Annotated in this window: 102 protein-coding genes, 1 tRNA gene and 2 pseudogenes (1 of these 105 running past the window's edge); 68 read left to right on the top strand and 37 right to left on the bottom strand. The window is 61.1% G+C overall.

Annotation, left to right across the window (positions count from 1 at the left end; translation table 11 throughout):
* Together FJ978_RS07690 and FJ978_RS07680 are read left to right on the top strand one after the other, a co-directional pair.
* Positions 1-1,111, top strand: partial view of a Ppx/GppA phosphatase family protein gene (locus tag FJ978_RS07690; protein ID WP_140571448.1) — the 3' portion only. Its footprint begins 254 nt before the window's first position; 1,111 of the gene's 1,365 nt are visible here — the last part of the coding sequence; its start codon lies beyond the left edge, outside the window; it ends in the stop codon at positions 1,109-1,111.
* A gap of 223 nt (positions 1,112-1,334) precedes the next feature.
* Entirely contained in the window at positions 1,335-2,129 is a 795-nt protein-coding gene (locus FJ978_RS07680) for an RlmE family RNA methyltransferase (RefSeq protein WP_140571445.1), read from the top strand.
* Positions 2,130-2,328: 199 nt separating this feature from the next.
* On the opposite strand, the gene FJ978_RS07675 is transcribed toward FJ978_RS07680, so the two are convergent.
* Positions 2,329-3,750, bottom strand: a complete 1,422-nt coding sequence (locus FJ978_RS07675; protein ID WP_140571443.1) for an MFS transporter — start codon at positions 3,748-3,750, stop codon at positions 2,329-2,331.
* Between the two features lie 268 nt (positions 3,751-4,018).
* On the opposite strand from FJ978_RS07675, the gene FJ978_RS07670 reads away from it, so the two are divergent.
* The 5 genes from FJ978_RS07670 (at position 4,019) to FJ978_RS07650 (ending at position 7,390) form a co-directional block, all read left to right on the top strand.
* Positions 4,019-4,264 (top strand): type II toxin-antitoxin system prevent-host-death family antitoxin, encoded by a 246-nt coding sequence (locus FJ978_RS07670; RefSeq protein WP_013896039.1) that lies wholly within the window; start codon positions 4,019-4,021, stop codon positions 4,262-4,264.
* The gene (locus FJ978_RS07665) at positions 4,261-4,716 is read left to right on the top strand and encodes a PIN domain-containing protein (RefSeq protein ID WP_013896038.1); all 456 of its coding nucleotides are present in this window, start codon (positions 4,261-4,263) and stop codon (positions 4,714-4,716) included. Before FJ978_RS07670 ends, FJ978_RS07665 begins: the two co-directional genes overlap by 4 nt.
* 134 nt (positions 4,717-4,850) lie before the next feature.
* Positions 4,851-6,353, top strand: a complete 1,503-nt coding sequence (gene guaB, locus FJ978_RS07660; protein ID WP_013896037.1) for an IMP dehydrogenase — start codon at positions 4,851-4,853, stop codon at positions 6,351-6,353.
* Between the two features lie 22 nt (positions 6,354-6,375).
* Positions 6,376-6,927, top strand: a complete 552-nt coding sequence (locus FJ978_RS07655) for a hypothetical protein (protein WP_181176790.1) — start codon at positions 6,376-6,378, stop codon at positions 6,925-6,927.
* Positions 6,928-6,970: 43 nt separating this feature from the next.
* Complete coding sequence (locus FJ978_RS07650) at positions 6,971-7,390, top strand: MAPEG family protein (protein ID WP_140571439.1); 420 nt, start codon at positions 6,971-6,973, stop codon at positions 7,388-7,390.
* A 67-nt stretch (positions 7,391-7,457) separates the two neighbouring features.
* On the opposite strand, the gene rnd is transcribed toward FJ978_RS07650, so the two are convergent.
* From rnd to FJ978_RS07635, 3 genes are all read right to left on the bottom strand, one after another.
* Positions 7,458-8,609, bottom strand: a complete 1,152-nt coding sequence (gene rnd / locus FJ978_RS07645; RefSeq protein WP_013896034.1) for a ribonuclease D — start codon at positions 8,607-8,609, stop codon at positions 7,458-7,460.
* Between the two features lie 75 nt (positions 8,610-8,684).
* A complete protein-coding gene (locus FJ978_RS07640) occupies positions 8,685-9,929 on the bottom strand; it encodes an MFS transporter (RefSeq protein WP_140571437.1) in 1,245 nt (414 codons plus the stop codon).
* A 129-nt stretch (positions 9,930-10,058) separates the two neighbouring features.
* Positions 10,059-11,291 carry an MFS transporter gene (locus FJ978_RS07635; RefSeq protein WP_140571435.1) on the bottom strand — a complete coding sequence of 411 codons (1,233 nt, stop codon included), beginning with the start codon at positions 11,289-11,291 and terminating at the stop codon, positions 10,059-10,061.
* Between the two features lie 118 nt (positions 11,292-11,409).
* On the opposite strand from FJ978_RS07635, the gene FJ978_RS07630 reads away from it, so the two are divergent.
* Together FJ978_RS07630 and aspS are read left to right on the top strand one after the other, a co-directional pair.
* A complete protein-coding gene (locus FJ978_RS07630; RefSeq protein ID WP_140571433.1) occupies positions 11,410-12,168 on the top strand; it encodes a DeoR/GlpR family DNA-binding transcription regulator in 759 nt (252 codons plus the stop codon).
* A 209-nt stretch (positions 12,169-12,377) separates the two neighbouring features.
* Positions 12,378-14,168 carry an aspartate--tRNA ligase gene (gene aspS / locus FJ978_RS07625; protein ID WP_181180391.1) on the top strand — a complete coding sequence of 597 codons (1,791 nt, stop codon included), beginning with the start codon at positions 12,378-12,380 and terminating at the stop codon, positions 14,166-14,168.
* A gap of 117 nt (positions 14,169-14,285) precedes the next feature.
* On the opposite strand, the gene FJ978_RS07620 is transcribed toward aspS, so the two are convergent.
* Positions 14,286-15,476 (bottom strand): hypothetical protein, encoded by a 1,191-nt coding sequence (locus tag FJ978_RS07620; protein WP_140571429.1) that lies wholly within the window; start codon positions 15,474-15,476, stop codon positions 14,286-14,288.
* A gap of 338 nt (positions 15,477-15,814) precedes the next feature.
* Here FJ978_RS07620 and parC point away from each other — a divergent pair, with 338 nt between their 5' ends.
* Both parC and FJ978_RS07610 read left to right on the top strand, forming a co-directional pair.
* Positions 15,815-18,067 carry a DNA topoisomerase IV subunit A gene (parC, locus tag FJ978_RS07615; protein WP_140571427.1) on the top strand — a complete coding sequence of 751 codons (2,253 nt, stop codon included), beginning with the start codon at positions 15,815-15,817 and terminating at the stop codon, positions 18,065-18,067.
* A gap of 250 nt (positions 18,068-18,317) precedes the next feature.
* Complete coding sequence (locus FJ978_RS07610; RefSeq protein ID WP_140571425.1) at positions 18,318-19,532, top strand: AI-2E family transporter; 1,215 nt, start codon at positions 18,318-18,320, stop codon at positions 19,530-19,532.
* Between the two features lie 35 nt (positions 19,533-19,567).
* Here the strand turns inward: FJ978_RS07610 and FJ978_RS07605 are convergent, their stop codons facing one another.
* The 3 genes from FJ978_RS07605 to FJ978_RS07595 form a co-directional block, all read right to left on the bottom strand.
* Positions 19,568-20,464 (bottom strand): DMT family transporter, encoded by an 897-nt coding sequence (locus tag FJ978_RS07605; RefSeq protein ID WP_140571423.1) that lies wholly within the window; start codon positions 20,462-20,464, stop codon positions 19,568-19,570.
* A gap of 128 nt (positions 20,465-20,592) precedes the next feature.
* Positions 20,593-21,357 carry an arginyltransferase gene (locus FJ978_RS07600; RefSeq protein WP_140571421.1) on the bottom strand — a complete coding sequence of 255 codons (765 nt, stop codon included), beginning with the start codon at positions 21,355-21,357 and terminating at the stop codon, positions 20,593-20,595.
* 138 nt (positions 21,358-21,495) lie between these two features.
* On the bottom strand, positions 21,496-21,966 hold the full coding sequence (locus tag FJ978_RS07595; RefSeq protein WP_140571419.1) for an RDD family protein: 471 nt from the start codon (positions 21,964-21,966) through the stop codon (positions 21,496-21,498).
* Positions 21,967-22,176: 210 nt separating this feature from the next.
* Between FJ978_RS07595 and sthA the strand changes: the two genes are divergently transcribed.
* Positions 22,177-23,565: a Si-specific NAD(P)(+) transhydrogenase gene (gene sthA, locus FJ978_RS07590; RefSeq protein ID WP_140571417.1), complete on the top strand. Its 1,389-nt coding sequence runs from the start codon at positions 22,177-22,179 to the stop codon at positions 23,563-23,565.
* 79 nt (positions 23,566-23,644) lie between these two features.
* Here the strand turns inward: sthA and FJ978_RS07585 are convergent, their stop codons facing one another.
* Positions 23,645-24,340, bottom strand: a complete 696-nt coding sequence (locus FJ978_RS07585) for an alpha/beta hydrolase (RefSeq protein WP_140571415.1) — start codon at positions 24,338-24,340, stop codon at positions 23,645-23,647.
* 202 nt (positions 24,341-24,542) lie between these two features.
* On the opposite strand from FJ978_RS07585, the gene FJ978_RS07580 reads away from it, so the two are divergent.
* Entirely contained in the window at positions 24,543-25,721 is a 1,179-nt protein-coding gene (locus FJ978_RS07580; RefSeq protein ID WP_140571413.1) for an OpgC family protein, read from the top strand.
* Between the two features lie 15 nt (positions 25,722-25,736).
* On the opposite strand, the gene FJ978_RS07575 is transcribed toward FJ978_RS07580, so the two are convergent.
* Entirely contained in the window at positions 25,737-26,813 is a 1,077-nt protein-coding gene (locus tag FJ978_RS07575; protein WP_023769381.1) for a substrate-binding domain-containing protein, read from the bottom strand.
* Between the two features lie 371 nt (positions 26,814-27,184).
* Between FJ978_RS07575 and FJ978_RS32725 the strand changes: the two genes are divergently transcribed.
* Positions 27,185-27,334, top strand: a complete 150-nt coding sequence (locus tag FJ978_RS32725; protein WP_181176789.1) for a hypothetical protein — start codon at positions 27,185-27,187, stop codon at positions 27,332-27,334.
* 12 nt (positions 27,335-27,346) lie between these two features.
* Here the strand turns inward: FJ978_RS32725 and FJ978_RS07570 are convergent, their stop codons facing one another.
* Both FJ978_RS07570 and FJ978_RS07565 read right to left on the bottom strand, forming a co-directional pair.
* On the bottom strand, positions 27,347-27,712 hold the full coding sequence (locus FJ978_RS07570; protein WP_140571411.1) for a DUF423 domain-containing protein: 366 nt from the start codon (positions 27,710-27,712) through the stop codon (positions 27,347-27,349).
* 39 nt (positions 27,713-27,751) lie between these two features.
* Positions 27,752-29,005 carry a multidrug efflux MFS transporter gene (locus FJ978_RS07565; protein ID WP_140571867.1) on the bottom strand — a complete coding sequence of 418 codons (1,254 nt, stop codon included), beginning with the start codon at positions 29,003-29,005 and terminating at the stop codon, positions 27,752-27,754.
* A gap of 117 nt (positions 29,006-29,122) precedes the next feature.
* On the opposite strand from FJ978_RS07565, the gene FJ978_RS07560 reads away from it, so the two are divergent.
* Positions 29,123-29,788, top strand: coding sequence for a GntR family transcriptional regulator (locus FJ978_RS07560; protein WP_140571409.1), 666 nt, complete (start codon positions 29,123-29,125; stop codon positions 29,786-29,788).
* Positions 29,789-29,891: 103 nt separating this feature from the next.
* Positions 29,892-30,152 (top strand): DUF982 domain-containing protein, encoded by a 261-nt coding sequence (locus FJ978_RS07555; protein WP_013896014.1) that lies wholly within the window; start codon positions 29,892-29,894, stop codon positions 30,150-30,152.
* Positions 30,153-30,220: 68 nt separating this feature from the next.
* Here FJ978_RS07555 and FJ978_RS07550 read toward each other — a convergent pair whose 3' ends face one another.
* On the bottom strand, positions 30,221-30,367 hold the full coding sequence (locus FJ978_RS07550; RefSeq protein WP_013896013.1) for a hypothetical protein: 147 nt from the start codon (positions 30,365-30,367) through the stop codon (positions 30,221-30,223).
* Between the two features lie 200 nt (positions 30,368-30,567).
* Between FJ978_RS07550 and FJ978_RS07545 the strand changes: the two genes are divergently transcribed.
* Both FJ978_RS07545 and FJ978_RS07540 read left to right on the top strand, forming a co-directional pair.
* Positions 30,568-31,539: a glycosyl transferase family 90 gene (locus FJ978_RS07545; protein WP_140571408.1), complete on the top strand. Its 972-nt coding sequence runs from the start codon at positions 30,568-30,570 to the stop codon at positions 31,537-31,539.
* A gap of 157 nt (positions 31,540-31,696) precedes the next feature.
* Entirely contained in the window at positions 31,697-32,668 is a 972-nt protein-coding gene (locus FJ978_RS07540; RefSeq protein WP_140571406.1) for a glycosyl transferase family 90, read from the top strand.
* A gap of 13 nt (positions 32,669-32,681) precedes the next feature.
* On the opposite strand, the gene FJ978_RS07535 is transcribed toward FJ978_RS07540, so the two are convergent.
* Positions 32,682-33,725 (bottom strand): aldo/keto reductase, encoded by a 1,044-nt coding sequence (locus FJ978_RS07535; RefSeq protein WP_140571404.1) that lies wholly within the window; start codon positions 33,723-33,725, stop codon positions 32,682-32,684.
* A 281-nt stretch (positions 33,726-34,006) separates the two neighbouring features.
* Here FJ978_RS07535 and ppk2 point away from each other — a divergent pair, with 281 nt between their 5' ends.
* Entirely contained in the window at positions 34,007-34,927 is a 921-nt protein-coding gene (gene ppk2, locus FJ978_RS07530; RefSeq protein WP_013896009.1) for a polyphosphate kinase 2, read from the top strand.
* A gap of 187 nt (positions 34,928-35,114) precedes the next feature.
* On the opposite strand, the gene FJ978_RS07525 is transcribed toward ppk2, so the two are convergent.
* The 3 genes from FJ978_RS07525 to FJ978_RS07515 all read right to left on the bottom strand — a co-directional run bounded on the left by FJ978_RS07525 (position 35,115) and on the right by FJ978_RS07515 (position 37,966).
* Entirely contained in the window at positions 35,115-35,762 is a 648-nt protein-coding gene (locus FJ978_RS07525) for a dihydrofolate reductase family protein (RefSeq protein ID WP_140571402.1), read from the bottom strand.
* A gap of 214 nt (positions 35,763-35,976) precedes the next feature.
* Entirely contained in the window at positions 35,977-37,008 is a 1,032-nt protein-coding gene (gene hemB / locus FJ978_RS07520; protein WP_140571400.1) for a porphobilinogen synthase, read from the bottom strand.
* A 136-nt stretch (positions 37,009-37,144) separates the two neighbouring features.
* Positions 37,145-37,966, bottom strand: a complete 822-nt coding sequence (locus FJ978_RS07515; protein ID WP_140571398.1) for a DUF2066 domain-containing protein — start codon at positions 37,964-37,966, stop codon at positions 37,145-37,147.
* A gap of 118 nt (positions 37,967-38,084) precedes the next feature.
* Between FJ978_RS07515 and FJ978_RS33485 the strand changes: the two are divergent.
* The 16 genes and pseudogenes from FJ978_RS33485 to FJ978_RS07440 all read left to right on the top strand — a co-directional run.
* Positions 38,085-38,546: pseudogene (locus FJ978_RS33485) on the top strand (isoprenylcysteine carboxylmethyltransferase family protein); the annotation flags it as partial.
* 219 nt (positions 38,547-38,765) lie between these two features.
* Positions 38,766-39,809 carry an enoyl-CoA hydratase/isomerase family protein gene (locus FJ978_RS33100; protein ID WP_246678096.1) on the top strand — a complete coding sequence of 348 codons (1,044 nt, stop codon included), beginning with the start codon at positions 38,766-38,768 and terminating at the stop codon, positions 39,807-39,809.
* Positions 39,806-40,228, top strand: a complete 423-nt coding sequence (locus FJ978_RS07505) for a DUF6163 family protein (protein ID WP_140571394.1) — start codon at positions 39,806-39,808, stop codon at positions 40,226-40,228. Before FJ978_RS33100 ends, FJ978_RS07505 begins: the two co-directional genes overlap by 4 nt.
* A gap of 238 nt (positions 40,229-40,466) precedes the next feature.
* Complete coding sequence (locus FJ978_RS07500; protein ID WP_013896002.1) at positions 40,467-40,982, top strand: winged helix DNA-binding protein; 516 nt, start codon at positions 40,467-40,469, stop codon at positions 40,980-40,982.
* Positions 40,983-41,461: 479 nt separating this feature from the next.
* A complete protein-coding gene (locus tag FJ978_RS07495) occupies positions 41,462-42,715 on the top strand; it encodes a murein L,D-transpeptidase (protein ID WP_013895999.1) in 1,254 nt (417 codons plus the stop codon).
* 207 nt (positions 42,716-42,922) lie between these two features.
* Entirely contained in the window at positions 42,923-44,566 is a 1,644-nt protein-coding gene (locus FJ978_RS07490; protein ID WP_140571392.1) for a Na+/H+ antiporter, read from the top strand.
* Between the two features lie 175 nt (positions 44,567-44,741).
* Complete coding sequence (glyA, locus tag FJ978_RS07485) at positions 44,742-46,055, top strand: serine hydroxymethyltransferase (protein WP_140571390.1); 1,314 nt, start codon at positions 44,742-44,744, stop codon at positions 46,053-46,055.
* A 139-nt stretch (positions 46,056-46,194) separates the two neighbouring features.
* The gene (locus FJ978_RS07480) at positions 46,195-46,773 is read left to right on the top strand and encodes a hypothetical protein (RefSeq protein ID WP_181176791.1); all 579 of its coding nucleotides are present in this window, start codon (positions 46,195-46,197) and stop codon (positions 46,771-46,773) included.
* Positions 46,774-46,930: 157 nt separating this feature from the next.
* On the top strand, positions 46,931-47,410 hold the full coding sequence (nrdR, locus tag FJ978_RS07475; RefSeq protein ID WP_013895995.1) for a transcriptional regulator NrdR: 480 nt from the start codon (positions 46,931-46,933) through the stop codon (positions 47,408-47,410).
* 2 nt (positions 47,411-47,412) lie between these two features.
* A complete protein-coding gene (ribD, locus tag FJ978_RS07470) occupies positions 47,413-48,543 on the top strand; it encodes a bifunctional diaminohydroxyphosphoribosylaminopyrimidine deaminase/5-amino-6-(5-phosphoribosylamino)uracil reductase RibD (protein WP_140571388.1) in 1,131 nt (376 codons plus the stop codon).
* Positions 48,544-48,669: 126 nt separating this feature from the next.
* A complete protein-coding gene (locus FJ978_RS07465) occupies positions 48,670-49,287 on the top strand; it encodes a riboflavin synthase (protein ID WP_023780331.1) in 618 nt (205 codons plus the stop codon).
* Positions 49,288-49,356: 69 nt separating this feature from the next.
* Positions 49,357-49,617 (top strand): ribbon-helix-helix domain-containing protein, encoded by a 261-nt coding sequence (locus tag FJ978_RS07460; protein WP_013895992.1) that lies wholly within the window; start codon positions 49,357-49,359, stop codon positions 49,615-49,617.
* Complete coding sequence (locus FJ978_RS07455; RefSeq protein ID WP_013895991.1) at positions 49,617-49,892, top strand: type II toxin-antitoxin system RelE/ParE family toxin; 276 nt, start codon at positions 49,617-49,619, stop codon at positions 49,890-49,892. The genes FJ978_RS07460 and FJ978_RS07455 overlap by 1 nt, the downstream gene beginning before the upstream one ends.
* An 81-nt stretch (positions 49,893-49,973) precedes the next feature.
* On the top strand, positions 49,974-50,468 hold the full coding sequence (ribH, locus tag FJ978_RS07450; protein WP_140571386.1) for a 6,7-dimethyl-8-ribityllumazine synthase: 495 nt from the start codon (positions 49,974-49,976) through the stop codon (positions 50,466-50,468).
* The gene (gene nusB, locus FJ978_RS07445; protein WP_013895989.1) at positions 50,465-50,965 is read left to right on the top strand and encodes a transcription antitermination factor NusB; all 501 of its coding nucleotides are present in this window, start codon (positions 50,465-50,467) and stop codon (positions 50,963-50,965) included. The genes ribH and nusB overlap by 4 nt, the downstream gene beginning before the upstream one ends.
* Positions 50,962-52,173 carry an MFS transporter gene (locus FJ978_RS07440; RefSeq protein ID WP_140571383.1) on the top strand — a complete coding sequence of 404 codons (1,212 nt, stop codon included), beginning with the start codon at positions 50,962-50,964 and terminating at the stop codon, positions 52,171-52,173. Before nusB ends, FJ978_RS07440 begins: the two co-directional genes overlap by 4 nt.
* Positions 52,174-52,182: 9 nt before the next feature.
* Here FJ978_RS07440 and FJ978_RS07435 read toward each other — a convergent pair whose 3' ends face one another.
* Positions 52,183-52,755: an NADPH-dependent FMN reductase gene (locus tag FJ978_RS07435; RefSeq protein WP_013895987.1), complete on the bottom strand. Its 573-nt coding sequence runs from the start codon at positions 52,753-52,755 to the stop codon at positions 52,183-52,185.
* Between the two features lie 258 nt (positions 52,756-53,013).
* Between FJ978_RS07435 and FJ978_RS07430 the strand changes: the two genes are divergently transcribed.
* The 5 genes from FJ978_RS07430 (at position 53,014) to FJ978_RS07410 (ending at position 59,437) form a co-directional block, all read left to right on the top strand.
* On the top strand, positions 53,014-53,874 hold the full coding sequence (locus tag FJ978_RS07430) for an ABC transporter substrate-binding protein (RefSeq protein WP_246678095.1): 861 nt from the start codon (positions 53,014-53,016) through the stop codon (positions 53,872-53,874).
* A 314-nt stretch (positions 53,875-54,188) separates the two neighbouring features.
* Complete coding sequence (locus tag FJ978_RS07425) at positions 54,189-55,352, top strand: ABC transporter permease (protein WP_140571379.1); 1,164 nt, start codon at positions 54,189-54,191, stop codon at positions 55,350-55,352.
* Positions 55,349-56,287 carry an ABC transporter ATP-binding protein gene (locus tag FJ978_RS07420; RefSeq protein ID WP_140571377.1) on the top strand — a complete coding sequence of 313 codons (939 nt, stop codon included), beginning with the start codon at positions 55,349-55,351 and terminating at the stop codon, positions 56,285-56,287. Before FJ978_RS07425 ends, FJ978_RS07420 begins: the two co-directional genes overlap by 4 nt.
* Positions 56,284-57,033 carry an ABC transporter permease gene (locus tag FJ978_RS07415; RefSeq protein WP_140571375.1) on the top strand — a complete coding sequence of 250 codons (750 nt, stop codon included), beginning with the start codon at positions 56,284-56,286 and terminating at the stop codon, positions 57,031-57,033. The genes FJ978_RS07420 and FJ978_RS07415 overlap by 4 nt, the downstream gene beginning before the upstream one ends.
* A gap of 262 nt (positions 57,034-57,295) precedes the next feature.
* Complete coding sequence (locus FJ978_RS07410; RefSeq protein WP_140571373.1) at positions 57,296-59,437, top strand: sodium-translocating pyrophosphatase; 2,142 nt, start codon at positions 57,296-57,298, stop codon at positions 59,435-59,437.
* A gap of 91 nt (positions 59,438-59,528) precedes the next feature.
* Here FJ978_RS07410 and FJ978_RS07405 read toward each other — a convergent pair whose 3' ends face one another.
* From FJ978_RS07405 to FJ978_RS07395, 3 genes are all read right to left on the bottom strand, one after another.
* Positions 59,529-60,521 carry a glycosyltransferase family 2 protein gene (locus FJ978_RS07405; protein WP_013895981.1) on the bottom strand — a complete coding sequence of 331 codons (993 nt, stop codon included), beginning with the start codon at positions 60,519-60,521 and terminating at the stop codon, positions 59,529-59,531.
* Position 60,522: 1 nt separating this feature from the next.
* Positions 60,523-61,068 (bottom strand): dTDP-4-dehydrorhamnose 3,5-epimerase family protein, encoded by a 546-nt coding sequence (locus tag FJ978_RS07400; protein WP_140571369.1) that lies wholly within the window; start codon positions 61,066-61,068, stop codon positions 60,523-60,525.
* Positions 61,069-61,225: 157 nt separating this feature from the next.
* Positions 61,226-61,741: an outer membrane protein assembly factor BamE gene (locus FJ978_RS07395; protein WP_140571367.1), complete on the bottom strand. Its 516-nt coding sequence runs from the start codon at positions 61,739-61,741 to the stop codon at positions 61,226-61,228.
* 114 nt (positions 61,742-61,855) lie between these two features.
* On the opposite strand from FJ978_RS07395, the gene FJ978_RS07390 reads away from it, so the two are divergent.
* The 7 genes from FJ978_RS07390 to FJ978_RS07360 all read left to right on the top strand — a co-directional run bounded on the left by FJ978_RS07390 (position 61,856) and on the right by FJ978_RS07360 (position 66,696).
* Entirely contained in the window at positions 61,856-62,404 is a 549-nt protein-coding gene (locus FJ978_RS07390) for a ubiquinol-cytochrome C chaperone family protein (RefSeq protein ID WP_140571365.1), read from the top strand.
* Positions 62,401-62,949, top strand: coding sequence for a DUF177 domain-containing protein (locus FJ978_RS07385; RefSeq protein WP_140571363.1), 549 nt, complete (start codon positions 62,401-62,403; stop codon positions 62,947-62,949). Before FJ978_RS07390 ends, FJ978_RS07385 begins: the two co-directional genes overlap by 4 nt.
* Positions 62,950-63,062: 113 nt before the next feature.
* Positions 63,063-64,133 carry a phosphate acyltransferase PlsX gene (gene plsX, locus FJ978_RS07380; protein ID WP_140571361.1) on the top strand — a complete coding sequence of 357 codons (1,071 nt, stop codon included), beginning with the start codon at positions 63,063-63,065 and terminating at the stop codon, positions 64,131-64,133.
* Positions 64,134-64,142: 9 nt separating this feature from the next.
* Positions 64,143-65,114: a beta-ketoacyl-ACP synthase III gene (locus FJ978_RS07375; protein WP_140571359.1), complete on the top strand. Its 972-nt coding sequence runs from the start codon at positions 64,143-64,145 to the stop codon at positions 65,112-65,114.
* A 102-nt stretch (positions 65,115-65,216) separates the two neighbouring features.
* A complete protein-coding gene (locus FJ978_RS07370) occupies positions 65,217-65,540 on the top strand; it encodes an integration host factor subunit alpha (protein WP_010915609.1) in 324 nt (107 codons plus the stop codon).
* Between the two features lie 226 nt (positions 65,541-65,766).
* Complete coding sequence (locus FJ978_RS07365) at positions 65,767-66,306, top strand: MerR family transcriptional regulator (RefSeq protein ID WP_013895974.1); 540 nt, start codon at positions 65,767-65,769, stop codon at positions 66,304-66,306.
* 87 nt (positions 66,307-66,393) lie between these two features.
* Positions 66,394-66,696, top strand: coding sequence for a hypothetical protein (locus tag FJ978_RS07360; RefSeq protein WP_140571357.1), 303 nt, complete (start codon positions 66,394-66,396; stop codon positions 66,694-66,696).
* 215 nt (positions 66,697-66,911) lie between these two features.
* Here the strand turns inward: FJ978_RS07360 and FJ978_RS07355 are convergent, their stop codons facing one another.
* Together FJ978_RS07355 and FJ978_RS07350 are read right to left on the bottom strand one after the other, a co-directional pair.
* On the bottom strand, positions 66,912-67,112 hold the full coding sequence (locus FJ978_RS07355) for a hypothetical protein (RefSeq protein WP_140571355.1): 201 nt from the start codon (positions 67,110-67,112) through the stop codon (positions 66,912-66,914).
* Positions 67,113-67,309: 197 nt separating this feature from the next.
* Positions 67,310-67,882 carry a hypothetical protein gene (locus FJ978_RS07350; RefSeq protein ID WP_140571353.1) on the bottom strand — a complete coding sequence of 191 codons (573 nt, stop codon included), beginning with the start codon at positions 67,880-67,882 and terminating at the stop codon, positions 67,310-67,312.
* Between the two features lie 313 nt (positions 67,883-68,195).
* Between FJ978_RS07350 and FJ978_RS07345 the strand changes: the two genes are divergently transcribed.
* The gene (locus FJ978_RS07345) at positions 68,196-68,480 is read left to right on the top strand and encodes a helix-turn-helix transcriptional regulator (RefSeq protein ID WP_013895970.1); all 285 of its coding nucleotides are present in this window, start codon (positions 68,196-68,198) and stop codon (positions 68,478-68,480) included.
* Between the two features lie 148 nt (positions 68,481-68,628).
* Entirely contained in the window at positions 68,629-69,090 is a 462-nt protein-coding gene (locus FJ978_RS07340) for a YbaK/EbsC family protein (RefSeq protein WP_140571351.1), read from the top strand.
* Positions 69,091-69,203: 113 nt separating this feature from the next.
* Here FJ978_RS07340 and FJ978_RS07335 read toward each other — a convergent pair whose 3' ends face one another.
* From FJ978_RS07335 to FJ978_RS07325, 3 genes are all read right to left on the bottom strand, one after another.
* Positions 69,204-69,953, bottom strand: a complete 750-nt coding sequence (locus FJ978_RS07335) for an outer membrane beta-barrel protein (protein WP_224730403.1) — start codon at positions 69,951-69,953, stop codon at positions 69,204-69,206.
* 752 nt (positions 69,954-70,705) lie between these two features.
* Positions 70,706-70,782, bottom strand: a tRNA-Pro gene (locus FJ978_RS07330).
* A gap of 324 nt (positions 70,783-71,106) precedes the next feature.
* Positions 71,107-72,237 (bottom strand): hypothetical protein, encoded by a 1,131-nt coding sequence (locus tag FJ978_RS07325; protein ID WP_140571347.1) that lies wholly within the window; start codon positions 72,235-72,237, stop codon positions 71,107-71,109.
* Between the two features lie 383 nt (positions 72,238-72,620).
* Between FJ978_RS07325 and FJ978_RS07320 the strand changes: the two genes are divergently transcribed.
* The 3 genes from FJ978_RS07320 (at position 72,621) to FJ978_RS07305 (ending at position 75,774) form a co-directional block, all read left to right on the top strand.
* A complete protein-coding gene (locus tag FJ978_RS07320) occupies positions 72,621-73,031 on the top strand; it encodes an XRE family transcriptional regulator (RefSeq protein ID WP_140571345.1) in 411 nt (136 codons plus the stop codon).
* 184 nt (positions 73,032-73,215) lie between these two features.
* Positions 73,216-73,566, top strand: coding sequence for a hypothetical protein (locus FJ978_RS07310; protein ID WP_140571341.1), 351 nt, complete (start codon positions 73,216-73,218; stop codon positions 73,564-73,566).
* A 228-nt stretch (positions 73,567-73,794) separates the two neighbouring features.
* On the top strand, positions 73,795-75,774 hold the full coding sequence (locus FJ978_RS07305) for a hypothetical protein (RefSeq protein ID WP_140571339.1): 1,980 nt from the start codon (positions 73,795-73,797) through the stop codon (positions 75,772-75,774).
* A 348-nt stretch (positions 75,775-76,122) separates the two neighbouring features.
* Here the strand turns inward: FJ978_RS07305 and FJ978_RS07300 are convergent, their stop codons facing one another.
* From FJ978_RS07300 to FJ978_RS07290, 3 genes are all read right to left on the bottom strand, one after another.
* Positions 76,123-76,605, bottom strand: coding sequence for an exonuclease domain-containing protein (locus FJ978_RS07300; protein WP_140571337.1), 483 nt, complete (start codon positions 76,603-76,605; stop codon positions 76,123-76,125).
* A gap of 359 nt (positions 76,606-76,964) precedes the next feature.
* Positions 76,965-77,660: a hypothetical protein gene (locus FJ978_RS07295; protein WP_140571335.1), complete on the bottom strand. Its 696-nt coding sequence runs from the start codon at positions 77,658-77,660 to the stop codon at positions 76,965-76,967.
* Between the two features lie 61 nt (positions 77,661-77,721).
* Positions 77,722-79,152, bottom strand: coding sequence for an ADP-ribosylglycohydrolase family protein (locus tag FJ978_RS07290; protein WP_140571333.1), 1,431 nt, complete (start codon positions 79,150-79,152; stop codon positions 77,722-77,724).
* A 98-nt stretch (positions 79,153-79,250) separates the two neighbouring features.
* On the opposite strand from FJ978_RS07290, the gene FJ978_RS07285 reads away from it, so the two are divergent.
* The 12 genes from FJ978_RS07285 to FJ978_RS07225 all read left to right on the top strand — a co-directional run bounded on the left by FJ978_RS07285 (position 79,251) and on the right by FJ978_RS07225 (position 99,576).
* Positions 79,251-79,517 carry a hypothetical protein gene (locus FJ978_RS07285; RefSeq protein ID WP_140571331.1) on the top strand — a complete coding sequence of 89 codons (267 nt, stop codon included), beginning with the start codon at positions 79,251-79,253 and terminating at the stop codon, positions 79,515-79,517.
* Positions 79,518-80,860: 1,343 nt separating this feature from the next.
* The gene (locus FJ978_RS07275) at positions 80,861-81,862 is read left to right on the top strand and encodes a hypothetical protein (RefSeq protein ID WP_140571327.1); all 1,002 of its coding nucleotides are present in this window, start codon (positions 80,861-80,863) and stop codon (positions 81,860-81,862) included.
* A gap of 101 nt (positions 81,863-81,963) precedes the next feature.
* Entirely contained in the window at positions 81,964-82,140 is a 177-nt protein-coding gene (locus FJ978_RS32720) for a hypothetical protein (protein ID WP_181180380.1), read from the top strand.
* Positions 82,141-82,191: 51 nt separating this feature from the next.
* The gene (locus FJ978_RS07270) at positions 82,192-82,704 is read left to right on the top strand and encodes a hypothetical protein (RefSeq protein WP_140571325.1); all 513 of its coding nucleotides are present in this window, start codon (positions 82,192-82,194) and stop codon (positions 82,702-82,704) included.
* A 93-nt stretch (positions 82,705-82,797) separates the two neighbouring features.
* Positions 82,798-83,181 (top strand): hypothetical protein, encoded by a 384-nt coding sequence (locus FJ978_RS07265; protein ID WP_140571323.1) that lies wholly within the window; start codon positions 82,798-82,800, stop codon positions 83,179-83,181.
* Positions 83,178-83,570 (top strand): hypothetical protein, encoded by a 393-nt coding sequence (locus tag FJ978_RS07260; RefSeq protein ID WP_140571321.1) that lies wholly within the window; start codon positions 83,178-83,180, stop codon positions 83,568-83,570. The genes FJ978_RS07265 and FJ978_RS07260 overlap by 4 nt, the downstream gene beginning before the upstream one ends.
* Before the next feature lie 114 nt (positions 83,571-83,684).
* On the top strand, positions 83,685-88,865 hold the full coding sequence (locus tag FJ978_RS07255) for a DEAD/DEAH box helicase (protein ID WP_140571319.1): 5,181 nt from the start codon (positions 83,685-83,687) through the stop codon (positions 88,863-88,865).
* Complete coding sequence (locus FJ978_RS07250; RefSeq protein WP_140571317.1) at positions 88,862-91,624, top strand: DEAD/DEAH box helicase; 2,763 nt, start codon at positions 88,862-88,864, stop codon at positions 91,622-91,624. Before FJ978_RS07255 ends, FJ978_RS07250 begins: the two co-directional genes overlap by 4 nt.
* Positions 91,624-95,562 carry an N-6 DNA methylase gene (locus FJ978_RS07245; RefSeq protein WP_140571315.1) on the top strand — a complete coding sequence of 1,313 codons (3,939 nt, stop codon included), beginning with the start codon at positions 91,624-91,626 and terminating at the stop codon, positions 95,560-95,562. Before FJ978_RS07250 ends, FJ978_RS07245 begins: the two co-directional genes overlap by 1 nt.
* 446 nt (positions 95,563-96,008) lie before the next feature.
* Positions 96,009-97,145: an HNH endonuclease signature motif containing protein gene (locus FJ978_RS07235; RefSeq protein ID WP_246678085.1), complete on the top strand. Its 1,137-nt coding sequence runs from the start codon at positions 96,009-96,011 to the stop codon at positions 97,143-97,145.
* A gap of 30 nt (positions 97,146-97,175) precedes the next feature.
* Entirely contained in the window at positions 97,176-97,682 is a 507-nt protein-coding gene (locus FJ978_RS07230) for a hypothetical protein (protein WP_140571311.1), read from the top strand.
* 37 nt (positions 97,683-97,719) lie between these two features.
* A complete protein-coding gene (locus FJ978_RS07225; RefSeq protein ID WP_181180379.1) occupies positions 97,720-99,576 on the top strand; it encodes a DUF262 domain-containing protein in 1,857 nt (618 codons plus the stop codon).
* A 1-nt stretch (position 99,577) separates the two neighbouring features.
* On the opposite strand, the gene FJ978_RS07220 is transcribed toward FJ978_RS07225, so the two are convergent.
* On the bottom strand, positions 99,578-100,333 hold the full coding sequence (locus FJ978_RS07220; RefSeq protein WP_181180378.1) for a hypothetical protein: 756 nt from the start codon (positions 100,331-100,333) through the stop codon (positions 99,578-99,580).
* A gap of 325 nt (positions 100,334-100,658) precedes the next feature.
* Between FJ978_RS07220 and FJ978_RS07215 the strand changes: the two genes are divergently transcribed.
* From FJ978_RS07215 to FJ978_RS07200, 4 genes are all read left to right on the top strand, one after another.
* Positions 100,659-102,686, top strand: coding sequence for a hypothetical protein (locus FJ978_RS07215; protein ID WP_140571305.1), 2,028 nt, complete (start codon positions 100,659-100,661; stop codon positions 102,684-102,686).
* Positions 102,687-102,748: 62 nt separating this feature from the next.
* Positions 102,749-103,657: an OmpA family protein gene (locus FJ978_RS07210; RefSeq protein WP_181180377.1), complete on the top strand. Its 909-nt coding sequence runs from the start codon at positions 102,749-102,751 to the stop codon at positions 103,655-103,657.
* A complete protein-coding gene (locus FJ978_RS07205; protein WP_140571301.1) occupies positions 103,654-104,982 on the top strand; it encodes an EH signature domain-containing protein in 1,329 nt (442 codons plus the stop codon). Before FJ978_RS07210 ends, FJ978_RS07205 begins: the two co-directional genes overlap by 4 nt.
* On the top strand, positions 104,979-108,068 hold the full coding sequence (locus FJ978_RS07200) for a DEAD/DEAH box helicase (protein ID WP_140571299.1): 3,090 nt from the start codon (positions 104,979-104,981) through the stop codon (positions 108,066-108,068). Before FJ978_RS07205 ends, FJ978_RS07200 begins: the two co-directional genes overlap by 4 nt.
* An 87-nt stretch (positions 108,069-108,155) precedes the next feature.
* On the opposite strand, the gene FJ978_RS07195 is transcribed toward FJ978_RS07200, so the two are convergent.
* The 7 genes and pseudogenes from FJ978_RS07195 to FJ978_RS32715 form a co-directional block, all read right to left on the bottom strand.
* Complete coding sequence (locus tag FJ978_RS07195) at positions 108,156-108,773, bottom strand: hypothetical protein (RefSeq protein WP_246678084.1); 618 nt, start codon at positions 108,771-108,773, stop codon at positions 108,156-108,158.
* A 205-nt stretch (positions 108,774-108,978) separates the two neighbouring features.
* On the bottom strand, positions 108,979-110,457 hold the full coding sequence (locus FJ978_RS07185; RefSeq protein WP_140571861.1) for an IS66 family transposase: 1,479 nt from the start codon (positions 110,455-110,457) through the stop codon (positions 108,979-108,981).
* A gap of 109 nt (positions 110,458-110,566) precedes the next feature.
* Positions 110,567-110,923: an IS66 family insertion sequence element accessory protein TnpB gene (gene tnpB / locus FJ978_RS07180; protein ID WP_140571295.1), complete on the bottom strand. Its 357-nt coding sequence runs from the start codon at positions 110,921-110,923 to the stop codon at positions 110,567-110,569.
* Positions 110,920-111,366, bottom strand: coding sequence for a transposase (locus FJ978_RS33380; protein ID WP_140571292.1), 447 nt, complete (start codon positions 111,364-111,366; stop codon positions 110,920-110,922). The genes tnpB and FJ978_RS33380 overlap by 4 nt, the downstream gene beginning before the upstream one ends.
* 150 nt (positions 111,367-111,516) lie before the next feature.
* Positions 111,517-113,940 carry an AAA family ATPase gene (locus FJ978_RS07170; protein ID WP_140571290.1) on the bottom strand — a complete coding sequence of 808 codons (2,424 nt, stop codon included), beginning with the start codon at positions 113,938-113,940 and terminating at the stop codon, positions 111,517-111,519.
* Positions 113,937-114,506: a hypothetical protein gene (locus FJ978_RS07165; RefSeq protein WP_140571288.1), complete on the bottom strand. Its 570-nt coding sequence runs from the start codon at positions 114,504-114,506 to the stop codon at positions 113,937-113,939. The genes FJ978_RS07170 and FJ978_RS07165 overlap by 4 nt, the downstream gene beginning before the upstream one ends.
* A pseudogene (locus FJ978_RS32715) lies at positions 114,503-115,343 on the bottom strand (hypothetical protein); the annotation flags it as partial. The gene FJ978_RS07165 and the pseudogene FJ978_RS32715, both read right to left, overlap by 4 nt.

The following is a 115,343-nucleotide window of genomic DNA, read 5'->3' as shown; positions in this document are numbered from 1 at the left end:
AACGGCCGCGGTCCTGGCAGTGGCGCCTATTCCGTCGGCGGCTGCGGTGATCGCGTCGGTCGTTCCAACACCACGCCCCGAACAGGGTACCCGTCGGCCTCCGGTGCACGAGCTTCCCGTTTTCGCGGCCCTCGACCTCGGCACCAACAATTGCCGGCTGCTGGTCGCGGTGCCGACGCGTCACGGCCAGTTCCGCGTCATCGATGCCTTCTCGCGCATCGTCAGGCTGGGCGAGGGGCTGACCGCCAATGGCCGGCTCGGCCAGCCGGCGATGGACCGCGCGGTCGAGGCGCTGAAAGTCTGCGGCGACAAATTGCGCGGCCGCAAGATCAGGAAGGCCAGGCTGATCGCCACCGAGGCCTGCCGCTCGGCCGAGAACGGCGTCGAATTCCTCGAACGCGTCGAGCGCGAGGCCGGCCTGAAGCTCGAGATCATCGACCGCCAGACCGAAGCACGGCTGGCGGTTTCCGGCTGCGGCTCGCTGGTCGAACGCGAGACGCAGGGCGTCGTCCTGTTCGATATCGGCGGCGGTTCTTCCGAAATCGCATTGATCGACCTCACCGGCCGCCGTTCGCCGCGGCTCGCCAACCACATCGTGTCCTGGACGTCGCTGCCGGTCGGCGTCGTCTCACTGGCCGAACGTTTCGGCGGCCGCACGGTGACGCGCGAGATTTTCACCGCCATGGTCGATGACGTCGCCGGCCGGCTGGCCGCGTTCGATGGCCGCGACCGGCTGAGCCATCTCAAGGCCAGCCCGAATTTCCATCTGCTCGGCACATCCGGCACGGTGACGACGCTCGCCGGTGTCCACCTCGATCTCGAGCGCTACGACCGCCGCCGTGTCGACGGGCTGTGGATGGACCGCGACAGCGTCGATCGCATGGTCGAGAAGCTGGTTGGCTGGGATTTCCAGCAGCGCTGCGCCAACCCTTGCATCGGCGCGGATCGCGCCGATCTGGTGCTGGCCGGCTGTGCTATATTGGAAGCCATCCGCGCGGTGTGGCCGTCGGAGCGGCTGCGTGTCGCCGACCGCGGCCTGCGCGAGGGCATATTGAGCGAGCTGATGGCCGATGACGGCGTCTGGCGCAACGATGGGCGGGGCAGGGCATGATCCCGAATCTAAGGACCTCGTCAGCAATGAGCAGTCGACCCCCACTCCGTCGAGCTTCGCTCGACACCTCTCCCCCGGTCGACGGGGGAGAGGAAGGGCGCGAGCGTGCGCCGGCTGGCGCCTTTCCTCTCCCTCCGGAGGGGGGAGAGGTGGCGCCGAGAAGCGGCGACGGAGTGGGGGAAGCCCTCCGCGAGACGCACATGCTCAAGCAAGAAATCAACCAATGACCAAGAAACCGGAAAAACCAGGCTCCGCCAGCATTCGCGTGCTGAAGACGCGAATCAAGAAGAAGAGCGGCTTGAAGGAATCGTCGCGCCGCTGGCTGCAGCGCCACATCAACGATCCCTATGTCCAGCGGTCGAAGGCCGACGGCTACCGCTCGCGCGCGGCCTACAAGCTGATCGAGATCGACGACAAGCATCACTTGCTCAAGCCCCGCATGAAGGTGATCGACCTTGGCGCCGCGCCCGGCGGCTGGTGCCAGGTGGCGGCCGCGCGGACGAAATCGACGGCGGAAAACCCGCATGTCATCGGCATCGACTATCTGGAAATGGATGCCGTGCCCGGCGCGCCGGTGCTGCTGATGGATTTTCTCGATCCGGCAGCCCCGCAGAAGCTGGCCGAGGCGCTGGGTGGTGACCCCGATGTCGTGCTGTCCGACATGGCCGCACCCACCACCGGCCACAAGCGGACCGACCATATCCGCACCATGCATCTGTGCGAGGTGGCCGCCGATTTCGCGCTGTCGGTGCTGAAGCCGGGCGGACATTTCCTCGCCAAGACGTTTCAGGGCGGCGCGGAGAACGAACTGCTCTCGATGCTCAAGAAGAATTTCCGGTCGGTGCACCACGTCAAGCCACCCGCCTCGCGCGATGAGTCGGTAGAGCTTTATCTCTTGGCGAAGGATTTCAAGGGGCGAGAGGCCGGTCCGCCATCAGGCGGATCGGAACGTCCAATGGACGTTCCGAAGGACTCAAGCGCCCGGAGCCATAGCGAAGGGCCGGGGGACGCTGAGTAGCGTCTTCCCTTCTGCCCTTGCGGGAGAAGGTGGCCTCGCGAAGCGAGGTCGAATGAGGGGTGGTCCAGCTTGGCGATATGCTTGCAAAGCCACGACTGCGCCTCTCACCAACGCTTCACTCCGCTGGAACACCCCTCATCCGTCTCGGCGCTATCGCGCCGATCCACCTTCTCCCGCAAGGGGAGAAGGGAAGGCCAATTCACTCCCCCGGCGATCTCACCGGTTCCAGCGTCTTGGGCGTGGTCAGCCGGCCATGGCCGGAGACGGCGTTGCCGGCATCGGGCGTCAGGCGCATGAACGACAGCGACGCGGCGGCCGAAATCGCGGCGACGATGAAAAAGGCGAGGTGGAAATCGGCCAGCATCAGCGGTCCGCCATGGATGCTCGTCGACACTTCCAGGATGCCGCCCGCAACCGCCACGCCGAGCGCGATCGACAATTGCTGGAAGACGGCGGCGATCGGCGTCGCCTTGCTGGTATCCTCGGCCGAAACCTCCGCATAGGCGAGGGCGTTGACGCCGGTGAAGAACATCGAGCGGATGAAGCCGCCGACCAACAGCATGGCCAGCATCAGCAGATAGGGTGTGTCGGGGGTGAACAGGCCGTTGATGGCGATCGACGCCGCCGCCACCAGCGAGCCGACAATCAGCACGCGGCGGAAGCCGGCAACGCGAAAGATCAGCGCGGTGACGAACTTCATGCCGATGGCGCCGATCGCCGAGACAAAGGTGATCATGCCGGACTGGAACGGCGTCAGACCGAAGCCGATCTGGAACATCAGCGGCAGCAGGAACGGCACGGCACCGATGCCGATGCGGAACAGACTTCCGCCAAGCACGGACGAACGAAACACCTGATTGCGAAACAGTTCGAGCGCCAGCAAGGGGTTTTTCGCGCGGCGGGCATGCATCAGGTAGAGCGCGCCCGACAACAGGCCGACAGCGACGGTGATGAAACCGGTCGCCGGCGGCAGATAGGGCAGGCTGACCACCGAGAGGCCGAACACGACGCCGGATGCCGCCAGGCCGCTCAGCACGAAACCGATGAAATCGAGTGGCGGCGTTTCCATCGATTCGGTTTCCGGCAGAAAGCGGGTGGCGAGCCAGATGCCGACCAGGCCGATCGGCACGTTGATCAGGAAGATCCAGTGCCAGGTGAAGTAGGTGGTGATGAAGCCGCCGACCGGCGGTCCGACCAGCGGACCGACCAATGCGGGAACGGTCAGCCACGACATGGCGGCGACCAGTTCGCTCTTGGGTGTGGCGCGTACCAGCACGAGGCGCCCGACCGGCGTCATCATGGCGCCGCCAATGCCTTGCAAGAACCGCGAGACCACGAAGGCCGGCAGCGAACCGGAGAGAGCGCAGGCGATCGAGCCGGCGATGAACACCGCGATCGCGGCACGAAAGACGTTCTTGGCGCCGAAGCGGTCGGCCATCCAGCCGCTGATCGGAATGAAGATCGCCAGCGACACCAGATAGGCCGTCAGCGCCAGCTTGAGTGCGATCGGGCTGGTGTGGATGTCGATGGCGATCGCCGGCAGCGATGTCGCGATGACGGTCGAATCCATGTTTTCCATGAAAAGAGCGACCGCCAGTATGAGCGGGATGGTGCGGTTCACGAGCGTGGCCGTTTCAGATTTCTTTCCGGCCCACTTCTTGTCTAGAAAGGGGGCAAGCCGATACAAGGGGGCGGTTATCACGGCCGGACACCGATGTCGTGTTAATTTGCTGTCACTTTTGTGCGACCGGGCCGAGACGGCGACGGCTCTCCTGGCCTGCCCGAGAGACTGGCGGCCGCATTCCAGGGCGGTGGGCGGCGATGAGAAGCTTGCGGAAAACGGTGCGCCTCATTATTGTAGTGATAATAACTACTATATAGGCCGTATCATGGAAGAAGCCGTTTCGGCAGCCGATGCCAACCGCAAGTTCTCGCTCATCCTGCGCGGTGTTCGCGAAGGACAAAGCTACGTCGTGACCAGTCACGGACGCCCCGTGGCGCGGATCGTGCCCGCGGATCAACAAGAGGGGGTGGTTTCCCGCTCGCGCGCAGCGCTGCTGTCGCGCCTCGAACGCCAGCCTGCGACCGATGTTGGGCGCTGGACCCGCGATGAGCTTTACGAGGACGAGCGGTGAAGGTCGCGCTCGACACCAATGTCCTTGCCTATGCGGAAGGGGTCAACGGTGTAGAGAAGCGCGACACCGTTCTCGAGTTGATGCGCAAGGTCCCGCAAGAGGCCGCCATTATTCCCGTTCAGGTCCTTGGTGAATTGTACAATGTTCTCGTCCGCAAGTCCGCAAGACCGCCTGTCGAGGCCCGGGATGCCCTTCTGAGCTGGCGCGATGCGTTTGCGGTTGCCGCGACAACGCAGGACGTGATGATGATGGCGGCTGATCTGGCGACGGACCATCGCTTCAGCATTTGGGATGCGGTCATTCTCTCCGCCGCCTCGCAAGCCGGTTGCCGGCTGCTGCTTTCGGAAGATCTGCAGGACGGCTTCACATGGGGAGGGGTAACTGTCGTCAATCCTTTCGCATCGCCGCGCCATGCCTTGCTGAATGCTCTCGTGGGAGAGTCCGCCGAATAGACGCGCCGGGCGCAACGATCGGCTTTTCATCGGCGCCACGACGTGTTACCAGCCAGCGCCAATCCTGAAAGGGAATAACGAGTCGGCGCTGTCCATTCCGGTCCAGCGCCTTTCATGCATTCTAAGGACTGGCCATGGCAAAAATCATCGAAACGTCCACCGGCGCACTGGCGCTGACCTTTGACGACGTGCTTCTGCAGCCGGGTCATTCCGAGGTCATGCCTGGCGAAACCGATGTCCGCACCCGCATTGCCGGCGACATCGACCTCAACGTGCCGATCCTGTCGGCCGCCATGGACACCGTCACCGAGGCGCGTCTCGCCATCGCCATGGCCCAGGCCGGCGGCATTGGCGTCATCCATCGCAATTTCTCGCCGGCCGAGCAGGCCGAGCAGGTGCGGCAGGTGAAGAAATTCGAATCCGGTATGGTGGTCAACCCGGTCACCATCGGGCCCGATGCTACCCTTGCCGATGCGCTGTCGCTGATGCGCACCTATTCGATCTCGGGCATTCCGGTGGTCGAGAATGGCGGCACCGGCGGTCACAAGACGGGGCGGCTGGTCGGCATACTGACCAACCGCGACGTGCGCTTTGCCTCCGATCCGGCGCAGAAGGTCTACGAGTTGATGACCCGTGAGAACCTGATCACGGTCAAGGAGAATGTCGATCAGGACGAGGCCAAGCGGCTTCTGCACCAGCACCGGATCGAAAAGCTCGTCGTCGTCGACAAGTCGGGCAATTGCGTCGGGTTGATCACCGTCAAGGACATCGAGAAGTCGCAGCTCAACCCGCATGCCACCAAGGATGCGCAGGGGCGCCTGCGCGCCGCCGCCGCCACCAGCGTCGGCGACGATGGCTTCGAGCGCGCCGAACGCCTCATCGAGGCCGGCGTCGACCTCCTGGTGATCGACACCGCGCATGGCCACTCGCAGCGCGTGCTGGACGCCGTCACGCGGGCGAAGAAGCTCTCCAACTCGGTGCGCATCCTGGCCGGCAACGTCGCCACCGCGGAAGGCACGCAGGCGCTGATCGATGCCGGCGCCGACGCCGTCAAGGTCGGCATCGGCCCGGGCTCCATCTGCACCACCCGTATCGTGGCCGGCGTCGGCGTGCCGCAGCTCTCGGCCATCATGTCGGCGGTCGAGACGGCGCATAAATCGGGCGTTTCGGTGATCGCCGATGGCGGCATCAAATATTCGGGCGATCTTGCCAAGGCGCTCGCCGCCGGCGCCAGTGCCGCCATGATCGGTTCGCTGCTGGCCGGGACGGACGAGAGCCCGGGCGAGGTCTATCTGCACCAGGGCCGTTCCTTCAAGGCCTATCGCGGCATGGGTTCGGTCGGCGCCATGGCGCGCGGATCGGCCGATCGCTACTTCCAGGCCGAGGTGCGCGACACGCTGAAACTGGTGCCGGAAGGCATCGAAGGGCAGGTTCCCTATAAAGGACCTGTGTCTGGCGTGCTGCACCAGCTTGCAGGCGGGCTGAAAGCCGCTATGGGTTATGTAGGCGGCCGCGACCTTGCCGATTTCCGCGACCGCGCCACCTTTGTGCGCATATCCAACGCCGGACTTCGTGAAAGCCACGCCCATGACGTCACGATTACCCGCGAAAGCCCGAACTATCCCGGAGGAGTCTGACTCTTCCGGAACCTGGCGCAGCTTGACGGTGGCGGTCCTGCGGCTGTCACGTCATGCCGCGGCACTCTGTTTCCTGTCGGGCGCGGTTTTTATCGCCATGACGGGGTTGGAATTCTTCTATTTTCGTCAGCTGAGCGGCGGTTTGCCTTCGCTCGACATGCGCTTTTTCGGCTTCACGCCCGACGAAGGCATGGCCTGGCTGACGGCACTCGGTCGGCGCGGCGGCGAGATCATTCTCGTCTGGCACTATCTGACGTTCGACCTGCTGTTTCCGGCGCTCTTGTCGCTGACCCTGGTCAGCCTGATCCTGGCCATCGGCCGGCGCCTGAAGAATTTCCGCGTGCTGCCGCCGCAGGTGCAGTCGATCTTCGCGCTGGTCCTGGTGCTGCCCTATATGCTTGCCGACTATGCCCAGAACATCGCCGTAGCGCGTCTCCTGTCCGATTTCCTGTCGGCCAACCCGGATTCGCTGTCTTTCGCCTCGGCTCTGATCGTCACCAAATTCTTTCTTCTCGCCATCCCGGTGATCGTCATTGCCGCTTTCTGGCTGGCGAGCCAGAAACATCAGGCTTGATGCCGGACCGAAGAGCGCGCATTTACCGGGCAGGGGGCATGTCATGAATCAGACGGCGATCTTCTGGCCTGTCCTGGCGCATGTGCTGCTGATCTACATCGTCTACTGTGTCCTCGGCCGCCGCAGATATGGCGCGGTCAAGTCAGGCGAGGCCAAGGTCGGTCAATACAAGATACGCTCGACCGAGCCGGCGTCCAGCGCCACGGTCGCCGCCAATCTCAGCAACCAGTTCGAACTGCCGGTGTTGTTCTACGTGCTGTGCCTGACGCTGCATGCCACCAACGGCGTCAACTATCTGACGCTGGCGCTGATGTGGATCTTCGTCGCCTCGCGCTATGTCCACGCCTGGGTTCACCTGACCAGCAACAACCTGCTGCTGCGCAACCGCTCTTTCGTTATAGGTGCCGTGGTTATCCTGCTGGGCTGGATCTGGTGCGCGCTGCACCTGCTTGGGGTGGTTTGAACAGTCTGACCCTCTCCCTTGTGGGAGGGTCACTCCGCAAAGCGGAGCGGGCGGGGGTACGCTATTCCTACAAATCGAAGACCGCGATCTTGCGCTTGTCGAACTTGATGCCGATCTCGCCGCGAACCAGCTTCAGCGCCGCTTCGCCGAACACGGCGCGCCGCCAACCTTGCAGGGCCGGCACGTCGGCCTCCTCGCCTTCGGCCGCGATACGGTCGATATCGTCGCTGGAGGCCAGCACTTTCGAAGCCACGCCCTGCTTTTCGGCGATGATCCTGAGCAGCACTTTCAACAGTTCCGCGGCAGCGCTCGAGCCCTCGGGCGGCTGGAAACTCTTCGGCAGCTTCGGCATCTGCTCCTTGGGCAAGGCTAGCGCCGTGTTGACGGCGCCGAGCAGCGCCGTCGCCGTCGATGACCGCTCCCAGCCCTTCGGCGTCGTGCGCAGCTTGGCAAGGGCCGCCGCATCGCGCGGCGCCTGCTGCGCCACCTCGTAGATCGCATCGTCCTTGAGCACCCGGCCGCGCGGCACGTCGCGTTCCCTGGCCTCGCGCTCGCGCCATGCCGCCACGGCCTGCACGATCGCCAGTTCCTGCGGCTTGCGCAGCCGCATCTTCAGCCGCTTCCAGGCGTCCTCGGGATGCGGATCGTAGGTCTCGCGCGAGGTCAGGACGTCCATTTCCTCGTTCAGCCAGTGGGCGCGGTTTTCCCGCGCCAGTTCGGCGTTGAGGTGCTGATAGACCTCGATCAGATGGGTGACGTCGGCCAGCGCATAATCGAGCTGCTTGTCGGAAAGCGGCCGGTGGCGCCAGTCGGTGAAGCGCGACGACTTGTCGAGCCGCGCGCCGGTGATGCGCTGCACCAGCTGATCATAGGAAACGCTGTCGCCGAAGCCGCAGACCATCGCCGCGACCTGTGTATCGAAGACGGGATGCGGAACCAGGTCGCCGAGATGGACGATGATTTCGATGTCCTGCCTGGCGGCGTGGAAGACTTTGACCACCGCCTCGTTGGCCATCAGCTTGAAGAACGGCCTCAGGTCGATGTCCGATGACAAGGGATCGATCAGCGCCGTCACGCCCGGCGCGGCCATCTGGATCAGGCACAGGATTGGCCAGAAGGTCGTCTCGCGGATGAATTCGGTGTCGACGGTGACGAAATCCGACTTTTCGAAAGCGGCGAGAGCGGTCTCGAGTTCTTTCTGGGTGGTGATGACGTGCATCAAATCGCTTTTGGCAGGAGTAGGGTCTTCCTAGATTTCAGCCGGGAAGGCTTTCGTCAAGCCGTGGCACCCCCGTCACGGCCTTTCCGGACCGTCCGGATCGCCGTTTCTTCTGGCCAGCCGTGCGAAAACGGTGGAAGTGCGCAACAATGCGGTGAAACGGCTGCGCTTGCCCGCCGGCACGCCGGACCGGGCCTGCATGCGGTAGAGGATGACGGCGATGAAGATCGCGTAGACCATTGCGCTGAACACGAACAGCGCGCTCGGCCCGAAATACTGCATCGCGGTCGAGGCGGCGAAAGGGCCGCCGATGGCGCCGAATGAGTAGAACAGCATCAGCGCCGCGTTGATCAGCACGAACTCGCCAGTGTCGGCGCGGTCGTTGGAATGCGCCGCCGACAGCGAATAGAGCGGCATGGCGAAACAGCCGAAGATGAAGATGATGACGAAGTTGAGCGCGGGGTTGCTGCCGGCGATGAACACCAGCGCCAGGGCCGAGAGCATCGCGCAGCAGGTGGTCATCAACAGCACCCGGCGTCGGTCCCAGCGGTCGGAGAGATAGCCCAGCGGATACTGGATGATGGCGCCGCCGAAGATGCCGACGCTGACGAAGGTGACGACATCGGCGACCGACATGCCGATCTGCTCGGCATAAACAGGTGAGAGCGTGCGAAACGCGCTGTTGGTGACGCCCACGGCGATGCAGCCGAAGCAGCCCAGCGGTGAAATCCGCCAGACGCGCGCTAGGTCGAGCTTGACCCCCTCGGGCGGCGTGGGGTTGGAGCGGTCGCCGAGCGAGACCGGCACCAGCGACAGCGTGATCATGATCGACATGATGGCGAAGATGGTGAAGCCGCCGGCGCCGAAGACCGGGATCAGGAACTGGGCGCCGGTCACCGAACCGGTATCGACCATCCGGTAGATCGCCAGTACGCGGGCACGGTCGTGGTTGCTGACGCCGGAATTGAGCCAGCTTTCCACGATCGTGAACAGCCCGGCGAAGCAGAAGCCGCCGGCAAAGCGCACCGCGCACCACATCACCGGATCGAGGACCAGCACCAGCAGTAAGGTGCCGACCGAGGCGATCGCCGCCAGCGCCGAAAACGCCCTGATATGGCCGACCGCCTTCATGATGCGGGTGATGGCCAGGCAGCCGAGCAGGAAACCGGCGAAATAGAAGGTGCCCATCAGGCCGATGTCGGAGGCGGAAAACCCTTCCTGCGCACCGCGCAGCGCGATCAGCGTGCTCTGCAGCCCATTGCCGCCGAGCAGGATGCCTGCGGCGAGAAGAAGCGGGATCAAGGGGCGGATGGAAGACATGCAAAAGGACGATCACGTATCGGTGATCCTTCTTGAACCATTGCCCCGATCAACGCCAGCGGCAATTCCAGGTCGCCGACAGGGCGCGTGCTCCTTCAGGTCGCGCCGCCGGTCGTGCCGGAGAGCCGTTCATGCCTCGCCCGTCCGCACCGGTATTTTCCGCCGCGCCAGGTCGGGTGCTTCGTTCGATGGCGTAGCGGCCTTCTCCGAAGGCGCCCGTCGGCCAAGCGCGCCGGCGGTCAGCAGGCTGAGCGCAACGAACGGAATGCCGATGCCGAAGGCCGAGCGGATGCCCCAATGGTCCGAGACGAAGCCGAGCAGCGGCGGCCCGAGCAGGAAGGCGACGAAGGAAATCTGCGACAGCGCCGCGACATTGATTGCCGCCGGCCGGTCCGTCCGCTGCGCGGCCGCAGAGATCGCCAGTGGGAAGAGCGCGCTCGTGCCGATGCCTAGAAGAGCAAAACCCAGCATGGACAACAGCGGCGAAGGCGACAGGAAAACGATGAAGACGCCCGCCGCCATGCAGGCCAGCAGCACCCGCGCCACGCCGCTCGGCGAGTGCCGATCGACGAAGCTGTCGGCGAAGAAGCGCGTGGTCGCCTGCGAAAACGCAAACAGCGCCACGGTGAAACCGGCAACGAACGGGCCGGCTTCGAACACGGTGCGCATGTAGATCGCCGACCAGTCGATGCTGGCGCCCTCCATCAGCATCGCAGAAAGCGTCACCGCCACCAGGACAAGGATCGGCAGCGTTGGCCGCGCGAAGGTGGGCGCCTTGTCGCCGGTGCTGGCGAAACGGGCCGGTGCCGGCTGGTAACCGCCGAGAAACAGCGCCATGGATATCGCGACCATGGGCACGACAACAGCCAGGTGCAGTTGTGGCGACATGCCGAGATGCCCAAGTGCTGCACCGAACAGGCCGGCGCCGAAGAAGCCCATGCTCCAGAACGAATGCGCCCTGTTCATGATCCGGCGTTTCAGCAGGAATTCCGTTCTGTCGGCTTCGACATTGAGCATGATCTCGACGCTGCCGATCATCAGGCCGACCGGAAAGAGCATCAGGAACAGCGCCAGCGGACCCGTCGCATGTACGGCGATGGCATAGGCAAGCGCCACCAGCGGGATCAAGGCAAGCAGCGCGCGGCGGAAGCCGACGCGTTCGAGCAGCGGCGTCGCAAGGGTCAGCGCCGTCAAGGTGCCGATCGGCGTTCCGATCAGGCTGAGGCCGAGCGTGCCGTCCTCGATGCCCATGGCGTGCTTGATGTCGGGCAGCCGCGGAAAGATGTTGCCCATGGCAAAAGAATAGATCGCAAACCCGGCATAGACCCGGTGTTGAGGGGAGAGGCTGAGGCCAAGGGTCATCGCTATGCCTTCAAGGAAAGAGGAGCCGCGGCTGGTCTGCTTGACTGCCCGATGCGCCGACTTCTTGCATAATCATGCAGAACATGCAAGAACGTGCATAAAAATATAGGAATGTGCAATGCTGACCGATGAACGGCACCAACTCATTCGCGACCGGCTTGCGTCGGAGGGCCGGGTATTGGCTGGCGAATTGGCGACCCGCTTCGGTGTATCGGAGGATACGGTCCGGCGCGACCTGAGGGAACTGGCAAAGGCGGGACAATGCCGCCGCGTCTATGGCGGCGCGGTCGCGCCCGCACCATTCGCCGCGGCGTCCATCAACCTGCGCGGCAGCCATGCCGTCGAGGAGAAGATGCGGCTGGCGCGGACGGCGGTGGCTCTGCTCTCCAGCGGGCAGAGCCTGTTCATCGATGGCGGAACCACCAATGCCGCGATCGCCAAGGCCATTCCGCGTGACCTCGAACTCACCATAGCAACCAATTCGCTCGGCGTCGCCTCGGCCCTGTCCGATCACGCTCTGGTCGAATTGATCGTGCTGGGCGGAAGGTTCGACCGCGAACTCGGAACCTGCGTCGGAGGCGACACGCTGGCCGCCGTCGCGCAGCTTGGCGCCGATCTGTTTTTCCTCGGCTCCTGCGGTCTCGATGCCACAAGAGGCGTGACCGCTTTCGATTCGGCGGAAGCCGAGGTGAAGCGGGCCATGGCCAGGAACAGCGGCGGCATCGTCATCGCCGTTACCAACGACAAGCTGGCCACTGCATCGCCCTATCGTGTCGCCGGCCCCGAAGCGATCCGCCATCTGGTCGTCGACAAGACCGCGCCGGCCAGTATCCTTGCGGAATTCGAACGTCAGGGCGCTGAAATCCACTTCGCTTGAAGCCGTCGCCCGCGCATCCGCCAACGGGGTGCCCTGATTTCGAGTTTTCGCCCGGGCTTCGACCCGGGCTTCGACAAGGGATGTCGAAACAGGCGGCTGCGCTCGCTTGCCTTGACAAATCCGGCCTCCCATGCGCTTTTCGCGCAAATTTTGAGGCCGGGCTTGATGCTTCGGCCTGCAACCCAGCACCCCGGACTTTACCAATGACCATGCACCGTTACCGCAGCCACACCTGTGCCCAGTTGAGAAAGAGCGACGTCGGCTCGACCGTTCGCTTGTCGGGCTGGGTGCATCGCGTGCGCGACCATGGCGGCCTGCTGTTCATCGACCTGCGCGACCATTATGGCCTGACCCAGATCGTCGCCGACCCCGATTCGCCGGCCTTCAAGGTTGCCGAGACCGTGCGCGGCGAATGGGTGATCCGTGTCGACGGCGAGGTCAAGGCACGCTTGCCCGAGACCACGAACGCCAACCTGCCGACCGGCGAGATCGAGATTTTCGCCCGCGAGATCGAGGTGCTGTCGGCGGCCAAGGAACTGCCGCTGCCGGTGTTCGGCGAGCCGGACTATCCTGAGGACATCAGGCTGAAATATCGCTTCCTCGACCTGCGCCGCGACACGCTGCACAAGAACATCGTGGCGCGGACGAAAATCATCGCCGAGATGCGCAAGCGCATGACCGATGTCGGCTTCACCGAATTCTCGACGCCGATCCTGACCGCGTCCTCGCCGGAAGGCGCGCGCGACTTCCTGGTGCCGTCGCGCATCCATCCCGGCACCTTCTACGCATTGCCGCAGGCACCGCAGCAGTACAAGCAGCTGATCATGGTGTCGGGCTTCGACCGCTATTTCCAGATCGCGCCCTGCTTCCGCGACGAGGATCCGCGCGCCGACCGTCTGCCCGGCGAATTCTACCAGCTCGACCTGGAGATGAGCTTCGTCGAGCAGGACGACGTGCTGTCGACCATGGAGCCGGTGATGCGCGGGGTCTTCGAGACCTTCGCCAACGGCAAGCCGGTGACGCAGACATTCCAGCGCATCCCCTATGATGTCGCCATGCGCAAATACGGCTCCGACAAGCCCGACCTGCGCAACCCGATCCAGATGCAGGCCGTCTCCGACCATTTTCGCGATTCGGGCTTCAAGGTGTTCGCCAACATCCTGGCCAACGACCCGAAGGCCGAGGTCTGGGGCATTCCGGCCAAGACCGGCGGCAGCCGCGCCTTCTGCGACCGCATGAACTCCTGGGCGCAAGGCGAGGGCCAGCCGGGGCTGGGCTACATCTTCTGGCGCAAGGAGGGCGACAAGCTCGAAGGCGCCGGTCCGCTCGCCAAGAACATCGGCGAGGAACGCACCGAGGCGATCCGCCTACAGCTCGGCCTTGCCGATGGCGATGCCGCCTTCTTCGTCGCCGGCGATCCGAAGAAATTCGTCTCCTTCGCCGGTGCCGCGCGTACCCGCGCCGGCGAGGAGCTGAACCTCGTCGATCGCGAGCGCTTCGAACTGTGCTGGATCGTCGACTTCCCGTTCTTCGAATGGAACGAGGAGGAGAAGAAGATCGACTTCGCCCACAATCCGTTCTCGATGCCGCAAGGCGGCATCGATGCATTGAATGGCGAGGATCTGCTCGGGATCAAGGCGTTCCAGTACGATATGGTCTGCAACGGTTTCGAGATCGCCTCAGGCGGCATCCGCAACCATCTGCCCGAAACCATGGTCAAGGCCTTCGAGACGGTCGGGCTCGACCGTGCCACGGTCGAGGAGCGCTTTGGCGGCCTCTACCGCGCCTTCCAGTACGGCGCGCCGCCGCATGGCGGCATGGCTGCCGGCGTCGACCGCGTCGTTATGCTGCTGGTCGGAGCGAAGAACCTGCGCGAGATCACCATGTTCCCGATGAATCAGCAGGCCTACGACCTGCTGATGAACGCGCCTTCGGAAGCGAGCCCGCAGCAGCTTCGCGAACTGGCGCTGCGCGTCGCACCGACCAAGAAGGACGCCTGATCGGAAGCTTCGGGTGGCACTTTAAAGAACCGCCCGAACCGATTCTTTCGAGTCGATAATCCAAAAAATAGCCCGGCATCGCTGCCGGGCTATTTTCGTATCTTGAGCTAACTTCGATCAGTCTTCGTTCGCCTTGACGCTGACGCCCAGCGTCTTCGGCAGGTCAAGCGGGTTGGACATGGCGCCCGCCATGATCAGCGCGAACGGCACCGATGCCGGCGGCTCGGCCGAGATTTCGAGGCTCTTCGGGTCGTCGAGATACTTGCCGACGGCTGCCGTCACCTGCGCCGTCAGTTCCGGATTGTTGAGCTGCGCCATGCCGAACGGCACGATTGCCTTGGCCTGGTTGGCGATGTCCTTGGCCGACATGCCCTGCTGCTTGCCGACATATTCCAGCACCTTGTTGGTCAGCGAATCGTCGTCGAAGCGGATCGAGGCGCTGTTGAACGAAAGCTGCTGCAACAGGCCGAGCATGGCCATGCCCTGCGCGGAATTGTCGGCGCCTTCGGGCTGCGCGGCCATCTTCTTCTGCATCTCCTGCAGCGACTTGACGAAGTCCATCGTGTAGCCACCGAGGTCGAAGGTCATGCCGAGCGTTCCGGCATTCTCGACGGAAATGTCATATTTCGACAGTTCGATCTTGCCATCCGAGGGCTGCCAGGTGCCGGCCATTTCGAGATTGCCCGAGATATTCTGGTAGCCGAGAGCGTTGATGACTTCCTTCGACTTGGGATCGTCGACCAGCGTCAGGTCCGCATTGAACTTTTCCGTGGTGCCGGTGAATTCCATCGCCTTGCCGTCCGCCGGCGGCGTGATCTCGATGGCAAGGCCGGCCATCGAGAAGGCGGTCTTGTCGGCGACCTTGACGGTCATGTTTTCGAGTTCGGCGGATTTGTACATCATCAGCGAGCCCAGCGGGCCGGTGGAGCCATCGGCCGGAACCGTCATGTCATGGATGACGAAGGGGCTGAGATTGAGGGTGACGCCATCCTTGCTGTGTTCGAAGGCCGACGTCGACACGGTGGCGATGTCATAGCCGCCATTGGCTTCGGTGACGCCCTCGAGCTTGACGTCGCCGATCGGCAGGACTTCCTTTTCCGCAGCCGGTTTGATCGCGACGCCCTGCAGCACCATGCTGGTGTTGTCGCCGGTCACGCCGGTCCAGGAGATGTCGACGCCCTGCGCGGAAAGCGCCGCCTTCAGCCGGTCGGCGACCGCGGCGTCCTGTGCCAGGGCCGCATTCAGTGGCAGCGTGAGCAAGAAGGTCGAAAGAGCGAATTTCCGGAGAATTGAGCGGTTGATTGTCATCGCAAGGTCCCTGAGAGTGTTCTGAAATTGTTTTTCAATTCTTTGCGCCATCACCATTCCGTGACGAACTGGACGGGAAAAAGGCGTATCCCCGGCACATTGGTCAAAAATCGCGGCGAAAGGCAAACCCGATCCGAACGTCATTGTCTAAAGCGGTGAATTTGGCATGAAGAGCGGGTCACGCAGCGCCGTCGCGCTTGGCAATAGATGCGGCGTGTAACAGATTGATGTTGGCCGGCAAGCCGGACCTTTCGGCTTCATGTTGCACAAAGGACGCAAGTCGATTGGCCCGGCACGCGCCACTTGCCGCGAATCACCCGCTCGGCTAGTTCCAGCCCATGGGAAAAAGGCTTTTGCCGCCTGACAATGGCGGTGGCGATCATATCGAACCGGTCGACCTGAAGAAGGCGCTGGAAGAGCGCTATCTCGCCTATGCGCTGTCGACCATCATGCATCGGGCGCTGCCCGACGTGCGCGACGGACTGAAACCGGTCCATCGCCGCATCATGCACGCCATGCGCCTGCTGCGGCTCAACCCCGACCAGGGCTTCGCCAAATGCGCCCGCATCGTCGGCGAGGTGATGGGCAAGTTCCACCCGCATGGCGACCAGTCGATCTATGACGCGCTGGTGCGGCTGGCGCAGGATTTTTCGATGCGCTACCCGCTGGTCGACGGACAGGGCAATTTCGGCAACATCGACGGCGATAACGCCGCCGCCATGCGCTACACCGAAGCGCGCATGACCGACGTCGCGACCGAGCTGCTTGCCGGCATCACCGAGGACGCCGTCGACTACCGGCCGACCTACAATGAAGAGGACGAGGAGCCGGTCGTGCTGCCCGGCGCCTTCCCGAACCTCCTGGCCAATGGCTCGTCGGGCATTGCCGTCGGCATGGCGACGTCGATCCCCCCGCACAACGCAGCCGAACTTTGCGACGCCGCACTTCACCTGATCGAGCACCGGGACGCGCCGGTGGCGAAGCTGATGGATTTCGTCCAGGGTCCGGATTTCCCGACCGGCGGCATCATCGTCGACAGCCGCGCCTCCATTCTCGAAGCCTACGAGACCGGCCGCGGCGGCTTTCGTGTCCGCTCCAGGTGGAGCCAGGAAGACCAGGGCAGGGGCACCTGGAGCATCGTCGTCACCGAAATCCCTTATGGCGTGCAGAAGGCGCGGCTGATCGAGAAGATCGCCGAGTTGCTGATGGCCCGCAAACTGCCGCTGCTCGAAGACATCAGGGACGAAAGTGCCGAAGACATCCGCGTCGTGCTGGTGCCCAAGAGCCGTTCGGTCGATCCCGGCATCCTGATGGAATCTCTGTTCAAGCTCACCGAGCTCGAAAGCCGCTTCCCGCTCAACATGAACGTCTTGTCGCGCGGCAAGGTGCCCAACGTGCTGTCGCTCAAGGGCGTGCTGCAGGAATGGCTCGACCATCGCCGCGACGTGCTCGTCCGCCGCTCGAAGCATCGCCTGGGCGAGATCGAAAGACGGCTGGAGATCCTGGCCGGCTATTTGATCGCCTATCTCAACATCGACGAGGTGATCAAGATCATCCGCGAGGAGGATGAGCCCAAGCAGGTGATGATGGCCCGCTGGTCGCTCACCGACACCCAGGCCGAAGCCATCCTCAACATGCGCCTGCGTGCCCTGCGCAAGCTGGAAGAGTTCGAGATCCGCAAGGAATTCGACGGCCTCACCACCGAGAAGAAACAGATCGAGGCACTGCTGGCGTCCGACGCCAAGCAATGGTCGACCATCAAGTGGGAAGTCACCAGCATCCGCGACAAGTTCGGCCCGGAGACCGAACTCGGTAAGCGCCGCACCCAGTTCGCCGATGCGCCCGAGCACGACCTGACCGACATCGCCCATGCCATGATCGAGCGCGAGCCGGTCACCGTGGTGGTTTCGGAAAAGGGCTGGCTGCGGGCAATGAAAGGCCATCTGGCCGATCTCTCGACGCTGACCTTCAAGGAGGGCGACAGCCTCAAGCTCGCCTTCCACGCCCAGACCACCGACAAGGTGCTGGTGTTCACCACCGGCGGCAAGTTCTACACCATCGGCGCCGACCGGTTGCCGGGCGGGCGCGGCCATGGCGAACCGATCCGCATCATCGTCGACATGGACAATGACCAGGACATCGTCACCGCCTTCGTCCACGATCCCAAGCGCAAGCTGTTGCTGGCCTCCTATGACGCCAACGGCTTCATCGTGCCGGAGGAGGAAGTCGTCGCCAACACCCGCAAGGGAAAGCAGGTGATGAACGTCAAGGCGCCGGACGAAGCCAAGCGCTGCGTCCCGCTCACCGGCGATCATCTCGCCATCGTCGGTGAGAACCGCAAGATGCTGGTGTTCGCGCTTTCCGACATCCCGGAAATGGGCCGCGGCAAAGGCGTGCGGCTGCAGAAATACAAGGATGGCGGCCTGCTCGACCTAAAGCCGTTCACGCTGGAGACCGGCCTGTCCTGGCAGGATTCGGCCGACCGCACCTTCATAAGGTCGCGCGAGGAACTGGCCGAATGGATCGGCGCCCGCGCGTCGGCCGGCCGGATGGTGCCGAAGGGATTTCCGAGGACGGGGAAGTTTGGGTAGCGGCTGATCTCCCCCCTCGAGGGGGAGATGTCGCCGAAGGCGACAGAGGGGGTCGGTTCGACCGGACGCAACCTCCTGCTTTTAACAGAAGAGGCTAACGCCTTACGGGCGGCGACCCCCTCTAGCCTGCCGGCCATCTCCCCCTCGAGGGGGGAGATCGCTCACTCCCCCAACTCATTTGGAGTATCGTCACGATTGCTGCACTATATCAGCGCATAAACGGGACGGCGGTTGGGGAGAGACGGGCGTTTTGAAGGAAGCAAAAATCCAGAAACCGGAACGGCAGCAGCGCCTGTTCGGCCTGTCGACGCCACTGCGGTCCGCGGTCATTCCGCCGCTGTCGGCGGCGCGCTGGCTGCTGGTGCTGATCGTCGCCGCCGGCGTCTATTTCTTCCACGGCTTCCTGTTCCCGGTGCTGGCGGCGCTCGTCATCGCCTTCGCAAGCTGGCCGCTCTACCGGCGCCTGCTGGCCAGCGTCGGCGGCAACCGCACCATTGCCGCCACCTTTGCCATCCTGTTTATCCTGGCCTTCCTGGTGATACCGATCGCGCTTGCCGGCACCTACGCCATCAACGAGGTGCGCGAGTGGGTCGGCTGGGCGATCGAGACCAATCGGCACGGTGCCACCACACCGCACTGGATTGCTACGCTGCCTGTCATCGGTGAGTGGCTGAACGAGCAATGGACGGACAATTTTGGCCATCCCGGCGGCATCGGCGAGCTGATCCAGTTGATCAGCGGCGCCAATATCGGAAGCATCTATCGCGGCGTGCTCGCCGCCGGCGGCAGTGCTTTCGGGCTGTTGCTGACGCTGCTGTTCATGATGATCGCGCTGTTCTTCGCCTATCGCGACGGCGAACACTTTGCCGGCCAGGTCGACCGGCTCGGCGAACGCATCCTGCCGACCCGCTGGGAGCGGATCTCGCGCGTCGTGCCGGCGACGATTTCTTCGACCGTGACCGGCATGACCGTTATCGCCATCGGCGAGGGGCTGGTGCTGGGCATTGCCTACTGGCTGGCCGGGGTGCCATCCCCGGTAACGCTCGGCGCCCTGACCGGCGTCATGGCGCTGATACCCGGCGGCGCACCGCTGTCCTTCACGCTGGTCTCGATCTACCTCGCCGCCAGCGGCTCGCCGATGGCCGGCCTGGCGCTGTTCCTGTGGGGAGCGGTCGAGCTGTTCATCGTCGACAAGACATTGCGCCCGAAGCTTGTCGGCGGCCCGATAAAGCTACCCTTCCTGCCGACCTTTTTCGGCCTCATCGGCGGCGTCAAGACCATGGGTTTCCTCGGCCTGTTCATCGGACCGGTGCTGATGGCGCTGCTGGTGGCGATCTGGCGCGAATGGCTGCGCGAGGTGGAGCTGGCCGACGAGACGGCCGCCGACTCGGCGGCCGACATCGAGGCGGGTCCGCAGATCGAAGTCCTGCCGGAATCCAGTGCGGCGAAGAAAGCCAGCGCCTGATAAGGACCGGCTTTGCGCCGTAAGCCGAATTGTCGCTAGACCGGGTGGTGCACCGCGAAATCGACCCGGCGCTTGCGCCCTTCATGCAGCTGCCAGAGCGAGTGCGCGACCAGCGTGACGATCAGGATCGCGCCGCCGATCAGGCTGTTGCGGGTCGGTGCCTCGGCAAAGATCATCCATACCCAGAGCGGCGCCAGCACGGTTTCGAGCAGGTAGAACATCGCCACCTCCGGTCCTGAAATGTATTTCGGCCCGGCGGCGAGGCAGAAGAACGAGATCGGCATGATGATGGCGCCGTTGAAGACGATCCACCATGGCGCGTTCACATGAAAGCCTTCGCCTGACACCATGAAGGCCGCCAGCGCGAGCGGCAGAAGGACGCCGACGAGCGAGGTGAATCCCATGTCCTTGCCGCTGGCGCGCGAGATGGTGATGGCCACCGCGATGAAGAAGGCCGAGCACAGCGCCATGAAATCACCGAACAGCTTGCCGGTGCCGACCGAGCCGCCGACGATGACCAGCACGCCGAGGATCATGATCGCCATCGCCGCGATGGTCACAAGCCGTGGCCTTTCCCTCAGGAATATCCAAGACAGCAAGCCCGCGAACACGGTGTTGAAGGCCAGGATGAACACCAGGTCGGCGGTCGAGGTGTGGTAGACGGCGGTGACGAAGGTGATCCCGGTCAGCCCGTAGCATATCGCCACGATCAGGCCGGACCAGCCGGGGATGAGCGGCGGGGCGCTTCGGCTGAGTGCCCGCCAGACCGACCAGATGACCATGGCCGCCACGAAAGTGGTGCCGGTGCGCAGCAGCATGATCGTCCATGCGCCTCCGTCGGCGAGGCGGATCAACGGTATATCGACAGTCAGCGTGAGCCCGCCGAGGGCGGTTATCAAAAGACCTTTCTGGTGATCGTAATGAGAGGACATGCAGGAACTTTCGCAATGAAATGCAGGCTGGCGGCCGGCTGGTGCAATGGCGCACTCTCTCCAGCCAACCGGCTGAAAGACCAGCATCCCCTGCCTTGAAACAGTTTAAGGGCGGACCGTGGAAAAACTCAGCGTGAAACCGCTTCGTTGATGTAGCGTTCCCAGCCCTTGGGGCCGAGATGCTCCTGCGGCATGAAGCGCATCTTATAATTCATCTTGCGCGAGCCATTGACCCAGTAGCCGAGGTAGACATGGGGCAGGCCCATCGCCCTGGCTCGGGCGATGTGGTCGAGGATCATGAACGTGCCGAGCGAACGGCTTTCGAAATCGGGATTGAAGTAGGAATAGACCATCGACAGGCCGTCGGCCATCTTGTCGGTGAGCGCCACCGCGATCAGTTCGCCCTGGCCCTTGCCTGTGATGAAGGTGTCGGGGCCGCGCCGCCGGTACTCGATCACCTTGGTGTCGACATGGGTATCCTCGACCATCATGGCGTAGTCGAGCACCGTCATGTCGGACATGCCGCCACGGCGGTGGCGTGCATCGAGATAGCTGCGGAACAGCGAATATTGTTCAGTCGAGGGCTCGGCATTGTGCATGGCGCCGACGAGGTCGGAATTATGCTGCAGCACGCGCTTCATGTTGCGGCTGGCAACGAATTCCTGGGCCAGGATGCGCACGGACACACAGGCGCGGCAGGTCTCGCAGGCCGGTCTGTAGGCGATGTTCTGCGAGCGCCGGAAACCGCCTTGCGTGAGGAGATCGTTCATCTCCGACGCCTTGTCGCCGACCAGATGCGTGAACACCTTGCGCTCGAACTGACCGTCGAGGTAGGGGCACGGCGACGGCGCGGTCAGGAAGAACTGCGGCGACTGGGTCGGGTGATGCGTCATCGAGCCTTGGAAACACTCCTTCGAGTCGCTCTACCTTTGGCGCGGAAAGCGAAAAATTCAACAGGATTGTGAAGGTGTGGGCGAACAGACGCCTTCACATTTATGCCGATATGGCGGTAGCGCTTCCAGAAAATGCCGTCAACGGCCGGTGCGGCTGACCACGGTGCCGAGCAGAAGGTCATGCAGCGTGCGCTTGCGGTCGGCAAACAGGGTCACCAGCAGGACGAGCGGCGACAGGATGACGTTGCCGGCCCAGAACAGCACGGAATGGACGACCGCGGTGAGCCCGTCGATCGGCCGGCCGTCGAGCCGGTCGAGGCGGATGCCCATCATCTTCATGCCCGTGGTGGCCTGGTCGGCGCTGCCCAGCGTGTTCCAGATGTAGAGGATGGCAACGGCCGGCACGAGGACGCCAAACAGCACCCAGCCAAGGCCGAGGGTCAACAGCCCGAGGAAGAACACCAGTATGGCGAACGGAATGGTGAGCAGCGCGACGATGATATAGTCGAGCACGAAAGCCAGGATGCGCCTTGTGCGCACGCCTTCATAGGCCCTGACATCGTCGAGCCTGGTGTTGATGATTTCGCCGTCGAGAACGCGCGCGTTCATGTCATTTCCTCGTAACAGGGCCCGACATAGGCTGCGAGCCGCTCGACAATGAAATGGTGAAGGCCCGTGCCGGAATCAAGATCGGGCTTCATTGCGGGCGCAAGGACGGAACGGCGTCTGGCGCAAGCTGAACCGGTTGAATTTGCCGCGCGAATGGCATTAGCTTGCTGCGGCGCACCAAAGCGCCGAGGGGCAGGGGAACGGGGCACTATGGACTACGACATGCTGGTCATCGGCAGCGGCCCTTCAGGCCGCCGCGCCGCGGTGCAGTCCGCCAAGCTCGGCAAATCGGTGCTGGTGGTCGATAGGGGCCGGCGCCTTGGCGGCGTCTCGGTGCACACCGGCACCATCCCTTCCAAGACGCTGCGCGAAACGGTGCTCAACCTCTCGGGCTGGCGCGAACGCGGCTTCTATGGACGCGGCTACCGGGTCAAGCAGGATATTTCGGTCGGCGACCTGGTCGAGCGGCTGCACAAGACGCTCGACCATGAGGTCGAGGTCCTGCAGCACCAGTTCATGCGCAACACGGTCAAGAGCGCACGTGCCGCGGTAAAATTTCTCGGTCCAAACAAGGTCAGCCTGACGACCGACAATGGCGACTACAGCGAAGTCGGTTTCGCCAATGCGCTGATCGCCGTCGGCACCAGGCCGCACCGGCCGCGCGACGTGCCCTTCGACAAGACCCGCGTCTTCGACAGCGACGAGATGCTGGAACTCGACCGCCTGCCGCGCACGCTGACGGTGATCGGCGCCGGCGTCATCGGTGTCGAATACGCCACGATCTTTTCCGCGCTCGACGTGCCGGTGACGCTGGTCGAGCCGCGCAGCTCCATCCTCGATTTCGTCGACCGCGAAATCGTCGACGATTTCATCCACCAGATGCGTGATCGCGGCATGACGATAAGGCTAGGCAGCGCGGTGAAGGAAATCCGCTCCAAGCCCGAAGCCGCCGAGGTGGAACTGGCCGATGGCCGCACCATCCGTTCGGAAGTCGTGCTCTACGCTGCCGGCCGCACCGGCAATGTCGGCAGCCTGGGGCTGGATGTGGTCGGCATCGATGCCGATACCCGAGGCCGCATCAAGGTCGACCCGCAGACCTTCCAGACCAGCGTGCCGAACATCTACGCCGCCGGCGACGTCATCGGCTTTCCGAGCCTCGCCTCCACCTCGATGGAGCAGGGCAGGGTCGCCGCCTGCCATGCCTTCGGCGTGGCATTGCCGCCGCCGCCGGAAACATTCCCTTATGGCATCTATGCGGTGCCGGAAATCTCGACCGTCGGCCAGTCCGAGGAACAGGTGCGCGAGAGTGGCGCCGCCTACGAGGTCGGCGTGGCGCGCTTCCGCGAGACGTCGCGCGGCCACATCATGGGCGTCAACACCGGCTTCCTGAAACTGTTGTTCTCGATCGAAACGCGTCGCCTGCTCGGCGCGCACATCGTCGGCGAGGGCGCTACCGAACTCATCCACATCGGCCAGGCGGTGATAAATCTCGGCGGCACGGTCGACTTCTTCGTCACCAACACCTTCAACTACCCGACGCTTGCCGAGGCCTACAAGATCGCCGGACTTGATGCCTGGAACAGGATGGGGCGGGGATAGGCGCTAGCTCTCCACGCGGATTCCGCAGGCCCGCACGGCCGAGCGCAGATCGACACTCTGACCGTTCGGGACAGAGCCCTCAGCTTCGCTGTATCGCCGCCTGTCCCGCCAGCCATTGCCTGACGATCGCCGCGTCCGGCTCACCGATTTCGTGGCCCGAAGGAATGATCCGGGCGTCGATCTCGCTGCCGTGGCGGCTGAGCAGCGTCACCAGTGCAGGCGCGAAGGGACCGTAGGTCTCGTCGGCTGCTCCGGCGATGATCAGCGTTCGTGTCCCGATGAGGGTCGCCGCCGGCGCCTGGTCGAGTACAGGCATTTCGGGCTCAGGCATTTCGAGCACAGGCATCGGCCTCAGCAGCGCCGCCCCGCGCACGATGCCTGGATGCAGCAGCATCAGGCTTGAAACCAGATTGGCGCCGTTCGAATAGCCGAGGAATGTTGCCCGGGCGAGCTCAAGCCCATGGCGCTTGGCCGCTTCGCCGGCGAATGCCGCGAAAGCGGCGGTTTCGGCAATGATGCTCTGCTGTTCGAATCGCGTCGGGGTGATCCGCTCGAACCAGCGAAAACCGTCCTCCTGGGGGATCCGGCCACGCGCTGCGATCAGCATGGCGTCGGGCGCGATCTGTCTCGCCAGCGCCACCAGGGTCGTCTCGTCGACACCGGAACCATGGAGCAGGAACAGGCATTCACGGCGGCTCCCGCCGGCACCCAGGAGCCGGTAGGGAAAGGCCAGATCCATAAGCAACGAGCCGTTTTCGACGCTGTCGCCCATCATTCCGCATCCTCTTGATTATATGAGGTTTCGCTGAATTTGCCGGCTTCAAAACGCAATATTTTCATGCTCCGCGAAAGTTGATTGAACCGGGCGCATTCCAGCCCGTTTCTGCGCCGATACACTCCCGTGGGAGGAATCGAAGCGGTGCGCCCCGGGGGTCGCATTGCTGGACATGAACAACCAGCTTTGAGGCCTTTTGTCGATGACCACCCCCATTTCGCCGGAACGCGATACGCGTATCGATGTACTGCGCGCGCTCGCCTTGCTCACCATCTTCGTCGACCATGTGCCGGGCACGGCTTTCGAGGTCCTGACCTACAAGAATTTCGGTTTCTCGGACGCCGCCGAGGCGTTCGTGCTGATCTCCGGCATCTCGGTCGCGCTCGCCTACGGCACGAAATTCCGGCCGGGCGGCCGGCTTCTCGCAACCTTGAAGATGTGGCGGCGGGCGGGTGTGCTCTACGTCACCCACATCGTGACGACCATGGCGGTGATGGCCCTGTTCTGCGCCGTGGCGGTGTTTGCCAGGCGGCCGGACCTGCTGAGGCTGATCAACATCGAGCCGCTGATGAAGAACCCGCCGGAAGTGCTGGTCGGCATCGTCACGCTCGGCCATCAGCTCGGCTACAACAACATCCTGCCTGTCTATGCCGTGCTGCTTTTGATGGCGCCGGCCTTCGTCCTGTTCGTCAGCTACAGGCCCGTCGCCGCACTTGTCGTGTCCGGTGGGCTATGGCTCGTCGCCGGCATCTGGCAGATCGCCCCGCCCAACTATCCAGAGCCTGGCTTCTGGTTCCTGAACCCGCTGTCCTGGCAGTTCCTGTTCAACATCGGCCTGGCCACCATGCTGCATGTCAGGCGTGGCGGTGTCATCCCGGTCAATCGCTGGTTGGTCGGCGCCGCCGCGGCCTATGTGCTGACGGCGCTGGTCTGGGTGCACAGTCCGCTGTGGGGGCAGATAACCTGGTTCAAGCTGCCCGTGGTGATCGGCGGCTTCGACAAGACCTTCCTGTCGCTGCCGCGGCTGTTGCACATCCTGGCGGTCAGCTATCTCGTCGTCGCCCTGCCGGCGCTCTCCGGCCTGTTCCGGACCAGCCCCGACCATCCGCTGGCGATACTGGGCAAGCGCTCGCTTCCGGTCTTCATCGCCGGCACGCTGATTGCCATGCTCGCCCAGGTGATGAGGCTGATCAATCCGGGCGGGCTCGTCTATGACAGCCTGCTGCTATCGGCCGGCATCGCCATGCAGTTCGCGCTCGCCTTCTATCTCGAATGGCTGTCGACCATCGCAGGATCGGGCAAAGCCCGCGCGACGCAAAAGGACGTCGCGCCGGTCCGCGCGCCTTTCGGCATCTCCGCCGTGGCGAGAGCCAATCGCTGAGCTTGGCCGCACGGCTCAGCCGCGTGGCGGAGCCGACGAGGCCCGCACGATCAGTTCGACAGGCAAAAGCTGCCGGCTGACCCTGCCGTCGCTCTCCAGGATCGCTTTGACGGCAAGGCGGCCGATCTCGGCGATGGGCTGGGCGATCGTGGTCAAGGGCGGCTTGGACGTCGCCGCTTCCGGGACGCCGTCGAAGCCGATGACGGAAACGTCGCCGGGCACGGCCAGCCCGCGCGCGCTCAGCCATTCGAGCGCCGCCAGGGCTGTCCTGTCGGACATCGCCAGGATGGCCGTTGGCGGCTCGCCGGAAGCGAAGATGGCTTCAAGCCCCGCTTTCGTGGTGGCCGCATCGTTGGCGGTCTCGTAGACGGGCACTTTGGATATGTCGACGCCAACCCGCGAAAGCTCCTGGAGATAACCGGTGAGGCGGTCGCGCGTCCCCGCATAGGTCGCGGCGCGAACCTGCTCGGGCGACACAAGGCCTGTCCTGTCGTCGGCGAAAGGCAGCGCCAGGACGGCAAAGCGGCGATGTCCGAGATCGGTGAGATGGCGCGCCGCCAGGCCGGCGCCGGCGATGTTGTCGACGCCGATCGCCGCGACCGAACCGTCCTGCGAATCCAGATCGAGCGCCACGAACGGCAGTTTGCGCTCGCGTGCCAGTTCCACCAGGCGCGAGCCGCCTTCGATGCAGAAGACGATGAAGCCGTCGACCAGCGCGCTCTGGATGTTCCAGGCTAGCTGTTCGTTGTTGGCGGCCGAGACAAGGGAGATCCCGGCCCCGGTTGCGTCGCAGGCCTGCGAGATGCCCGCCATCATGACGCGCGCGAAGGGATCGTCGAAGAAGTAGGAGAGGGGCTCGGCGGTGGCCACGCCGATGGCGTTGACCTTGCCGGCCCGCAGCAGCCGGCCCTTCGGATCCGGCCCGCCATAGCCCATCGCCTCTGCAGCCGCCTTGACCCGTTCACGGACTTCCTCGCGCACGATCTCGGGGCGGCTGAAGACATTGGACGCGGTGCCATGCGAGACACCTGCGGCCTTGGCGATGTCGGCCAGCCGGACGGGTCGTCGATTGCCTGCGGTGAGTGACGCCATTTTGCGCGTGCCTCCTGACATGCATTTAGCACGTTCCGGGCTTGCATCTAGCACTTTCGTTGGATCGATTCAAATTCTGCTTGACCAGCGACAGCCGAAGGCCTATCTTTGAATCGATCCAAACCGGCAGATTCAGGCTGCCGAAATGACCGAAGGGGAGGTGCGCCATGCATCCCGTCAACTATCTGTTTCAAGACATCTATCGCAACGACTGGAGCATTGTGTCAGCTGCCAACAGATCCAGTCGTCGAAATCATGCCGGCCCATGGATTCGGGACCTTCGCTTTCTGGTGGAACGCAAGCGGAGCTGATCGGCGCAGCCTTTTTGTGCTCACCGATTGGATCGATTCAATTCAAGAGAGAGAAAAACCATGCATCCCCTCAAGCATCTGTTCGAAGACATCTATCGCAACTATTGGGGCATCGCGCCGGCCGCCGAGCGGCCCGAGGCGCCGCGCCGGACAAGGCTAGCCTCGCGCGGTCGCGACCTTTGGGTCCGATCCGAACGTCACCGGGACTGACCGTTCGGCATCTCAGGATATTGGGCGAACCAAGGCGGAGGCGGCAATCGCCAGCCAGCCTGCGATGAGCAGGGTGCCGCCGATCGGCGCCGACATCGGAAACAGTCTCGATCCGAGAAAGTCGCGGGCGAGCAGATCGCCCGCGAAAAGCACGAGCCCGACAAGCAGGGCCAAGCTGGCCGTCCGCAGCAAGCGATTCGCACCGGCAAGGCCGACGGCGAGAAACACCGGTGCGTGCATCAGGAGGAACGATGCGGCCGTGCCGGTGAAGGCGCCGCCACGGTGCGCGGCCGCCGCCGACAGTGCCACACCTGCCGCACCGACGAGACCGCCGGCAAGCACGAGGATGCGGCTGGCGTTGGATTCAGCGAGACTCATGATAGCGCGGCCCTTCGATTGCTGACTTGGGCGAATCCCTCAGGGCTCGCCCGCCTCCAGCAGCATATGACGTGACCGCCGCGACTGGACAATCCAGTTGTAGACGGCGCCGCCAGCCATCAGCACCGATGTGCCGAGAAACACCGCCGGCATACCGAAGTGGCCGCCGACGAAGCCGCCGGTCAAGGGTCCGGCGACCTGCCCGACATATTGCGCCGAAATCGCCAGGCCAAGCACGTTGCCGCCGACACCGTCGGGGACGTTGTGGCGGATGACGCTGGTGATGCAGGGCAGCAGGCCGCCAAGCGCCAGACCCATCAGGAAGCGCAGTCCTATCAACTGCCAGCTGTCGGTGACGAAAGCCTGCGGAATGAGCAGCAGGGCCGAGACAGCGAGCGCGCCCACGACGACGTTCCAGTGACCGACGCGGTCGGCGAGCTTGCCGAGCCATGAGGCCGACAGGATGGTGCCGAGCGCCGCCGCCGACATCACCACGCCGGCGACCAGCGTCACCCGGCTCTGATCCTCGATGAGCTGCTGCACATAGACGGTGATGATCGGCTCGATCGACATGGTGGCGAACGCAAGCAGCATCCCGGTTGTCAGCATCGCCACGACCGGACGTTTGTCCGGGATCTGCGACCAGCCACTCTTCGCCTTTGCCGACGAAACGGCTTTGGCCGGCTTCGGGCGGGGGGTCTCCTTGATCAGGAAGGTCGTGGCCAGGAAGGCAAGGAAGATGACGCCGCCGGACAACAGGAAGGTGGCGCGGATGCCGATGACCGGCGGCAGGGCGCCGCCGAGCAGGGGGCCGACCAGCGAGCCCGCTGTGATCCCCGCCGACAGGACGCCGAGCGCCCAGCCAGAGCGGTCCTTGGGCGTCTGCATGGCCACCAATATCGTCGAGCCCGAGGAATAGCCGCCGGCAAAACCGATCAGCAGGCGCAGCAGCACCAACTGCCAGACCGTTTCGACCATGCCCGTCAGCGACATGCAGATCGCCATGCCGAAGCTGGCGCGCACCAGCATCACCTTGCGGCCGTAGCGGTCGCCCAGGCGTCCCCACAGCGGCGCAACCATGGCAGCGGCAAAGAAGGTGGCGCCATAGGCGATGCCGGACCACTGCACGATGGCCGCATGTCCCTGCGCGCCGAGCTGTTCGACATAGAGCGGCAGGAAAGGCAACAGCAGGGTCATGGCGATGAGCGTGCTGAACGAGCCAGCAAAGCAGACGGCGAGATTGCGCCGCCAGTGGATGTTGTAACCGCTTTGTCGGGTGTCTTCCTGCGTCATGTCCTTGCCTGCTCGATACCAGCGCTTGTTGCGGATACCGTTTTGGGATACCAAGATGGTATCCGTCATGAACTTCAGCCCGGCTGCTGTCAATGCAACTTCGGAAAGGCGAGCGCGATGTCGCAGATGCAGAATGTCGAACGGCAGTTGCGCGAGATGATCCTGGGGCTCGAGATCGGGCCAGGAGAGCGGCTGACCGAGCGTTGGATCGAAGGCCGCTTCGGCGCCTCGCGCACGCCGGTCAGGGCAGCGCTTCTGCGGCTGGAGACCGAGGGGCTGGTCGGCAGGGACGGGCGCGGCTGGACGGTGTCGCCCATCAACCTTGCCGAGCTCGAGCAGATCGCGGTCTATCGCGAAGCGGTCGAGGTCGCGGCTCTGCGGCTGACATGCACGCACGTCGACGGGAATGCCATCGATGTCATCGAGGCGATGCTCGATTCCTGCGACGAAAGCACGCCGCGCGAGGAGTGGCATCGCGTCGGCATGGATTTTCACATCGAGCTGGCGCGCCTGTCGGGCAATGAATTCCTGTTCCGGGCCGTTCGCGATGCCATGACGCGGCTGTCGCGCGCCCGCTGGCTAGAGGTTCGTGACGAAGCCGCCCTTGGCCGCGCCTGGGACGAGCATCGCGCCATCCTGGCGGCAGCACGCCTTGGCGATGCCGATGAAGCGGCCCGCCGGCTTTCAGCCCATATCGTTGGCAGCCGTGACCGGCTGGTGACGTCGCTCGCCAACGATCGACGCGGGCTTCGCGCCAGGGGTTTTGCCGTGGTCGCTGCCTAGCGCGGCTTGCACAAGGGGGGGCAATCGCTGCGAAACGGCGGCGTCCCGACACAAAGCGCACTTTCGGCCTCGCTTCATGGATGCCGATGGCGTAAGAGCGGCGATGGAAAACAACCGATTTGAAACACCCGTGACCGTCAAGTCCGTCACGGCGGGAAGCACTCAGCTCTTGCGTTCGGCCCGCGAGGCTTCCGATTACCTCCTCAACAGCTGGCCCGGCAAGCGCAGCCCCAAGCACCGTGCGGCGCTGCAGGCCTGTCATGACGCGCTGGCCGGCGACAAGCCGGCCATGAATGCCAGGCGTGCCTTCATCGCGGCGGCGCGTGAAGTCGACGTTTTCGTCAGCGACAAGGCGCCCGCTTGACGCAATCCAATCGGATTGAGACGAGCCATTGGACTGAGACGAGGCCCGCATTCGCGGGCCTCTTGCCGTCATTCCTCTGTTTCGGCGTCGGTCTCGGTCTCCGGCTTGGACCGTTCCCGCGCGGCGACCTTGGCGGCCTGCTTTTCGGCCTTCTTGGCTGCCTTTTGCCGGTCGCGTTCCTTGCGTTCCTGATCGTAGTTTGGTGCTCGCGCCATATCGGCTCCTTTTTGACCTGCCTTGCGGCTCAAACCTTGCCTAGGAGCATTAGCCGCCAAACACAACAGCCGAGGCAAAAGTACCGCGGCGTTCGCTTCCGCGGTTGGGGAGGGCTTGCCAGATGCGCGGCACAATGGTGTAGGAAGCGTCGGGGCGCCAACGAATTGAGAGCTGCCTGTTTGTTTTGATCAAGTGAACCATGGCCACAATTGCGCGGACGACGGCGAGAGTGTTCTATTATGCGCGAAACGTCGCGCGCGACGTCATTCCCCAAGCCCTGTTTCGACGCAGGCTGGCCGCTCGTCTCGAAACGGCCAGGCTTTCCGGCGAGCCGGCGCGCCGGCGGCTGAATTACTACAACAAGCTGCAGGATGGTTTCACGCCAAGCGCAAAGGCCGTGCGCATCAGCGAGCTGCCCTTCACTCCGACCATGTATTATTACGACCTGAAGGAGTTTGCCCGCTACTTCGATCCCGGCTTGCTGATCGACGTCCAGTTCGGAGACGTCATGAAGGTGCCGAAGGTGCCTTCGATCGTCAAGGATCGGCCGATCCGTGACGACGACAGCAACGCGGTCATCATGAAGCTCGACAAGTTTCGCCATTTCCAGATGCCGACCGATACGATCCCGTTTGCCGATAAGCTGCCGGCGGTGGTCTGGCGCGGCGATCTCAACAATCCGATCAGGACACGGTTTCTGGAAGCGGCGCGCGACCTGCCGTTCTGCGACGCCGGCTCGCACAAGGCCAACGCGCCGGCGGAGTATGCCAAGCCCTTTCTCACCATCCGCCAGCACCAACGCTATCGCTACATCGTTTCGCTCGAAGGCAACGACGTGGCGACCAACCTCAAATGGATATTGAACTCGAAGTCACTCTGCCTGATGCCGCCTCCGACATACGAGACATGGTTCGCGGAGCGGCAGCTCGAGGCCAATGTTCACTACGTGCCGCTCGCAGCGGACTTCTCCGACCTTGCTGAACATGTGGCTTTTTTCGAGCGGCACCCGGCGAAGGCCGAGCGCATCGTCGCGGCCGCGAACGCCTATTGCCGGACGTTCGACAATGAGCAGACCGAACAGGCGATCTCCCTGCTGGTGCTCTACAAATATTTCGTGCTCAGCGGCCAGATCAAGCCGGATGCCGATGTCTGGCACTACATAACGGGATAGTTGCCGGCGACATAGCCGGTCCCTGTGGCCAAGCGCGCTGTCACCATTTGGATGCGCCGCCCATTTTTGCGAAATCTCTGACACGACCACGCGGGAGCGCGCGAGGAACTATTTCGGCTGTCGTGCGTTTGCTGGCGCTTGTTTTGATCAGAGAACGATGGCCACCATACAGCGAACGACCCAAAAGGTTTTCTACTATGCGCGGAATGTCATACGCGATGTCGCACCACAGGCAATCTTCCGACGACGGCTGGCAGGTCGCCTCGAGCAGGCCAGGCTCTCCGATGAGGCCGTCCGCCAACGATTGAACGACTACAACAAACTGCACGACACGTTCTCGCCCAGCCCCGATGCCGTCCGTATCGACAGCCTGCCGTCGACACGCAGCATGTATTACTACGACCTGAAGGAATTTGCCCGTTACTTCGATGCCGGACTGCGCCTCGACCTGGAGTTTGGCGACGTCATCGAGGTGCCCAAGGTGCCGTCATTCGTCAAGGATCGCCCGATCCAGGCCGACAACGACAATGCGGTGCTCATGAAGTTCAACAAGTTCCGCCACTTCTACATGCCTGTCGACACGGTTGCCTTCGCCGACAAACTGCCGGCCGTGGTCTGGCGTGGCGATCTCAACAATCCGCTCAGGACAAGGTTTCTGGATGCCGTGCGCGACCTGCCGTTCTGCGATGCGGGCTCGCACAAGCCGAACGCGCCGGCAAAGTACAGCAAGCCCTTTCTCAGCATCGGCCAGCACCTGCGCTATCGCTACATCGTCTCGCTGGAGGGCAATGACGTGGCGACCAATCTGAAGTGGATCATGAATTCGAACTCGCTCTGCCTGATGCCGCCGCCGACCTACGAAACGTGGTTTAGGGAGAGCCAGCTCGAGGCCAATGTCCACTATGTGCCGCTCGATCCGGATTTCGCCGATCTGGCCGAAAAAGTAAGCTATTTCGAACGCCACCCGGCTGCGGCGGAGCGCATCGTCCTCGCGGCCAATGCGCATTGCCGCAAGTTCTCCAACCAGCGAGACGAGCAGGCGATCTCCCTGCTCGTGCTCTACAAATATTTCGTGCTCAGCGGCCAGATCGAACCCTATCCCGAACTCTGGCGGTTCATCGGGGGCTAGATCCTGATGTCCGTCAGATGGCGCTGCGATCGAGAACGGTGTCGGCGGGGCCGAAGCGATCCTTTGCCGTCAGTTGCTGGTGCCAGTAGGGATAGAGCAAAGGCGGCCGGCTGACCGCGTCGAGGCGCTGGCGTTCGTCGGCACTGAGTTCCAGGGCGGCGGCTGCGAGATTGTCCTTGAGCTGGGCATCGTTGCGGGCGCCGATCACCAGGGAGGAGACGGCGGGGCGGCCGAGCAGCCAGGCAAGCGCCACCTGCGCCGCGGAAACGCCCCGGGCCTTGCCGATTTCGACCAGCACGTCGACGATCCGCCAAAGCCGGTCCTCGTCCCGGATCGGCGGCTCGGACCAGCCGGCGAGCTGCCGGGCGGTGGGGCTGTCGCGGCGGTATTTGCCGGACAGCAATCCGCCGGCAAGCGGGCTCCACACCAGCACGCCGAGCCCCTGGTCGACAGAGATCGGCAGCAATTCATACTCTGCCTCGCGCGCCTCCAGCGTGTAGTGGATCTGCTGAGTGACAAAGCGCGGCTGGTGATGGCTGTCGCTGACGGCGAGCCCCTTCATCACCTGCCAGCCGGAGTAGTTGGAGCAGCCGACATAGCGGATCTTGCCCTGGCCGACCAAGGTGTCGAGCGCGGCGATGGTTTCCTCAAGTGGGGTCAGGCCGTCCCATTCGTGCAGGAAATAGATGTCGATGACATCGGTCTTGAGCCGCTTCAGGCTCCTCTCGCATTCGCGGATCAGGTGATAGCGCGACAGGCCTTCGTCGTTGGGCCCTTTGCCGATCCGCATCCTCGCCTTGGAGGCGATCAGCACGTCGTTCTTGCGCTTGCCGCCGAGTGCTTCGCCAATGATCTCTTCCGAGATGCCGTTCGAATAGACATTGGCGGTGTCGAGAAGATTGATGCCGGCATCGATGCACATGTCGATCATCCGTTTGGCTTCGGCGAGATCGCTGTTGCCGACAGCGGCGAACGGGCCGGCGCCGCCGAAGGTCATGGTGCCCATGGTCAGTGTCGAAACCTTCAGGCCGGAACGGCCGAGAGTACGGTATTCCATGTCAATCCTCGCGATTGTGTTGAATTGGGGCGGCGCGAAAGGGCAGCCCGGAATGCGATCGGGGATTTGTAGGACAATTCGCCCGGTTTGTCGCCATGCCGGGACGACGATCGATCATATCTCGCGGAATTTGCAGCGCCGGCGATCGTGCTCGGGCTGCAATAAAACCGTCACTGCCGGCCTATATTGAATTCGGCTAAGGTGTTCCGTTCCAGGCCGCGGGCCAGCAGGGTTGGGGCGCCGGGACATAAACCGACAGGCTTGCACGCGGAGCAACTGATATGACCGAGCTAAGACAGAATTCCCCTGCAAAAGACTGGCTCGAAGCCGAGCTCGCCGACACGCTCGACGAAGACTATGAGCTCGAAATGTCGGAACCGGCGCTGTCGATGGAGATCGCCAAGATCTACAAGAACTCGCATCCGCCTTCGATCGACCGCATGCAATATTTCCGCGACCTGATCACCTTGCAGTCGGAGCTGATCAAGCTGCAGTCATGGGTCGCCTATCACAGGAAGAAGCTGGTGGTGATCTTCGAGGGCCGCGACTCCGCCGGCAAGGGCGGCGTCATCAAGCGCATCACCCAGCGGCTCAATCCGCGCATCTGCCGCGTCGTGGCACTGCCGGCGCCGACCGAGCGCGAGAAATCGCAATGGTATTTCCAGCGCTACGTCCCGCATCTGCCAGCCGGTGGCGAGATCGTGCTGTTCGACCGCTCCTGGTACAACCGTTCCGGCGTCGAACGGGTGATGGGTTTTGCCGGACCGGAGCAGGTCGAGGAGTTCTTCCACGACGTGCCGGAGTTCGAGCGCATGCTGGTGCGCTCGGGCATCACCGTGGTCAAATACTGGTTCTCGATCACCGACGAGGAACAGCAGATGCGCTTCCTGATGCGCATCCACGATCCGATGAAGCAGTGGAAGCTGTCACCGATGGACCTGCAGTCGCGCGTGCGCTGGGAACAGTACACCAAGGCCAAGGAAGAAACCTTCGCCCGCACCAACATTCCCGAGGCGCCCTGGTTCATCGTCGAAGGCAACGACAAGAAGCGCGCACGGCTGAACTGCATCGATCATCTGTTGAAACAACTGCCGTATGAAGAGGTGCCGCACGAGGAGATCACGCTGCCCGAGCGCGTCTTCAACCCGGAATACGAACGCCAGGTTCTGCCACGCGAACTGTACGTGCCGGAGAAGTATTGAGGGTTCTTCCTTCTCCCCGTCACCATACGGGGAGAAGGTGCCGGGGGATGAGGGGCGGCGCCAACCTTGATCAATTGGCCGGTAGCGCAATCTTCCATCGCCAGCGCCGCCCCTCATTGCCCTGCCGGGCATTTCTCCCCGTATAGTGACGGGGAGAAAGGGGCCTGCCGCCAAGGGTTTCGCCAAACTACGCTCGATCGATGGTCACATGCGTGGCAAGCGCTGTCGCCACCTGCTCCGTGCACCGATAGCCAAGCTTCACCATATCCAGGCCCGCGAAGAGGTTCTCGCCTGTTCCCAGCAGCATCGGCGAGATCGCCAGGTGCATGGTGTCGATAAGTTTTTCCTGGAGATATTGCCGGATGGTCGAGACACCGCCGCCGACCCGCACATCCTTGCCGCCAGCCGCCGACCTTGCCTGCTCGAGCGCCGAATGGATGCCGTCGGTGACGAAGTGGAAAGTGGTGCCGCCCTCCATCGTGATCGGCGCTCGCTTGAAGTGTGTCAGCACGAAAACCGGCACATGGTAGGGCGGGTTGTCGCCCCACCAGCCCTTCCAGATCTCGTCGGGCCATTCGCCGCGGATCGGTCCGAACATGTTTCGCCCGAGGATCCACGCGCCGACATTCTCGAAGCTGCGCGCCGCGAACGCCTCGTTGATATCGGAGGCGCCGCCATCTTCTCCGAGCACCATCTTGCGGAAGGTGCGGGTGTCGACAAACCACTTGTGCAAGGATTCCCCACCGACGCCGAGCGGATTTTGCAGATCCTGGTCGGGACCGGCGCCATAGCCGTCGAGCGATAGGGTGAAAGCATTGACACGCAGCTTGGACATGAAAACCTCCTCGAGAACCAGTTGTATTTTGCAAGTGGTTTCTTTGTAGCAAACCGATTGCGAATTGCAAGTGGTATTTCTGCGGTGAAAAAACACGTACTCGGACCTCTCCGCCATGTAGCGGGAAGTCCTTGCCTGTAAGTTCCTTATGGAAGTCGCGGATGCCGTTCCAGGGGACGACCAAGTCGCTGACTGGCCGGGGGAGGGCGAGAACCTACCCCTTCAGCATCGTCGCCACCTCTGGCGCGAAGTAGGTCAGGATGCCGTCGCAGCCGGCGCGCTTGAAGGCAAGCAGGCTCTCCAGCATCGCTTTCTCGCCGTCGATCCAGCCATTGGCGCCCGCCGCCTTGATCATCGAATATTCGCCCGACACCTGGTAGGCGAAGGTCGGCATCTGGAATTCGTCCTTCAGCCTGCGGATGATGTCGAGGTAGGGCAAGCCGGGCTTGACCATCAGCATGTCGGCGCCCTCGGCGATGTCCTGTTCGGCCTCGCGCACGGCTTCGTCCGAGTTGGCATGGTCGATATAGTAGGTCTTCTTGTCGCCCTTGAGCAGGCCGGCTGTGCCGACCGCCTCGCGATAGGGGCCATAGAAGGCCGAGGCGAATTTGGTCGCGTAGGACATGATCGCCACGTCTTGAAAACCGTTGGCGTCGAGCGCGTCGCGGATGGCGCCGATACGGCCGTCCATCATGTCGGACGGCGCAATGATGTCGGCGCCGGCCGCTGCCTGGATGACGGCCGCCGCCGCGACCTGTTCGACCGTCTCGTCGTTGACGATGACGCCGTCGCGCAGGATGCCGTCATGGCCGTGGCTGGTGAACGGGTCGAGCGCGGCGTCGGTGATGATGCCGATCTCGGGCACCGCGTCCTTTATGGCACGGGTGGCGCGGTTGATGACATTGTCGGGGTCGAGGATGTGCGAGCCGGTCTGGTCGCGCAAGGCCAGATCGACATTGGGGAAGGTGGCGAGCGCGGGAATGCCGAGCCTGGCCGCGCGTTCAGCCTCCTTGATGGCAAGGTCGATCGACAGGCGGAAGACGCCCGGCATCGCCGCGATCGGCTCGCGCACATTTTTGCCCTCGACGACGAAGATCGGCCAGATCAGGTCGTCGACCGTGAGCCGGTTCTCCTGCACGAGCCGGCGCGACCAGTCGGCCTTGCGCATGCGGCGCAGGCGGCGGCTGCCGGTGACGTCGTCGACGCTGCGAGCGCCGGCTGGCTTTGTCGGGGTGAATCTGTTCATTGCCAAAACTCCGGATCAGCGGCTTTTACCACGAGCCCTCGGCGCTGACCAATGCGACACGTTTGTGCCAGCGGTCAAAGCTGCCAATCTCCCCCTTGTGGGGCAGAGGGGGGCGCTGTCCCTCCTGCCTATCCAGTCAAGGCTGCCCATTACCCGAAAGAATCTGCACCGCCCCTCTGATGGCTACACGAAACGCCTCGTCGAAGCTGACGCCACGCACCTGCCAGCGATAGGTCTTGCCGCGATCGGCCAGCCGCCAATCGGCGATCCAGCCGAGCTCCTTGTCGCTCCATACGATGCTGCCGGCGAGCGCTTGCGCGCCACCTACCTGTTTGGCTTGCCGATCCAGCCTCGCCATGTTGGCGGCGCGCAGCGCTTTTTCGCCCAGGCCGGCAAGCTGCGCAGCCTTCGGAAATGCGACATGCATCAGCATTGGACCGGTAGCATTGACGAAGGATTCGCGCATCGTTTCGCCACGCTGCTCCTCGGCGCTTAGGACGAAATGTCGAGCACCCTGTTCGGTAACGAGAAAGACCGCGAGCGTCGGCCGGTCGCCCAGCCAGGGCCTGCTGCCCAGCGACGCCAGCACCTTGTCGATCACGTCAGGCCTGTAGAGACAGGTCAGATCATGCGGCCGGTCATGCGTGCCTTGCTCGTCATGGATAGGAATGCCCTCCAACCGGTCATGGTAACGGAAAGCGTCGACGAAGCTGCCGGCCTTGTCGCGCAGATCCCCTATCTCTGGTTTGTCGAGCAACCGCTGGTCGCCCGAAACCCTGACCAGAACTCGATCCAGGCAATCCCTGAAGCCTATCTGGCGGTTCTCCTCGCCTTGGCCGGTGACGATGGTCTGCGACTGGTAGAGATCGTCGAGCGTGGTTGCTAGGACAGGATGGGCGGCCAGGCATCGCCCGATCAGCCCGATTGCCACCAGTGCAAGGCGTAAAAATCGAGCCATGAACAACGTCCGCCGTCCAGCATTTGCCGGTCGATTTCTAGCATCGACCACGGACGCGAGCCAAGAGGCTGCACCGGCCGTGTGGCGTTGACGTGTCCTTGCAGCACGCTAGGTCGGCATGGGGCGGCGGAAGGAGCAAGCCATGGTCTTCGTCTGGTCCATCTATGCCGCCTGGCTCGTGCTGATCGTCTACCTGACCGTTTCGGCGTTCGGTGTGAAACGGGATACCGAAGAGCACATGCCGCAGCGACTGGGGCTGATGGCCGCCATGATCGTCGCTTTCCTGCTCCCGCGTGTGCCGATGTTCCGGTTCGTCAACTTCGCACCCGTGAACGCCGTCTTGAGCAGCATCGGTGTCATCGTGGCCGTTGCCGGGATGGCCTTCCTGGTCTGGGCGCGGCAAACCCTTGGCAGCAATTGGAGCCAGATCGTCTCCGCCAAGCAAGGCCATGAACTGGTGACGTCAGGCCCTTACCGCTATGTTCGCCACCCCATGTACACAGGTGGCCTTGTTGCATGCATCGGCTCGGCGATCGTGGTGGGCGGTGGTTTCGTCTTTCTGCTGATCCTGCTGGGCGTGATCTTCCTTGTGGCGTGTCGGCGCGGAAGACAGGCTTCTGGCACGGCAATTTCCCGACGAATTCCCAGACTATGCGCGTCACACGAAGGCGTTGATCCCGTTCGTGTGGTAGCAATTCCAACCGATCATGCTTCCTGTCCCGGCACACGACAATTGACGTTCGCCCGGTCGCCGCTTAGCACTTCAGTCCCGCAGGCGCGGGGGAGGGATTCTCTGGCGATGGATTTTGGTGGAGGCGACGAAATTCGCTTCGAACGGTTGGGCAGGGCTGGTGTCGTCACGTTGACGCGGCCGCAGGCGCTCAATGCCGTCACCCATCGCATGGTCAAGGCGCTGGGCAAAGCCCTGCGTTCCTGGGAGCGCGACGACGGCGTCGACGTCGTGGTCCTCAAGGCCGACGGCAGGGCGTTTTCGGCCGGAGGCGACATCCTGGATATCTACGAAGCCGGCCGGGCCGGAGAGCCGCCGGTCGCGTTCTTCGCCGACGAGTATCGGCTCAACGCCTATATAGCGCGCTTCAAGAAACCTTACGTGGCACTCATCGACGGCATCGTCATGGGCGGTGGCGTCGGCATTTCGTTCCACGGTTCGCATCGGGTGATGACCGAGAATGCACAGTTCGCCATGCCGGAGGTCGGCATCGGCTTTTTCCCGGATGTCGGCGCCAGCCATCTGCTGCCCGATCTTGGCGGCTCGTTCGGCATGTATCTGGCGCTGACCGGCAACCGCATCCGCTATGGTGACGCGCTATGGTCGGGGCTGGCCACCCACACCATCAAGGCCGAGGACCAGGCGAGCTTCCTCGATCGGCTGGTACTGACCGGCGATCCGGAATCGGTGCTGCGCGGTTTCTTCGTCCAGGCCAGGCGAGAGACCGACAGGCCGATCCTGGAAGCGATATCGCGTCATTTCGCCCAACCATCGCTGCAGGATGTCGTCGACAGCCTGGAACGCGCGGCGGGCACCGACGAATTCGCGGCAAAAACGTTGGCGACGATCCGCATGCGCTCCCCGACCAGCCTTCGCGTCGCCTGGCGGCAGATCAACGCCGGGCTGACATTGTCGATGGACGATTGCATGAAGATGGAATTCCGCATCCTCAACCGCATGCTTGCCGGACACGATTTCTATGAAGGCATCCGCGCCGCCATCATCGACAAGGGGTCAAAGCCGCAATGGCGGCCGGCAAGTCTCGACGCGGTCAGCGAGGCCGATGTCGAGGCCTATTTCGCCCCGCTCGGTGAACGGGAACTCCTGGTATGAGTGAGGTGACATCGAGACGCGTGGTGCTTCAGCCCTCGACGGTCGAGGTGATCTTCGCCTGGTTCCAGCGCGTCATCGCCGGCTACTGCCTGCTGTTCGGCGTCCTGTACTGGGTCAAGCTGATCGGCTTCTATCCAGGTTCGCTGTGGCGCTTCGACCTCATGCCGGTGCACTGGCAGGTGGCGGCGGTGATGCTCGCCGTGTTCTTCCCCTTTGCCGCGGCGGGGCTGTGGATGCTGGCCTCCTGGGGGCCGGTGATCTGGTTCATTTGCGCGGTCACAGAGACCGTCATGTATGCCGGCTTTCCCGAGCTTTTCGGCCATCGGCTGCTGATTGTCGTCTCGCATGCGGCGGTGGCGCTGCTCTACATCGTCTTTCGCGTCGTCATCTGGCTGCAGAAACGCCCGGTACGGCACTAAGCCGTTGAGCGCATTGACGACTTCGTGACAGCCCGGAACCGGCCCCGCGACAAGCGCCTAAGCCTTTAGGTTAATTATCCTTACTCGGGTGACCGTTCGTTAAGCCTCTTCCGAAACCTATTACCGGTAAGCTCTTGTTAGCCCTAGCGTTTAAGTCGAATTTTATGAGTATTCGATAGTGTCGCGATCAAGGTGAAAAACAAAAAATCACCAGGGCGACAAACGAGAGGCAAAGACAATGATCAATTCGCGTCCGGCGGCGAAGACCGCCAACGTATCCGACGATCGCCGCGAGGCTATCCGTTCCCTGTACATGGAATCGCTGCAGCTTGTTGAGCGATTGCACCGCCGCCTGCTTGATGTGATCAAGGACGAATTCGACCGCAACGGCCGTTCCGACATCAACGCCATCCAGGCGCTGCTGCTGTTCAACATCGGCAATTCCGAACTGACCGCCGGCGAACTGCGCTCGCGTGGCTACTATCTCGGCTCGAACGTGTCCTACAATCTGAAGAAGCTGGTCGATCTCGGCTTCATCAACCACCAGCGTTCGCGCATCGATCGCCGTTCGGTCCGCGTCTCGCTCACGCCGAAGGGCAACGAAGTGGCCGATGTGGTCGCCGGTCTCTATGAGCGCCATGTCGGCTCGATCGAGCAGGTCGGCGGCATCAACACCGACGAGTTCAAGCAGATGAACCGTGCCCTGCAGCGGCTCGACCGCTTCTGGAACGACACCATCGCCTATCGCATGTAAGGCGTCCGTCGCATGGATTTGGCCCGCGCCAAAGAAGCGCGGCCGCAAGAGCGACCTTCAGTCAGGGCCGGTGCCGAAAGCACCGGTCCATTTTCTTATGATGGATGGCCATCCAGACGGTCAGCGCGCTGCGGTCGAGGACGAGGCTGGCTTCTGACCGGATATCTGGGGATTGGGTATCTGGATTGTCACCGGTGCCGAAAAGCACCGGTTCATTCTTTTCGCGGTGTCGCCCGAAGCAAATTGCGGGCCAAGGCCACGTTGCCGCCATAATCGCGGTGGAAGCGAGGATGCGGGTGATGCTGCCGGCCAGCGCTTGCGCTCACTTGAACCCGCATCGCGACAGCGCATTTGACGCCTATGCGATGCAGGTCATGGTTGGCTAATTCTTAACATTGCCAACCCTAGACTGCGGGCTCAATCGCCCGTTGAGAGCAAACCGAGCGAGATCGAACACAGCAAGAATGTCTGGAACGTCCATGAGAACCAGCCGCCGTTTTTTCCTTTCTGGAGCCTCCGCGCTCGCCGCCGCCATGGTGGCCGGCCGCGCGAGTGCGCAGGATGTGATCGGGGATATCCTGAAATCCTCGGCTCGCGGCAATTGGGATGACCAGTTCGACGCCCGCGCCAGCGAAGGCGGCAAGGTCGCCTCGACATTGCCGATCTTCAGTCCGCAGACCGTTGCATTCACCGAACAGGCGGTGGCGCAATACCAGAACATTGTCGGTCAGGGCGGCTGGGTAGACGTTCCCGCCACCAAGAAGCTGGAACTCGGCGTCGATGACCCGGACGTCGTCCCGCTGCGCAAGCGCCTGATGATTGCGGGCGACCTGTCGCAGAGCGCCGGCATTTCGACGGCCTTCGATTCCTATGTCGACTCCGCGGTCAAGCGCTTCCAGTTGCGCCACGGTCTTCCGGCAGACGGCTCTATGGGCAAATACACCTATGCGGCGATGAATGTTTCGGCGCAAATCCGGCTCGGTCAGTTGCAGACCAATCTGCAGCGGCTGAAGGAGAAGGCCGGCACGCTCGGCAGCCGCTATGTGCTGGTCGACATTCCGGCGGCGCAGATCGAAGCGGTCGAGAACGACCGCGTCGTGCTTCGCCACACGGCCATCGTCGGCAAGATCGATCGCCAGACACCGATCGTCAATTCCAAGATCAACGAGATCATCGTCAATCCGTACTGGAACGCGCCGGTCTCGATCGTGCGCAAGGACATCATTCCGCTGATGCGGAAGGATCCCGACTATCTGAAGAACAGCCATATCCGCCTGTTCGCGCCGGATGGCAGCGAAGTCGATCCGATGAATGTCGACTGGTCGACCGACGATGCCGCCAAGTACCGTTTTCGCCAGGATCCCGGTTCCGAAAACGCCATGGCGTCGGTGAAGATCAATTTCCCGAGCCCGGATGGCGTCTACATGCACGACACGCCGCAGCAGAGCCTGTTCGGCAAGATGATGCGTTTCGATTCCTCGGGCTGCGTGCGCGTCCAGAACGTGCGCGACCTCGTCACCTGGATCCTGCGCGACACGCCCGGCTGGGACCGCCAGCATTTCGAGGCGGCGATCAAGACGGGACAGAACACGCCGATCCAGGTCACCAACCCGGTGCCGGTGCACTTCCTCTATCTGTCGGCCTGGTCGACCGGTCCCGGCGTCGTCCAGTTCCGCGACGACGTCTATGCGCTCGACGGCAACAGCGAGCTGCAGATCACGTCTTCGCTCTAAGCGCCTGATAATTTTGACGAAAAGCCGCCTTCGAGGCGGCTTTTCTGTTTGCGGGCGCAGCCGCTGATTGACCAGCCACGCCACCGCTTGCGCGCGATTGATGACGCCGAGTTCGGGGATGGCCTTTGGTCATCTCGGTGCCGGCGCGGCCTGGCTGGACGCGGCGCCGGCGATTGCGCATGGTCCCCCGACAGCCGGAATCGCGCAATGCAAACCGCCATCTTCATCCTTATCGTGCTCGTCTTCGTCGCCGTTTCCGGCGCACTGGTGCGCCTGGTGCGGGTACCGCTGCCGGTGCTGCAGATCGCCATAGGCGCAGCACTTGCCTGGCCGGTGCGCGGCATCCATGTCGAGATCGATCCGGAACTGTTCCTGCTGGTGTTCATTCCGCCGCTGCTGTTCAGCGACGCCTTTGGCGCGCCCAAGCGCGAACTCATCGCCTTGCGCCGGCCGATACTCGATCTCGCCATCGGCCTCGTCTTCTTCACCATTGTCGGCTTCGGTTATGCCTTGCACTGGCTGGTGCCGAGCATTCCGTTGGTCGTGGCCTTCGCGCTAGCCGCGGTGCTGTCGCCAACCGATGCGGTGGCTGTCTCCTCGATCGTCGACAGGAACGTGGTGCCGGCGCGGCTGATGCACATCCTGGAGGGCGAGTCGCTGCTCAACGACGCGTCGGGCTTGGTGATGTTCCGCTTCGCCGTCGCGGCGGCATTGACCGGCAGTTTCTCCTTCGCCGCCGCCTCGCTAAGTTTCCTCTATGCCGTGGCGGTCGGCATCCTGGCCGGGGTGGCTGCACTGTTCGTCGCCGCCAAGATGCTGCAACTCTTGAACCGCATTGGCGGCGTGCCGGCCGAGGCGCAGGTGCTGATAACCATCCTGCTGCCCTTCGTCGCCTATCTCGCGGCCGAGCATTTTGGGGCTTCGGGTATCCTGGCCGCGGTCACCGCGGGCCTTTTGACCGGGAGCACCGGGATATTCCGCTTCCTTGGCGTCTCGGCGCGCATGCAGACCATCTCGCTGTGGACGACGTTTTCTTTCGTCTTCAACGGCGCGCTGTTCATCGTGCTCGGCCTGCAGCTTCCCGAAATCATCCGCAAGGTGCCGGCGGAACTCACCGGCCACTATCCCGTCGTCCAGCCAGTGCTGACCGTTCTGGCGCTGACGCTGTGTCTGATCGCGCTTCGCTTCGTCTGGATCTGGATCGGCGACATCACGGCGGGGATCGCGGCGCGGCTCGGCAAGCGCGAGGCCGAGCCATTCGGCCTGCGCGTGCGGCTCGCCGGATCGGTGGCGGGCGTGCGCGGGGCGATTACGCTGGCCGGCATCTTGTCGCTGCCGCTGGCCTTGCAGGACGGCTCGCCATTCCCGGCGCGCGACCTTGTCATCTTCCTTGCCGCCGGCGTCATCATCTGTTCGCTGGTGATCGCCAGCCTTGCCTTGCCGGTGATCGCGCGCGGGCTGGTCGAGCCGGGCGAAGATGCCGGCGCGGCGGAGGAGCGCTTGGCGCGTGTCAATGCGGCGAACGCTGCAATTGCCCACATCGAGAGCATGGCGAGCGGCAGTGACGACGACGGCGAGGTGCCCGGCGCCAGACTTGTCGCCGCCGAAAACATCGTCGCCGGCTACCGACGCCGCATCGCTGCTTCCGACGCTGCCGATGAGGCCCGACCCGAGGCGCGCGAGGCCGGGCGGGTGGAGCTCGAAATGCGACTTGCCGGCATCGAGGCCGAGCGCTCGGCCGTACGCAACATGGTCCGCAGTGGCCAGATCAACGACCATACCTCGCGGGCGTCGTTTACCGAGATCACGCTCACCGAAGCCTTGCTCAGGGGGCGGCAGGAGCGGAAATAGCCGGTTCCGGTCCGCCTCTGCCGCAAACCGGCCAGCAAATTTCGCGCTGCAAACGTGGCGGGTCGGAAACAACTGTGTTAATGGCGCGGCAATGCAGGTCGCCCAAAGGCGTGCAACGATTTTGGGCCGACGATGTGCATAAACAAATTGCCCCCGAACCGGAGGATTTCAGGCCATGGCAATAGCAGCGGCAGCGTCGAACAAATTCGAATCTTTCTTCGAGACCACGCTTGCCGATGCCGATCCGGAGATTTTCGGCGCCATCCGCAACGAACTCGGTCGCCAGCGCCACGAGATCGAACTGATTGCCTCGGAGAACATCGTCTCCCGCGCGGTGCTCGAGGCGCAGGGCTCGATCATGACCAACAAATACGCCGAGGGCTATCCGGGCAAGCGCTATTATGGCGGCTGCCAGTTCGTCGACGTGGCCGAGGAACTGGCTATCGAACGGGCGAAAAAGCTGTTCGGTTGCAACTTCGCCAACGTCCAGCCGAATTCCGGCAGCCAGATGAACCAGGCGGTGTTCCTGGCGTTGCTGCAGCCCGGCGACACCTTCATGGGCCTCGACCTCAATTCCGGCGGCCATCTCACGCACGGCTCGCCGGTCAACATGAGCGGCAAGTGGTTCAAGGTCGTGTCCTATGGCGTGCGCAAGGAAGACCATCTGCTCGACATGGACGCGATCGAAAAGACCGCGCACGAGACCAAGCCGAAGCTGATCCTGGCCGGCGGCACCGCCTATTCGCGTATCTGGGACTGGAAGCGGTTCCGCGAGATCGCCGATGCGGTCGGCGCCTATCTAATGGTCGACATGGCGCACATCGCGGGCCTCGTCGCCGGCGGCGTGCATCCCTCGCCTTTGCCGCACGCGCATGTGGTGACGACCACCACGCACAAATCGCTGCGCGGCCCGCGCGGCGGCATGATCCTGTGCAATGACGAGGACATCGCCAAGAAGATGAACTCGGCGGTGTTCCCCGGCCTGCAGGGCGGACCGCTGATGCATGTCATCGCTGCCAAGGCGGTCGCCTTCGGGGAAGCGCTGAAGCCGAGCTTCAAGATCTATGCCGAGAGCGTCGCCGCCAACGCCAAGGCTCTGGCCTCCAGCCTTCAGGAAACGGGCCTCGACATCGTGTCCGGCGGCACCGACAACCATCTGATGCTGGTCGACCTGCGCCCCAAGAACGCCACCGGCAAGCGCGCCGAGGCAGCGCTTGGCCGCGCCAACATCACCTGCAACAAGAACGGCATCCCTTTCGACCCGGAAAAGCCCTTCGTTACCTCGGGCGTGCGGCTCGGCACGCCGGCCGGCACCACGCGTGGCTTCGGCCAGGCCGAATTCCGCGAGATCGGGAAGCTGATCGCCGAGGTGCTGGACGGGCTCAAGGTCGCCAATTCCGACGAGGGCAACGCCGCGGTCGAGGCGGCCGTCAAGGCCAAGGTGGTGTCGCTGACCGATCGTTTTCCGCTCTATCCTTATCTTGGTTGACCATCCTTATCTCGATTGACCATCCTTACCTCGATTGACAAGGCCCTTATCTCGATTGACCAGACGCGAAGCGTCATCTTTTATCCGCCGGCAGCGCGTCACCCCTGATCGGGTGGCGCATGGAACTGGAGAATTGATGATGCGCGATTTTCGTCTTGCCTCACTCGGCGCTCTGGGCTGGCTGGCTGCTGCTGGGCCCGCCTTGGCGCAGACCCAGCCGGCCCCCGACATGCCTGCCACCAGCACGTTCGGTCTATGGACAACCATGGTCGATACGCTCGACACCGGCCAGGATGCGCGCAAGACCTGCGCGGCCTCGACGGCGTTCTACGATGCGGGTGGCAATTCGGGCACGCTGACCTTGTCGATCTCGAACGGCGATGCGCTGCCGCCGGATGCCTATCCGGCCGTCATGATCACCATCGACAACAGGAGCCTGCAGACCGGCAAGAAGATCGCGGCGATTTTCGGTGATCCGGGCGTCAAGGTCTCGACGACCGTCTATTCCAACGACGCGGTCAACGGCCGTCCGACCTGGACGGTCGACAATCAGCCCAAGACCAGTCTCGCGCTGCTGCGTGCCATGCGCCAGGCCACCTCGCTCGACGTGACTTTCGGCAAGCAGGCTATCGCCAGCATCCCGATGGACGGCTTTACCAAGGCCTATCGCAGCCTCGGTGTGTCCTGCGGTTTCCCGACCAAGGACGTCGCGCCGTGACGCGGTCGACCGGATCGGCATAGGCGCCGCTGGCAATCTTCCTCGTGCCTCGCTATCTCTGGTGCGGCGGGCCGTCGAAGACACGGAACCGCTTCAATCCCGGCCGGAAAGGCTCTAAGCCTTTCGCCTCACCAGATTCGCGAACCCAAGGCTCTCCATGCGCTGTCCCTATTGCCAGTCCGAAGATACGCAGGTGAAGGATTCGCGCCCCGCAGAGGACGGCGCGGCGATCCGCAGGCGGCGTGTCTGTCCCGATTGCGGCGGCCGGTTCACCACCTTCGAGCGCGTGCAGCTGCGCGACCTCGTCGTGGTCAAGAAGTCGGGGCGAAAAGTGCCATTCGACCGCGACAAGCTGCTGCGCTCGGTCGAGATCGCGGTGCGCAAGCGCAATGTCGATCCCGAGCGCATCGACCGCGCGGTGACCGGCATCGTGCGCCAGCTCGAAAGCTCCGGCGAGACGGAAGTGGCCTCGGGCGAGGTCGGCCGCCTGGTCATGGAGGCGCTGAAGTCACTCGACGATGTCGCCTATGTGCGGTTCGCCTCGGTCTACCGCAATTTCCGCGAGGCCAAGGATTTCCACGAGTTGTTGGGCGAACTGAAGGGCGACGAAGACAAGAGTGAAGAGGAAGCCGGCTGAGCATGGCAGGATCGCGACAGGGCGAGGCCGCACAAGCGGCCCTTGATCACCGTTTCATGGCCGCTGCGCTACGGCTGTCGCGCAGGAATGCCGGCAGGACCTCGACCAACCCTTCCGTCGGCACGCTGATCGTGGGCGATGACGGTGCTGGGCCGATGATCGTCGGCACAGGCGTCACGGCAGTCGGCGGCCGGCCGCATGCCGAGACCGAGGCGCTGGCCGAAGCGGGCGAACTCGCGCGCGGTGCCACGGCTTACGTCACCCTGGAACCCTGCGCCCATCACGGCCGCACGCCGCCTTGCGCCAGTGCGCTGGTCAATGCCGGCGTCGCGCGCGTCGTCGGTGCCGCCAGCGATCCTGATCCGCGCGTCTCCGGCAAGGGCTATGCTATTCTGCGGGCTGCCGGCATCGAGGTGGTCGAAAAGGTACTGGCGGCGCAAGCCGCCGAGCAGATGGCCGGCTATCTCATTCGATCACTCAAAAAACGTCCGGAAGTGATTCTGAAACTTGCGCTTTCCAGTGACGGCAAGATCGGCAGGGAGGGCGCCGGCCAGGTCGCGATCACCGGCGAGATGGCCCGCCGCGAAGTCTATCTGATGCGGGCCGAGGCTGACGCCATCCTGGTCGGCATCGGCACGGCGCTGGAGGATGACCCAGCGCTGACGGTCCGCTTGCCCGGGCTGGAGAACCGTTCGCCGGCGCGCATCGTGCTCGACCGGCAGATCAGGTTGCCGGAGGCTTCGAAACTGGTTTCGGGCGTGGATCGCGTGCCGCTTTACGTTGCGGCTTGCCTGGAGGCCGATCCGCAGCGCAGAGCGGCCCTCGAGCGCGCCGGCGTGCGCTTCATCGGCACCGAAACCCATGAAGGCGGCGTCGCACTGCCGGAGCTGCTCGAGGATCTGGCGGCGCTCGGCATGGCAAGCGTGCTGGTCGAGGGCGGCGCCAGGGTGGCGAGCGCCTTCCTGGCCGACGGGCTGGTCGACCGCATCGTGCTGTTCCAGGGACCGGAAGCGATAGGTGAGGGCGGCATTGCATCGCCTATCGACGCTGACCATATCCCGGCAGGCTTTCGCAAGCTGCGCGAGATGCGCTTCGGCGAAGACGGTTATGCCGAGTGGATTAGAGATCTCTAGACCATGATCCCGAAAAGTGGGACCCGGTTTTCGGACAAGGTCATGGTTAAACGGGATAGACCATGATCCCGAAAAGTGGGACCCGGTTTTCGGACAAGATCATGGTCAAACAGGAAGACAACATCGATGTTTACCGGAATTGTCACCGATATTGGCACCGTCGCGGCGATCAAGTCGCTGAGCGAAGGCGTCGGCTTGCGCATCGACACCGCCTATGATCCCACGACCATCGCCATCGGCGCGTCGATCTCCTGCGGCGGCGTTTGCCTGACGGTCACAGCTTTGCCCGACAGCGGCTCGAACGCGCGCTGGTTCGAGGTCGAGGCGTGGGAGGAAGCCTTGCGGCTGACCACCGCCTCTGGCTGGAAATCCGGCACCAAGGTCAATCTCGAACGGGCGCTGAAGATCGGCGACGAACTTGGTGGCCACATCGTTTCGGGCCATGTCGACGGCACCGCCGAGATCGTCGAGCGCAAGGATGAGGGCGACGCGGTGCGCTTTACGCTGGAAGCGCCGCGCCATCTGGCGAAATTCATCGCGCCGAAAGGCTCCGTCGCGCTCGATGGCACCTCGCTTACCGTCAACAAGGTCGAGGGGACCCGCTTCGACGTGCTGCTGATCCACCATTCGCTGACCGTGACCACCTGGGGCGAGCGCAAGGCCGGCGACCGCGTCAATCTCGAGATCGACACCATGGCCCGCTATGCCGCGCGGCTGGCGGAAGCGGCGAAAGAGGGACTTTGAGTGCTGCCTGCTTGAACCTCGACTTAGTCAGTATTAATCGCTATGATTAAGTCTGATTGTGAGGCTCAGATGGACACAAAAGTAATCACCGCTCACGTTCCGCTGCCGCTAGCAGAAAAGGTGGATCAGCTAGCTGCTCGCCTCGATCGCCCGCGCGGCTGGATCGTCAAACAAGCTCTTTCCGCGTGGGTGGATTTGGAGGAGGAGCGCCGACGTCTCACGCTTGAAGCACTGGCCGATGTGGATGCAGGACGGGTCATCGATCACCAGGCCGTGCAGGCGTGGGCTGAGAGTCTTGGCACCGACAAGCCACTACCGGTGCCTCGTTGATGGAGCTGAAATGGACCAATAAGGCTTTGTCCGACTTGGTCCGGCTCCACGATTTTCTCGCGCCAGCAAATGGCCCGGCGGCCGCACGCGCCGTGCAGGCGCTTGCTGCCGCGCCGGCACGGTTAGTCGAGTATCCGCGCATCGGTGAGAGACTAGAAGAGTTCGAGCCACGAGAAGTGCGCCGCATTTTGGTAGGCAGCTACGAAATTCGTTACGAAATACAGAACGCGACAATTTCTGTGTTGCGCCTGTGGCATACGCGAGAGGATCGATAGGCCCGGCGGCCCTCCGCCAATCTTCCGCTTGCGATCAACCCGGCTTCGGCCTAAGTCACCGGCAACCCCCCGGAGACTTTTATGGCTGGTACCTCCCAACACGGCAAAGCCTTCATTCGCCCGAAGGCGAAGGCGCACTTGCTTATCATCGAAGCGCGCTTCCACGACGGCCTTGCCGACGCGTTGCTGGATGGCGCGACAAGCGCGCTCGATGAAGCGGGCGCGACCTACGACGTCGTCACCGTTCCAGGTTCGCTGGAGATTCCCGCGGTCATCACCTTCGCGCTGGACGGCGCGGCGGAAGGCGGCACGAATTACGACGGCTTCGTCGCGCTCGGCACCGTCGTTCGCGGTGATACATATCATTTCGACATCGTCGCCAATGAATCCAGCCGCGCGCTCATGGACCTGTCCGTGCAGGACTCGGTCTGCATCGGCAACGGCATCCTGACCACCGAGAACGACGCGCAGGCGTGGACGCGGGCCAAGCGCTCGGAAGGCGACAAGGGCGGCTTTGCCGCGCGTGCGGCGCTGACCATGATCGCGCTCAAGGAAAAATTGGGAGCGCAATCGTGAGCGAGCCCGCTTCGCCCGGCCAGCCGGCGGTGCGCCACGCCAACAAGCGCGGGGCTGCCCGTCTTGCCGCCGTGCAGGCGCTCTATCAGATGGATGTCGCCGGCAGCGGCGTCTTCGAGATCACCGCCGAATATGAGGCGTTTCGCCTTGGCAAGGAAGTGGACGGCGCGCTCTACCGCGAGGCGGATGCCCAATGGTTCCGCGCCATCCTGACGGGCGTCGTAGAGGACCAGAAGACCATCGATCCGATCATCCGCCAGTCGCTGACCGAGGACTGGCCGTTGTCGAGGCTGGATTCGACGCTGCGCGCCATTCTGCGCGCCGGCGTCTATGAACTGATGAAGCGGGAAGACGTGCCGGTGGCGGTGATCGTCTCGGAATATGTCGACATCGCCAAGGCCTTCTACGAGGAAGACGAGCCGAAGCTGGTCAATGCCGTGCTCGACCGCGTGTCACGCCGGGTGCGCGGCGAGGGACGCGGCAAGGACGCATCGTGACAGCCATCGCCGTCAAGGTGGGCAAGGGTGGGCGGCGCACAGCGCTGATCCTCGCCGCCTCGCAGGCGATCATCGGCTCGGCGGCACCCATTGCCATCTCCATGGGCGCGCTGGCCGGGCAATATCTGCTCGGTGCCGACAAATCGCTGGCGACGGCGCCGATCACCGGCTTCAACCTTGGCGTGGCGCTCGGCGCTCTGCCCGCCGCGGCCATCATCCGCAAGATGGGCCAGCGCGGCGGCTTTATGACCGGAACCGTCGTCACCGCGCTTGGCGGCCTGGTTGCCACCTTCGCGCTTTTCCATGGCAGTTTCTGGCTATTCGCGTTCGCGCTGCTGGTGATCGGCATCGGCGGTGCCTTCGTCCAGCAGTTCCGCTTCGCCGCCGCCGACAACGCACCACCGGAGTTCAAGGCGCGCGCCATCTCCTTCGTGCTGGCGGGCGGCATCATCACCGCCATCCTTGGGCCGCAGATCGTCATCTTCACCCGCGAACTGTTCGCGCCGGTGATGTTTGCCGGATCGTTCGCCGCCATCCTGCCGCTTGCCGCGGCCGGCGCCATCATCCTGTCCTTCCTGCAACTGCCGGCGAGGGCGCCCGGCAGGGTGGAAATCGTCGACAGCGACGCAAGACCGTTGGCGGAAATCGTGACCAAGCCGCGTTTCGTCGCGGCGCTGTTCTGTGCGGTCGGCAGCTATGCGCTGATGAGCTTCGTCATGACCGGCGCACCGCTGGCCATGGTCGGCTGCGGCCTGTCGGAGGATGATGCGACGCTGGGCATCTCCTGGCACGTCATGGCGATGTTCGCGCCGAGCTTCTTCACCGGCTCGCTGATCCATCGTTTCGGCGCCGAACGCATTGTCGCCATCGGCCTGCTGCTGCTGATCGGCTGTGGTGCCGTAGCTTTGTCGGGCCTGGCGCTGTGGCAGTTCTGGACGGCTCTCATCCTGCTTGGCCTCGGCTGGAACTTTGCCTTCATCGGTGCCACCGCGATGGTGGCGGCCAGCTACCGGACGTCGGAAAAGGGCAAGGTGCAGGGCTTCCACGACTTTGTCCTGTTCGGCTCCGTCGCCTGCGCTTCGCTGATGTCGGGCATGGTCTACAACGCCTGGGGCTGGACCATGCTGAACTGGATGATCTTCCCGGTTGCCGTGCTCTGTTTCGTGGCGCTGGGCGCGCTGAAGATGACGAGCGCGCGCCCGGTTTGACGCCAAAACCTATGCGTCCGGCGGCAGAACCTGAAGCACCCGCGCTATGAACATGTGGAACTCGGCCATGTAGTTGCGCAGGAAGTCCTCGGTGGATTCGACTGTCACTTCGCCGTCGTCCGTTATCAGTCCCGGGGTGAACTGGATGTAGGCCTCCGGGGCATTCATCTGGGGTGAGTTGCAGAAGCTCAGAACGCTGCGCAGGCTTTGTTGGGCGACAGCGGTTGCGATGGCGCCCGGCGATGTTCCGATGACGGCGGACGGTTTGCGTGCGAATGAATTCTTTCCATAGGGGCGGCTGGCCCAATCGATCGCGTTCTTCAATCCGCCAGGGATCGAGCGATTGTACTCCGGCGTGACGAACAGCACGGCCTGGACGGACGCGATCGCCTTCTTGAAATCCTGGGCGACCTGCGGGAAATCGGCGTCGTAGTCGTAGCTGTAAAGGGGCAGATCCCTGAAGGGGATTTCGGTCATTTCAAGTTCCGGAGGAGCCAGTTGAACGAGCGCCTTCGCGAGCTTGCGGTTGATGGATCCCCGGGCAAGACTGCCGATGAGGTAACCGACTTTGTGTATGGCCATGACACGCTCTCCGTGTTTGCCACCCCGCACCCTCACTGCATTATCCGCCAGATGGCGGCAGATCGCCAGCGTCGCCTCGAAATTGCCCTTCCCAACAAAAATATTGCGTCTGTGCCCATTGTTATGAAACCGTGTGCCCCGACTGGCCGTTGAAGCCATGCTCATATGCGGCGGCCGCACTACGGTTCACAGCAAGGGATTTTCACGATGTTTTCAGTCAAGGTTCTGGCCAGCGCGGCATTGGCGCTCGGCATCACAATGGCATCCGCCAGCGCCCAGGTGGTTGTCTCCTCGAAGATCGACACCGAGGGTGGCGTGCTCGGCAACATCATCCAGTTGGTCCTCAACGCCAACAACATCAAGACAACCGACCGCATCCAGCTCGGTGGCACGCCGGTGGTGCGCAAGGCGATCACCGCCGGGGAGATCGACATCTATCCCGAATACACCGGCAACGCCGCCTTCTTCTTCGAGAAAGCCGACGACCCCGTATGGAAGGATGCCGCCAAGGCCTATGAGACGGCCAAGAAGCTCGATTACGACGCCAACAAGATCGTCTGGCTGTCGCCGGCGCCCGCTAACAACACCTGGGCGATCGCATTGCGCAAGGAAGTGGCCGACACCAACAAGCTCGCCACGCTTTCCGACTTTGGCAAATATGTCGCGGGCGGCGGTCAGGTGGTGCTGGCGGCATCCGCGGAGTTCGTCAATTCGGCGGCAGCCTTGCCGGCCTTCCAGACCACCTATGGTTTCAAGCTGAAGCCCGAGCAGTTGATCACGCTCTCGGGCGGCGACACGGCGGCGACCATCGCCGCGGCCGCCAATCAGACCAGCGGCGCCAACGCCGCCATGGTCTACGGCACCGATGGCGGCATCGCGCCGTCCGGCCTCGTCGTGCTCGAGGACGACAAGGGCGTCCAGCCGGTCTATCAGCCGGCGCCGATCATCCGCGAATCCGTGCTCAAGCAGCATCCCGAGATCGAGACGCTGCTGAAGCCGGTCTTCGCCAAGCTCGACCTCGTCACCCTGCAGGAACTGAACGGCCGCGTGCAGGTCGGTGGCGAGCCGGTCAAGGGCGTCGCCGAGGACTTTTTGAAGAAGAACGGGTTCTTGAAGTAGTCAGCGCACCCGGAAGCGACGTTGGTGCGAGGCGCCCCCCTCTGGAAGCTGTTGATCTTCCCCCTTGCGGGGGAGATGTCCGGCAGGACAGAGGGGGGTGCTGTCCCGCCGACCTCTCAACCCGTTACAGCTGCGGGCTTCGACAGGATTGCTTCTGAACAAGCCAACGATCGAAAGTTGGCGATCCTTCACACCCCCCTCTGGCCTGCCGGCCATCTCCCCCGCAAGGGGGGAGATCGGATATCGCGTCGGCTTTCGCCAATCGCCAGCCAGCCGTGCGCAACATGGCAAGTCGCCACCCAAGTGGGGCGGCCATGACCCTCCGCTTCGACAAGCTCGGCGTGGTCATCGCCGCGATCGCGGCCTACGCGGCGTTCCTTGCCCCCTTTGCCACGTTCCGCGCCAACCGCATCGTCCCCGGCCAGGCGCGCTCGATTCTCGAGGCGCTGCCGGCAATCACCGGGCCATTGCTTTTGGCAATCGTGGTCGCGGCAGCGCTCATCGCACTGTTCAGGACGCCGCTCGTGCTGCGCCTTGCCGCCAGCGTGGTTGCGCTGGTCGCGCTCGCAGTGCTTGTCGGCGTCGCCGGCACATTTCTCACGCCGGCCGGCAACACGTTTGCCAGGGTGTCGCCGGCCTCTGGTTTCTGGATACTCATCTTCGCCTTCACGCTTTTGCTAGCGGACGTGCTGACCCGCCTGAACCTATCGCCCTCGGCCCGTGTCGGCATGCTGGTCGCCGCCGCCATGGCCATTGGCCTGCTTTTGGTGTCGGGGGCCTGGAACGACCTTTCCATCCTCAAGGAATACGCCAACCGCGCCGACAGTTTCTGGGCCGAAGGCTCCAAGCATGTGACCCTGGCGCTCGGCTCCCTGCTTGCCGCGGTGGTCGTCGGCCTGCCGCTCGGCATCCTCTGCCATCGCGTCGAAAGGCTGCGGGCCGGCGTGCTCAACGTGCTCAACATCATCCAGACCATTCCCTCGATCGCGCTGTTCGGCCTGCTGATCGCGCCGCTCGGCTGGGTCGCTACGCATGTGCCGGGGGCTGCCGCGCTCGGCATCCGCGGCATCGGCACGGCACCTGCTTTCGTCGCCCTGTTCCTCTATTCGCTGCTGCCGGTGGTGGCCAACACCGTGGTCGGTCTCGCCGGGGTGCCGCGTGCCGCCAACGATGCGGCGCGCGGCATGGGCATGACCGAACGCCAGCGCCTGTTCGGCGTCGAGTTTCCACTGGCCTTTCCGGTGATCCTGACCGGCATCCGCATCGTGCTGGTGCAGAACATCGGCCTCGCCACCATCGCAGCACTGATCGGCGGCGGCGGCTTTGGCGTGTTCGTCTTCCAGGGCGTCGGCCAGACGGCGATGGACCTTGTGCTGCTCGGCGCTGTGCCGACCGTGGCGCTCGCCTTCGCCGCCGCCATCATCCTCGATGCGGTGATCGAAATGACTGCCACCAAGCGCAGGGTTGAAACGGCATGATCGAGATCGAAGGCATTACCAAGCGCTATGATGCGACAACGGTGGTCGACGATGTGTCGATGGTCATCGAGCCACGCACCATCGCGGTCATTGTCGGCACCTCCGGCTCCGGCAAGACGACGCTGCTGCGCATGATCAACCGGCTGGTCGAACCGACCGCCGGCATCATCAAGCTCGACGGCGCCGACAATCGCTCGGTGCCCGGTTACGAACTGCGCCGCAGCATCGGTTATGCCATCCAGGGCCATGGCCTGTTTCCGCACCGAACCGTGGCGCAGAACATCGCCACCGTGCCGGTGCTGCTCGGCTGGGACAAGTCCCGTATCGATGCGCGCGTGGACGAGTTGATGACGCTCTACCAGCTCGATCCCCGGGAATTCGGACCGCGCTACCCCCACGAATTGTCCGGCGGTCAGCAGCAGCGCGTCGGCGTTGCCCGCGCGCTCGCCGCCGAACCCAACGTGCTGCTGATGGACGAGCCGTTCGGCGCGCTCGACCCGATCATCCGCACCAAGGCGCAGCAAGACCTGCTGGCCATCCAGAAGCGCTTCGGCACCACCATCATCCTCGTCACCCACGACATGGAGGAGGCCGTGCATATGGGCGACAAGATCGCCGTGATGGATGCCGGCAAGCTCGTGCAATACGCCAAACCGGCCGAGATCCTGGCAAACCCGGCCAGTAGCTTCGTCGAGACCCTGGTCGGGGCCAGCGAACGGCCATTCAGGCTGTTGTCGCTCGGGCGAGTGCGCGACGCTGTCGAGAAGGGCGCCGCCGATGGCGAGGCGATCCCCGGCGATGCCAGCCAGCGCGATGCGCTGGCCGAACTCCTGTGGTCGGGCCGTCCGGCACTGCCGGTGAAAAGCGCCGACGGCAAGCCGCTCGGCCGCGTCACGGTGGACGGGCTGGTCAAGCGCGCGGCGAGGCCGGCATGAAAGCCTGGCTGCCTTTGCTGCTCAGGCTTGCGCTGGTGGTGCTGCTCGTTGCCTTCGTCGCCAGCCCTGGATGGTTCGAGCCGCTGCTCAAGCCGCTGACCGAAAACAACGCTCCCGCAATCTACAACCAGGGCAGCCTGCTGACGCTGACGCTGCTGCATCTGCGCACCGTGCTGATCGCCACCGTCGCCGCGACCATCGTCGCGGTGGCCCTGGCTATCCTCGTCACCAGGCCGGCCGGCGCCGAATTCCTGCCCTTGTCGCGCAGCCTGGTCAACATCGGCCAGACCTTCCCGCCGGTGGCCGTACTGGCGCTCGCGGCGCCGGCGGTCGGCTTCGGCGAGAAGCCGACGCTGATCGCCCTGTTTCTCTACGGCTTGCTGCCAATCTTCGAGAATGCGCTCACCGGGCTGACGACGCTCCCAGCCAACGTCGTCGAGGCGGCGCGTGGCGCCGGCATGACCGGCTGGCAGCGGCTGACCAAGGTCGAACTGCCGCTCAGCGCGCCGATCATCCTTGGCGGCATCAGGCTGTCGGTGGTGATCAGCCTGGCCACGGCCACCATCGGTTCGACCGTGGCCGCCAGGACGTTGGGGGAGGTCATCATTGCCGGCCTGTTGTCGAACAACCTTGCCTTCATCCTGCAGGGCGGCCTGATCGTGGCCGCACTTGCCGTGCTGATCTATGACGGCCTGTCGGCGGTCGAGCACTACGCGGCACGCCGCATGGGACGCGAGGCGGAGTAGCTCTTGAGGGCGCTGGCGGTCTCGTCGCAATCATTCCCTTGCGTCATTTCAATCGATCTAAATGAAAGACCGCACAGGCTGGACCGTCGCGGCTTTTGTCTTTTGGGCGAAAGCCGGGCAAAAACCGAACAATATCTTGACGTTCGCGACCCTGTTTCGCATACACCGCTGCGAAGAGGCGGATTCCGTTCGCGGATCCGGTCTTTGTCTCAACGGCCCAGGGAGGGGTTCTTTTGGGCCATCAATCGAGGAAAATCCGGCAATGACAATTATTTCCGCCGTCATCGCCTGCGGTCTGCTTTCTGTCCTTTACGCCATCTGGGCGACACGTTCGGTTCTCGCGTCCGATCAGGGCAATGCACGCATGCAGGAAATCTCCGCCGCCATCCGCGAAGGCGCGCAAGCCTATCTGGCACGCCAGTACACAACCATCGCCATCGTCGGCGTGGTCGTGCTCGTGCTCGCCTGGTGGCTGCTTTCCATCACCGCCGCGATCGGCTTCCTGATCGGCGCCGTGCTGTCGGGCGCCGCCGGCTTCATCGGCATGCACGTTTCGGTGCGGGCCAATGTGCGGACCGCGCAGGCGGCATCCAACAGCCTCGCCGCCGGCCTCGACATCGCTTTCAAGTCGGGCGCCATCACCGGCATGCTGGTCGCGGGCCTCGCCCTGCTCGGCGTCTCGATCTACTATCTCATCCTGACCCACTTCATGGGCCTTGAGCCCAACGACCGTATCGTCATCGACTCGCTGGTCTCGCTCGGTTTCGGCGCGTCGCTGATCTCGATCTTCGCCCGTCTCGGCGGCGGCATCTTCACCAAGGGCGCCGACGTCGGCGGCGATCTGGTCGGCAAGGTCGAAGCCGGTATTCCCGAGGATGATCCGCGCAACCCGGCCACTATCGCCGACAATGTCGGCGACAATGTCGGCGACTGCGCCGGCATGGCCGCCGACCTGTTCGAAACCTACGCGGTGACGGTCGTCGCCACCATGGTCCTCGGCGCCATCTTCTTCGGCGGCACCGCCATCCTGAGTGCCGCGATGCTCTATCCGCTCGCTATTTGCGGCGCCTGCATCCTGACCTCGATCGTCGGTACCTTCTTCGTCAAGCTCGGCTCCAACGGCTCGATCATGGGCGCGCTCTACAAGGGCCTGATCGTCACCGGCCTGCTGTCGATCGTTGGCCTCGCCGTAGCCACCTCGGCAACGCTCGGCTGGGGCGAGGTCGGCACCGTCGCCGGCATGACCATCACCGGCAAGAACCTGTTCATCTGCGGCCTGATCGGCCTCGTGGTGACCGGCCTTATCGTGGTGATCACCGAGTACTACACCGGCACCAACAAGCGCCCGGTCAACTCGATCGCCCAGGCGTCGGTGACCGGCCATGGTACCAACGTCATCCAGGGCCTCGCGGTCTCGCTGGAATCGACGGCGCTGCCGGCAATCGTCATCGTCGGCGGGATTATCTCGACCTACCAGCTCGCCGGACTCTACGGCACGGCGATCGCCGTCACCACCATGCTCGGTCTTGCCGGCATGATCGTCGCGCTCGATGCCTTCGGCCCGGTCACCGACAATGCCGGCGGCATTGCCGAAATGGCTGGCCTGCCCAAGGAAGTGCGCCACTCCACCGACGCGCTCGACGCGGTCGGCAACACCACCAAGGCCGTGACCAAGGGCTACGCAATCGGTTCGGCCGGCCTTGGCGCGCTGGTGCTGTTCGCCGCCTACTCGAACGACCTGAAGTTCTTTGCCGCCAACGGCGACAAATATCCTTACTTCCAGGGCATGGGCGAAATCTCCTTCGACCTCTCCAACCCCTACGTGGTCGCGGGCCTCATCTTCGGCGGCCTGATCCCTTATCTGTTCGGCGGCATCGCCATGACGGCCGTCGGCCGCGCGGCGGGCGCCATCGTCGAGGAGGTGCGCAAGCAGTTCCGCGAGGATCCGGGCATCATGGCCGGCACCTCCAAGCCGAACTACGCACGCGCGGTCGATCTTCTGACCAAGGCGGCGATCCGGGAAATGATCATCCCGTCGCTGCTGCCGGTGCTGGCGCCGCTCGTCGTCTATTTCGGCGTGCTGCTGATCTCGGGTTCGAAGGCGTCCGCCTTCGCAGCTCTCGGCGCTTCGCTGCTCGGCGTCATTGTCAATGGCCTGTTCGTGGCCATCTCGATGACTTCGGGCGGCGGCGCCTGGGACAACGCCAAGAAGTCGTTCGAGGACGGTTTCACCGACAAGAACGGCGTCAAGCACCTGAAGGGCTCCGAGGCACACAAGGCCTCGGTGACCGGCGATACAGTCGGCGATCCCTATAAGGACACCGCCGGCCCGGCGGTCAATCCGGCGATCAAGATCACCAACATCGTCGCCCTCTTGCTGCTGGCCGTGCTCGCGCACGGCTGAGCGGCCAGCGTTTTGAAATGAAGATCCGCGGGGAGCGATCCCCGCGGATTTTTATTGGGAGCGGTTTCTCGCCGGAACGAATGGTTTTGGCTTAGCTGTCCTTGGCGGCGGCATCCTTGCGGTCGCGATAGAACATCAGCATCTCGTCCACGCCCGGTTCGCGCTCCGGCATTGGCGCGAGGCCGCGTATCTCGCGCAGCCGGGCGACAAAGGCGCCGCGTCCATGCTTGTGGCGAAAGGACCGGGCCCTGGGATGGATGCCGCAGGCAGCCAGGACCCTACGCCTGAGATAGGTATATCGGCTCGAGCGGGGCGCTTCGGCCGTGGCAAGGACCGTCGCACGCAGGGCGTCCGGCATGTGCATTGCGTCAAGGAGTTCCTCCTGCTCCGTCGCCGTGTCGCCGACATAGCTGCCCTTGCGGGTGCCCGAATGCAGCTTGAGCACGGTCAGATGGGGCATCGTCGAGATGAGTGCGCCCTTTCGCCAGGCCCGAAACAACCAGTCTTGCGATGATTCGCAAAAGCACTGGCTGGCCGGGCGCCAGGGTCCCAATCGGTTCAACGATGCCCGCCGCACGATCTGCGCCGACCCAAACCCGGTCGTCGAAGCGGGATCGTAGAAGCCGTCCTTGCCGATCCCGAATATCGAGTTCTTGACAGGCTTGCCATCAACCGGCGGCTCGACAACGACACCGCGCGCGATCACCACGTCGGCATTGGTCGCGTCGATCCATCCCGTGGTCGCCGCGAGATGGTCGGGAAACCAGAGGTCGTCATGGTTGAGCAAGGCGACGAACCGGCCGCGCGCCCTGGCAAAGCCGATGTTGTTGGGGCCTGATTGTTCGCCAAAATTGACCGGCAGGTCGACATAGAGGATGCGCGGATCGCCAAATTCGCCGACGACGGCTGCTGTGTCAGGGCGGCAGGCGTCGCCGATCACCAGAATTTCAAAGTCCTGCAAGGTCTGGGCCAGCACACTCTTCAACGCCTGTCGCAGCGCGGCGGGCCGGTTGTGCGTGGCAATCACCACCGAGACGAGCGGCGCGTTCCACCCGGTCGCATCGGACTGGCCCGGTTGCTCCACGCTACACCAGCTTGTAGGGGATGTGTTCGGTGTCCGGCGGCAGGCGCCAGTGGTCCGGCGCGTCATAGGCATAGGCCTTGTCGACCAGATTGAGCAGCATGGCCGTCTCCGGCCCGAGCGCGGTCACACCGTGCCACACGCCCGGCGGGATGATGACAATCGCCGGGCGCAACGCACCGACGATCTTGTGCCAGACGGCGCCGAAACTGGGGGAGGCCTTTCGGCCGTCATAGAGCGATATGCGGACACTGCCGGCACAGCAGAACAGCCGATCCAGCGTCACATTGTGTGCGTGCCAGCCCGTCACCGCGCCGGGATACATCGTGCGCTGAAACACCTGGCCGACGGGCAATTGATCGAGCTCCCACTCGTCCCGGAAGACCTCGGTCAAATAGCCGTTGGACGTTGCGACCGGCCGAATTTCCTTGATCCTGACGCCATCGATCGTTGGTGGGTCGATGGCAAGCCAGTCGGATGTCACGGTTTGACGGTCAGGCGAACCGGTGGCCATCCAGCCATCCGGCCTTGCATGATCATTGCCACTCATTTCGAAGCCCCCAGCACCGGCAGCTTTGATAGGGTTTCGCCCTATCGCTGGCAAGCCGGACCGTCCCTGACCAAAACAAAAACCCGCAGGATCGCTCCCGCGGGCTTTTGGTCGCCTGAGATGGTGCTGCCCTCCAAGGGAAGGCAGGATCTGAAGATCAGGGAGTACCGCCGCCGGGAATGCCGGGCGCCAGCTTGCTGGCGCCGTTGATGATCTGGCTGAGGAAGTTCTGGTCCTTGCCGCCAGTCGGCGTCGTGCGGGAGATGAAGTCGAAAACCTTGCCATCCTTCAAGCCGTAATTGGCGATCTGGGTGACGCGGCCGTCATCGCCGAAATAGACCGCCAGCACTTTCTGGTCGATCAGTCTCGGCTTGTCGAAGGCGACATAGCGTTTGCGGGTTTGCGAGATGTAGTAAAACGCCTCATTGTCGAAAGTGGCCGTGGTCGACGGCGTGCCAAGCGCCAGAAGCACCTGCTCGCGGCTGGACCCGACGGGCACCGAATCGACCGCCTGCTGATCGTAGACATACCCTTGCGTCAGCGTCTCGCTCGGGCTGAGATCGCCGATCATCTTGCTGGTGTGGCATGCCGACAATGCCGAAACGACAAGCAGCAGCGAGATCGCGCCGGCGGGCCCGGAAGTGAAGGTCGACTTGAAATTCAGCGCGCGCAACAACAATTCTCCATTACATCGCCGCAACTTGCGCTGGGCCGCAAAACCGGTAAACCAGCTTGCTTGCCGTTGCAACAAGGCCAATTCAACAAACGGTCCCCGGAGACCATCCCCATGTTCCAGCGCCTTTTTGGCCGCGAACGCCACGCCAACCGCGCTATCACCGACGCGCTTTACGCACAAATCGTGGCGGCGGCGCGGCAGACTGCATTTTATTCCGATTGGAATGTGCCGGATACGCCGCTCGGCCGGTTCGAGATGCTTTCGCTGCACATGTTCCTGTTCCAGCATCGGTTGCGCGGCGAGGATGGCGTGGGCCAAGAGGTCGCGCAGGTGCTGATCGACGAGTTCTTCCTAGACGTCGATCATTCGCTGCGCGAACTGGGCATTGGTGACGTCGGTGTGCCCAAACGCATGAAGAAACTGGCCAAGATGTATTATGGCCGCACCGCCGCCTATGACGATGCGCTGGAGAGAAACGATCACGACGGGCTGACCGCGGCACTTGCCCGCAATATCCAGCCCGATGCCGGCTCGTGGCCGCAGGCATCGCAACTGGCCAACTATGTCGCCGGCGCCCGTCGGCAACTGGCCGCGCAGCCGTCCGAATCAATCGTTTCCGGCACTGTGTTTTTTCCGCTCGCAAGCGAGGTTGATCGATGAAACATGCCGATCCGCAAAGCCCGGTTTCCTTCCGCGCAAATGTCGCCCGTCTGCCGCAGAAGGGGCTGCCCGTGGTGATCGAGGCCGACGCGGCGCAGCGCGCTGCGCTCGCCGAGCAGCACGGGCTGCTGTCCGTCGAAGCCTATCGCGCCGAACTCCTGGTCGTCTCCTGGAAGCGCAATGGCGTGAAGGTCAGCGGCCGTGTCGAGGCCGACATTACCCAGGCCTGCATCGTCACCCTCGAGCCCGTCGAGGCCCATATCGATGAGCCGGTCGAGGCACTGTTGCTGCCCGAGGACTCCAAGCTTGGACGGCAGGGATTCGAAGGCGGCGGCGAAATACTGCTCGATGCGGACGGACCGGACAGTCCCGAAACGTTTTCCGGCGACACCATCGATGTCGGGGCTCTCGCCGAACAGTTCTTCGGCCTGGCGATCGACCCCTATCCGCGCAAGTCGGGCGCAGCGCTGGATGCCGCCGGCGATACCGAACCGGAGGAGAATGAATTTCAGCAAAAACTGCGATCCTTGCTGGGAAAATCCTGAAAACCGCGACGGCGACGGAAAAGTCGGTTGTGTGAAAACCCAAAACCGCTATTTTCGCCGAACCTTTGCGGCCACTAAAGCGACCTGCCGCATAACCGTGAGATGAATACCGCGTGATCAGGATTTCCATCGATGCCATGGGCGGCGATCACGGACCAGCCGTGGTCATTCCGGCGCTCATGACGGTCGCGACTCGCCGTCCCGACATCCGTTTCGTCATCTACGGGCGTGAGGAGTTGGTGCGCCCCGAACTGGCCAAATTTCCCAAGCTGGCCGAGGTCAGCGAGTTCATCCACTGCGAAATCGCGGTCAGGATGGACGACAAGCCAAGCCAGGCGTTGCGCCATGGCCGCTGGAAGTCGTCGATGTGGAAGGCGGTCGAAGCGGTCAAGTCGGGCGCCGCGGACGCCTGCATCTCCGCCGGCAACACCGGTGCGCTGATGGCGATGTCGAAATTCTGCCTGCGCACCATGGCCACCATCGATCGCCCGGCGATCGCGGCATTGTGGCCGACATTGCGCGGTGAAAGCGTGGTTCTGGACGTTGGCGCCACCATTGGCGCCGATGCGCAACAGCTCATTGATTTTGCCATTCTGGGCACCGGCATGGCGCGCTCCGTGTTCGGCATTGCCCGGCCGACGGTTGGCCTGCTCAATGTCGGCGTGGAAGAGATCAAGGGCCAGGAAGAGGTCAAGGAAGCGGGACGCATGCTGCGCGAGGCCAACATGGCCTCGATGAACTATCATGGCTTCGTCGAAGGCGACGACATCGGCAAAGGTACGGTCGACGTGGTGGTGACGGAGGGCTTCGCCGGCAATATCGCGCTGAAGACGGCGGAAGGCACCGCTCGCCAGATCGCAGGTTATCTGCGCGCCGCCATGAGCCGCACCCTGATGGCCAAGATCGGCTACGTCTTCGCCAAGGGCGCCTTCGATCGGCTGCGCGAAAAGATGGATGTCGGCCGCTCCAATGGCGGCGTTTTCCTGGGTCTGAGCGGCATCGTCGTCAAAAGCCATGGCGGTGCTGATTCGGACGGGTTCGCCGCCGCGATCGAACTCGGCTATGACATGGTCCGCAACAATCTGCTCGACCGCATCGAGGCCGACCTGGACCTGTTTCATGCGCGCAACCCGCATGCCCTGACATCTAGGAAATCCGACGTCGTTATCGACGCGAAGGAATAGGAAAGAACTTTGATCAGATCAGTCGTGCGCGGCACCGGTGCCGCGCTGCCCCACCGCATCATGAAGAATGCCGATTTCGAAGGCATGGTCGAAACCTCGGACGAGTGGATCGCCCAGCGCACCGGCATCCGCCAGCGCCATATCGCGGCCGACGACGAGACGACGGCGTCCCTGGGTGAGGCCGCGGCGCGCGCGGCACTGGCCGATGCCGGGCTGACGCCGGACGACATCGACCTGATCGTGCTGGCGACCTCGACGCCCAACAACACATTCCCTGCCACCGCGGTCGACATCCAGAACCGGCTTGGCATGCATCACGGCTTTGCCTTCGACATGCAGGCGGTGTGCTCCGGCTTTGTCTATGCGGTGACGACGGCCGATCTCTACATCCGTGGCGGCCTGGCCAAGCACGTGCTGGTGATCGGCTCGGAGACTTTTTCGCGCATTCTCGACTGGAGCGATCGCTCGACCTGCGTGCTGTTCGGCGACGGCGCCGGCGCGCTGGTTCTGGAAGCCGGGGAGGGCAGCGGCACGATCGCCGATCGCGGCGTTCTGGCGGCCAGCCTGCGCTCCGACGGGGCGCACAAGGACAAGCTTTTTGTCGACGGCGGCCCATCGACCACGGGAACGGTCGGCCACCTCCGCATGGAAGGCCGCGAAGTCTTCAAGCATGCGGTCGGCATGATCACCGACGTCATCGAGGCGACCTTCTCGGACGCCGGCATCACGGCCGCCGACCTGGATTGGTTCGTGCCGCATCAGGCCAATAAACGAATTATTGACGCTTCCGCCAGGAAGCTCGGGATAGATGACCAAAAAGTGGTGGTTACCGTCGATTTGCACGGTAACACCTCGGCTGCTTCCGTACCGCTGGCGTTGTCGGTGGCCGTTGCCGATGGCCGCATCAAGAAGGGTGACCTCGTGCTCCTGGAAGCGATGGGCGGCGGCTTCACCTGGGGCGCTGTTCTGGTTCGTTGGTAAGTTGCCAAACGGTCCGGTTTCGGTCCTTGACCTTGCCGGATCAATTACTTAGGCTCTGCGGCTGTTGTGCCGATTTTATGTTTGAACTGATGGGACGGTCGCATGGGGGGAAAGACACTTACGCGCGCCGACCTTGCCGAGGCCGTCTACCGAAAGGTCGGTCTGTCGCGGACTGAATCCGCGGAGCTTGTCGAAGCGGTGCTGGATGAAATCTGCGAAGCCATCGTTCGTGGCGAGACGGTGAAATTATCGTCATTCGCGACATTCCATGTCCGCTCCAAGAACGAGCGTATCGGGCGCAATCCCAAGACGGGTGAAGAGGTGCCGATCCTGCCGCGCCGGGTGATGACCTTCAAGTCGTCGAACGTGCTGAAGAACCGCATCCTGCGTTCTCACCAGAACAGCAAGGCCAAGGGCGGCAAGTAGGCCTCCCAAGGTGCGTCCATTGTGCGGTTGAAAACCGGCCCCGGCATGACACCGGGCTTGAATATTGTTTCACAAACCGCTGAAATAAGACCCGATTCGGCAGCATGGCCGGATTGGTGTTCTGCGTAAGATCCATTCCGCGCAAACGGAATGAGCTTTCTCTTGGTTGAGCGTGATCCCGTCTGAAGACCGTTCCGGATCACGCTCCAGCGTGAGGATTTCGCCCATGGACAAGAGCCCTGACGCCTTCCGTACCATCAGCGAGGTCGCCGAAGATCTCGACCTGCCACAGCATGTGCTGCGTTTCTGGGAGACGCGCTTCAACCAGATCAAGCCGATGAAGCGTGGCGGCGGCCGCCGCTACTACCGCCCGCAGGACGTCGAACTGATCAAGGGCATCCGTCACATGCTCTATGACCAGGGCTACACGATCAAAGGCGTGCAGAAGCTGCTGCGCGAAAACGGCAATCATTTCCTGGTCGCCATCGGCAATGGCGACATGGCCGCCGTCGAGGCGATCTCGCAACGCAAGCAGGCCGACCAGGTGCCGTTGACGCCGGCGGCGCAGCCACGCGGCGGGGACGATGAACTGGTTGGGCAGCCAAGGGTCAAGCCCAGCCGGCGCTTTTTCGGCCTCGGCAAGGGCGATGAGGAAGGTCCGGTCCAGCCGGATGCGTCGAAACTCTCGCGCGACAACCGAGCGCTGCTTCAGGAGGCGCTGTTCGACCTCCTGGAATGCAAACGCCTGCTCGACCAGGTGCGCTGACCGGCGCACGAAGGCTCCGGTGCGCAAACCGGAACCCGTCTGCGGGTGAGGCGTTACGTTTCCTTCTGCAAATGAAGGAAGCACGTCATGGCATCGTTCTCGACCCTTTCGGATATTGACCTCGACAGGCAGGTCGAGGCTCTCTCCAGGGAATTGGCAGCGCTGAAAAAGGCCGTCTCCAGGCGGAGCGGCGCCTACTACGAAGACGGTCGTGACGCCGCGCTCGACACCTATTCAGATCTGGCCGGACGCCTGCGCGATGCCATGCCGGCGATCCGCAAGCAGGGCAGGGCGATCGAAAAGTCGGCCCGTGACCATCCGGCGGCGGCCGCGGCGGTCGGTCTTGTGGTGCTCGGCCTGGTTGCCAGCCTGCTGTTCAGCCGGCGCTGAGGCGCGTCCCTGCGAGCCGAGCGCAAAGCGCGTCGGCATAGAGGGCCACGGCACCTTTGTGGCGCCGCCGCAGGACGCGGATCGGTCGAACCGCCAGAGCCGCCCGATCTGGCCGGCGAACGCCGGACCGATACGGCCCGCAATCGAGCCTCTTGAATCAGGAGAAGACCAGCCTTGAACAGGGAAGCCAAGGCCGGTCTTCTCATTGGCAATCCTTAGGCCTTGTTGCCCATCTTCTTCATGTGGTGGTGGTGATGATGGTGGTGATGGTAGCGATGGTGGTGGCGATGATGATGGTGATGACGATGATGATGCCTTGCCATCGTGGCCGCATCCGCGCTCGTTGCACCGATCACCGGCACCGTGAAAGCAAGCGCGACTGCAAGCCCGAGGGCCGAGAGGAGGGACTTCTTCATGGATCGTTTCCTTCTTTTCGCAGGCAGGTATGAAACGGGCCGACAACCCGACCGCCGCGATGGCGATTACGCTCCTCGATTTTTTCGTCAGTATTTCCCGATTGTAGAATTTTGTTTCTGGACTATTTCCGGGAAATCCAGGCTTTTCGCCGTCTTCATCCCGCAGGCCAAAAGCCGCGTTTTGCCGCGGGTTTCCACTACATCGGCGGTACCACGCCTTTGTTTCCCACCACGACGCGGCTGGAGCTCAGTGTGCCGTTGGCCTCGCGCTGCGCGGTGACGAAGACCGTTGCGCCTGGCTTGAGATCGGTCGGCGTGGCCGGGGCGAAGGTCACGACAGGCGTGCTGTCGGGTATCGAGATCTTCTTGGTCTGCCCATTGTCGTAGGTCAGCGTGACGGCTCGTCCGTTGATGTCGGTGACGTCGGCGACGGTGCCGTTGGTCATGCGGCTGTTCGGCTGCAGGTCCCATGGCCGATCACCCTCGCCGGTGCCCTTCAGGGCTGCCGGAAAGACCACCACTTCCAGCGCGCCGCTGCCGCCATCCGCCTTCGAGACGGAGGCGATGCCGAGGAAGTCGCCCTGTTTGATGTCCTTCATGGAGGCGCTGGTGACGCCTGAAACCTTCCAGCCGGCATTGAGCTTGATCGCCGAGGTTTCACCCTGGCGGGTTTTCACCGTGAGCAGCGATGGTTCGAAACTGATGACCGTGCCGCGCACGCGCAGCGCGTCCGCTGCCTGGGCGGCAGCCACGCCGGCGCCGGAAAGCATGGAAATCGTGCCGAGCACGAGGAGGCTGGCCAGGAAAAGGCTGGCCAGGAAAAGGCTAGCAGGAGCCGATCGGCTTTCACGCCGGCAACGCCAGGACAACGAATGGGCGTGGCCAAAATGCCGAGCAAAGGATGCTTCGGCATTCAAAACAACTTGATCGGGACGAGGTGGCCGGGACGCAGTGCGGACCCTTGGTTCACGATAGCGTGACGGTCTTTTTGGGACTTGGCAAATCGCCGCCGAGCGGGCATCTTCCCATCGTCTCAGGCAACATCCCATTTTGATCAAACTCTTTCAGCCAACGGAGTTGCCAATGCCCAAAAATGCAAAAAGCCATGCCCTCTCCGAACCGTTAGCCAATGAGATCGGGCAAGATTACAGTGCCCTCAAGGCCATGCGGGAAACCCGCGGATACAGTTTGGAAGAGCTTTCCCTGACGTGCGGCCTGTCGGTCGACGAAATCGAGGACATCGAGAACGGCAGGGCAGCCGATCCGGCGAAGCTGCGTCGTATTGCGTCCGCGCTTCGGCTTCCTCCGGACACTCTCATTGCTTCGGCAGCCAGCACGCCGGCCGCACAAGGCCGGCCCCTGGCATAAGCCAGTACCAGGCATGCCCGAAAAACCCGCCAAGGCCCCTTGGCGGGTTTTTTGCTGACGCCACGGGTTTTGCCACCGGCCAGGCTTGCCGACTTGCAAATCGCACGTGTTTATACGCGCGGCATCCTTGAACCCTGAGGTTTTCGATATGAGCCTGAAATCCGTTCGTGCGTTCTTCGCCGCTCATGCGCCCGATATCGAGGTCATCGTCACGGAAGCGAGTTCGGCGACCGTGACGCTGGCGGCGCAGGCGCATGGCGTGTTGCCGGCGCAGATCGCCAAGACGATCTGCCTTCGCGTCGGCGACCGCACCATGCTGGTCGTGACCAGCGGCATCGCAAGGTTGGACAACCGCAAATTCAAGGACCAGTTCGCCGGCAAGCCGCGCATGCTGGACGCGGAGGAAGTTGTCGCCGCTACGAGCCATCCGGTCGGTGGCGTCTGCCCGTTCGGCCTGCCGGCGCCCCTGCCGGTCTATTGCGACGTATCGCTGCGCGAGTTCGACGAGGTTGTCCCCGCCGCCGGCGCCACCAACGCGGCGGTACGGATTGCGCCGCGGAGGATGGTCGAGCTTACCGGTGCTGAATGGGTGGATGTCTGCCAGGGGTAGGGTCGCGACGGGCTGAGCTGTCGCCCTAATCGACCAATGGCGTCATGAAAACCAAATACGAATAGGGGAGCTCCTTGCGGGCTCCCCGTGACGCCTGAAGCTCAAACGGCTAACTACTGACGCATTCCGAACTTGTAGGTTAGCCTGGCCATCACGGCATCGACCTTTGCCTTGGTGCGATACGTCTCAGGATTGTCACCGAGGTGCCCGTCATCGTAAACGTTGTCGCCCGTGCTCGTCTTATGACCGAGGTCAATGTGGGTGTAGTCCACGCCCAGCGAGAGGTTGTTCGTAAGGGCATAGTCGATGCCGGCGCCGAGCGCATAGCCGTTCTGCCACTCATTCTTCTCGTAGGACACGAGAGCGTCATTGTCTCGGGCGCGGAAATCCACCTTGCCGCCGGCATAGCCCGCCTTCGCGTAAATCAGCACGCGATCGAAGGCGTAGCCGACACGGCCAACGATCGTGGCATAATTCGAGATCTTGGCGGTCTCGGTGTCACTGTCCGAATAATAGGGGCTCGTGATGGTTTTGCGGATGCCCGTTGCCGTCCAGGTCGCCTCGCCGCCCAGAACGAATTGCCCCCACTGCCATTGCGCGCCCGCATGGATACCCCCGGCTACGCCGGCTTTGTTGAAGTCAAAGCCCTCTGTTCCGGCCGGAACGAGCTCGGTGAAAAAGCCGCCGTTTGGCTCGGTCATGTCCGTCGCCGTGATGTCACCATTGGCAACGCCGATATGGCCGCCAGCATAGAAACCGTTCCAGTCATAGGCCGACCCCGCAACCGGGGCCACCACGTCCGCTGCTGAGGCAGTGCTTGCCGACAGGGCGGCAACAGCGAAAACTGCTAAGAACTTATTCACGTATTTCTCCCAGCCCAAGTAATTCCCCCGTCCATGACAATAGCCGGGACGGTGTAAAAAGTATGTGACCTTTTTGCAACTAGCTGTATTTTGCCTTGGCCCAATCTTCCATCGATCACTGTGCCTACACTGACCTGACACTTCCAGGCGCAAATCGAGCCCAGTAAAGGGCTCGTAGAGCGCTCGGCTCCGAAATCCGCATATCAGTCAACGGGCCAGATCTTCACCAGTAGAGCGATTCCTTGAGGAAGATGTCAGGTGTGCGGTTTTCATTCGGGCATGAAAAAGCCCGCACCCAAAGCCGAGGCGCCTTTCCCGGCGGAAAAGACAAAACGAAGGGGCTTGCGTCGCATGCATTGCCACTCGGGCTCGAGTCGCCGACAATGACTGGCGTGCCGTTTACGACGGCGATTTCGTCGAAACTGACATACTCGTTTGTGTGTATGACTTTTCCATCGACTGATAGCTGATCCTGAGTTTGATCAACCTTGTTCTTCAGTATCGAAATGTCATGTCCGAACGCACGGAGTTCCCCACCAGAGGCGGCTGCAGTTCGATGCACCATGGAATATGCACGCCAGAGTAGCGCGACAGATCACCATCTCGAATCTCCCTACATACCCGTCGATGGTCGCAGGAAACACTCGGAAATCAATGAAAGAGCTCAAAGCAGCTCTTTTACTCCATCAGTCATCCTGCGAAGTACGCCGGAACTGAGAGTAGGACTTTGGGGGCAAGTCCTTGTTCTAAAATGGTCGGAGTGGCCGGATTCGAACCGACGACCCCTTGACCCCCAGTCAAGTGCGCTACCGGGCTGCGCTACACTCCGGACCGCGCAAAGCCCTATAATCTCAAGGGGTGTAGCGCAAGAGCCTTATCGGAACAAAATCGGCGAAATTAGAACAAATGGTGTTTCGGTGTGGGTTTCGAGACCAAAAGTCACACCGAAAATCACACCGGATGTTCATGATTTGTCCTTCTTGATTGAGACTGGGCCGACCACGCGACCGGCCAATTCCGCAAGCAGCTAGCATGGGCTTCCCGACGATGGTTGTTCCGGTTGGCCGGCTCGTTGATTTCCGGTGCTCCCTGGAGGCGCTAGATAGGCGCCACTGTGGCTCTCTCAACGGCACGTCCCGCAAACAGCAAGTCCCTATTTGTCAGGATACTGCCACCTCATTCTGAGGGCGTCTTCTTCGCTAAGGAGGACGGGCAACTCACCATTGAGCGGGTCCTTTCGCGCAACGTAGTTCTCTGCCCAAGCGATCCATCCTAGAGTTTGAACGTCTTGCCCGGACCCTCGAACCAGCCGGCTCTTCACGGCTTCGATGTAACCATGGAGCACCAGGGCCTCTTGATGTGCGGATGCCTGTTCCTTGAAGATCCTTCCGCGAACTCGATCAATCGCTTCTAGCCGCTCTCGTTCCTGTCGGCGCTTCTCCTCCTCCGCCCATTTACGCGCTCGCTCCTCGCGCTCAATGCGCCGCTTCTTCAAGGCTGTGGCTGCGCGCTCGATCCCTTCGACAAAGCTCGTTAAGACATCCTCGACCCGTTGACGTTTGCCGTCAGCCCACTTTTGACGGACCCCGAGGTAGGTGGCATTGGTGATCGACAGCTGCAAATGTCCGGACCGCACCTGATCGTGCTCGGGAATAGGTCGGCCATAACTCCGATAGTCGCGAATATCTGCTGCGGTAGGCGTATGCGGGATCGATGCGTATCGTCCCGATAAGGCCAACTCGACATTCTCACCATCGACCACCGCACCACGCTTGCCGTCTATAGCGACGCTCCAAGACCGCTCCAAAATGGCAGCCTTTATCGTTGCAATGAGATTCGCAGCACGAGGGAGGCTTTCTACGCCTATGTCTACTCGTATGAAGCCCGCTCGTTGTCGCACTTCGCCACCCGATGAGGAACGCCGCAGGTCCTTCTGAATTGCGACAGCAATCGGGTCGGTTATCTCGACCGCAACTGCGTCCCGGAGGAGTTGTTCGGAGCCGGCGCCCGAGCTCGCGAGCCTCTGTTCATTGATAACAGGTTCGACTTGGTCGCCTATGAGCACCGTCTGATTTCGCTTAAATTTATTTGTTGGCAGCGCCCGGCGCTTTGGTGGACTGCCGTTGGCGATCTTTCGCCAATAGTGGGGTGGCGGAATTGGTATGTCGTTTGCTCGGCAGATCGCGATGACCGTCCCGGCCGAACTACCGAGATCAGCGGCGACCTCGTCCATTGTCTTGGTCCAGACCAGGTCATGAAGTGAAGTGCGGGTAACGGTTGCCATTCGGCTATGCTCTCAAATCATGGACACAGAGGGTTGAGCGCCTTTGAGGTGCGCCGGCCCTTTATAACGTGCAGCCGCCAATACTGCCGCGTAGATGATGCGCCTGGGCTATTCGAACCTGTCGCCTGTGGCGGATAGGCTACACGCTAACGCCCGTCTCAGAACACGTCGTAGACGAGCTGCAGCCTACCGAATTGCAACCAGTAACCCAGCCGATCCGATGCTCCATAAATTGAAGCGTGTCGCAATTGGGGAAAGCGCCGCTTGGCAAAGTAGCGCCTATAGCGTTTCGCCTTGATCCCTTCCGATTTCACCGTCTGCTGATCGCTATAAAGACACAAGACAGATCATCGAAGATCTGAGTGATACAAGGAAGGTGGATTTTGAATGACTCTAAGAAAAAACCCTACGCCAACACGCGGCTTGCGCAATTTGTTGAAAGGCGAATTCTTGAATTGAAAGCAAGAAAGACACAGTCGACCATCGCCAGCGAGGCCGGATTTGGGCAACACAACATGCTCACGAACATCAAGCTTGGCAATAGCAAGCTTCCACTTGACCGCGTTCCGGGTCTGGCTAAGGCGCTCGAGGTTGATGCTGCCCTCCTCTTTATGATGGCCGTGGAGCAGCTAGGCGGAGACACGACGGAGTTGGCCATTCGTAAAATCTTCGGGACCCTCGTTACCGAAAACGAGACAGCCTGGCTGGAGGAGATCCGCAAAGCGTCAGACTATTCGGATCCGAGCCTCACATCGAGGTCGAGGGCTGCTCTCCGCGGGATCTTCGGCAAATGACGGACGCCGAATGTGAACTCTCTGTTGTCATCCACCAAAGGCTCACCGCAGAGACCTCCATCACGCCAAATGAATTCGCATGGATTGAATTCATCAGACTCGTGAGCGGCGAAACCGACCCAGCTCCGACGTTGGAACGAGTGCAACTGCTTCGGCAAGTGTTCCAGAAATTGACCAATTGCCGATGAGCAAGAAGCCATACCTCAATCCACGATGGCTCGGCGCTTCGATCCCGGAAAAGCACTGGCATTTTCATCGTCAGCTACTCATCCGCTACGGGATCGTTCTTGGGCCAGGCGAGTTCTCGGACATGGTTCGGGACATCAAGACTGGCTATGCCAAGGTGATCGAGAAGCGATCGAAAAGGGTGTCTATCTACTCGGTCAAAATCGAGCGGTTAGGAGAACGGATCTATGTCCTTTCAGATGGGAAGAATATCATCACCGCTTGGCCGCCCGAGAAGCGGCTGAATGAAAAGCGGCGTCAAATGCGGGAGCGAGACAGGTTGACGAACCGAGAGGGCGGTTGCTCCTGAGCGTCGGTGAATTGTATTTTCCTATGCGACCTCGGAATGGGTCGCTCTTACACGGAACTCCCTGACGGGAGACTCCATCCTGCCCTGTCCTAACGCTGCTTGTGCTCAAGGAGCACAGCCGTCACTCATCAGCGGTTTCGCTCAATTGGTATTGGACCGATCCGGTGATATCCCGATTCCAAAAATCTGCTAATACCAGAGAACACGACTCCGGCGCCGGGAGGATGAATGCCGCAACTGCTGAAGCCTGATATGCCCGCCGTCCTCGAGCGCACCCACCTCGCAGGGCACTTCGATGCTTTCATGCTTCCCGTTTACGAAGCCGGGTCAAACTCCATTCATGCGCTGTTGGAGAAGTTTGGCGGAGGCAACATTGCGAACGAAGGCAAACTCACATTCTCGATATCCATTGGGACGACACCCGAGGAGTTTTCGGTCACCGTCTCTGACAACGGAGACGGCCTGAATAAAGATAATTATTTTGCCTTCCGAACACCATTCACGGGGAACAAGCTTAGGCGTGGCGGCAAAGGGTTTGGGCGTTTTATCGCATTCAAGGTGTTTGAAGAGGTGGCCTATTTTTCCAAATCGATGTCGGAGCAGGACGAGCCTGGGACGAGAAGCTTCATCTTCGACATCTTTGCGGCTGAAGAAATTATTGAAACAAAGGGTGGCATTGCCCCGGAGTTCGAGACGGGCTGTGCGGTAACATACCGACAGATCAAACCGGCTTACCGAAATCGGTGGTCCGAATTGACAGAGGAATCGATATTAGACGGCCTCTCAAGCAATTTCCTAACATATCTCGTCGATGGAAGGATGCCGGACACCAAGGTCATTATCGGCGGCAAAGATTACGATTTGAGGTCCCATTTCAAATCGATCTTTAGGCACGAGCAAACGCACAAATTCTCAATCGATTTCGGCGACACGACGTTCGAGTTCAAATGCGATGTGTCTAGGGTGGATAGAGGAAAACCCTTTTCACGCCACACATTGCTGTTTTTTGCTGACAACCGCCTTCTTGGTGCCGGCCGGGCCATAGAAAACAAACTGGGTCGACCGGCGTTCCAGAGATCTGACGGGACCGAGTATGTCGTAATCGCGAGCGTTTCTGGAGCGTTCCTCGATGCCAACGCAAACTTGGCGCGAACCTCGCTTGAGGCCAGTGAAGACCAAGTCGCGGAAATCGTAGACCTTGCTTGCCAAGCCATACTCTCGACTGAGAGTGCGCAACACGAGATCATAAAGGCGGATCAACAAGATGCCGTTCTGTCGCTGCTAACGCGCCACCCACTGCTCCGTTACGCGCTAAGCGGGACTACCGTTGCCGATTATGTTCGATCAAAACCGAATAGTTGGAGGCAAGAGAACTTCGTTTCCGACCTCGCCATTCAACGACTGCGGGAAGAGAGGCGATGGTCGACGTACGTGCAAACGACCATTGCCGATCCAAAGTTGTTCGCCGCACGAAAGGCGCAGCTTCTAGCGCGCGTTTCCGACACTTACCGGGATGCCCTAGCCGAATACATAGTCCACCGAAAAGCTGTAATAGAGATCGCTGATCAACTAAGAGGTGCGGATGACGCGGGCGCGATGACGCGCGAAGACGCTTTTCATCAATTGATGTTCCCTCGGAGAGAGGATTCTGTCTCTACGAAATACTTTCAGCATAACCTCTGGCTGCTCGATGAACGATTAGCGTTTGTCTCCTACATTTCGAGCGACCGAACCTTACACGGCGGCCGGCGGGCGTTGGGGGACAAGGTAACGGATATTGCATTCTATGATGAGTGCTACGTCGCCGGTGGGCAGGGCAATACAAGCGTCGTTATCGTGGAATTCAAGCGCCCAGGCCGGGACGACTATTCATTCGGTCGAGAGGGCCTTGATCCAATCCGTCAAATCCACGATACCGTCGAGCATATCCGCGAACGAAAGTCTTTTGTTACGACGTCAGGGAAGACGATCGATATTCCGGAATCGACTCCGATTACGGCGATCATTGTCGCTGATTTAGAGCCCACCCTGAGACAGCTGGCACGGCGTTATGATTTTGACGAGACTTGGGAGAAAACCGGGCTGTTCAAATACCACGAGGATTTCGATGTTTTCATTGAAGTCATCGGTTTCAACAAATTGATCTCTGATGCCGAGAAGCGGAATGCGGCGTTCTTCGAGATCTTGCTCAATGACATTGGAACCTAATTTTGAAGGTTAGCTAGATCCGGATCCATGGGCAAAAAGGTGCCGAACTTGGCTCTAGAGCGATCAGGTTTTGACTTGGTTTCGGGCTACCCAAGTCAGTTTGGCCTTCCCGCCAGTCAATCAGCCTAGCGAGGTGTTCCCGGAGGATTGCCTGGCGTTTGGAGGACCATCCACTAACATTTCCAGGGCATCCGCGATCTTCTCTTCAAGCGAGGTCCAACGGCCGGTCATCTTGGTCTTCGAATGAATCCTGGCCGCAATGGCACGCGAATAGTCCGCAAGCGTGACGTGAGGCGCCTCAAAGTAAATCAGTCGCCACGAAGCGCGACTTCAAATTGCCCCGAAAAGTCAAGCCGACGCCCTGTAGCTTGTTCGGCCCTTTTCATTGATGGGCCAATTAAATCCTTCCGGGACGACCGTGTGTGCAGCACCCGCAAGTGGCATGATGTCCAATCGCGAATTGCCGCCGGTGTTTGTCAGATAGATCGGTAGGAGGCTCAAATAGAAGGCCCGCCAAAGCAGCTCCTCATCAAAGCTGATCGAGTTATAGCCGACCACGGTCGCGTGAGACCAAGCCGTCAAGACCTCATGAATTCGCCTGCACATCTCGTAGTGCGACGGGATTTGCAAATCGAACAGCTGATCGACACGCACACCAGTGACGACCATGGCGCCTGGCGATGGAACCATGTGTGGGAGCAGCCGGCAACGTATCTCGAAACTGTCGATGACGTTCAGATCATCATCGGTCAGAGCCGCCGCGAACTGCAGTATCTGATCGAAGCATCTGTCAGCGCCGGTGGTCTCGGTGTCGTAGAAGATAAAAGCCATCAGCCGCCCATTCCAGCCAGATCATGCAAGACAATTCGCACATGGAGCAAGGGCGAATGCACCGGACGCGAGGTGCATTGGTTCCTGTCTAGACTGGTGTGGCCGCTCGTTGTCCGTGCCTGCCCACCTAACTGATGACTCTCGCGTCCTGAAAGCTCCAAGCCAATGCGGACGCCAATTACTGCGCGACTCCTGTTTCGAGGACCTGCCGATCGGAATCACCAGGAACCAACCAACATCCCTTAACGGGCAAAACGCCCCAAACATGAAGTCCTAGGAATACCGCGGTCCATCTCTCCGGATGCCTTTTGGCGCCACCAGGATCCGAAAAACGGAAGCGCCTCTCCAAGTGGGTTACGTCAGCACAGTTTCTGGATCATCGCAGCTAAGCGGGCCCATTGGCGATCCTGAGCCTCTGGTCCGCCTGCAAAGAGGGTCGCCAAACCTCCTGTGTGATGAACGCCAAATACGGGGATTGAACCCACCCTAAGCGGCGCCTCTCCTAAAGAACTGGCTATGGATGCGTATCTGCATCCCTGTGAAAATCGTATTGCATTGTAAGCTGATGAGCCGATGCAGAGGACCACGCGCGGCTTAATTATCTCTATCTGTGGCAGTGCATACTCGAAGGCACTTCTGCGCATATCTCTAATATTGATTGTTTCAGTCATATTTCCCGGCTTTATAAAAACGAATGCGTCGGTGGCAAAGGTTTCCTCAAACGTGGTATGCAAGTGTTCTCTTAGGAGTCGGAAAAGATTTTGGTTTGAAGGCAGGCTAGGCGTATATCCAAACTCAAATTGGTCTTGGTCGAACTCACCAGACAGAAAATCCTCTGATGCCCAATCTTGAGCGATCAACATGATCCTAGGTGACAGATTGGAAGCAGTTTTTGACCAAGGCACAACATGGTCATCAAAGTCGAAGGCGCTTCCATGGAAATCGCCGATTTTACTATACGGAACTGTGTAGCCGGACAGAGGGGAGCCAGCAGAGGGCTCACGCCTTTTTCTAACGAGTTCCCTTATTTGGGCAATCTTTCTGCGGTTGGTCATCGATCTTCCCCGGGTCGTGGTTTTCAGGCAGCTCGGTGGGCAACGAAGCGTCTGTGGCTAACTAGGTGAGGCTAGCCTCGAATAACTGGTCGGCCCTGGATTCAAGAAGATCTCGCCAGGCAAGCTTAGTCAGCCAATCCTCGGGTATTCCGGACGCCCCGTAGACGGCGCCCGCAAGCTGGCCGGCGATCGCGGCAGTGGTGTCGGCGTCGTTACCAAGATTGGCGGCGAGCAGAATTGCTGAGCGAAAATCTGTGGTGCGATTGACAGCCCAGAGCGCTGCCTGCAAAGACTCTGAGACAAAGCCGGAACCGTTTATTTCATTGCGGTGCACGCCTCGAAAACCGCCTTCCACCGCATCTGCCTCAGGCCCGGTCAGCAGCTCTGTCAGCGGGTGGCCTTCGATCGCCTTCACCAGCAGGCGAGCGAGAGCACAAGAGGCGTCGATGGTCGGTGGCGAGCCATGCGTGGTGCGCGTCTGCCGCTGGGCGACATCGAGCGCCGCCTCAAGGCTGCGCCAGTGACGAATCGCCACCGGTGAGAGCCTCATAAGGGCCCCGTTACCGGAGGACCTTGGATCCAGGGATCCAGCGTAGGGATCACCAGTGCGACGATAGCGGTCGAGGGCGCCACGCGTAGTGATACCGATGTCAAAGCAGGATCCCGTGCAGGAATAGGCTCCGTCCTTCCACCAGTTGACGAAGCGGTCCATCAGATCGCCTGGGTCGAGCTCTGGATTAGTGTCCAGGCTCTCTGCCAACGCCAGCGCCATCGCGGTGTCATCTGTCCATTCGCCCGGTTCAAGGCCATGCGGACCGCCCCCGATCATGTCTTCGATCAGGGTGAACTCCGGCTTGCTGCTGAATTCGATTGCTGCGCCGACCGCGTCTCCCACGGCGAGGCCAAGCAACGCTCCAATGGCTCGGTCGCGTGTCGTTTCAATATCACGGGAGGGCCGCGCGTCTTCGACCTGTCGGCCTGCCTCGACCCATATCTCTTGAGCTCTAGTCTCGACAGCGTTCGGATGCCGGACCCTGCGAACGATCGCCACAGCCTCTCTCGGATCGGCGCCCAGCTCAACCAACAACCGCGCCGACACCATGCCTGCACGCCCGATCCCACCACGGCAGTGGATGAGCACCCGATTTCCGCGCCTAAGCAAGCCACGCAGTTTGGCTGAATTCCCAGGCCATTCCTTTTCGAAATGGATGTCGGGCACGCCGACATCGACGATCGGCATGTGGAGCCATTCCATGTGCCGGCGGCGCACCTCTTCCCCGAGCCGTTCGACCTGCAACTCCCTAAACTCATGCCCTTCGATCAGGCTCACGACGGCTGCGGCCCCCCACCGAGAGACTTCATTGAGATCGACGTTGAGATCACGCTCGTGCACACCACCGTAGATGCTCGGACCGCGCTTACCCGGCGCCAAAGTGATGCCTATGATCCCTTCGGCAGCGGTGACTTCGTCAATCCTTAACGAGCCTTTCATGTTGTATTTCCTTTCCAGCGAGGAAACCGACCATTACCATTTCCGTTAGACGAGTTTTCTCATCTACCGGGTTTTTCCGAAATAGGATCGCATGGGAAATGGAAAGAGATCGCGTGGAAGAGTATGTCGGCTTTTACTGGACGAGGCGCGTTAACTGGGCGGGATTTCGCGAGCTGCCAAACGATGTGAACCAGGCGGCAAAACTAAGTAAGACGATCAAATATCAGGTTGAAACCGTTCGTGGTTACGTGAAGCAGCAGGGAGGAGCACTTTTTGGAGAATTCGTTTGCATCGACAACGATCCCAAGCAAGCCCCGGTCATGATCGATAAGAAATTGGTCCCTGTGATTGACTTGTGCAAATAGCACGGCTGCTGGTTGGTTTATGTCGATTTCGGAGAAGTTCAGCCGCTTCGACGCACCATAAGAATGCGGGAAATCCTCAGGAACAGCGGCTTGACCGAAATGGGGCTGGAACCGATAGGTCTTCCCCCAGAGAGCCTGGCAGGTTTCAATCCCATTAGGCATTTCCAAGAGTGGCAGGCCACCGATTTCCTCAGCAAGGAGGAACACGTAACCAGAGTAAGGCACGCCTTCGAAGAGGCGTTACTGTGCGTCCCTGAGGGCAGGGGTCGTCCGAAGGCCATCGCGAACTATCTGAACGATCGATCAATTTTGACGATAAGGGGGAACGAGTGGAATCAGTCAAACGTTGAAAAGTTCTTGATGTCGTTCAGTCGCAACTAACCCTCCGGTCCCATCCTGCCCAAGGGTCGCGGAACGCATTGCCTGTCAGCACGCTTGCACCGGCAACCAGCGGGTCAACATATGGCCAGGCATAGTCCACTCTCCACCAGGCCACGGTTGACGCAAGCGCAACCAAATCCTGGTCAATCCTGTAAAGTCATCATCCATAAGATGACAACTGGTTTCCCCTAAGTTTACATCAAGTTGACGAAACCACACCTGATTTTAAAAAAGCGCTCGCACGCAACCAGTTCAAACACACCCGATTTCAAGCACACAAGCTCACCAAACCGATCCGACACACTCCAACGTCTATACTTGCAGCGGCCAGCACCCGAATAGCTTTCAGCGAGCTCCCTGACATAGGCAACGCCAGAACAGACCCGACACCGGCAACGCTAAAGAGCGCAAGGGCTAAATAGCTATTCAACGACAACCACCAGCGAGCACCGGAACCGGATAAACGCTTCCCCATATGAGGCCCAACCAAGCCATCGCGTCCGAGGAGCACCCACAAAGGGCACGCTCAAAGACCAAGGAGCACCGGTGCCAGTGTGCGTGAGCGAATAAATCGGTGGTCAGGATCTCAATAGTTGATTGGTTGAATCCGCGCCTGGGTTCACAACGGCGCTCCGGCACTTCCTTCGGCGCGCCCAACCCATGGCTCACCCCACCGATCCGACATCGGCGGGGGCTCATATGTCACCGTCGCCATGAGCTCCTACAGGCGCACCCAAGGATATGTCGCAACCAACGCATCCCAATTCGTCGCAGCCGCGGGTTCTGGGGCCCTGATTGGCTGACTGGCTGATGGGCCACGATTTCAGGGTTGCTCGGCACAGCACAACAAAGGTGCCCCCCCGACGAACACCCCGGACGGTTTTCGCTATAACCCTTACCTGGAACAAAAAAGACCGGCCGACTTCTCCCAAACGCGACCGGTCCTATCAAGTGGTGATGGTATGAATTATAGCAGTTTCGCGCCTGCTTGTCAGGCGGAGGCACAGATAACGTGCGCCGGCGATATCGACTTCGACAACCTCAGTGACGATGATCTAAAGGCGCTCAACGCCCTCGAAGCAGAGGAGCAGGTTGACAACAAAGTAAAACGAACACGCGTAAAATCCGTCTATCGCGACGCGTTATTTCGCCCGCTTTTCCAAGGCATTGCAGCATTGGACGATCTACGCGCGAATGGGGGGACTTCAGTTACATATGCTACCCCCTCTCACCCTCTCTTCCCCGTCCTTCACATAACCAACGACCGCAAACCTCCAAGCACACTCTACAAGCACGAACACCTGACCGACGCAGAAGAACGTCTACAAGCCCGGTTCTGGCGCGACTACGCTGTTCAACTGCAGGGCCTGCGCGAGCATGTCGTTCCAGCCCCCTGGCGTGATCTGAGCGACCCTGGTCGGCTGGAGTGGTTCCACCATGCTCTTCGGTCGCAAGGCGATGTGAAGGCCTTCACGCTGCGCCTATCCGACGACGTCGAGGCGCGCGCCAGGAAGCATGCTTCTACGGCCGGCTGGCTGTCAAAGCGTATTGCCAGGGAGCTAGAGGAAGCGCTTGGCCGCAAGGTCGATTATTGGTTCGCATTGGAGGTGTCTGTGCATCACAAGCTGCATCTGCACGGTGAGCTTCAGATTGCGTCCGGTGAGGCTGAGGCGGCCCGGAAGGCGTTCCGCGTGGCTGCCGGTGAATGGGCGTCGGTTCGCCAGCATCAGGCCCATACGGAGGACGAGCCAAGCGTCGTTTGGGCCAATTACAGCGCCAAGGACTGGAACCACATCCGGCCACGACCGAAGCATGGGCGGCTCGCAGGCGTGTCTCGGCCAATCAACGGCGAGTGGTATTTTGCGACCAAGCCGATCCGTAGGCTGGCGGCCGAGCTGTATTCTGAACAGCTTCGGGAAGTCATCAAGCTCATGAAAACGCTTTCTCTTCCGAAAACAGTGTAACTCACTAGTGACTAACACTCTGTTTTCATTATATTTTTTGCTTGAAGCCTTCGGCGACAGGAACCATGTATCCGGCGTCTAACACGAACGGAGTTCTGGATATGGATGCCTACCTGCTTGATGAAAATTGGAATGCCTTGGTCGATCGCCTTGCCGGCCGATTTGATGCGCAAGCGCAAGGCTGGACGCGCCGCGATGAGGTCGTGGCGGCGCTCATGGACGCAGGTGTTTGGCCGGCCGGCATAAAGCGCGATGATGGTCCGTTAGAATCTGATTGACACGAACGTTAGGTTCTGATACTGACGCTTCGAAATCAGGAGCGAACGCACATGGCACTTTCAAATGCAGAACGGCAGCGCCGGCACTACGAGCGCCGGAAGGCTGCGGCCAGAGCACTGAGCGATGCAGCGGAGATGACGCGGCCCTTTCTGAAACAGCCGTTTTTCGCCTTCCTCCACTTCGACTCTAATTGGGAAGATGCCGAGATTGCCCTGCGCATGGCCGGCATCGAACCGCCTGAATTTGGCGATGACAGAGGTCCGGACTTTCCGTCGGACTTGGACGGCCTGGAACTTCCAACGCACCTGACCGACTCGGTCGGCCGGGCCGAGCTCACCGTCGAGTGCCTGTTGGATGCGGCCACGACCCTGGCCGGCATCATCAATCGCTACAAGCGCAAGGAGTTGAATGACACGCTGCTCGAACTCGAGCAGGTCGGCCCTCATGACCTGTTCATCAGGTCGCAGGCTGACAAAGACATGTTCCGAATAAGGAAAATTCTGGACCGGCTCGACAAGCAGGTGCGCTGGACGCTGCCGGAATGGAAGATCAAAGACCTGTAAGGTTTTTGGGAATGCCCTGACCGGGGCGGCTCGACCGCAAAATCAGCGCCGCCCCGGCAGGTTCAACATCGCAAAACATGGAGATGATCTGCAATGAGAACTGAATCTATCACCGCGCCGGTAGCTCTGGCAAACATCAGCCAACGTATGTCGAGGCGACAATTTAACAGCCGTCTGTGTAACGTTTATCAAAAGAACGGTTCCGAAATCAGAGTAGATGCCAGCATTGAAATGGACGAAGATGGCTTCGTTGAAGTGTTCAATTCGCCTGAAGGAATCCTGATCGCTATCCACCACGGCTTTGCCGGTCTGAATTTCCAGACAGTCGATCTTATCCCGTTACACTCGATCGTTAGAGACGCGATCGACGCATATTTTTTCGAGAACGTAGCACCGAATTCTGACGTGGCCGAAATCGCCTGCAGAGTGGCCGACGCCGTTAGCGGACTACTGATGAGGGAGGAGACCGCGCAATGAGCATGAATCCCGCTTTGCAAAAGCTCGTCCGGGGAGCCGCATTGAGACATAGTAGAATTGACGACGGGGTTGACCACGCCACCGACTATGCCGCCATTGAGGACCAGAAAGTTGTCGATCGGGCAATGGCCCGGGAAGGAAGAAAGCTCCTGCATCGGGCCAATCGTCTCGAATTAGAGGCAGAAGCTCTGCCCACGCCGGCAATTTGCTCTTGGGACGGGCGAACGGTTCGGATCTCATCGGCTAATCCTAGTTCCAATGCGACGGGTGGGAGTGATCACGCCCGTCGCACTACGGTGAACGGCAATGGTTGCGATTCAAATCGTTCGATCATCACGATGCCAAACAATCATGCCAGAGCGGCTGACAACCTAGTTGATGCACGCTAGACTCCACTTTGGGCTGGGCAGTGAGACAAGAAAAAATGGGCCGATGCTGAGGCCTCGATTCTTGTTGCAAATTGCTCTCAGGGACGGTTTGCTGCGTCGGTGCGGGGGAATTCTATGAACGTGTTCGAGTTGGATAGAGTTCTCGTAAACGACTACGAGCGCTTTTCCCGATCGTTCACGCGTATCAGAGCCGCAGATATTCGGCGAAGTGTCGATGAAATCTATGCCAGCGGGCGATTTTGGCCCGAGCCGCTGATCTCGATCAACCCGCACTTCGAGCGTGGCGCCGGAATAGACGATCTGGTGCGTGATGGCACACTCCACCCCGAAACAGGCAAAGTCTTTCGCGTTGCCGGCACCTCGATCACGCTCCATCGCCATCAGCAGGAAGCTGTCTCTAAGGCGGTTTCCCGGAAGTCATTTGTCGTCACAACAGGAACAGGATCGGGTAAGTCCCTTTGCTTCTTCGTTCCCATCATTGATGCCGCTATTCGCGCCCGCGCTGCAGGCGAGCCGCAAAGAACGCGCGCCATCATCGTCTATCCAATGAACGCACTGGCGAATAGCCAGATCAAGGAACTCGAAAAGTTTGTTGAGCAGTCCGGGCTCGATGCACGGCTTCGCCCGACCTTCGCGCGCTACACCGGCCAGGAGTCCCCTGAGGAACGCGAGCTTATAAGCCGGGCGAAACCCGACATTCTGCTCACCAATTTCATGATGCTTGAGTTGTTGATGACACGCCAGAACAGGTTGGATCAAACGGTCATCGCGAACGCTCATGGCCTGGACTTCATCGTCCTCGACGAGCTGCATACCTATCGCGGCCGCCAAGGGGCCGACGTGGCGATGCTGGTTCGTCGTGTCAGGGATCGGCTATCTGCAGACAAGGAGCCCGTATGCATTGGCACATCGGCGACCATGGCGAGCGAAGGATCCGAAGCAAAACGTGCAGAGGTCGTGGCCAGCGTGGCGACCAGACTGTTCGGGACGAACGTATCGCCAGATGCGGTGATCGACGAGACTCTGCAACGGGCTACCGACCAATCGATCAAGACCGATGGGCTCAAGTCTTTTCTCGTCGATATCCTCAACCGCGACATTCCGGAAGACCTCGACGACTCGGCTCTCTACAAGCATCCGCTTGCTGTCTGGATCGAACTTGAGATCGGACTTCTTGATAAGCAAATTCTGAGCCGCAGGCCGCCGATGACGATATCGCAGGCCTCTCGGAAGCTAGCCGACTTCACAGGCTGCGCGGAGGGCATTTGCCGCCGCCAGCTAGAAGCGATGCTGACCTTGATGAGCCGATCCGAGAAAGACCGCGGTGGCTTGAACGAGCGGGCATTTCTGGCGTTCAAGCTGCACAGGTTTTTTTCTGGCGCAGGACGCGTCTACGCCACCTTGAGGGCGAGCAATCGTCACGTGACCCTCGAAGGGCAACGCTTTGATCCTGACGACGAGGAAGCCAGGCTATATCCTACCTTCTTCTGTAGGGAGTGCGGTCAGGAATTCCATTCGGTAACGCTTGCCGATGACGAAGGGGTGCGGCGGGTATTGCCTCGATCCATTGACGAGACGCCGGTTGAAGACCCCGACGTGGAAGACGAGGCCGGCTATTTGATGCCGATACCCGAGGACGACGCCGATTTTCGATTCAGCGGAGCGCCCGAAGACTTTCCCGAGGACTGGACGGAGCCGAGTCCCAACGGTCTCCAGCTAAGAAAGGACAGGCGAAAGTGGGTGCCAAGGCTGCTGAGTGTCAAGGTCGACGGGCAACCCGGAGAACACGGGGGGCATGGCCTTTTCATCTCAGGGAAGTTTAGGTTTTGCCCGGCTTGCGGCGACCAGCCTTCCAGCAGAGCGCGAGAGATCAACAAGCTCGCAAGCCTGTCTGCCGAAGGGCGCAGTTCAGCGACGACCCTGCTTGTATCGAGCACATTGCGTTGGATGAACAAGCGCGAAAACGGTATTCCGCTAGATAAGCGAAAGCTGCTCGGCTTTACAGACAACCGACAGGACGCTGCCTTGCAGGCGGGTAACTTCAACGATTCGCTATTCGTTACCTTGTTGCGGGCAGCGATACTCGCAGCGGTTCGCAATGCGGGCAAGGAAGGACTTGGCGACGACGAGTTCGGGCGCCGGGTGCAGGCAAAGCTGGGGTTCCTCGCAGGGAGGGACGATCGCCGGCAGGAATGGATGATCGCCCCGGAGACAAAGGGTATTCACCGTCAAGATGCTGAACGTGCGCTGTCGCGCGTTCTGACCTATCGGGTCTGGGCCGATCAGAAACGCGGTTGGCGGTTCACCAATCCCAATCTGGAAGAGCTGGGGCTGGTATCGGCCGAATATTCGGCGCTTGACGAACTGGCCGAGGATGAGGAAGCGTTCGCGAACGCACCGGCCGAGCTTCGGAATTTGTCGCCCGAGCGCAGAAGACACGCCTTACGCGTTCTGTTCGAAGCTCTCCGGCAAGGGCTGGCCGTTACTGCCGAAGCGCTCGAGCTCCAGACGCTGGAAACGACCATGCGTTCCGCCGGTCAGTTCCTACGAGAACCCTGGGCCATTTCAGAACGCGAGAATCTTCGCTCGGCTGCGGCCTTGATCATCGTGGCGCCAAAGAAGAGCGAGACAAATCTCCGGAGCGAGTCGCTAGTCATTCGTGGCGGGCCGCGGAGTAGACTTGCAAAGGAGTTGAACCGGTCCAGCATATGGGGCGAAAGGCTTTCGGGTAGCAGATATCAGGAGGTCCTTGACGCACTCCTAAGCGCTGCCGCCACCTATCAACTTGTCCGCCGTGTCCAGACCGTCTTCGACGTGGAAGGATGGCAACTAGCGGCCAGTGCCGTTCGGCTGGTTGCTGGGAGCGCCCATAGCCCAAAGCAGGCAAACTCCTATTTTCTCAACCTCTACAACTATCTGGCGGCGGCACTCGACGGTGATGGAGAAGGGCTGTTTGGACTGGAGAGCCGCGAACACACCGCCCAGGTAGACCAGGAGCGGCGAGAATGGCGCGAGTGGCGGTTTCGATATGGGGAGGATGACCAGGCGCGGATCGCCGAGCACCGCGAGGCGATGCGGATTGCGATGGAGCCAGACCAGTTCCTCCCTACGCTATTCTGCTCGCCAACGATGGAGCTGGGTGTCGATATCTCGGCGCTGAATACGGTATATCTGCGAAACGTGCCTCCCACGCCGGCAAACTACGCCCAGCGATCCGGACGCGCAGGGCGTTCGGGACAGGCGGCTCTTGTGGTCACCTACTGCGCCGCCCAGAGCCCACATGATCAGTATTACTTCTCGCGCCGCGACCAGATGGTCGGAGGAATAGTGCGCCCGCCGGCACTTGACCTTGCCAACAGGGAGCTGGTCGAGGCTCACCTGCACGCCGTATGGATAGCGGAGGCGGGCCAGGAATTGTTGCCCGACATTCCGCATGTGTTGGACCTCAGCCAGCCGGGCTTGCCGGTAAATCGGGAAATTACCGAGAATTTTGCGAGCAGTGCCCTCGCCGAGCGGGCTGTTGGCCCGATGCGACGGGTTCTCAACAGCATTGACCTTGAACTCTCAGCTTCGGAGGCCAGTTGGGCTGCCAATCGGGAGGAGTTTCTTGCTTTGGTGGTCGCGAACGCCAACACGCGGTTCTCTGGTGCGTTTAAGCGCTGGCGGCAGCTTTATGAAGGCGCGCGCACACAGTTGATCGAAGCCAATCGCAAATCCGAAATGCATGGCCTCGACAAGCAGGAACGACGAGACGCCAAGATTGCCCAAGCACAAGCCAATGAACAACTCGCTCTTTTGGAAAGAGGCCAGGCAAGCGGAGGCTCCGATTTCTACACCTATCGTTACCTCGCGACCGAAGGGTTCTTGCCCGGCTACAACTTCCCCCGGCTGCCGCTCTATGCTTACGTGCCTGCCGTCGGCGCGGGCGGCCCCAAGGCCGCGTATCTGCAACGTGCACGGTTCCTTGCCATCGCGGAATTCGGGCCCGGAAGCCTGATCTATCACGAGGGTCGCGCCTATCGGGTCTACAAGGCCAAGCTGTCGCCGGAGATGCGCGGCACCACCGACGGCAAACTGACCACAACAAAGATCTTCATCTGCGACGCCTGTGGCGCTGCCCATGATCACGAACAGGATCGGTGCCATGCCTGTGGCGCGCTCATGGCGGGCATCCATCCGATCCGCAATGTCCTGCGCATCGACAACGTTGAGACGGTGGCTGCGGAGCGAATAACGGCAAACGACGAGGATCGGCAAAGACAGGGCTTCGAAATACAAACCGTCTTCAGTTGGCCCTCACGCGACGGCCAGGTTGATGTGACTTCTACGACAATATCGGATCAGGATGGCCCGATCGCCAACGTCCACTATGCCCACGGTGCGCTCATCAGCCGGATCAACAAGGGCCTTCGCCGGAGAAAAGAAAAGGCCATTCTCGGTTTCGGCATCGATGCCGCCACCGGGCGATGGACGAAGGCACCTGATGACGACGGCGAGGAGGCGGATACGCCGGATGGCCCGGTCACGCAGCGGGTCGTGCCAATCGTGCAGGACAACAAAAACGCTGCCTTGTTTCGCCCGGCGGGCGAGCAGATGACCGAAACTTCTATAACCACTGTCCAGCACGCGCTGACGCGCGGCATAGAGATAGCGTTCCAGCTCGAAGAAGGCGAAGTCCTCACCGAGCCGGTGCCGAGTCGCGAGAACCGCCGCGCTATCCTGGCCTTCGAGGCGACGGAGGGAGGAGCCGGCGTCCTTGGGCGAATCGTCGAAGAACCCGAGGCCATTAGGCGAGTTGCAAGGACAGCGCTGCAGCTCATGCATTTCCAGGGACTGGAGGAAGCAATCGCCTCTCGTGATCCCGACTTGCTGGTTGATGTGCCAGACTCGAATTGCGTTAAGGGCTGCTATCGCTGCCTGCTCTCCTACTACAACCAGCCGGACCAGGAACTCATCGATCGGACCGATGATGAAGCGAAGCGTATGCTATTGCGATTGGCCTGTTCCGAGGTCCAAGCGGCATCGGCCAGCTTACCTGAAGTGGCAGACCAACCCTGGGCCACGGCATTCAAGGATGCAGGCATATCCAGCTACGACGCCGAGCCGATGAAAATCGGCTCGCAAACATTGCCATTCGTGTGGCGGACGCATCTTGTGGTTGCAAGCGATTCTCCGGTGGGGTCCGAAGATCTCGCCGAGATCGAGGCGCGTGGATTTGTGCTTGTCGGGTTACCGCAAACGCCTTCGCCATCGGCGTTGGCTGAGTTGCGGCGTTTGCTAGGAGTATCGGATTGACTGCTGCTTTTTCTCCCGGAGACCTCGTCTATGCCCGTGGTCGCGAGTGGGTGGCTTTGCCTTCGCTGGAAGAGGGGTGGCTGTCCCTTCGGCCGCTTTCGGGCGCCGAGGCGGACATCCAGCTCATTCACCCGGAACTCGAGACCGACAAGCCCAGGCCCGCTCGATTTGCCCTGCCGGAAAAAGTGCATTTGGCTACGCAATCCGCTGCGCAACTTCTGTCCGAAGCGCTGCGTTTGTCGCTACGCCGGGGTGCCGGTCCGTTCCGATCCGCCGCGCGCCTGTCGTTTGAGCCCCGCGCATATCAGCTTGTTCCGCTGATCATGGCGCTCAGGCTGCAGACCGTGAGGCTGCTTATTGCCGACGATGTGGGTATCGGCAAGACGATCGAGGCGGGGTTGATCTTGCGCGAACTGATCGACCGTGGGGAGGCGGAAGCGTTTACAGTCCTTTGTCCGCCGCATCTGGTCGAGCAGTGGACGGGCGAACTGAAAGAAAAGTTCGACATTGATGCGGTTGCCGTCACCGCAGCTTCTGCCGCCAGGCTCGAGCGCTGGCTGCCCCAGCACACGACGCTGTTTGATGCGCATCCGCAGACGGTGGTCAGTCTCGACTACATCAAGGCAGACAAACGTCGCGACTCCTTCGCCAGGGCCTGCCCCAATCTGGTTATCGTTGACGAGGCGCATGCCTGCGTCGGCACGCATAAAGGGCGCCAGCAACGCTTCGAGTTACTTAAGCGGCTGGCGGAGGACACGACTCGCCATTTGATCCTGCTTACGGCGACGCCGCATAGTGGCGACGAAGAGGCATTCGAGCGTCTGCTGGGGCTCATCGATTCGGAGTTTTCCGGCCGAGCCTTCGAGGAAGAGCGCTCGCGCATCCGGCTCGCCCGTCATTTTGTGCAGCGCCGTCGCATTGACGTCACGTCGCGGGAGTGGGGAGAGGAACGCTCCTTCCCTCGTCACGAGACGAGCGAAAGTTCCTACAGGTTCAACAACGCGCAGAGCGCCTTTCACGACGCGGTCCTCGACTACTGTCTTGGCGTCGTCGAGGGTGCCGGATCCGGCCAACGTGAGCGACGCCTGGCTTTTTGGGGCACGCTTGCACTGATGCGGTGCGTCGGCTCGTCACCAGCCGCCGCCGCCAGCGCCCTCCGCAACCGCCTGAAGTCGGATCCCGATCGCCTGGGGGATCACGTTTTCGACGATGACGGGGAGGACGAAGATGCGATCGACGTCGAGCCGGCTTCCGGGCTCGATACCGGGCCGCTCGCGTCCCTTGTCGCTCAGGCGGAGTTTCTTACCCGTTCACCAGATCCCAAGCTTGCGGCGACGGTCAAAGTCCTCGAGCCACTTATCGAGTCCGGTGCCAATCCTGTTGTCTTCTGTCGTTACATCGCCACCGCCGATCACCTCGCCGAGGGGCTGCGCAGGGCATTCCCAAAGCTGCGGGTCGAGGTGGTCACTGGCGCCCTTACAGGGGACGAACGCCGTGCCCGCGTCGAAGCCATGGTCAACGACGCGCAGCGCCTGCTGGTCGCCACGGATTGCCTGTCCGAGGGCATCAATCTGCAGCATCTCTTCGATACGGTAATTCACTACGATCTTTCCTGGAATCCAACCAGGCACCAGCAGCGGGAAGGGCGTGTCGACCGTTTCGGCCAGTCGGCGCCTCTGGTGCGTTCGGTCCTTCTCTTCTCGCCTGACAGCGCCATCGATGGAGCGGTGTTGGAGGTAATCCTGCGCAAGGCGGAAGCCATCAGGAAGGCCACAGGTGTAAGCGTGCCATTGCCTGAGGAGCGTGGCGCGGTGACGGGCGCCCTTATGAACGCCGTGCTCCTGCGCAAGGGCCGCACTCGCCAATTGTCGCTCGACTTTGGTTTCGACCAGGATGCCAGAAATTTCGAGACGCGCTGGCGAGACGCGGAGGAAGGGGAGAAGGCGTCACGCGCACGCTTCGCGCAGAACGCCATGAAGCCTGAGGAAGTGGCGCCGGAGTGGAAGAAATGGCGCGATCTTTTGGGTGGTCCAGCGGAGTTAATTCGCTTTACCAGCCGCGCCATGAGCAGGCTCAATGTGCAACTCGAAATGCAGAAGCATAATTCCTATCGGGCTCATCTGAGCGAGTTGCCGAAGCAGATCGCCGAACGCCTGGCCTCCCGTGGCCTAGAGGGCACCGCCAAGCTGTCTTTCGAAGAGCCGCCGTTGCCCGGCCACAGCGTCGTTACACGCAGCCATCCCCTTCCCGCGACACTAGCCGAATCTCTGCTGGAGGGCGCACTGGATCCTGTGTCCAGCGCGATAAACCCAATAGGTCGTGCGGGGGCCTGGTCGTCTTCCGCCGTCAAGGTCCTGACGACCGTTGCCCTTTTGCGACTTCGCTTCAAGCTCACCGTGCGTGGCCGGACAGAGCGCATGTTGCTGGTCGAGGAAGCGAGTGCAATTGCCTTCGGCCCCGCAGGTGTTATTTCTATCGGCGAAACAGCGCGTAATGTGCTTGACGGGGAGGCCGCCGGCAACCTGGCGGATGTCGCGCGGATCCGTCTCATTGAAGCTGCTCTGATCCGCATTACCTCGCTGGTCGAAGGGCCGATTGCCGAGCACGCCAAGGCGCGTGCCGAGGCACTCGCTGAAGATCACGAGCGTCTACGGCGAGCAGGCGCCGATGCCAGTCGTTTCATTTCGCGGGTGTCGGTGGAGCCCGTCCACCCGGCTGATATCATCGGCCTTTATGTCCTCGTGCCTGCCACAAGCTGATGAAGAAGAAACCCATCGAATTCACTGCTCTGCAGATCGAGGGCAACCTGATATCGCCAGCCATGCTCTCAGCCATCGACCGGCGAACCGCCGGCAATCAGACCGAGGCGGATTACGGCGTGCCTAAAGGCCTCTCCATCCGCGATGAGATTGCGCGCTATTTCCGCATAGGCCAAGCGCTGTTCGGGGACTTTGCCAAGTTGGAGACGCCGTCGTCGCTCTCCGCGACCCGCTTCGCCGAAAGGCTTCTCAGCCAAGTCTTCGGCTTCTCTGACATAGTCCAGGTCGGCAGCCGCGCCGAGGACGGCCGGGTTTTCGCTGTCACGCTAGAAGCATTGGCGGGACGTGTGCCGGTCGTTGTCGTTCCGCCCGTCGATGACCTCGATCATGCCAGCGAAAGCCTACCGACCGACAGCCGAAAGCACTCGGCTGCTACGGCGATGCAGGACTGGCTCAACCATTCGGATGCAGCGCTCTGGGGCCTTGCATCCAATGGCGAGAAGCTGCGCCTTATGCGTGACAATCAGAGTCTGACGCGGCCAACTTACATTGAGGCCAATCTGCGCCAAATCTTCGAGGGCGAGGATTTCGCCACCTTCGCGGTGCTGTGGCTGCTCGTGCATGCCAGCCGCTTCGGGAGGCGGCCGGCGCTGGCCAGCGATTGCGCGCTGGAGCAGTGGCGCGAGCAGGGTTCAAAGCAGGGCCTCGTCGCGCGTGATAGATTGCGGGACGGCGTCGAGGCCGCACTGGTCGCGTTGGGCACCGGCTTCCTCGAAGAAAATCCCGCTTTGCGTGAACGCGTCACGTCTGGCGAGCTTTTGCTGACGAGTTTCTTCTCAGAGCTTTTGCGCCTCGTCTACCGACTGATCTTCCTAATGGCGGCGGAAGACCGCGACCTGCTGCATACGCCCTCGGCGCCGACCACTGTGCGCAGGCTCTATGCGCAAGGCTATTCGCTGGCCAATTTACGCGAGCGCTCGGTCCGCCGCTCGGCGTGGGATGCGCATCATGACCGGTGGGAGGGGCTGAAGATCACCTTTGCGGCGCTCGACCGGGGCGAGAAGCTGCTCGGCCTGCCCGCCTTGGGCGGTCTGTTCGCGCGTGGTGAGGTGCCCGACCTCGACCACGTCCGCCTCTCGAACAAGGCGCTGATGGAGGCGATTTATCGCCTCGCTTGGTTGAAGGACACTTCGTCACTCCAGCCGGTCAACTGGCGCGACATGGAAACCGAGGAACTGGGCTCAGTCTATGAAAGCTTGCTGGAACTGACGCCTCGTCTTGTCGACGAGGGCCGGGCCATGGCATTCGCCGAGGGCGCGGAAACGAAAGGTAACCAGCGCAAGACGACCGGCAGCTACTATACGCCGGACAGTCTCGTGCAGGCACTGCTGGACTCTGCGCTTGATCCGGTGCTCGACCGTATCGAAGCGGAAACCGATGACCCTGCAAGTGTGTTGGAACGAGTAACAGTGATCGACCCGGCCTGCGGATCGGGCCATTTTCTGCTCGCCGCCGCCCGGCGCATAGCATCGCGGCTTGCGCGTGTTCGCACCGGCGGCGTCGCGAGTGCGGCGGACTATCGCCATGCGCTGCGTGACGTCGTGCGCAACTGCATCCACGGCGTCGATCGTAATCCGATGGCCGTGGAACTGACCAAGGTGGCGCTATGGATCGAGACGGTGGAACCTGGCAAGCCGCTGGGCTTCCTCGATGCCAATATACGCTGCGGCGACGCGCTTCTCGGCGTCTTCGACCTTGATACATTGAAGGAGGGTATCCCCGATTCCGCCTATAAGCCGCTGACTGGTGATGACAAGGAAACGGCAAGGCATTTTGCCGCGCGGAACAAGGCCGAGAAAGCGGGCCAAGGCTCGCTGGACTTTGTCGGCGGTGGCGGCCGGCTACCGGCGCCGCCGCCGCTAGGCAAGGCCGCCGAAAGTCTGCGCGCGCTGCCCGAGGATACGGTCGAGGAGGTTGAGAGGAAGAAGCAACGCTGGGTCGCGGCTGAGCGTGACCCACGACGCTGGACCTGGCGTATCGCAGCTGATTTCTATCTCTCGGCGTTCCTCACACCCAAGGATGGGGGCGTGCCAATAAACCGGGTGCAGGTAAAGATTCCGACGACTGGCCAAATGTGGCAGGCATTGACGGGCCATACCGTCTATGGGCCTCTTGTCGGCCACACGCAGGAGGTTGTCGGGGATGCGCGCGCCTTCCACTGGCCGCTTGAATTCCCTGACATTATGGAACGTGGTGGCTTCGATTGCGTGCTGGGCAATCCACCATGGGAAGTAATGCAGCTAGAGCAAGAAGAATACTTCGCAGCCCGCCTTCCCGAAATTGCAGAACTTACGGGTGCGGAGAGAAAAAGAGCGGTGGCGGAACTTGAATGGCAGAGGCCTGAGATGTTTGCCGCCTATCAGCGAGAGAAACGACGCTATGACGCAGATCGGGAATTCGTCCGCGAGTCTGGGCGCTTCCCGCTTGCGGCACGGGGAAAGGTAAATACCTACGCCATATTCGCCGAGTTGGCATTGCGCCTAACAAGCCCCAAGGGTCGGATGGGGATGATCCTTCCAACGGGTATTGCAACAGACGCTACGACCGCTCCGTTTTTCTCCTACCTGATTTCGGGGGCAAAACTTGTGCGCCTCGCTGATTTTGAGAATCGCGAAGGCATTTTTCCGGCGGTTCACCGGACATACCGATTTTGCCTGCTCATCTGCGGAAGCAGCGTGGACGTCCATGAGTTCTTCTTCTTCCTGTCGGACCCTAGGCAGGTCGAAGATCCCGAACGTCGTGCCACGCTTTCGGGGGCCGAGATCGAACAAATCAATCCTAACACGAGGACAGCGCCGTTATTCCGGACACGCCGTGATGCCCAGCTAGTTCAGAAAATCCATGCAACCACAAGCGTGTTTGTCGATGACTCCAAGGGGGTGGATGGCAACCCCTGGGGAGCTGAGTTTCGCCAGGGTCTCTTTGACATGTTTTACGACAGCGCTCTTTTCCAAACTGCGCAGCAACTCCAGCAGGACGGGTATGTCCGTTCCGGACAGGATTGGATCAAAGGCGACGGTTCAGAAGATCCAAAGCCCAAGATAGTTGAAGTTCGCGGTCGTAAAATAAACATATCGAATCAAAGATATAAGCCGCTCTTTGAAGCCAAAATGTTCGACCAATATAACCATAGGTATTCGGACTACAGCAGCCGAAAGGACGCTCGTGGGCACAGAGTCCTGCCGGAGCTTCGCCCAGATCAACTATCAGATCCGAGACGCGAGGCTGAACCGTTCTATTGGGTTCCCGAGAGCGAGCTATTGAGCCGGGCGAGGCCGGGAGCCTACCTCATTGGTTACGGCGAAGCCACAACGGCGACCACGCTGAGGACTTGCGTTGTAACCGTTATGCCATTCGCAGCCGTCGGTCACAAAGAGATTCTGATTTTTACCGGACAAGATATCAAAAAAGAGATGGCCCTTGTGGCGAATTGCAATAGCATTGTTCTCGATTATGTGGCTAGAACGAAGGTCTCTTACATAAATTTTGGGAGGTATATTTTCAAACAACTCCCGCTTCTGCCGCCAGATTTTTACTCTGAACCAGATTTAGACTTCATATTGCCGAGGGTTCTCGAATTAACCTATGTTAGCTACTCCATGGAACCATTCGCCCGCGACTTAGGCTATGTCGGGCCGCCATTTACTTGGAATGACGAACGGCGGGCCTGGCTTCGAGCTGAGCTCGACGCCTTTTATGCCAATGCATATGGCCTCACTCGAGATGAGCTACGTTACGTCCTTGACCCTGCCGATATAGAAGGGGCTGGCTACCCCTCTGAAACGTTTCGTGTGCTCAAGAACAACGAGGTGAGGGAGTTCGGCGAATACCGAACTAGGCGGTTAGTGCTGGCGGCGTGGGACGCCCAATTTGCGTGAATGCGGTATTCGATAAAATCGATGCGGAGACGCGTCACATCGGGTTCTGGATGCTGAAAGTCGATTAATGTATCAATTTCCAGATGGCTGTGCACAGGCTTATGGAGAACTCGGTGAAAAGCCTCGACCAACGGCGCCCGCTTAAGGAGGGTGAATCGGAATTTGAGACGATCGGTTGTCGACACTCAAATCCTGACATTTGTAAAAACAATTCGACGCCGGGTAAGTGCGCGTTCGTGCGGGAGGATAATATCTGCATTCTGCCGCCACGATCTTGGAAGAAAATTTTCGACGAATTGAAACGACCAAGCGGGATGATATCTAAGATAGATCGATCATAGAGTTTGCGCTTGCGGGTCGAAAAAGAAGATTAGGGGACCGTGTAGAAATTATTCTTTGGGGGAGTTGTGAATAGAGAATTTGGACTCGTCGAAAATTTGGAGCAAGTGACCGACAACATCCGCCGATATAATCGCGATTTGACTGATTCTGCGGAACTCCAGAATCGCCTCAGCAACCACATTGACTGGTATGCGATTCCTGATCGACCAGGCGCCTGGTTGTTCGGACCATCAAAGTTTATTGGATACCGCGATATGAATGCTGAGAGGTATCTTGAAAGCCGGGAAAATGCCGAACTGCACGGTTGGGATACCGAAGGAAATGCCAAGCCGCTGAACGATGCGTTCGTCTTGGTGGACAAGGCGACCGACGCCGACGTTATCACTGAACTCAATCGTTTTCTCGCAACTTACGGCAAACACCTCAATGCGCGCGCCAAGCTCAAGAAAATGAAGGACCAGCCCCTGGGGCCAGCTAACATTCCCCAAAACCCACCGGGCTCAATGGTCGCGACGGAGTTGCGGAAAGCTGCTTATGCCAAAGGATTCAGGATTGAACGTGGCCAGGCCAATGGTTGGCAATGTTATGCGTCGACTACCGCCCATGGCCAAGTGTTTCTCGCAGGAGCGGGCGTCCATGGGCCTTGGTTCGCGGCCTTCGATCACCCTGGCCTTGTTGCCGAGCTCGCGACCCCGAAAGCGGATATTGCGGGGCCTGGGCTAGCGCGATATCGTTTCGAAGCCTTATCAGAACTCTACGACGCGATCGATCAGGCTTATCGTCTAGGTGACAGCCTGCCGGATGCTCCGCTTCAGCAGTTTGAGGCGGTCGTTAAAGATCTTCCCGCAACGACGGAAGTGGAGCGACTCGCCCTCCAGCGTGTCGGCCAGGACATTTTTCGGAAGGCGCTGCTGCGATATTGGCGAGACCGCTGCCCGCTGACAGGCATCACCGAACTGGCTCTGCTTCGCGCCTCACACATTGTGCCATGGGCGTTGTGTGACAGTGATGCGCAGCGCCTTGACGTTCACAACGGACTTCTTCTGTCAGCCTTGTGGGACGCGGCGTTCGATGCCGGGCTGGTCTCTTTCAGTGATGACGGATCGGCTCTGTTCTCACCGTCTGTCGGCGATGACGCGCGTCTGGCCTTGCGTGTCGAGACGTCGTCACCACTACTCGATCTCAAGCCGGGTCATCTCACAAACCTCGCCTGGCATCGCGCCCGCCACGGCTTCCTATGAGGGTCACTTGCGCGAGAGTTGAGGACGATCGTGGACGCTCAAAAGCTAGCTAGCTATTCGCTCGACCAGCTCGAAAACCTGGTCGCGAACTACCGAAGAGGAGGGCGCGAAAGCGACCCGATCTTTCCAGCTATCCTAGCGGCGAGAGAGCGGTTGAAGAGTCCTGCACTGGATTTCCAGACGACGCTCGCCGTCATTCGCCAAGCGGCAGTTGCGGGTCATTTTCTCTCCTACAAGCAAATCGCAGATGAAAGCGGCGCGGATTGGTCAAGGGTGCACTGGCAGATGGGGGACCATCTGACGCGGCTCTGTGAATACGCGCATCGGCGAGGTTGGCCACTGATATCAGCTATTGTTGTCAATGGGGACCACGTCGGATCGGGAGACCTAAAGCCAGACAGTCTAGCCGGCTTCATTTCCGTAGCACGTGAACTCGGCCTCTCCGTCACCGAGCCTGACGAGTTTCTGCGGGAGGAGCAGCAAAGAGTATTTCAGTGGGCGAATACCGTTGCTAATGATCAGCCCGATATGATCTAGATTGCCCAATAAACGAAAGAAATCGCGGGGATTCGGCTTGCAACCTACCTATCATCCACTTGCCAACATTTTTGGAACTCAAACCAGACATTTGGTGCCTTTGTTTCAACGGCCCTATGTGTGGGGCAAGGAAGAACAATGGGAGCCGCTCTGGGACGACCTGTCCCACTTGGCGGATCGCCTTCTCACGGCAGGCGGTAAGAAGGTCGCGGGCCATTTCCTTGGAACGGTCGTCCTCGAGCAGACCGACACACCCAGCGGACGTGTGACGAGGCGGGAAGTCATCGACGGCCAGCAGCGGCTTACGACATTGCAGATCGTGCTTCAGGCCGCAAAGCACGCCTTCGGCGAGATCATAGGCTCGGGCAACGAGGACGCCGAGAGGGCCGCCCGGATCGAGGTTCCTCGGCTCGAAGCCCTGACTGCGAACCCGCCGGGATATGAAGAGGAAGAGAAATACAAGGTCTGGCCGACCAACGAGGATCGGGCCGCGTTTCGACAGGTCATGGATGCACCTGCCTCCCATGATTTGGTGGGCGTCAAGACGCGTATGGCGGAAGCCTACGCCTTCTTTGTCGAATCGATGCGAGCGTGGTTAGCTAAAGGGCCGGCAGAGCACCGGGTGCCGGCGCTTTCTTCCGCGCTCAAAGACCATCTTCGCCTCATCGTTCTGGACTTGGACAGTTCCGACGAACCCCAGGCGATCTTCGAAACGCTTAACGCCCATGGCACGCCGCTGTTGCCGGCCGATCTGATCAAGAACTGGCTTCTGTGGCAGTTCGCGAGACGAAACGTCGACGCGACCGCGCCCTATGAGCAATACTGGAGCAGTTTCGATCGCGATCCTGGCTATTGGCGCCAGAAGATAGGCACAGGGCATGCGGCGCGGGCCCGTGTGGACACGTTCCTCCAAAACTGGCTCACTTGTCGAGTTCGTCAGTCGGTCTCTGCGAGCCACTTATACGATCAATTCCTGAAACATGCGGAGCGGCGGGTTTCCCCCGAGGAATTGCAGTCCGTTCATCAACTGATGGATGACATTCATTTGCACGGCAAACTCTTCCGCCAGATCGATCAGCCAACTGGCCGGTCACGCTTCGCGACGTTTTGCGCGCGGCTGAAACCGTTGGATATGTCGGTATTTCAACCGGTGTTGCTGGCCGTCATGGACCGTAAAGGGTCAGACGCTGATAGGGATGCGGTGGCGGAGATCTTGGAGAGTTACCTGGTCAGACGCATGGTTTGCGGTGCCCAAACCAGGGGCTACGGAACTTTGGCGATCGAACTTATCGACGTTATTCACGCTGTGGATGGCGCAATGCCTGTTTCCCCCGCGATCTCTAAATATCTGACCGCAATCAAAGGCACCTTGTTCTGGCCTGACGACACACGCTTCAAGTCGGATTGGGGCAGCCGGGTCTTCTACGGCTACTTTCGCCGCGGACGCGTCCTTATGATCCTTCAGGCTCTGGAAGAGCACTACCAGGCGCCAGGAGCACTTGGCGAACCTGTGGTAGGCTTCGATTTCTCCAAACTTACGATCGAGCACATCATGCCTCAGAAATGGCGGGACCATTGGCCCATCGAAGGCGGTGAAACGGAACGACTCAACCGGGATCGCGCGCTTCACGGGATCGGCAATCTTACGCTGGTCAGCGATGCACTGAACCCATCGCTGTCAAACTCGGCCTGGAAACTCCCGCCGCGCGCCGATGGCAAGGCAAACTGCAAATCAGTCGCCCTCAAGGCGCACTCGAAACTGCAGATGAATGTGAAGCTGCTTGATCGGTGGTCGGATGTCTGGAGCGAGGAGCAGATAAACGAACGTGCAAAGACACTGTTTGAGGCGGCGCTCCAGATATGGCCTGGACCAGCGGTCGTCGCTCCGGCTTAGGTTATCCTACCTCGTTGGGTCGGAGGATGTTTAGGATTGAGATGATATCGCGAACTACCGAACAGACACCGGCGGACCTTTCGTTGTTGTCGGCATAGTCGTTTGCATGTGCGAGGTGATTTCTCAAGCTTTCGATCTGCTTTAGGTTTTTGACAAAGTGCGCGCGCCGTGGGTCATCACGAAATAGCAGCTTCATCAGTATATCTCGCTTGTCACAGAATTCCGTGTAGAGAAGTTCGTCGACAATGCCGCCCGTTGATCGCGCGAGCTTGATCCGGCTCTCCATCGACGAGCGCCGGCCTTCGGACATAAAGCTGGGCCAAAGCATCTGGTCTGGATCTTTGGCCCTTATGGCTTCGGTCATTGCGATCTCCAACTCCGTCACAAGCCCAAAGAGAGCGGCGCGGACCGGAAGTTTTTGTAAATCTGACAGGCTGACTAATCCGATAATGCCATTGTCGGAAACTAGAAGTCGGAAGGGATGAAGATCGGCTTCCAAGACGAAGGAGAGAATGCTGGCATCCGCGCCTATTAGGTATTTTTCGCTCAGTCGTTCAAACGCCTCACCAACGGATTTTTCGGGAGGAGGCGTCTCGAAGTAGGGTTCAAGATGCACGACGCCGACTACGTGCTCGGACTCGCTGCCCTGCTGGACAACCGGCATGTAGCTGAACTTCTCGCTGTTACCGGCTACCAGATCGCGAAGGCTGGTCGTCATTTGACAAGCGACGAAATCCGACCTCTTCGTCGCGATCATTCCGACCGTCAGCCCGGAGTGCAGGTCATGAAATTTGCTGAGCCGATATCGTGCCATTCTGTTCGCAACTCTCAAGTGAGCTGAAATTGCACCCATTTCATATCGCTAACAAGCGTCGCCGACAGCCGGCGTTACTTTGCATGCCTGAATCATATCCGACATTAGCACGACTGTTTAAATTGACTTCGACATCGCGGATTGCATGGGACCCTTCGCAGTGGATAAAGTCATGTAGCAGTAGAAACTCGACGGTGAATGTTGGAGCTTCGCTGGATGGGGCGGTAAATGCTGGAGGCTCCTCCAGCGGAGGGGTGAAGTAGCAGGGATGTTTAGTTTAGTTCTTGAGCTGGGAACCCTGGTAAAGGGCCTGGTTCTTTCCGCTGCGTCATTCCTGACGGGTGATGCGGCGCCAGGCATCGTTGTGATCGTGCTGCTGGTAGCGCTCGTGGTCATCTTTGCCCGTGCCTGGTTCACCTTTCATAAGCGGATCGGCTCGATCAAACGGTTGCGTCGCGAACTAGGCAGTGGCGACTCGCCACTGCTTCAAGGTCGCGAAAAAATCAGCGCATGGTTCAACAGCCAGAAGGGAGGCAAAGAACAGGAAGCTCTCCGTGAAGCGTGGAGCGAATTCGACGAGACGTTGTTCATCGATAATTCAAGCGGCGAACCGCTGCTTCGCAACTCGGTGCGTCCATCGGCGTTCTTCAACATCGAGGATTTGCATTTTGGCCAAGGCTTCTATCGAATCTGGCCGGGGCTCTTTGTCTCAATAGGCCTTGCTCTCACCTTTCTGGGGCTTATCGCGGCGCTGAATGCGCTATCTGGAGAGCGCATCGACGAGACGGCAATGGCCAACCTGCTGCGGATTGCATCGGCCAAGTTCATCATGTCTTTGACCGGACTGGTCTGTTCGATCGTGCTTACGATTGGGCTTCGCTTCTTGGTCGGCAGTCTTGATGAACAGTTGCATCGGCTTTGTAGGACGGTTGAAGGCCGGATTAATTTTGCCAGCTTGGAGCAGATTGCCGCCGATCAGCTTCGCGCCACGATCGAAAGTCGCGAACACCAACGACAACTCACTTTGCAGATGATTGCGGAGATCGGTGGGCCTTTAAAAACCGAGCTTCCTCAGGCTATTTCGTCCTCGATTACGACAGCCATGCAGCCCCTCTTGGACAAAGTCAGCCAACAGGGCACCGAGAGCATTTCGACTATGGCGACGGACCTATCGCAGCAGGTGACGCAAGGAGTCGCCGGTGCGCTTGGGCTGGCTAGTGAACACCTAGCACGCGCTGGCGATAAGATCAGCCAATTGGCCGAGCGCATGGACCAGTCCTCTGGCCGGATGGGAAGCGAGATGGAGACAGCTGTTGCGCGTGTCGCCCAGGCCGTGGACGAGTTGCGCGGAGCGATGTCGGCTTCTGCGGAATCCGCATCCGGCGTGTTCAGTCAAGGCGCCGAGCAACTGCTTGGTGTTATGAACCGGACACTGGAAAGTATTCGCGATAACACCGGTGAGGGTGCGCGCGCGATTTCGGCCGCAGCGGCAGACATGCGCGACGCTGCTGGAACCATGCGCAGTGAAATGGAGACCGCGGCGCGTAATGGTGCCGACGCGGCAAAGGCTCGCCTGGAGGTCGCGGGCGAAGATGCGGGCAAGGCAATTGGTGCAGCTGGACAGTCAATGCTGGAGGCATTCAGCAAGGCGGGTGCCGACATCACCGGAATGACCCAAGCCCTTTCCTCAAGGGCGGGCAATGATCTGATAGCTCCGATAGAAGCAATCGCACGCCAGCTCGACGGCATGGTGAGTTCGCTCACCGGCGGTGTTGACCAGATGCGAAGGCTTGCGGATGCCGTGCGCGACGGCGCGTCGGCCAGCGCTGAAGCCGCGGGCACCTTCCGTGGGGCATCTCAGGAACTCGTCGCAGCTGCGGCGCCGGTGCGAGCGACCTCTGAGCGCATCGAGGGCACGCTCCGCCAGTTTGCGGACGGCACCCGCGATGCCGTTGCAACGGTCAGGGAAAGCTCACGCGCAACCGCGGAGGCGGCCGCCCAGACATTGGAGGCAGCGCGCGCAACGATTGCCGCGGAGCGCCAAGGGGTCGAAAGTTCGCTTGCCGCGGTGACGACCATGCTTGAGCGGTTGCGCGGTCAAGGTGATCGCCTTGATACGATCGACGAGAAGCTTGGCCATGCGTTTGACCTCTACGCCAGCCAGACCGAACAGGCGATGCAGGCCGTTCGCAGCCATGTTCAGTCTATGGCGGGTCAGTTGAACACGGCGTTGTCGACACTTCAAACCATCCTTGATGGACTGCAAGAGTTCCAGCCCCAGCAGGGGCGTAGCTGATGCGAGCTGCCTCCATGCGTCGTCGGCGGCACGAGGAGGAAGAGGAGTCCGCGTTTGTGTCCATGACGGACATGACGGTAGGGTTTCTCTTCATCGTCATCCTGCTGCTCGCCTTTTTCGCGAGTCAATACAAACCGTCAGAAGTGGTGCCTCTTCCCAAATACGAGAAAGTCTTGGCCGAACGCGACGCATTGGCTGAAGAGCTCAAAGGCTTGGAGCAACGCGTCGCGCAAATTCTAAAGGAGCGTGACGCGGCCATCGCAGCCCGTGAACGGGCGGACAAAGAAATTGTCGAGCTGAAGTCCCGGATAGCTCAGCTCGAGGCTGAACTGGAAAGGTTAAGAAAGCCAAATCCTCTCGAAGCATATATCAACAACAGCATGGAGGCTCGGCGGCGCATCCTTCAGCAGTTGAGCGACCGTATCGCGCTCGATTTTCCGGGTATCCAGTTGATGCTGAGTGAAGAGTCGCTTCGCTTCCAGGGCGAAGGGCTTTTTAAGCGTGGGGAGTCTACGCTCCTCCCAGACAGGCTGCGCCTTGTGCAGGTTTTGGCAAATCGGCTGCACGAAATATTGCCTTGCTACACACTGGGTGGTGACGCCAGATTCGACGCGAATTGCAATTCGGGGTTCGCTCTTATCGAAGCCGTTCAGATCGAAGGCCACACAGACTCCGACGGCGACGACATGGCAAATCTCGTGCTATCCACCAATCGTGCTACGACCACGTTCCGTGCGATGACCACGCACCAAGAGAGCCTGCTGAATTTCCTCAACTTCCAGCGGCAACCGGTCTTATCTGTGGCTGGGTATGGTCGGATGCGTCCAATCGCTTCCAATGACACTGTCGAAGACAAAGCAACGAACCGGCGCATTGATCTGCGAATTATCATGTATGTCCCCCATGACACCGATGAGATCGACAAGGTCCGCGATGCGCTGCTCATCGGATCTCGAATGAGTAGCCCGTGACCAGCGAAGCACACCAACCGACCCTGTCCAGCCGACTTGGCGTTCTAGCACCGCTCGCGACTCCGTCCCCGCCGTCGTTTGAGTTGATCGAGCGGAACATCCGTCGGGTTCTGGACAGATATGACGCACCCGAAAAGCCTCCAGAGCGGGATGCTGAACGGCTCTTCGCCGAGATGCAGCGCAGAATAAGAGAAAACGATTGGCACAAGGTGCCAATGAGTTTCGTGACGCGCATAGCTTCTCTCGTCTACGCCGCAGGACACCGGTTTCGCGATGATCTGGCCGAAATTCGCCGCTTCCTGTGTGCGGAGATTCGCGCAACGACACGGCATGGTTTTCTTAACCCCATGGTGCGGATCTATATCGAGAGCTTCGAGACAGGCAGGGCCCATTCGGTGCACTTGGCTGAAGCGCTGCAACATTCTCGCTCCAGTATCGGAGCTCGCTGGCAGCCCCTCCTAGAGAACGTCCCTGAATTGCTCGACGCGCAGAGTGCGCCGTCTGCGCTTGCCGCCATGATGGAACGCATGCCGGACCCGTGGCATGGCCTTCGGGCCCTGGGACTGCATCAGCCACATGCGCCCGGTCTAATGGACGTGGCTCACCTCGAGTTTCTCAAGACCATCGGGCCGAAACTCACAACGTTCAATGAAATTGAGCGATTGCTGGGTTGGCTGAAGCCGGATGATCGTGCGCTGAGACAGGTTGGAGCGGGTGCGGCGATCGAAGTTCTGCTGAGCCATTGGCGGACACGGAACCCTTCGGCCGAGATTCAGAGCCTCCTGGTCGATCGATTGACACAGCTCTACAGTCATCCTCGGGTTAATCCACATCCTGCGTGGAGTGAAGTAGATCCAGCTTTGGTTCAGGTTTTCCTGCGCTGGCTGATGGGTGCGGATATCCGGTTCTTGTTCCGGGTTCTAACCGAGGTTGAACGCGGTCACATGTGGGCCGACCGGGAAAAGTTCTGGTGGACACTCCATGAGCAGGGACGCATCGATGAAGTCTGGATCGCTTTCAACGATGAAGGCCATCGCGCGGCTTTGTCGAAGTTGCCGACGGATATCCGTCAAAGCGGACGGCGCTTCGGCCGTCAGGTGGGCGATCGCGACAAGTCACTCCTCGTCATGCGAATCCGCAACAAAGTCGTCATTGAAGGAACGTTCAACTTTAGAGTGCATTTCTTCAGGGCAGATCAGCCACTCACCCCTGAGCTTTATAGACCGCGTTACGACGTGGCAGATATTCGCAACCTCTCGAACCTCGATGCCATCGCTCATCAGGGCGACTGGCAATCCCGGGTTCTGATGGCTTTGTCCCGATGACATTTGAACTCAGCTACGACGCTTCCAAAATCATGCTGCGCCTCCTGCCCGACCGCTCAGGCCTGCTGGGACGTTTTATGCCCGGCAGAAAGATTGATCTTGAAACCCTTTCAGGCGCCGAACGTCGGCTGGTCCTGGCTCTTGCAGATCTCAAATCCACGGCCGACCTACTCGACGAATCTATTCAGATTTCGTCGGATCGCATCACACTCGGACATCGATTGGCCGCAGCACTGGACAACTCCACCGCTGTTGAGATGGGCTTACCTGCCCTTACTGACCTGACCTTGCGCACTGATGCAGAGGGGGTGCTCGGGACCGAAGGTTTTCGACTTAAAGTCCAATGGCTGCGGTCGGGTCAACAACGAACTCCGAAGAGAACTGGAGCCATACTCGAAACGGACCGAGGCTTGCAGCGACTGCCCATATGGATGCTAGAGGCGATTCAGATTGCAGAAGGGCTTCGCAAATCCAAGGACGACGCGGAGCACTGGGAGGCCTTGGCACGCTTTCGCAAGACACTTGAGCCAGGTGTCGATATGTCCGCAGATAGTGCCATGGCGCGGCTTTCGATGACGGATTTCCTCTCCGGCTTGGAGGTCTCGCTCGCGGACGGATTCTCGATCAGCCCGACACACGATGGTGACGACTTCGAGGTGTTACCCTTTGCCAATGACAGGCTCGATCCTGAAATCGTCACGAGTGAGGCGATGGCCGAGCTCGGCGGCGCCGATCTCGTCCAATTTCAGCGACGATTGCGCGAGCGCGGTGCGCTCAATGCATTTCGACTCGCTCCGGGGAAGTTCCTGGTCGTTGACCGTAGCGCTAGCGCCGCGCTTAAAGTCATGACCGACATGCAGCGCGCGCCCCCGGAGGAGCGTCGGGCATTCGTGCGTAACCCTCGTGCACGAATAACGGAGGCGGTAGAGGCGCATCTTCGACGGCAGAGCGGTTTCCAGGAATTGTCTTCGGCAGCTCAAGAGGAAGCAGTCGAGGCTGCGGCTGGACCACTGTTAATTGAGACGGAGGAATATTCCCGGTTCTCAGATCGCGTGACCGGCATCGAAGTCTACGCTGGCAACCCGGTGACCGAATCCGCATCAAGTGGCACGACTTGGTTGCCTGAGGCCTTCGCGGAGGCGGTGCTCAAGCGCCTAGACAACCTCTCAACCTCCAAACTTGAGGACCTGCGTGATCGCGTCCGAATGGCTATTGAACGTAAGGAAGCAGCTCTGCCGTTCGGTGACATTGAGCTTCCTGCGAACAACCAGACGCTGCAGATTCTGGAGGGACGGCTCCAATCGCGGAAAGCTGCAGAGGCGGAACCGGATGACGTTGAGGTGGCCCGGAATGGCCCCGTAGTCCTGAAGACCGAGGTCAACTTCGAGGACGTTACTTGGCGTCCTACCCGAGGACCTCGACGGTCAAATCACAGCGACGGTGTTCCTCACGCGATCAAGACCAGGCTCAAAGACCACCAGGTCGAGAGCTTGGCCTGGCAGATTGAGTCTTGGAAGGCTGGAATGCCAGGGGTCCTCAATGCCGATGAACAAGGCTTGGGTAAAACGCTACAGACAATCGCATTCCTGACGTGGCTCAACGAGCACATGAAGCGTGACGGAACAGCGGGCCGCGGTCCAGTTTTGATTGTGGCTCCGACCTCATTGCTTGAGAACTGGGAACTGGAGGTCGCTCAACACGTGGAGTCGCCAGGGCTCGGTCATCTCATACGACTCTATGGATCCGCTACGGGGGCGAGGAAGCTTGCAGGGGCGAATGGGCGCGATATCGAGAACGGCGAATCTCAGTTGGACTTCTCTGATATCCGTGGTGCGCTCAGCGCTGGGGCGGGGCACCTTACCTGGATCCTCACCACCTACACGACGCTCACCAACTATCAGCATTCGCTTGGCAAGATTCCCTTCGCGGCCGCCGTCTTCGATGAGATCCAGAATATCAAGAACCCTGGCACCCTCGCAGCGAACGCAGCCAGGGCAATGAATGCCGATTTCCGTATAGGTCTCACAGGAACGCCGATCGAGAATTCGACAGTCGATCTTTGGGCCATTATGGATCAGCTCGCTCCAGGCGCTCTGGGGTCGCTACGAGAATTCCGCGATCGATATGGAACACCGGACGAAGACAACATGTCGGAACTCCATTCTCGCGTATTCAAGACGCAGAATGGTTTGCCACCACTAGCCTTTCGACGCTTGAAGGAGACTGTCGCTCGCGACCTCCCGACAAAGTCACGTTTCATGCATCCCAGAGGCATGCCACCGCTTCAGGCAGACCGCTATGAGGAGGCTCGCGTGAAGCTCGCAAGTGGTGGGCCCGGCGCTGCGTTGAAGATGCTACACCATATTCGCTCTGTTTCGGTGCATCCAGCAATTGACGCGCAAGAAGACGCGCAGGATTTTATTGATGCGTCAGGACGACTGGCAGCGACTTTTGACATATTGCGGCGCATCAGGTCGGCGCGTGAGCGAGCGCTGGTGTTCATTGAGAGCCGACAGATGCAGTTCCGCTTCATGGAACTGGTGCGTGCCGAATTCGGCTTAGCCCGAGTTGATCTCATCAATGGCGACACGCCCATTCAGAAGCGTCAGGCGATAGTGAACCGCTTTCAGGAGCACCTCACCAATGATGGCGGATTTGATCTGCTGGTTCTCGGTCCAAAAGCTGCGGGAACCGGTCTAACGCTAACGGCTGCCACCCATGTGATCCACTTGTCCAGGTGGTGGAATCCGGCCGTTGAGGAACAGTGCAACGATCGTGTTCATCGCCTCGGTCAAACTAGACCAATATCAGTCCACGTGCCTATGGCAGTCCATCCGGAATATCGCGAACACTCTTTCGACTTGCTGCTTCAAAGTCTCATGCAAAAGAAGCGCAAGCTTGCTAGCTCCGCGCTTTGGCCGATGGGGGATTCTGCGGACGACGCAGCACATCTCCAGCATATGTTGCAAGAGGAAGGCAAACCCACATCCGGTCACACAATCGACGGTGCCATGGCGGCGATGATGAGACGCGATGGTATTAGCTCGGGCGGACCGAACGCGGCGGGTGCCTGGGAGTTCAAATGATTGCCTGAACGCTAGCAAAAGGCGCCCGCGCGGCTTTTTACGAATTGGACTGAGCAGGTCAGCACCAGCAAAATTTTCTCTTAGACTTCAGTTCCTCGGCAACTTGTGAATCTCGAGCCTTACCGGTCCACCGCGATCGCAGCCGCTGCAAAACAACGCTTTCTCCACTGAACTGAAAAGCGCGCCTTTGCCGTATCGCCGGATAAGGCCGGCGGGCTTCACTTCAGCATAGTGAGAGCAGTTCTTGCACCAGGCACGCAGCGTGTGCCATTCGCGGAGGTCGCCGAGCGCGACGTCGAGGCCGGCGTGCACGCTGCCATCTACGATGGCCTGAGGGTCAATCTTGACGTCGCCAGGCGTTAGCATCTTCTCCATCACATGCCGTGCGTTGTAGTGGATCAGCAGCATTCCCGGCCGGCGCCGGATCGCGACATGCCATGCGGTTTGGCTGATAAAGAAATCCGGTGACCGGCATATCGTCTCGACGAGCTGGGTTTCTTCTCGATCCCAAACTTCGATCCGAAAATTGTCCTCTGCCGCTTTTCCATAGCTTCGCCTGCCAGCGCGGTGACGCCTTGCCATGGTCCCTTCTTGCCTAGACCGAGTCTGGAAATAAGGAACATATTCCTCGCCAGTCAAGATCATCTTGACTCTTGTGTTCTCTTTTTGTTCACTGTCGGCAGGTTGGCCACAGGAGAAGGTCATGGAGCTTCATTTGGACATCGAGGGCGCTAAGCCCGAAGAAATCGCGCGCTGGATCCACGCGGCCCAGGTTGATTCCTGAAGTTCGGGAGCTCATCAGGAAGCATGGCAACGATCGCGCGACGCTCCAGCGCGAAGCGATGTCGCTGGGCGGCTAGGTTAGCGCGAAGGATTGGAGGGGATTGAAGCTAGGTGGTAACCGCTGTTCTCAGGCCACGGCCTTGAGTGGCGCGGGGGCATAGGCCCAGGGCAGCAGGTCGTCGAGCTGGCTTTGCGGATGGCCTGCGACGATGCGGGTGATGACGTCGGCGAGGTAGGCGTACGGGTCGACGCCGTTGAGTTTCGCGGTTTCTACGAGCGAGGCGATGGTCGCCCAGTGCTCGCCACCGCCGTCGGAACCGGCGAAGAGCGCATTCTTCCGATTGAGGGCGATTGGCCTGATCGAGCGTTCGACGACGTTGGAGTCGATCTCGACGCGGCCGTCGTCGAGGAAGCGACCAAGTCCGGCCCAGCGCGAGAGCGGGTAGCGGATTGCTTCAGCGAGCTTGCTCTTCTGGCTGACCAGGGCGAGCTTCTCGCGCAGCCATGGCTGGAGGGTATCGATGACGGGGCGGCTTCTCTCCTGGCGCGCGGTGCGCCGCTCTTCAGGCGAGCGTCCCCGTATCTCGTTCTCGATCTTGTAGAGCTCGGCGATGCGCTGGAGCGCCTCCGTGGCGATCGGCGCGGGCCCGGACTGGGCCAGTTCGTAGAAGCGTCGACGGACATGCGCCCAGCAGAACGCCAGGCTCACGGCATTGCGCTCGGCCAACGCCCGGTATCCGGCGTAGCCGTCGACTTGCAGGATTCCGACGAAGCCCTGAAGGTGCCGCAGTGGCTGTTCGGCCTTGCGGTCGGGTGCATAGAGATAGGCGACGCCAGGTGGAGCGATCCCGCCCCAGGGGCGATCGTCGCGAGCATAAGCGAACAGCTGGCCCGTCTTGGTGCGGCCGCGCCCGGGATCGAGCACCGGCGCCGTGGTCTCGTCGGCGAAGAGCTTCCCGGACGCCTTCAGCCGCTCGAACAACCGCTCGTGGATGGGGCGGAGCAGGAAAGCCGCCTTGCCGACCCAATCGGCAAGCGTCGAGCGATCCAGGTTCACGCCTTGGCGGGCGTAGATTTGCGCCTGGCGATACAGGGGAAGATGGTCGGCGTACTTGGAGACCAGCACATGGGCGACGGTCGCCTCAGTCGGGATGCCGCCCTCGACAAGCCGTGGCGGAGCCGGTGCCTGCACCACGACCTCCTCGCAGCTCCGGCAGGCGTATTTCGGTCGGCGCGTGACGATGACGCGGAATTGGGCCGGCACGATGTCGAGGCGCTCGGAGCGATCCTCGCCCATGACATGCAGCATTCCCTTGCAGCACGGGCAGATCTTGTCGGGAATGTCGATGATCTGCTCGATACGCGGCAGATGCGCGGGCAGTGATCCACGGTTGGCGCGGCGCTTCCTGGCGCGAGCCTCGCGCTTGGCAGTATCGGCGGTGTCCTCCGCGGCGAAGCCTTCAGCCTCGATCTGCTCGGCCTCTTCCAGGCCCAGCAGCAGCTGGTCGACCGGCAGGCTCTCTGCTCTGCGGCCGAAGCGGTGGCGCTGCAGTTCCTTGATGATCTGGCGCAGCCGCTCGTTCTCGGCGCGCTCCGCCGCGAGCATCGCCTGAAGCGCGATCGGATCGTTGGTCTGAGGCTCGGCCGGGTTGCTCACAAGGCCGATTCAATCATGCATTCCAATGCTTTGCCAGCGCCTCTAGCCTCCCATGGAATCAACTTGCCGCGACCGGCGCGCGCGTCTCGCGGGTGTCATGCACGCGCCGCCAATCCAACCCTTCCAGGAGCGCCTGCAATTGCGCCGCCGACAACCTCACCACGCCATCGGTGATGGCAGGCCAGCAGAACTTCCCGTCCTCCAGACGCTTCGCCAGCAGGCACACGCCGGTGCCGTCGAAGTACACCAGCTTGACCCGGTCGGCGCGCTTGGCCCTGAAGACGTAGACCGCGCCAGAGAACGGATCGGCGCCCATCGTCTCGCGCACCAGCGCCGCCAGGCCCTCGGCCCCCTTGCGGAAGTCCACCGGCTTCGTCGCGACCATCACCTTGACCACACCCGTCGGCCCGATCACGACGGCGCCTTCAGCGCACGGATCACCGCCGCCACCGTCCTGGCGTCGGCGCCACGACCGACCCGCATGGCGACGCCGTCAATCTCCAGCTCTATCACGCCGGTTTCTCGCGCGGCCTTCCGCTTCCGTGTCGATCTCGCGCGCTTCCCCGCCGGTTCGGGCTCCTGTGCCGCGACCACCGCTGGAACAAACAACGGCTCCGGTGCCGGCGCATTCGCCAACGGCACCCGCGCGGACCGGCGCCAGGCGAACAGCTGCTGCGGGGACAATGCATGTCGCCGAGCCACCGCGCTCACGGTCTCGCCAGCATCGTAGCTTTCCGCCACGATCCGCGCCTTCTCCTCCGGCAACCATTCGCGCCGCCGTCCAGAACCCGTGAATATCTCAAGCCGTCGAACCGGCTCCTCGTCCCTGGACTTAAGCGTAAGCTCTGAAATCGTCATGTGTCGAAGCCCTCAAAGGCTCCGAGCATCGTCGCTCACGACAACGCGCGAAAGGTGCCAACGGGACAGCGCTTACGCTAGGTGCTGCTGTTGGTCACAGAATCGGATGCCGGTCGTTCGAGGTTAGGCGTTGGAGACGTTTGCAAAAGCCTATGCAGCGAAGGCCCTGTCCGGTTCGAAGACCATAGGCGTCCATTGCGCGGTCGTCATGCCATCCGCGCTGCGGCCCAGCTCGACGGTGATGAGCCGATCGCCGTTGAACGTTGGGCTCAACTCCAAGGCTAGGTAGTCGAACAACTGGCGGTCGTGCACAGCCAAAACCACCTGTCGTCCCACAAGCTTCAGAGTCCTAAGAAGCGCTGCGAACTGCGAGATGTGAACATCGTCCATGCTCTGCACGGGGTCGTCGATGATTATCCAAGGCAGCAGGGGCTTAGCAGAGAGGTTCAGTGCTAAAAACAGCGTCAAGGCCGCAGTGTTCAGGTTACCAGCGCTAAGCATGGCACGTGGGTTCCCTCCCTTGCCACCAGATCGATAAATGGTCTCAAGGATGGCCTCAACCGACCCACCAGGGATAGCGGGCAGCGCGAAAGCGGGCACGAACGCCTCTTCTGGCGCAAGTCGAATGAAGAGGTCTTGCCAAACGCTGTTCAGTTCTTCGTTGAAGACCTGTTTGACCTGGGTGGTGCGAAGCGCTTGTGCGCGGGTGGCCAACTCCTTGCCGACGGCGATACGGCGCTCAGCCTCATCGCGGCGTGTCTTGGTCAACGCCAGTTCTTCAGTCGCCGCCTTAAGCGTGGCAGCAGTAGCCGTCTCTGCGGCGCGGGCAAGTGATAGTTCGCTTAAGGTTGTTTCGATATCGCTGAGACGCTGGGTTATTTGCTGCGCCGACGCTTCCTCACTTTCTACGAAGGCCGTCAAATCGGTGAGAACAAATTCTATCGGGACGTCCTCCAATGCGATGGGGCGGCCTAAAGCGACGGCATGCTGTGCGAGTTCGGCCCTTAGCCCCTCTACGCCGGCTTGTCGCGTATTGAGAACGGAAAGCTGGAGTGCTGCGGCCAATGACCGTGTCTGCAGGCGAGTGCCCTCCGTCGCCGAGTCGAGTTGAGCCGAGAGACTGTTCTTCCATTCACTTAGCTGTGCCAGGTCTAGCTTGCTGGCGCTCCGTTGTTCTGGAGACAATAGCCTCGCAGTCAAGTCGCTCTCGCGGCGCTGAGCGTTGCTCATTGCTCCAACTGTTGTAGAGCGATCTTTGATCAAGCTCTGCACTCGGCCAGCCGCTGATATCAGCCTTTGCACCTCTTGGGATACATGCGCTGCCAAAGGTGTGTCTGATACTTCGCTAAAATCTCGACCGCAGACCGGACACGTCTCATCTCGGATATGGGATGAGATTGCGGTGAGTGCTTGCGCTAGTTCTTGATTCGCGCCTCTGTCACGCCCTAGTTCCTCCTCGATGTTCGCCAATCGTGCTTTGCCTTGCCGCAGTGACTCTTGGACAGCGCCGAGCTCTTTCTCAGCACTTTGATCACTCTCCAACAACACTCGTATTCTCTCGAACTCGGTCGTGACGAGGCTCGTGGCGGCCTCGTGCGTAGCCAGCGGGTTTGCATCTGATACAGATAGCTGAACGAAGCGGGCACGGATCAAATCGAACAAATTTCGCAGTTGCGCTCCAGGCCCACGGGCCCAAGTTTCCAATGCTTGCCGAGCAGCCGACGCCGCTGCCTCGACGATCTGCCGTTGGCTCACTCCATCCCCGGCGGCATCGGCCAATTGACGACCTGCGGCATTCAGATCTCGGCGTATACGCGCTAATTCAGCGAGCCGATCATCCGCCTGTTCCTGCAATCCCTTCAAGTGAGGAGATACAGAGGCCGCATGTAGCGGTGTGCCCTGCGGAGCAAAACCATCAAGTAAGGCTGTCAAAGCGCCTTCGGCAGCTGCTCGCACCTCAGTTGCGCTCTTCCTGGCGTTCTCGGCATTGGTCTTCCGCGAGGCAGACGAGGAGTCGGAACGGGCCATCCAATAGCGGGGCGCCGGTTCTCGAAACCTTCGCACGTCACCACTCGCATGGAGGCCGTCGATCAACGCATCCAGTGCTTCCAGCCCTAATAGCTCCTTGACGAACCGGGTGAGTGGGGAGTCGGTTCGCCGACTGTCCTGATGCTCATAAAGCTCAAGCAAACGTCCAAGCGCAGCTTGCGGAAGGTAACACCGCTCGGTGAAAAACCTGGACAGGTCTTCTTTTAGCAGCGCGGTGCCCCATATCCGCGAACCGTCAGCTTCCACTTCAGCAGATTTTGAGGCAAGGCCCGTCGCATCGAGTTGAATACGGCATCTTCCTGTCTTGCTCAGCTTATGCGGCAGATACTGGATATAGGTGGGATCGAAGCGGCCCAGAGACGCGACAGATCCGGTCAGAGCGAATTCTATAGCCGACAGAAGGCTCGTTTTGCCGGTCCCGTTGGGCCCGTGTATGAGGACAACAGGAGCATCTAGAGAAATCCGTTGCACTCCACGGATGCTTCGAAAATCTTCGATAAGCAACGAGGTGAGACGGGCACTCATGCCTGGCTCCCATTAGACTCATGGTCTTCCTCGAACGGCTCCTCGACCATCCCTATATATCGATCAGCCACGGCCTGGGCTCCGCTGGTGGCGAGATCAATCAACTCTACAGCCTCCGTGCTTGCGGAGGTGCGGAGTTCCTCGAGACAATCGATACCACGCGCCTCCACAGGTTTGGGGAGCTTCAGCGGCAGGAGCACCGCGAGCCAATTGTTGAGACTCGCGTCGTCTGCAGTCTCACCAACGGGAAGGACGCGGGCATAGCGGCAAAGCTGCGCTAAGGCGCTCGACTCTAGTCTGGGGCCCACTAGCACCAGCGTGAGCGGTCTGCGAGACCGGACAACATCGAGCGCGCGCCCGATCCCTTCGATAATCGTCTGCAGGTCTCTCGCCGTCTGCATGGCGGAATCTCCTACGATTACCAAGTCAGGCGACGGTGATTGGCCTACAAATGCGGCAGGGGCTTCAAACTTCAAGCCACCTATCTGTAGCGGGGATTTTATGCGTAGGAACTTCGCTTCCTCCAGCATGCGCGCTACGCGCTCGACGGGTGTGGTTTCGGTCATAGCGCTGCCTCTGCCTTGAACCGCTGCAGGAGAGTGTCAAGACTCACTGCGCCGTTCGAAATCAAGGATACACTCAATTCACGGAGTTGAACCTTACCCGTTCGCCCTGGCGCGCGTGTCGGATTTCGGGCAGCTCGTTCTGGTGGCGCGAAGCTGTGCACCACGACGGCGTCGTCGTTGTCGTTCAAATGACCTTCTGCAAACATCTGCGCCGTTGCATGAGCGCTGCTCGCGAAGAAAATTTGGCAACTACCCGCGATGCCTTTCAGATTGATAGCGCCGGATTTTGGATCGGGTGGTTCAGAGACGGCACAGCTCCAATGGCCTTGCCGTTCGCCATGGCCGATAATCGCGAGGCCTAACGCAAGCTCGACCAGTCCCGAAGAGCCGAGGTGCGGAGCCGCGAGAGTCCGAGCTACGCCGACATCTGTTAGTGGAACGTAGATTCCTTCAATTGCCACACGATCGCGACCGCGATTAAACAGGCGAATACTCCGCCCGAGCTGCGAGAGTGCCGCCTGCATGAACTCCTCGTGATTGCCGACGGTGGCCGCACCGGCAACCAAGTCCCGCAATCGCTGCAACCCTAGACGTAAGTCGTCACGATCGCCCGCGGGCAGGTTGGCTGCCCCGATGTCAATCATAGCGAGCAGTTTCGCACACATCACGTGTAGCCAAAGAGCTGGCAAAAGGGTGCCGGCGTAGGACCGAACCAAGGATGCGCTGTGAATCGCCGCCGAGTTTGTCGGATAATCGTTTCCGTAAAAGTTCTGCAGCAATGTTCGTTGACGAACACCTATTTGATCTTCCGATACCATCACTGCGGGTGGGTGGGTT

The sequence above is a fragment of the Mesorhizobium sp. B1-1-7 genome (assembly GCF_006442705.1).
Lineage (GTDB): Bacteria > Pseudomonadota > Alphaproteobacteria > Rhizobiales > Rhizobiaceae > Mesorhizobium > Mesorhizobium opportunistum.
This window is presented reverse-complemented; position numbering and strand designations above follow the sequence as displayed.

Coding starts and splice junctions, on each gene's coding strand:
- aspS (WP_181180391.1), top strand. CDS start 12,378: ATGCACCGTTACCGCAGCCACACCTGTGCCCAGTTGAGAAAGAGCGAC.
- FJ978_RS07630 (WP_140571433.1), top strand. CDS start 11,410: ATGCTGACCGATGAACGGCACCAACTCATTCGCGACCGGCTTGCGTCG.
- FJ978_RS07400 (WP_140571369.1), bottom strand. CDS start 61,068: ATGAGTGGCAATGATCATGCAAGGCCGGATGGCTGGATGGCCACCGGT.
- FJ978_RS07195 (WP_246678084.1), bottom strand. CDS start 108,773: ATGACCTTCTCCTGTGGCCAACCTGCCGACAGTGAACAAAAAGAGAAC.
- FJ978_RS07350 (WP_140571353.1), bottom strand. CDS start 67,882: ATGCTTTCCGGCGCCGGCGTGGCTGCCGCCCAGGCAGCGGACGCGCTG.
- FJ978_RS07345 (WP_013895970.1), top strand. CDS start 68,196: ATGCCCAAAAATGCAAAAAGCCATGCCCTCTCCGAACCGTTAGCCAAT.
- FJ978_RS07595 (WP_140571419.1), bottom strand. CDS start 21,966: ATGAACGCGCGCGTTCTCGACGGCGAAATCATCAACACCAGGCTCGAC.
- FJ978_RS07650 (WP_140571439.1), top strand. CDS start 6,971: ATGAATCAGACGGCGATCTTCTGGCCTGTCCTGGCGCATGTGCTGCTG.
- FJ978_RS07545 (WP_140571408.1), top strand. CDS start 30,568: ATGGCCACAATTGCGCGGACGACGGCGAGAGTGTTCTATTATGCGCGA.
- FJ978_RS07340 (WP_140571351.1), top strand. CDS start 68,629: ATGAGCCTGAAATCCGTTCGTGCGTTCTTCGCCGCTCATGCGCCCGAT.
- FJ978_RS07570 (WP_140571411.1), bottom strand. CDS start 27,712: ATGAGTCTCGCTGAATCCAACGCCAGCCGCATCCTCGTGCTTGCCGGC.
- FJ978_RS07580 (WP_140571413.1), top strand. CDS start 24,543: ATGACCACCCCCATTTCGCCGGAACGCGATACGCGTATCGATGTACTG.
- FJ978_RS07245 (WP_140571315.1), top strand. CDS start 91,624: ATGAAGAAGAAACCCATCGAATTCACTGCTCTGCAGATCGAGGGCAAC.
- FJ978_RS07640 (WP_140571437.1), bottom strand. CDS start 9,929: ATGTCTTCCATCCGCCCCTTGATCCCGCTTCTTCTCGCCGCAGGCATC.
- FJ978_RS07285 (WP_140571331.1), top strand. CDS start 79,251: ATGGAAAGAGATCGCGTGGAAGAGTATGTCGGCTTTTACTGGACGAGG.
- FJ978_RS07620 (WP_140571429.1), bottom strand. CDS start 15,476: ATGACAATCAACCGCTCAATTCTCCGGAAATTCGCTCTTTCGACCTTC.
- FJ978_RS07540 (WP_140571406.1), top strand. CDS start 31,697: ATGGCCACCATACAGCGAACGACCCAAAAGGTTTTCTACTATGCGCGG.
- FJ978_RS07425 (WP_140571379.1), top strand. CDS start 54,189: ATGACCCTCCGCTTCGACAAGCTCGGCGTGGTCATCGCCGCGATCGCG.
- FJ978_RS07305 (WP_140571339.1), top strand. CDS start 73,795: ATGCCGCAACTGCTGAAGCCTGATATGCCCGCCGTCCTCGAGCGCACC.
- hemB (WP_140571400.1), bottom strand. CDS start 37,008: ATGAACAGATTCACCCCGACAAAGCCAGCCGGCGCTCGCAGCGTCGAC.
- glyA (WP_140571390.1), top strand. CDS start 44,742: ATGGCAATAGCAGCGGCAGCGTCGAACAAATTCGAATCTTTCTTCGAG.
- FJ978_RS07255 (WP_140571319.1), top strand. CDS start 83,685: ATGAACGTGTTCGAGTTGGATAGAGTTCTCGTAAACGACTACGAGCGC.
- FJ978_RS07500 (WP_013896002.1), top strand. CDS start 40,467: ATGATCAATTCGCGTCCGGCGGCGAAGACCGCCAACGTATCCGACGAT.
- FJ978_RS07455 (WP_013895991.1), top strand. CDS start 49,617: ATGGAGCTGAAATGGACCAATAAGGCTTTGTCCGACTTGGTCCGGCTC.
- FJ978_RS07550 (WP_013896013.1), bottom strand. CDS start 30,367: ATGGCGCGAGCACCAAACTACGATCAGGAACGCAAGGAACGCGACCGG.
- parC (WP_140571427.1), top strand. CDS start 15,815: ATGGGAAAAAGGCTTTTGCCGCCTGACAATGGCGGTGGCGATCATATC.
- FJ978_RS07525 (WP_140571402.1), bottom strand. CDS start 35,762: ATGTCCAAGCTGCGTGTCAATGCTTTCACCCTATCGCTCGACGGCTAT.
- FJ978_RS07265 (WP_140571323.1), top strand. CDS start 82,798: ATGAGAACTGAATCTATCACCGCGCCGGTAGCTCTGGCAAACATCAGC.
- FJ978_RS07370 (WP_010915609.1), top strand. CDS start 65,217: ATGGGGGGAAAGACACTTACGCGCGCCGACCTTGCCGAGGCCGTCTAC.
- FJ978_RS07505 (WP_140571394.1), top strand. CDS start 39,806: ATGAGTGAGGTGACATCGAGACGCGTGGTGCTTCAGCCCTCGACGGTC.
- FJ978_RS07200 (WP_140571299.1), top strand. CDS start 104,979: ATGACATTTGAACTCAGCTACGACGCTTCCAAAATCATGCTGCGCCTC.
- FJ978_RS07365 (WP_013895974.1), top strand. CDS start 65,767: ATGGACAAGAGCCCTGACGCCTTCCGTACCATCAGCGAGGTCGCCGAA.
- rnd (WP_013896034.1), bottom strand. CDS start 8,609: ATGCACGTCATCACCACCCAGAAAGAACTCGAGACCGCTCTCGCCGCT.
- FJ978_RS07215 (WP_140571305.1), top strand. CDS start 100,659: ATGTTTAGTTTAGTTCTTGAGCTGGGAACCCTGGTAAAGGGCCTGGTT.
- FJ978_RS07410 (WP_140571373.1), top strand. CDS start 57,296: ATGACAATTATTTCCGCCGTCATCGCCTGCGGTCTGCTTTCTGTCCTT.
- FJ978_RS07585 (WP_140571415.1), bottom strand. CDS start 24,340: ATGATGGGCGACAGCGTCGAAAACGGCTCGTTGCTTATGGATCTGGCC.
- FJ978_RS07605 (WP_140571423.1), bottom strand. CDS start 20,464: ATGTCCTCTCATTACGATCACCAGAAAGGTCTTTTGATAACCGCCCTC.
- FJ978_RS07390 (WP_140571365.1), top strand. CDS start 61,856: ATGTTCCAGCGCCTTTTTGGCCGCGAACGCCACGCCAACCGCGCTATC.
- FJ978_RS07310 (WP_140571341.1), top strand. CDS start 73,216: ATGAGCAAGAAGCCATACCTCAATCCACGATGGCTCGGCGCTTCGATC.
- FJ978_RS07300 (WP_140571337.1), bottom strand. CDS start 76,605: ATGGCTTTTATCTTCTACGACACCGAGACCACCGGCGCTGACAGATGC.
- FJ978_RS07600 (WP_140571421.1), bottom strand. CDS start 21,357: ATGACGCATCACCCGACCCAGTCGCCGCAGTTCTTCCTGACCGCGCCG.
- FJ978_RS07360 (WP_140571357.1), top strand. CDS start 66,394: ATGGCATCGTTCTCGACCCTTTCGGATATTGACCTCGACAGGCAGGTC.
- FJ978_RS07535 (WP_140571404.1), bottom strand. CDS start 33,725: ATGGAATACCGTACTCTCGGCCGTTCCGGCCTGAAGGTTTCGACACTG.
- FJ978_RS07290 (WP_140571333.1), bottom strand. CDS start 79,152: ATGAAAGGCTCGTTAAGGATTGACGAAGTCACCGCTGCCGAAGGGATC.
- FJ978_RS07415 (WP_140571375.1), top strand. CDS start 56,284: ATGAAAGCCTGGCTGCCTTTGCTGCTCAGGCTTGCGCTGGTGGTGCTG.
- FJ978_RS07670 (WP_013896039.1), top strand. CDS start 4,019: ATGGAAGAAGCCGTTTCGGCAGCCGATGCCAACCGCAAGTTCTCGCTC.
- FJ978_RS07575 (WP_023769381.1), bottom strand. CDS start 26,813: ATGGCGTCACTCACCGCAGGCAATCGACGACCCGTCCGGCTGGCCGAC.
- guaB (WP_013896037.1), top strand. CDS start 4,851: ATGGCAAAAATCATCGAAACGTCCACCGGCGCACTGGCGCTGACCTTT.
- FJ978_RS33100 (WP_246678096.1), top strand. CDS start 38,766: ATGGATTTTGGTGGAGGCGACGAAATTCGCTTCGAACGGTTGGGCAGG.
- FJ978_RS07270 (WP_140571325.1), top strand. CDS start 82,192: ATGGCACTTTCAAATGCAGAACGGCAGCGCCGGCACTACGAGCGCCGG.
- ribH (WP_140571386.1), top strand. CDS start 49,974: ATGGCTGGTACCTCCCAACACGGCAAAGCCTTCATTCGCCCGAAGGCG.
- FJ978_RS33380 (WP_140571292.1), bottom strand. CDS start 111,366: ATGACGATTTCAGAGCTTACGCTTAAGTCCAGGGACGAGGAGCCGGTT.
- FJ978_RS07165 (WP_140571288.1), bottom strand. CDS start 114,506: ATGACCGAAACCACACCCGTCGAGCGCGTAGCGCGCATGCTGGAGGAA.
- FJ978_RS07435 (WP_013895987.1), bottom strand. CDS start 52,755: ATGGCCATACACAAAGTCGGTTACCTCATCGGCAGTCTTGCCCGGGGA.
- FJ978_RS07295 (WP_140571335.1), bottom strand. CDS start 77,660: ATGACCAACCGCAGAAAGATTGCCCAAATAAGGGAACTCGTTAGAAAA.
- ppk2 (WP_013896009.1), top strand. CDS start 34,007: ATGACCGAGCTAAGACAGAATTCCCCTGCAAAAGACTGGCTCGAAGCC.
- FJ978_RS07170 (WP_140571290.1), bottom strand. CDS start 113,940: ATGAGTGCCCGTCTCACCTCGTTGCTTATCGAAGATTTTCGAAGCATC.
- FJ978_RS07420 (WP_140571377.1), top strand. CDS start 55,349: ATGATCGAGATCGAAGGCATTACCAAGCGCTATGATGCGACAACGGTG.
- FJ978_RS07185 (WP_140571861.1), bottom strand. CDS start 110,457: ATGCTCGCGGCGGAGCGCGCCGAGAACGAGCGGCTGCGCCAGATCATC.
- FJ978_RS07210 (WP_181180377.1), top strand. CDS start 102,749: ATGACGGACATGACGGTAGGGTTTCTCTTCATCGTCATCCTGCTGCTC.
- FJ978_RS07460 (WP_013895992.1), top strand. CDS start 49,357: ATGGACACAAAAGTAATCACCGCTCACGTTCCGCTGCCGCTAGCAGAA.
- FJ978_RS07635 (WP_140571435.1), bottom strand. CDS start 11,291: ATGACCCTTGGCCTCAGCCTCTCCCCTCAACACCGGGTCTATGCCGGG.
- FJ978_RS07260 (WP_140571321.1), top strand. CDS start 83,178: ATGAGCATGAATCCCGCTTTGCAAAAGCTCGTCCGGGGAGCCGCATTG.
- FJ978_RS07220 (WP_181180378.1), bottom strand. CDS start 100,333: ATGATCGCGACGAAGAGGTCGGATTTCGTCGCTTGTCAAATGACGACC.
- FJ978_RS07560 (WP_140571409.1), top strand. CDS start 29,123: ATGTCGCAGATGCAGAATGTCGAACGGCAGTTGCGCGAGATGATCCTG.
- FJ978_RS07480 (WP_181176791.1), top strand. CDS start 46,195: ATGCGCGATTTTCGTCTTGCCTCACTCGGCGCTCTGGGCTGGCTGGCT.
- FJ978_RS07555 (WP_013896014.1), top strand. CDS start 29,892: ATGGAAAACAACCGATTTGAAACACCCGTGACCGTCAAGTCCGTCACG.
- FJ978_RS07495 (WP_013895999.1), top strand. CDS start 41,462: ATGAGAACCAGCCGCCGTTTTTTCCTTTCTGGAGCCTCCGCGCTCGCC.
- FJ978_RS07565 (WP_140571867.1), bottom strand. CDS start 29,005: ATGACGCAGGAAGACACCCGACAAAGCGGTTACAACATCCACTGGCGG.
- sthA (WP_140571417.1), top strand. CDS start 22,177: ATGGACTACGACATGCTGGTCATCGGCAGCGGCCCTTCAGGCCGCCGC.
- FJ978_RS07465 (WP_023780331.1), top strand. CDS start 48,670: ATGTTTACCGGAATTGTCACCGATATTGGCACCGTCGCGGCGATCAAG.
- FJ978_RS07430 (WP_246678095.1), top strand. CDS start 53,014: ATGGCATCCGCCAGCGCCCAGGTGGTTGTCTCCTCGAAGATCGACACC.
- FJ978_RS32720 (WP_181180380.1), top strand. CDS start 81,964: ATGGATGCCTACCTGCTTGATGAAAATTGGAATGCCTTGGTCGATCGC.
- FJ978_RS07355 (WP_140571355.1), bottom strand. CDS start 67,112: ATGAAGAAGTCCCTCCTCTCGGCCCTCGGGCTTGCAGTCGCGCTTGCT.
- FJ978_RS07515 (WP_140571398.1), bottom strand. CDS start 37,966: ATGGCTCGATTTTTACGCCTTGCACTGGTGGCAATCGGGCTGATCGGG.
- FJ978_RS07680 (WP_140571445.1), top strand. CDS start 1,335: ATGACCAAGAAACCGGAAAAACCAGGCTCCGCCAGCATTCGCGTGCTG.
- FJ978_RS07325 (WP_140571347.1), bottom strand. CDS start 72,237: ATGGCAACCGTTACCCGCACTTCACTTCATGACCTGGTCTGGACCAAG.
- FJ978_RS32725 (WP_181176789.1), top strand. CDS start 27,185: ATGCATCCCCTCAAGCATCTGTTCGAAGACATCTATCGCAACTATTGG.
- FJ978_RS07275 (WP_140571327.1), top strand. CDS start 80,861: ATGAATTATAGCAGTTTCGCGCCTGCTTGTCAGGCGGAGGCACAGATA.
- nrdR (WP_013895995.1), top strand. CDS start 46,931: ATGCGCTGTCCCTATTGCCAGTCCGAAGATACGCAGGTGAAGGATTCG.
- FJ978_RS07490 (WP_140571392.1), top strand. CDS start 42,923: ATGCAAACCGCCATCTTCATCCTTATCGTGCTCGTCTTCGTCGCCGTT.
- ribD (WP_140571388.1), top strand. CDS start 47,413: ATGGCAGGATCGCGACAGGGCGAGGCCGCACAAGCGGCCCTTGATCAC.
- FJ978_RS07385 (WP_140571363.1), top strand. CDS start 62,401: ATGAAACATGCCGATCCGCAAAGCCCGGTTTCCTTCCGCGCAAATGTC.